Genomic DNA, 114,036 nt, shown 5'->3' with positions numbered 1-114,036 from the left:
CACAGTCGGGCCATGCTCAATCGCCGAACTCTCATCGCCTCCGCCCTACTGGCTCCACTCGGCAGCTTCGCCACGCCGGCCCTGACCGCTGCCGCGAATCGTGAGGTGAGTCGTGGGGTGCCGGTGCCGATCCGGCTGCCGCGGCCCACCGGCGCCTTTCCGGTCGGCACCACCGAGCTGCACCTCGTCGACCGCCGTCGCGACGATCCGTTCGTGCCCGGCCGGCCGCGTGAGCTGATGGTCAGCGTCTGGTACCCGGCGGCCCGCCCGGCCGCGCCCGCGCCGTACCTGCCGCCGTTGACCGCGCAGGTGTTCGGCGAAGGTGCGGCGATCGCGCTCCAGCAGCCCGTCGGAACGATCGACTGGGCCGGCGCGAAGAGCCACGGCGGCCTGCTCGCACCGGTCCTGCCCGGGAAGCGGCCGGTCGTGCTGTTCTCGCCGGGGTTCGGCGTGCCGCGCGGGCTCGCGTCGATCAGTGTCGCGGAGCTCGCCAGTCGCGGGTACGTCGTGGTCACCGTCGACCACACGTACGAGGTCGCGGGTGTCGAGTTCCCGGGTGACCGGATCGAGGTGCAGACGCTCCCGCCGGCGCCGTACGCGCTGCTCGCCCGCACCGCGCGCTTCGACGACCTGCGCTTCGTCCTCGACGCCCTCGGCCGGCTCGCCCGCGGCGAGAACCCGGATGCGGAGCACCGCCGCCTCCCGGCCGGACTCGGCGCCGTCCTCGACCTCGACCGGATCGGGGCGTACGGTCACTCGGCCGGCGGTCTCAGCTCGATCGACCTGCTGGTCGCCGACCCGCGGATCCTCGCCGCGATCGACCTGGACGGCGAGCTCGGCTATGGATACGACGACCCGGCCGACTGCCCGACCGTCGCGCAGGGGACGACGCGCCCGTTCCTGCTGATGGGCTCGGGCGCGATCGGTCCGGGGCCGCACGACCACCGGACCGACCCGTCCTGGGGACTGTTCTGGGACCGCTCGTCAGGCTGGAAGCGCGACCTGAACCTGCCGAACGGCCGGCACTACAGCTTCGTCGACTACCAGGCGCTGATCCCGTGGTTCCAGCGGTTCTTCCCGGTCCCGCCGGAACTGATCGCGAACACCGTCGGTACGGCGGACGCGGGCAACGTCCTGCGCGCGCTCCGCACCTACGTCCCGGCGTTCTTCGACCAGCATCTCCGGCACCGCCCGCACAACTGGAGCCGCGCACTGCCGGAGACGAAGTTCATTGCTTGATCGGGGCCCCGGTCTTCTCCTGCAGCTCGTCGAAGGTGACGCCGTCGGCCAGCTCGACGAGCTGCAGGCCGTCGTCGGTGACGTCCAGCACGGCCAGGTCGGTGATGATCCGGTTCACCACGCCGCGGCCGGTGTACGGCAGGTCGCACTCGGAGAGGATCTTGTGCGAGCCGTCCTTGGCGACGTGCTCCATCAGCACGATCACCTTCTTGGCGCCGTGCACCAGGTCCATCGCGCCGCCCATCCCCTTGACCATCTTGCCAGGGATCATCCAGTTCGACAGGTCGCCCTTGGCCGAGACCTGCATGGCGCCGAGGATGGCCGCGTCGATCGCGCCGCCGCGGATCATCCCGAACGACAGCGAGGAGTCGAAGAACGACGCCCCGGGCATCGTCGTGACGGTCTCCTTGCCGGCGTTGATCAGGTCCGGGTCCTCCTCGCCCTCGACCGGGTACGGCCCGACGCCGAGGATGCCGTTCTCGGACTGCAGGACGACGGTGACGCCGTCCGGGATGTAGTTCGGGACCAGGGTCGGCAGGCCGATGCCGAGGTTCACGTACGAGCCGTCCTCGAGCTCCGCGGCGGCGCGGGCCGCCATTTGCTCACGGGTGAGTGGCATCTCAGGCCTCCAGCTTCTCGCGCTGCGCCTCGAAGGCTTCCCGCGGTTGCACCGTACGCTTCTCGATCCGCTTCTCGATGTCCTTGCCGACCGCAACGACACGCTGGACGTAGACGCCCGGCAGGTGGATCGAGTCCGGGTCCAGCTCACCAGGCTGGACGAGCTCCTCGACCTGCGCGATCGTCACCCGGCCGGCCATCGCGGCGAGCGGGTTGAAGTTCCGCGCGCTGCGGTCGAAGACCAGGTTCCCGTGGGTGTCGCCCTTGAGCGCGTGCACCAGCCCGAAGTCGGTGGTGATCGACTCCTCGAGGACGTACGTCGTCCCGTTGATCTCCCGGGTCTCCTTCGGGTCCGACGCCTTCGCGACCGAGCCGTCCGCGTTGTACTTCTGCGGCAGCCCGCCGTCGGCGACCTGGGTGCCGACGCCGGCCAGCGTGTAGAACGCGGCGATCCCGCAGCCGCCGGCCCGGAGCTTCTCGGCCAGCGTGCCCTGCGGCGTCAGCTCGACCTCCAGCTCACCGGACAGGAACTGCCGGGCGAACTCCTTGTTCTCCCCGACGTACGACGAGGTCATCTTCGCGATCCGCTTGTCCGCGAGCAGGATGCCGAGGCCCCAGTCGTCGACGCCGCAGTTGTTCGACACGACGCTGAGCCCGGACACCCCCTTGTCGTGCAGAGCGCTGATCAGCTGCATCGGGTTGCCGCACAACCCGAAGCCGCCGACGGCGAGGCTGGCGCCGTCCCCGATGTCCGCCACCGCTTCCTGCGGCGACCCGTACGTCTTGTCCATCAGCTGCTCCGTTGCAGTGGCCGGTGTTGTCTTCTGCCGATTCGCTCCGACTCTAACCAGAGGAACGCTGTCTCGCGATGTGGGCGGTGCCACAGATGTGGCGGCGTACCACCCGGCTGTGTGGTCGGGTCCTACGCGGACGCTTCGGAGGCGTTCAGCGCGGTGAGCTCCAGGATCGCCTCGTGGTGGGCGACGTCCAGGTCGGGCAGCGCGAGCACAGCGGACAGGTGCGCGCGGGCTGCTGGGAGGTTCCCCGAGCCGCGCGCCGCACGGCTCAGGCCGATCCGCGCCGCGGCGACGCTCTCCGGGAGGTCGGCGTGCTCACCGATCGACAGTGCGCGGCTGTAGTCGTCCTGCGCGTCCTCCAGCTTGCCGGACCGTAGGTACAGGGCGGCGCGCTCACACAGCAGCAGGGCTGTGTGGTCACCCAGACAGAGCTCCTCGGCCAGCCGGATCGCCTCCGTGATGACGTCCAGCGGCTCGTCGACCACCTGCCGGAGCCCGTTCAGCGCCAGGAACATGCCCCAGCGGTCCTCCAGCATCCGGAACCGGCCCAGCGCCGTACGCAACGCCTGAACGGCGTCACCCGGCGCGGCCGTGGTCAGACCGGGGTACCCGCGGCACAGCTCGACGGCCGCGCGCGTCCACGCGTCACCGCCCTCGTTCCGCTCCAGGACGTCCTCAACCACGGCGGCCGGCTCGAACGGCCCGAACACGAGTGACCAGAGCAGCACCGTCACGGAGTACCGGAACGGGCCGGTCGTCGTCAGGACGATCTGCTGGGCCAGCTCCACCTGCTCCTGCTCGGCCGTCGCGGCTCCGTGGACGACCGCGAGCAGGTATTCCTCGTCGAGCCCGACCGGGACGGTCCGGCCGAGCATGCTCAGCACGCGCTCCGCCGCGGCCGCGGCCTCATCCTGAAGCCCGTTCGACCACCAGTACGCCGAGTAGCGCGCAACCAACCGCAAAGCCGTCCGCAGATCGCTCTCGCAGGCACGCTCGATCGCACTGACGACCTGGTCGCCGTCGAGATCGCCGCTGCCCCCCAAGTTCACGTACCTCATTGTCTCCTGGTCGTGTTAACGCCGTGTCACAGGGGTCACGGGAGTCACGGAGTCAGAAACGGAGCACGCCCCAGGTGGCAGGCCGGTGCATGTCCTCGATGCCCTGCGGCGACCACACCCAGAACTCGATGTCCTCACCCTTCACGTACGCCCCGTCGACGACCTCGTGCGGCCACTCGCAGCGCATCAGGTTCATCCGCCACTCGTCGCCCGGGTTCGGGGGCGTCGCCCGGCCCTTGTTGTACGCGGCCAGATCGGCCCACGGTACGGCGAGCTCGACCGACCAGCCGGTGTCGGTGTCGGACGGGTCGTTGACCGTGCCGTCGACGTGGATCGCGGTCCGCAGACCGGGCAGGTTCGTCGGGTCGATCGGGACGCCGCCGTCGACGTACGGCTTGGGCAGCGTGAGCTCCCAGATCGTGCCGAGCGGGTTGATCTCGAACTCGTAGTAGTTCAGCCCGTCGCCGTCCGGGTCGAGGAACAGCTCGAAGTTGTTCTCGTGGAACAGCTTGCTGTTGTGCTCGGTCATCGTCGACCAGACGTGCGGCTCCTCGAGCAGACCGCCGACGTACAGGTACCGGTCGTCGTACATCAGCTTCGCCCGGGTCCGGAACCGCGGCGCGGGGCCGTCGTGGATCGGGACGAAGTCCGTCGTCCAGGGCGCGGCGTCCCAGGCGGGGTCGGTCAGGGTGCCGTCGAGACTCGGCGCGGTGACGGTCCGCGGGCACTCGTAGACGGGCAGGTCAGGCATCGGCACGCTCCAGCAGTCGGGCGACGAGATCGGCGAGCAGGAAGGTGATGGCGGTCAGCGCCGGTACGACGGCGAGGATCCAGGGCGAGTCCAGGTGGCCGGTCAGGAACGCGATGACCAGCGCGACCATGAACGCCACGCCGAGGAACGGGATCAGCTTCGGGTGCGGCATCGCCAGCCGGCTGAGCGCCAGGCCGCCGAGCACCATCGTCACGACGACGATCAACACCAGCAGCGGCAGTCCGAGGGCGCCGCAGTTCGTGGTGTCCCGGAACCGCTCGCAACTGCGCTCACTCAGCCACACCAGCGCGATGGTCGCGAACCCGCACAGCAGCCCGACGACACCGAGGATCAGGGCGGGCGGCAGCGGCGGGGCGTCGTACCGCCCCTTTTCGGCCTGCTCCGCCTCCTCGGCGGCTTCCAGGACGGCCTCCAGATCCTCCGGCATCCGGCCGCCGTCGTCCTCCTGACCCATTGCCGCAGGTTATCGGGCTCCCAGGCTGCGCGCGACGGCATCGCGTACGTCGGCGTCGCTCGGCGCGGCCAGGCCCTGCTCGGCGGCCAGCTCCGCGAGCGACACCATCGTGACGTCGTGCAGCCCGCAACTCGTGAACGTGTGAAAAACGGTCATGTCCGGGTCCACGTTGATCGAGAACCCGTGACTGGTCACGCCCCGCCGGATCCGCATCCCGATCGAACACAGCTTCCGGCCGTCCGCGGTCCAGACCCCGACCAGGCTGCTCGCACCCTTCGGCGTGTCCCGCCGCACCAGCGGGAACCCGAGCGACCCGAGCGCGTCGATCAGCCCGTTCTCCACCCACCGCACGACGTCGACGGGCCCGCGCTGGTGCAGATCGATCACCAGATACCCGACCAGCTGCCCGGGCCCGTGATACGTCGCGAACCCACCCCGATCAACCTCCACCGCCGGAATCCCGGCCGCCTCCGCCGGCAGATCGCCGAGCCCGGTCCGCGGCCCGTACGTGATCACCGGCGGATGACTCAGCAGAAACAGCCGATCCCCAACCTTGCCGGCAACCCGCTCCTCGACCCACTCCCGCATGTCCTTCGCGGCAACGCCGTACTGCACCTCACCGAGATCAACCCGCTGCATACGTTCAGATTAGGCCGTACGGCGCGCGGTGCAGGACGTCGTACAGGAGGCGGCGGTCGAGGAGGTTGCCTTCTGATTGGAGCCAGGTGAGGAGGTCGTCGGCGGCGGACTGGGAGGGCAGGCACGTGACGGCGGTGTCGGTGGCGGGGCGGGTGCTGATGCGGCCGTCGGTGGACGGGTGGACGATCAGGAAGCCGCGGACCTCGGCCGTGCGGAGGCGGCCGCGCCAGGAGGTGACGGCGGCTTCCAGTGCGGCCACGGGGCTGTCCAGCGGCTGGCCGTTGAAGACGAGGGATCCGTAGGCGTCCAGGGAGTACACGCCGGGCGGTCCTACCAGCGAGACGATCAGCGCGACCCGGTGGCCGTTGAGCAGCATGTGGTCGACGGCGACCGCGCCGAGTTGCGCGCCGTGGACGAGCTTCGCCGCGGGCAGGGCGGTGATCACCGGATCGAGCAGGTTGGCCGTTCGCCGCTGCAGCAGGACGTCGTACGGCGTGATCGGCGCAGCCAGGGCGTCGTCGACGAGAGGCTCGCCAGGACGGCCCCACAGGTTGAACTCGTACGCCGCCGTGCGGTCGATCGCCCGGTCGAGGGAATGCGCCTTCGACCAGCGGCCGGTGAGGATCCGCGTGACCACGAGGCCGACGACCGTCGCGCCGATCAGGATGCGGCCGACGCTGGACCCGTTGTCCGCCGCGAACGGAAGCGCGGTCAGCACGAGCGCCAGCAGATAGAACGCCGCGGTGAGGACGCCGAGGGTCATGAACAAGCCGCGGAACGGCACTCGCCGGCCCCAGTGCGGAGGTAGCGCGACCACGATCATCGCGGCGGTGCAGATGCCGAAGGCGATGTCCCAGAAGCCTTGGTAGCTGGCGCTGACCAGGATGCCGATGACCAGGACGGCGAAGGCGACCAGGGCGATGAGCGCCGGCAGCCGCCAGCGGCCGAACCCCGGGCGGGCCTGGACCAGGCCGGCATCGGCCGGGCGAGCCGGGTCGCCGGTCGTACTGGTCGTCCTGGAATCGTCGGCCGCGCGAGGCTGCCCGTCGGACCACGCCTGCTCGGACGACCAGTCCTGCTCGGACGACCAGGGCTGGTCGGTGGAGCGGGACTGCTCGTCGGACCACGGCTGGTCGGTCGACCAGGTCCAGGTCGGCTCCGGCTCGGGATCCGGCTCCCGGCGCGGGTTGGCGCGCGGTGCCTCCGCCGGCCGGTCGAGGCCGCGGTCGTACGCGGCGCGCTTCCCGGGGTCGGACAGAGTGTTCCAGGCGTCCTGGACGAGGCGGAAGAGCGCCGCGTTGCCGCCCTGGTCCGGATGCACCTGCCGGACGAGCTTCCGGTACGCGGACTTGATCTCGGCGGTGCTGGCCGTGCGCTCGACGTTGAGCACCTCGTAGTGATCGGCCCCGCCCACCCAAGCACCTCCGCGACACGTCCTAACGCACTGAGGGCCAGTCACCGCAGTGACTGACCCTCAATGGTGGTCGGGCTGACAGGATTTGAACCTGCGACCTCTTCGTCCCGAACGAAGCGCGCTACCAAGCTGCGCCACAGCCCGAAGTCGCGAGTAGCTTACATGGGCTCAGCGTCCGGACGAAATCGGGTTATTCCGAGGGACCAGAGTCAGCAGTGTCGCCTCCGGCCGGCAGGCGAATCTGACCGGCGCGTACGGCGACGTACCGAGGCCTGCGGACACGTGCAGCGCCGCCTGACGGCCGCCGTACCCCCAGGTGGTCAGGCCCTTCACGCGGGACGTGTCGAGGTCGCAGTTCGTCACCAGGGCGCCGTAGAACGGGACGGCGAGCTGGCCGCCGTGGGTGTGGCCGGCGAGCACCAGCGGATAGCCGTCGCCGACGAACCCGTTCAGGACCCGCTGGTACGGCGCGTGCGTGACGCCGATCGACAGGTCCGCGGCCGGATCGATCTCACCCGCGACATCGTCGTACCGGTCGCGCTTGATGTGCGGGTCGTCGGTGCCGGCGAAGTCGAGGCGCAGGCCGTTCACCTTGAGGGTGGCCTTGGCGTTGTTCAGGTCAGTCCAGCCGGCGCCGGTGAACGCGCGGCGCATCTCCTCGTACGGCAGGTCGGGGCCGTGCGGCTTGTGCCGTTGCTTGTTCGCGGGCAGCAGGTACTTGCCCGGGTTCTTGAAGTGCGGCTTCCAGTAGTCGTTGGAGCCGAACACGAACACCCCGGGCAGGTCGAGCAGGTCGCCGTACGCGCGGAGCAGCGGAGGGACCGAGTGCTCGCTCGCGAGGTTGTCGCCGGTGTTGACGATCAGGTCGGGCTCGAGCGCGGCCAGGTCGTTGACCCAGCGGATCTTCTTCTCCTGCCTGGGCATCAGGTGCAGGTCGGACAGGTGCAGCACCCGCAGCGGCACCGACCCCTCGGGCAGCACCGGCACGGTGACTTTGCGCAGTGTGAACCAGCGCACCTCGATCCCGGCCGCGTACCCGACACACGCGGCGCCGACAGCCGTGACCGCCGCAGCGGTCTTCAGGGCGGTCCTCGCGATACTCATTTCACCAGCCTGCCACAATCTCAGGTATGTCCAACTCCGGAATGAAGCAGCGCCTGCACGACGACATGACCGCCGCCCTCAAGGCGCGCGACGAGATCCGCAAGTCGACGCTGCGGATGGCGCTCACCGCGATCACCAAGGCGGAGGTGGCCGGCAAGGAGGCCCGCGAACTCAGCGACACCGAGATCGTCGACGTGCTGAGCTCCGAGGCGAAGAAGCGCCGCGAGTCCGTCGTGGCTTACCGCGAGGCCGGCCGCGCGGAGCTCGCCGACAAGGAACAGGCCGAGGCGGACATCCTGGCCGAGTACCTGCCCGAGCAGCTCACCGAGGACGAGATCAAGGCCCTGGTGACCGAGACCATCACCGCCACCGGCGCCGCCGAGCTGGGCCCGCGCGGCATCGGCAAGGTCATGGGCGCCCTCCAGCCCAAGGTCAAGGGCAAGGCCGACGGCGCAGTCGTCTCCGCCGAGGTGAAGCGCCAGCTCGGCGCCTGATCAAACCTTTTCTGCAACAAGCTGCAATTCTTTCCGGGAGCCTTGCTGAGCCGTCCGGCCGGACCGTAAGTTCACCCTGCGCGATTACAGTCGGTCGACGAGGGGACAGCAATGCGTATCCGAAGGGCGATCTCCACTGTCATTGCAGCCGCCGCCGCCGTTACGGCGGTCTCGGTGCTCAACACAGCGCCGGCACTGGCGGCGCCGTGCACGTACGCGGGATGTAACGGCCTGGATCCGGAAACCACCGGCTGCTCCGACGACGCCGTGACGAAGCTGGACCTGTTGTCGCTCTACGGCGGATATATCGCCGAGCTGCGGTGGTCGCCGAGCTGCCATGCGTTCTGGACCCGCCTGCGGTACGACTCCTCGACCTCCGGCGGGGACGGGCAGTACGCCTACATCGCGGGTGGGGTCTACAACAGCTCCGGCAGTCCGGTCACGCAGATCGTCTACACGTCTAACCCGAACGGTGGACCCGAGTGGACCAGGATGATTTCCCAGGCATATCCGTGGGAACGGTTCTGCGTTTTCACCTCAGATCACGACGACGGCTGCAAGATCACCACTTTGTGACCATCTGATCAGTCTTTCTCTCCGCCCCTAGTGGAAAGGCTCGCCGATGTTCGTCAGGTCATTTCGTCATGCTCTTTTCGCGGTATTGATCGCGCTCATTTTCGGAATTGCGGCACAGGGCGCGCGGCCGCCGTCGGCCGAAGCGCATGACGGCCATGGTCAATCACCCACCGGCTCTTCGAGCGGACCGTCCGTGGCCCTGGCGAACGGCGCGGACGTCGCGACCGTCAGCCCGCGGTGGTGGGAAGGTGACGACGTTCTCCTCACCGGACGCAGCCACTCCGACGGCTACACGCTGTACGTCGCCCTGGAGAAGGAGAAGTACGTCCTGCGGCCGTTGGCGACCATCCGGCCGGCTGGATACAACGGTGACGACTGGCTCGGCTACACCTGTCTGACTGGTGACCGGCGTTTCGCGGTCGCGACCTTGATGCCGCGGTGGGCGGTCAACGTGCCACGGCTGCGGGATCGCGGAGCGCTCGCCTACGTCGTGTCCACCGCCAACGGCAAGATCTGGCCGCTGGCGAACGAGGTGGCGTTCAAGTACCACGCGACGAACTGCGGTGCGGGGTCGAAGGTCGCACTGATGCGAAACCTCGGTGACGACCAGCAGCAGAGCGAGGTGCTCGTCGCGGACGCATCGAGCAGGCGAGTCACCAGTCTCGGTGTCGTCAAGCAACAGTTGACGTCGCCGGTGCCGGACGGCTCGACGGCAGTCGCGCTCGGGCAGGGTGGAATCCTTGCCCTGCAGCCTGGCGGGAAGGCCGTCCTGCGGACCCGGATCGTTGACGGCGTCCCCTATCGCATGGTCGCCAGGGGAGCGGGACAGACCGTCGCCGTACTCCGCGGGAACACTGTCGACGCCTATGCCGTCGACGGATCCAGGCTCCGACTCGCCGGCTCCGGCACCAAGGATGCCGCGCAGATCTACGCGTCCGAGAACGCGGTTCCGCGGGTGGGCGGCCTCCAGCCGCCGCCGAAGCGGGAGATCGCAACGAGCCGGGTCGCCCGGCCGGAGCTGACCTCCGGCGACGGGACCGGTGTCGTCGGCCGTGACCTCCTCGTCGACGCGATCAGCGCCGAGGGCAAGGTGGCACTGGCGACCACCACCGCTGGGGCTGTCACCCAGCGCACCGTCGTACCTGCCGAACCCGACTCGGAAGCGACCCGGGCGACCCCCTCTCCGGACGAGAAGCGGCTCTTCTCCGCGCAGACCGGAACGCTTCTCACCGGGCGCTTCCCCGTCGAGTCCGCGGCATCCGTGACGGAGGCGGTGCCGACGACCGTCACCACGACCCGGCAGTTCGCGCCGAGCGGCAACTTCACCACTCCGAAGTGCGGTGTGCCCCGCAACGAACCGACCCGGATGGCCTACGGAGCCAACGACGTACAAGCCAGCTGGGCTGTGGAGCAGGCGAGCCGCAACTCGCTGCCGACGCGGCCCGCGGACTACCTGAAGAGTGGACTGCCGTCGTACAACCCGAGCAGCGACTTCCGCCTGCAGACGATCAAGCCGTCCGGTGGAAACGTCCCGCCGGCGGTGTTCAACGGCGTCCTCGCGCAGGAGTCGGCGTACCGGCAGGCTTCTCGGCGTACGTTGCCCGGCTCAGGCGGCAACTCTGTCATCGGCAACTACTACGGCGCGGGCGGAACGCTCGACCTCATCGACTACACGCAGGCCGACTGCGGTTACGGCATCTCGCAGGTCACTTCCGGTATGGCGGCATCCGAAACCTCGATCACGCCCAACGGCAAGGCCAAGATCGCGATCGACTACGCCGAGAACATCCAGGCCGGTATGAACATCCTGGTCAAGAAGTGGAACCAGCTGCAGGACGCCGGAATCAGGCTGAACGACAGCAACCCGGCCGCCGTCGAGAACTGGTACCTGGCCCTGTGGGCCTACAACTCGGGGATCCAGCCGGATGCCCGCTTCGGCAACACCACCGGATGCACCCCGAGCCCGACCTGCACCGACGAGTTCGGCAACTGGGGTCTGGGCTGGAGCAACAACCCGCGCAATCCTGACTATCCGCCGACCCGCAACGTGTTCCTCCGCGACACCTACGCGGACGCCGAGCACCCGGCCGACTGGCCGTACCAGGAACGGGTGATCGGCTGGGCTTTGACCCCGATCAAGAACTACAAGGGTGGCGACGCGTACGCGAAGGCCACCAGCAGCGACGACCCATACCCACCAGCCGCAACCTTCTGCACGGCGGCGAACTCGTGCGACCCGGCGACGGTGACAGGTTGTACCCGCGCGGACTACCGCTGCTGGTGGCACGAGCCGGTCGTGGTCAAGCCGTGCGATCCGTCGGCTATCTGTGCGACGTCGCCGTTCACGACCGCGGCCGGAGCACCGGAGCCGTCCGCCCCGAACCCGTGGGAGCCGGCGTGCGACTCGGAGCTCGGGCCGGAGGCGATCATCGTCGACGACATCCCGGATCCGTCGAAGAACATCTTCTGCCCGAACCGGAACTGGACCAACCAGGGAACCTTCACCTACGACGTCGGCAAGGACGCCTCGGGAGCGCCGTTGGGCATCATCGACTTCCACCAGGCCGCGATGGGATTCGGTGCGCACACGTTCTTCACCGGTAACCGGGTGGCGAGCGACACGGCGCACAAGGTGACGGGTACCTGGAAACCGGCCGGCCTCGCGGGGTCGTACCTGGTCCGGGCCCACATTCCGCGGGCCGGCGCGAGCGTCTCGTCCGCGGTGTACAAGATCACGACCGCCGACGGCAACGTCGTCGAGAAGGTGATCAACCAGCATGAGCACTTCAACCACTGGAAGACCCTGGGATCCTTCCAGCTGGACTCCAACGCTCAGGTGCAGTTGACGAACGTCACCCAGGACGACGTCATCGGGGGCACCGGCACCGTCGCGTTCGACGCGGTGGCGTTCATCCCCGTCCTGGGCGTCGCCGTCAACGAGGACATAGACGCCTACGCCTACTTCGATCCTGACACCGACGTCACCACGTCTGGTACGACGTCGTGGCTGGCCGGACCGCTCGGCAGCCCGCAGGCCCTCTACGACTGGGGCGCCGCGAGAGCGCCTGGACTGGTCCAGGACGGAGGTCCCGCGACCCGGCTGATGGGCAACGTGTGGCGCGACGAGAACCTCGCCGCCTACACGAGCCCGGATGCCGACGACGACGGTATGAGCCCAGCGGTCCTGCTGGGCGAGGCGAACAAACTGCAGTACCGGCCGACGATCGCCCAGAAGCCACCGGAGTTCGACACGGACGCGGACGCGTACAAGGTACGGACGACTGTGCGGGTCAGCTACGTCAGGACCGGGGTCGACCAGATCATGGAGGGATCCGCGGATGTCGAGTACGGCCAGCGGGCCGGCAACACGTACATACCGCGACTCATCACCGACTTCTTCGACGCGGTTGCACAGGACTACAACATCGCCAAACCGGACCTGAGCTACTCGACCACCAATCTGAACACCTACGACCATCAGATCAGGTCGGTCACACCGAACACGACGTTCTTCCCCGCCCGTGCGTTCAAGCCCGCCGGACGTGCGCCGCTGCTGGTGAACGAAGCCGGCCAGCCCGGTACGGACTGCATCTTCGCGATCCACACGTTCGGTGGGGTGGACGGCTTCCGGCCGATGCTGGGCGTCGGGTACGTCTCGAGCCGGGTCGAAGCATGGAAGCAGCAGATCAACGACCGCACCGACATCCCGGCCGCGGTGAAGAACGTCGCGAAAGACATCTACGACGTCTGGTTCGACACCGGTGCGTTCAACGGGGCTCCGCCCGCGTCGGTCTTCAACCAGGCACCACCGATCTGGCAGGAGCTCGCGTTCACCGTGTGCGCCAACGGCAAACTGATCGCGCCGCAGTCCCAGGGCCATGTGCTGCGCGCTTCCTGGATGACCGATCAGTACCTGTACCGCAACGGCGCCGCCGTCGAGAACACAGGCGAGTGGCGCTTCTCGCCGGATCCCTTGATGCGTGGCGACTTCGTCAAGTTCAGCCGCATCCCCGACCCCGACAGCTTCTGGGACAACCCGTTCGGGGACTGCGACACCGACACCGGCAGATCAGGTAATCCGTGGGGCCTCTTCGCCGGCCTGAACGCACCAGGCGTCGACCCGACGAGTGTGCACTTCTGCATCGACAAGGATCTCGGCGTCGATCCGGACGCCGGCGACTAGTTGTGGCGCTCTGGATCTACCTGCTGAGTCTGCCGGTGCCGGGCCTCCTGCTGGCCTGCGTTCCGGTGCGGCGGGCGCGCCCAAAGGCGCTCGCCGCACCGGAACTGCGGCGGCGGTACCTGATCAGAGTTCTGATCCTTCTGGCGGTGGCGGTCGCCCTGTCGGCGATCGCCGTGTCACTCGGCCATGACTATCCGAACACCCCGCTGTACCCGCTCGTCGCCTGTGCTCCTGGCCTGTGCCTGGCGGTCCTCAGGCTGGCGCTCGAGGCGAGGTATCTGAAGCAGATCTTGACCAACCACGTGAGGTGAACCATGCGACTTCTGAGGATCTTTCTGGCGGGTGCGATGCTCCTGACCGGGGTGTTCGCCCTGGGCGCTCCGAGCGCGTACGCCGTCGGTTGTTACGGCGATACGTGTTACAACAAAGGCCCGGTGGCCATGGGATGTACGGCGGATCAGCGAAGGATTTCCGATCCGGCGTACGCGGGGCTGGAAGTCCGCTACTCGCCCGCCTGCAACGCCGCCTGGGCCTGGTCCAACGAGCCGCCCAACTTTTGGGCGATCTACCTCACCATCGAGCGAGCACGCAGCGACAAGATCGTCCAAGCCCGGCTGTCGATCCAGTTCGACGTCGACGAGACCTCGGAGTGGACGAACATGTTCGGCGGCGGCTGGTACTTCCGCGCCGTGTGGGACGACCGCGTCAACGACCAGTACGACTCGTATTGTCCGTGGGTCTTCCGCTGACAGAACGACTGAGGGCCTCGTCCGTGGTGGACGAGGCCCTCAGTGCTGTCAGCCGTGGCCGCGGCCGCCGCAGTTCGGGTACTTCGGGTTCCAGGGCGGGCAGTTCGGATTCAGCGTTGTGGGCGGTGGTTGCGGGGTGTTGGTGGTCGCCCCTGGCTTCGGCTGGTTCTTCTTGCTGCCGTTGGAGACGTAGATCGTCACCAGGGAGCCGGCCGGGGCGCCGTCACGCTGACGCGGGTCGGTGTAGGCGACGGTGCCGGCGGTTTCCTCGGAGTTCACCGTGCCGGAGGCGATCGCGACCTCGAAGCCGGCCTGGCGCAGCTTGTTCGCGGCGTCCTCCGGGTTCATGCCGTTCACGAACGGGAGGTCCTGCACGTTGCCGCGCTGGACCACGCTGGACGGCGCGACGAACTTCGTCGTCGGGTAGCCCTGCAGGGCGGCCTTCATCGCGGCCTCCCAGATCGGACCGGCGGTGCCCGAACCGGACGCGTCGTGGATCGGCTTGCCGTTCAGCGTCTGGCCCTGCAGCTCCGTGTACGGCGGGGAGGCGTCGGCCACCGTGGCGGCAGCGGCGAGCTTGCTCGAGTACCCGGCGTACCAGACCGCCTTGGCCTCGTTGATGGTTCCGGTCTTGCCGGCGAGGTCGCTCTTGCCGAACTTCAGCTTGCTACCGGTGCCGCCGGTCTCCATGACCTGGTGGAGCACCGCGTTGACGCCGTCGGCGACCTCCTGCGTCAGCGCCTGCTTGCACTGCGCGCCCGGGATGCTCACCGACTTGCCCGCCGAGTCCTTGACCGAGGTGATCAGCCACGGCGTGCAGTACATCCCGCGGGCCGCGAAGGCGGCGTACGCGTTGGCCAGCTGCAGCGGCGAGATCTGGTCGATGCCCAGGGTCATCGAGGGGACCTGCCGGAGCGGCTCGCCCGACTGGGCCTGGTACATGCCCAGGGAGCCGGCGATCTTGGCGATCGAGCACAGTCCGGTGCGCTGTGAGAGCTGCAGGAAGTACGTGTTGGTCGACTTCTGCGCTGCCTCGATCATGGTCGGGATCGGGACGTTTGTCGTCGAGTTCTTCGGGTCGTACGCCTCGAGGATCTTGTACGGGCCGCCACAAGTGCTGAACGTCTGGCCGCGCAGGTGGATCGGGCTGGGCGAATTGATCTTGTAGTTGAGCGGAATGCGCTTCTGGATCGCGGCCGCGATCGTGAACGCCTTCATCGTCGAGCCGTTCTGCCAGCCGCCGAACCCGCCCGGGTAGGTCTTCGGGACGTTGTAGTTGTACGACGTTTGGCCGCGCTTGCTGCCGTACGCACGGCTCTGGGCCATCGCCTTCACCAGGCCGGTGCCGGGCTCGACGATCGTGATCGCCGCGACGGCGCGGTCGGTGGTCTGCGAGTGGGTGTCGATCGAGCGCTGCGCGTCGGCCTGGATCTTCGGGTCGAGCGAGGTTTTGACGGTGAGGCCGGCGGTCTTGATGTAGTTCGCGCGGTCGGCGGTCGACTTGCCGAAGGCGGGGTTGTCCTCGAGGAGCGAGACGACGTACTCGCAGTAGAACGGGTACGGGCCGTTCGCGCAGCCCAGCTTGTTCGGGCGGACCTTGGCCGGGTCGATGACCGGGGTCTTCAGGGCCGAGTTGGCCTGGGCGACCGAGATGACGTGCAGCTCGAGCATCCGGCGGATGACCACGTCGCGGCGGTCCTTGGCGCGCTTGGCGTTGTTGGTCGGGTCGTAGCCGGTGGGGTTCTTCACCAGGCCGGCCAGCATCGAGGCCTGCGGCAGCGTGAGCTGGGACGCGTTCACCGAGAAGTAGTGCTGGGCGGCGGCCTGGATGCCCCAGGCGCCGTCGCCGAAGTTGGCGAGATTGAGGTACTTCTCCAGGATCTCGTTCTTCGAGTACTGCTTCTCGACCGCGATCGCGTACCGCAGCTCGGCGACCTTGCGCTGGTACGTGTCGGCGGTCGCGGCGGCCACCTCGGCCGGCGTCTTCGCCTTCTCGACCAGGCTGATCTTCACGTACTGCTGGGTGATGCTCGAACCGCCCTGCTGCACCGAGCCCGACGACCGGTTCTGCAGCAGTGCGCGCAGCGTGCCCTTCGCGTCCAGGGCGCCGTGCTCGTAGAACCGGTCGTCCTCGATCGCGACGATCGCCTTCTGCATGATCGAGGCGACGTCCTTGAGCTTGACCGGGACCCGGTTCTGCTCGGCGAGGGTGGCGATCACCGACCCGTCGGCCGCCAGGATGGTGCTCTTCTGCTTCAGCGGCACCTCGTCGAACTGCTGCGGCAGGTCCTGCAATGTGTCGGAAGTCTTCTCCGTGGTGAACCCGGCGAGGCCGGCGAGGGGGATCGCGAGACCGGCGGCCAAGGCCCCCGACAGCACGCTCACCCCGAGGAACAGAACCACAGATTGGACGACTCCCCGGTCGCCTTTCTCCCTGACGCGCATGGTTGTAAAGACTACGGGATCAGCTTTTTGGGTTACCGCTGCGCGTGTGAGTTCGGTCACTCACGCTGGACAAAGTTCATCCGAAAGAACGAGGGCCCGGGCAGTTGCCCGGGCCCTCGTTCGGTACGGCGTTACGCGGCGTACTGGTGGCTCTGCACCTCGGCCGGCTCCAGCGCCAGATCCAGCACCTCGCGGACGTCGCTCACCGGGTGCACGGTCAGCTCCGCGAGCACGGACGCCGGCACGTCCTCCAGGTCCGGCTCGTTCCGCTTCGGGATCAGAATCGTGGTCAGCCCGGCCCGGTGCGCGGCGAGCAGCTTCTGCTTCACGCCGCCGATCGGGAGCACCCGGCCGGTCAGCGACACCTCACCGGTCATCGCGACCTCCGAGCGGACCGGCCGCCCGGACAGCAGCGAGGCGAGCGCCGTCGTCATCGTCACACCCGCCGACGGTCCGTCCTTCGGGACGGCGCCGGCCGGCACGTGGATGTGGGCGTTCCGCTCGGCCAGGTCGCCGACCGGCAGCCCCAGCTCCGCGCCGTGCGAGCGCAGGTACGACAGGGCGATCTGCGCCGACTCCTTCATCACGTCACCGAGCTGTCCGGTCAGCGTGACTCCGGTCGGGCCGGTCTCCTTGTCGGCCAGCGACGCCTCGACGAAGAGCACGTCACCACCCGCACCGGTCACCGCCAGCCCGGTCGCCACGCCCGGAAGCGCCGTCCGCTCGGCCGACTCCGGGGTGAACTTCGGCGAACCCAGGTACTCCTTCAGGTCGGTCGAACCGATCGTCAGGTTGTCCAGGTCCTCGCCCAGGGCGAGCTTGGCCGTCACCTTCCGCAGCACCCGCGAGATCGAGCGCTCGAGCTGCCGTACGCCGGCCTCCCGGGTGTACTCACCCGCGAGCACCCGCAGCGCCGAGTCCTCGATGGTCACCTCGTCCGCCGTCAGGCCCGCCCGCTCCAGCTGACGCGGGAGCAGGTGGTCACGGGCGATCGTGACCTTCTCGTCCTCGGTGTACCCGTCCAGCTGCACCAGCTCCATCCGGTCCAGCAGCGGCGCCGGGATGGAGTCCAGCACGTTCGCCGTGGCCAGGAAGACCACGTCGGACAGGTCCAGCTCGACCTCCAGGTAGTGGTCCCGGAAGGTGTGGTTCTGCGCCGGGTCGAGGACCTCCAGCAGTGCGGCCGTCGGGTCGCCCCGGTAGTCCGCACCGACCTTGTCGATCTCGTCCAGCAGCACGACGGGGTTCATCGAGCCCGCCTCGGTGATCGCGCGGACGATCCGGCCCGGCAGCGCGCCGACGTACGTCCGCCGGTGGCCACGGATCTCGGCCTCGTCGCGGACACCGCCCAACGCGACCCGGACGAACTTCCGCCCCATCGCCCGCGCCACGGACTCACCCAGCGAGGTCTTGCCCACGCCAGGCGGACCGACCAGTGCCAGGACGGCGCCACTGCGGCGGCCGCCGACGACACCGAGACCACGGTCCGCACGACGACGCCGTACGGCCAGGTACTCCGTGATGCGCTGCTTCACGTCGTCCAGACCGGCGTGATCCGCGTCCAGCACGGCCCGCGCCTCGCGGATGTCGTAGCTGTCCTCGGTCCGCTCGTTCCACGGCAGCTCGAGGACGGTGTCCAGCCAGGTCCGGATCCAGCCGACCTCGGGGGACTGCTCAGCGGTCCGCTCCAGTTTGTCGACCTCGGCGAGCGCCGCCTTCTTGACGTGCTCGGGCAGGTCGGCAGCCTCGACGCGGGCCCGGTAGTCCTCTTCCTCGGACTCGGCCTTGCCGTCCAGCTCGGCCAGCTCCTTGCGGATCGCGGCCATCTGCTGGCGCAGCAGGAACTCCCGCTGCTGCTTCTCCATACCCTCCTGGACGTCCTTCTGGATCGTCTCGGAGACCTCGAGCTCGGCGAGGTGGTCCTTCACCCAGCCAACCAGCTTCTCCAGCCGCTCGGAGACGTTCGCGTTCTCCAGCAGCCAGGACTTCTGCTCGGTGCTCAGGTACGACGCGTAGCCGGCCAGGTCGGACAGCTCCGCCGGGTCGTCGACGCCCTTGATGGAGTCGATGACCTGGTAGGCGCCGCGACGCTGCAGCACCGAGGTGGTCAGGGTCTTGTACTCGCGGGCCAGCTCGGCGGAGCGGTCGTCGGTGATCTCGTGCATCACCGTCGCGCCCACCCAGAGCGCGGCACCCGGACCGGTGGTCCCGGCGCCGATCCGGACCCGCTGGGTCCCACGGATCACGGCCGCCTGGGCACCGCCCGGCAGCCGGCCGATCTGCTCGATTTCACCGAGCGTCCCGGCCTTGGCATATTTCCCGTCCAGCCGCGGCACCAGCAGCACCTGGTCCTGCCCAGCAGCCTGCGCGGCATCGATCGCCGCCCGGGCCTCGCTGTCAGCGAGTCGGACCGGCACGACCATCCCCGGCAGGACCACCACGTCGTCCAGCGGCAGAACAGGAAGATTCAACGTATCGGTCACGCTGTCACACCCTTTTCAAGATTGAGTCTGACAGGCTCAACCACAGGTGTAAGCAGGTAATTCCCGCCCCGATCCACGTTCGCTCAGAGTGAACCTGGAGACCGGGGGAGGTGGCCGCGCACGTTCAGGCGGTGAGGAGGTCGCCGATCTGGCGTAGGCCGGTGAGGTCGTGGACGTCGTCGGGGAGGGCCGGGACCTCGACGGTGCGGATCGCGCGGTGGCCGCGGCGGAAGCGGTCGGCGCGTTTGTGGTCGCCGACGACCTGTTGCATCTTGTCCGCGTGCAACCGCAGTACGGCGGCCGTCAGCGGAGACTTGTCCGCTTCCTCGAGCTTCTCGGCCGCGGCGAGGGAGCGCTCCGCCGACAGGTCCGGCGCCTGCGCGTTCGTCACCCGGTTGAGCACGACGCCGGCCAGCGGCATTCCCTCGGCGCGCAGCCGCTCGGCGAAGTACGACGCCTCGCGCAGCGCGTCGTTCTGCGGCGACGCCACGACCAGGAACGCCGTGTGCGGCTCCCGCAGCAGCGCGACCGTCTGCTCGGCCCGCTGCCGGAACCCGCCGAACAGCGTGTCGAAAGCGGCCACGAACGTCTGTACGTCGGTCAGAACCTGGGCGCCGAGCACCTTGTTCAGCACCGACATCGCCATGTTCACCCCGGCCGACATCAGCCGGAACGGGCCTTTCGCCGGCGCCAGCAGCAACCGGAGGAACCGGCCCTCGAGCAGCGACGCCAACCGCTCCGGCGCGTCCAGGAAGTCCAGCGCCGACCGCGACGGGGGAGTGTCCACGACGATCAGGTCCCAGTCGCCGGTCCGCTCGGCCTGCTTGTGCAGCTGCCCGAGCTTCTCCATCGCCATGTACTCCTGGGTGCCCGCGAACGACGAGGAAAGCGCTTGATAGAAGGGATTCGCGAGGATCTGCTCGGCCTTCTCCGGCGTCGCGTGCTGGAGTACGACGTCGTCGAACGTCCGCTTCATGTCCAGCATCATCGCGTCCAGCCGGCCGCCGTTCGCGGCCTCGACCTCGGCCACCGCCCGCGGGGTGTTGTCGAGCTCGGTCAGCCCGAGCGACTGCGCCAGCCGGCGCGCCGGGTCGATCGTCAGCACGACGACTTTCCGCCCGCGTTCCGCGGCCCGCAGCCCGAGTGCGGCCGCCGTGGTCGTCTTGCCGACCCCGCCGGCGCCGCAGGTGACCACGATCCGGGTCGTGGGATCGTCGATCAACGCGTCCAGGTCGAGCTCGGTCATGCCCGGAACTCCTCTGCCAGGTCGAGCAACGTGCCCTGGTCGATGCCCTCCGGCTGCAGCATCAGCTCCGTCACTTTCTTGCCCAGGGCATCGATCCGGTCCCGGTTCTCGCGTTCGAGCCCGACCCGGATGGCATGGTCGTGGGCCTCCGCGGCCAGCGTCCGCACCAGGTCGGCGCCGATCGTGATCCCGGCCGCCTTCAGGCCCCGGGTGAGTTCGGCGGTGGGCAGTTTCTCCTTCACCGCCAGGGCGAGCGCGTCGTCGTCGAGCGGGCTGTGCCGGACCATGTTCACCACCACCGACCCGATCCGCAGGTCCAGCGCCTCCAGTTGCTCGAACGCGTCGAGGGTCTCCTGGACCGGCATCTCCTCGAGCAGCGTGACCAGGTGGATCCGGGTCACGTCCGAGCGCAGCATGCCCATGATCGCGTCCGCCTGGTTGCGGATCGGCCCGACCTTGGCGAGTCCGGCGACCTCGGTGTTCACGTTCAGGAACGGGGCGATCCGCCCGGTCGGCGGCGCGTCCAGCACCACGGCGTCGTACGCGAGCCGGCCGTGCACCTTGCGGCGGGTCGCCTCGTAGACCTTGCCGGTCAGCAGGACGTCGCGGAGCCCGGGCGCGATCGTGGTGACGAAGTCGATCGCGCCGACCTTCTCCAGCGCCTTCCCGGCGCGGCCGAGGTGGTAGTACATGTCGAGGTACTCCAGCAGCGCGGCCTCGGCGTCCACGGCCAGCGCGAACACCTCACCGCCGCCGGGGCCCTGCGCGATCCGGCGCTCGACGTACGGCAGGGGCGGTACGTCGAAGAGCTGGGCGAGGCCCTGGCGCCCCTCGACCTCGACGAGCAGGACGCGCTTGCCTTCCTCGGCCAGCGCAAGCGCCATGGCGGCCGCGACCGTGGTCTTCCCGGTGCCGCCCTTGCCGGTCACCACGTGCAGTCGCGCCATACGTCCCAGGGTAGGGCGTGGTGCAGGACACACCGTTCCTGACCGGGGCGGTGGGGCGGGGAAGGTCTCGGTACAGTCCCCTTCATGAAGAAGTTCGAGTACTTCACCGCGCCGCTGCTGGTCCACTCGACCAAGGAGATCCTGGACAACTTCGGCCAGGACGGCTGGGAGCTGGTCCAGGTGATCCCGGGCCTCAACCCGGAGAACCTGGTCGCGTACTTCAAGCGGGAGATCGAGGACAAATGAGCCACCCCGAGGAGAAGCTCGCCGCGCTCGGCCTGAAGCTGCCCGAGGTGGCCAAGCCGGTCGCGGCGTACGTCCCGGCGGTCCGGACCGGTGACCTGGTCTACACGTCCGGCCAGCTGCCGCTGCGCGAGGGCACGCTGATCGCCACCGGCAAGGTCGGCGACGCGGTCACTCCCGAGGTGGCCAGCGAGTGCGCCCAGCAGTGCGCGCTGAACGCACTGGCCGCGGTCAAGGCGGAGATCGGCGACCTGGCGAACGTGAAGCGGATCGTGAAGGCAGTCGCGTTCATCGCCTCGACGCCCGACTTCACCGGCCAGCCGCAGGTTGCGAACGGCGCATCCGAGCTGTTCGGCCAGGTGTTCGGCGAGGCCGGCCAGCACGCCCGCAGCGCCGTCGGCGTCCCGGTCCTCCCGCTCGACGCCCCCGTCGAGGTCGAGTTGATCGTCGAGGTCAACTGATCCACCGCCACACACGCAAGGCGAGGCGACCGGCCCATGCCGGTCGCCTCCGCAGCCTGCCGTCCGAGCGCTCAGACAAGCCGTGCGACGCCCGCCGCGTGCCGTCCGGGAACGCCGTACGCCGCTCCCGGTCTGTCGGGGCGTGCGGCTTGATGTTCCGGGAGCCGTCGTGCGTGATCTGAAGTCGCAGTTGATGAGCGGCCGGATGGCCGAGGTGGCGCTCGACTACGCCCGCGGCGACCGAACCCCGGTCGCACCCCGCCCCGCCTCCACCGTCATCCTCCTCCGCGACGCGCTCAGCGGTGGGCCGGAGGTTTATCTGCTGCGGCGGCAACGGACGATGGCTTTTGCCGCCGGGATGACGGTGTTTCCCGGTGGTCGGGTCGACGCGACCGACTCCACCGTGGCGGACTCGTGGTCCGGCCCCTCGCCGGCCTGGTTCGCGGAGCGGCTCGGGTGTTCGGCGGAGACCGCGGCGGCGTACGTCGCGGCCGCGGTGCGGGAGACGTTCGAGGAGTCCGGCGTACTGCTGGCCGGCCCTTCGGCGGACTCGGTCGTCGGCGACACCACCGGCGCCGGCTGGGAGGCCGACCGGGTCGCGCTGGAGACCCGGGAGTTGGGGTTCTCGGAGTTCCTGCACCGGCGCGGTCTCGTGCTCCGGGCGGACCTGCTCGGCCCGTGGGCGCACTGGATCACGCCGGAGTTCGAGCCGAAGCGGTACGACACCGCGTTCTTCGTCGCCGCCCTCCCGTCCGGGCAGGTCACGCGGGACGTGACGAGCGAGTCCGACCAGGTCACCTGGATCCGCCCGGCGGACGCGGTCGCGGCCGTCGACGCGGGCGAGGTCCTGATGCTGCCCCCGACGTACGTCTGCTGCCACGAACTCTCGCAGTACGACGACGTGGCCGCGATCCTGGACGCGGCCGGCGAGCGGGCGATCCGGGCGATCATGCCCACTGTGCGCGTCGACGGCGACCAGGCCTATCTGGAGACCACATGACCGAGTACGCCACGCTGGTACGCGCCGACAACCCCGGCCTGATGACGCTGGACGGCACCAACACCTGGGTCCTGCGGGCGCCCGGCGCGGAACGCTCGGTGGTCGTCGACCCCGGCCCGCTGATGGAGGACCACCTCCGCGCGGTCCTCGAGCAGGCCGGCCAGGTCGCCGTCGTACTGCTCACCCACAAGCACCCGGACCACTCCGAGGGCGCCGCGTGGTTCGCCAACCAAGCCAGCTGCGGCGTCCGCGCGGTCGACCCGGCGTTCCGCATCCCGACCGACCACGCGCACGGCCTCGCTGAGGGCGACGTGATCACGGTCGACGGCCTCCGCGTCGAGGTGCTCCCGACGCCGGGCCACACCCTCGACTCGGTGTGCTTCTGGCTCCCGCAGGACGGCTCGCTGCTCACCGGGGACACGGTCCTCGGCCGCGGTACGTCGGTGGTCGCGCACCCGGACGGTGCGCTGGGCCCCTACCTCGACTCCCTCGAACGCCTACGGGCCTTCGCGAACAGCCCGGCCGACGTACTGCGTCTGCTCCCCGGCCACGGCCCCGTCGTGGACGACCCCACCGGCGTCCTCACCTATTACCTGGACCACCGCCAGGAACGCCTCGCCCAGGTCCGCGCCGCGATCGCCGAGGGCCACACCACCCCCGAGTCCATCGTCGAACACGTCTACGCCGACGTAGACAAAACCCTCTGGCCCGCCGCCGAACGCTCGGTCCGGGCCCAGCTGGACTATTTGAACGCCTAGCGGGCGCGGCGTTGGAGGCGGTCTACGTCGAGGAGGACGACGGAGCGGGGCTCGAGGCGGACCCAGCCGCGGGAGGCGAAGTCGGCGAGGGCCTTGTTGACGGTCTCGCGGGAGGCGCCGACCAGTTGGGCGAGCTCCTCCTGGGTGAGGTCGTGGTGGACGTGGACGCCGTCGTCGGCGGTGCGGCCGAAGCGGCTGGCGAGGTCCAGGAGGGCCTTCGCGACCCGGCCCGGTACGTCGGAGAAGACAAGGTCGGCGACCACGTCGGAGACCTTGCGGAGCCGGGAGGCCAGCTGCAGGAGCAGGCCGCGGGCGACCGCCGGGCGGCCGTCGAGCCAGCGGAGCAGCTCGTCGTGGGTCAGCGACATCAGCGAGGCGTCGGTGACGGCGGTGACGGTCGCGGACCGCGGTCCGGGGTCGAACAGCGACAGCTCACCGAACATCTGTCCCGGCCCGAGCACGGCGATCAGGTTCTCCCGGCCGTCGGCGGAGGTGCGGCCCAGCTTGACCTTGCCCTCGACGACGATGAACAGCCGGTCACCGGAATCACCCTCGTGGAACAGCACCTGGCCGCGGCGCAGCCGGCTCTCGGTCATCGAGGCTGCCAGCGCGTCGGCCGCCTCGTCGTCGAGCTGACTGAACAGCGGTGCCTGTCGGAGCACTGCGGCATCCACTTCTGGGCCTCCTAGGACCTTCGACCACGACTCCGGACATGGGATCCGCCACGTCCGTCGACCGATATGTGTACACCCGGTCGCCACAAAACCGTAGCCCCTCGGGTGTCGGCACCGCCACGTAGGCCCGTCCGGACTCGCCGGAGCACTCTCCGGGACGCCTCCCGGATCCGCCCGGCGCCTGTCGGTGGCCGGACGTAGGCTGGCCTCCATGCCGACCCAGCGTGTCGAGGCTCCCGCCTCCGCCGAATCAGCCGTCCTGGTCCCGCTGAAGCTCCCCCGCAAGGCCCCGGTGTTCGTCGACGAGACCCACACCCAGCTGGTCCGGCGGGCGCGGAAGATGCACAAGGTGCTGACCGAGACCTACCCGGACGCGCACTGCGAGCTGGACTTCACCACCCCGCTCGAGTTGCTGGTGGCCACCATCCTGTCCGCCCAGACCACCGACGTCACGGTGAACAAGGTGACCCCGGCCCTGTTCGCCAAGTACCCGACCGCCCAGGCGTACGCCGAGGCGGACCGGGACGAGATGGAGGCGATCCTCAAGCCGACCGGCTTCTTCCGGGCGAAGACCAACAGTGTGATCAAGCTCGGCCAGGCCCTCGTCGACGACTACGACGGCGTCGTGCCGAACAAGCTGGACGAGCTGGTGAAGCTCCCCGGCACCGGCCGGAAGACCGCCAACGTCGTCCTCGGCAACGCGTTCGGTGTCCCCGGGATCACTGTCGACACCCATTTCGGCCGCCTGGTCCGCCGGTTCGGCTGGACCGCCGAGGAGGACCCGGTCAAGGTCGAGCACATCATCGGCGACCTGTTCCCGAAGAAGGACTGGACGATGCTGTCGCACCGGCTGATCTTCCACGGCCGCCGCCGCTGCCACGCCAAGAAGCCGGCCTGCGGCGCCTGCCCGATCGCCCAGTGGTGCCCGTCGTACGGCGCCGGCCCCGTCGACCCCGAGGCCGCCGCGAAGCTGGTGAAGACCCCGGCATGAGATCCGGTACGCCGCTCCGCAGCCCACGGCCGCACTTAGGCCCTGTCTGGCGATCCAGCGCCTACTGCGGGGCACTCGGCACGGCACCTCTCCGCACGGGTGCAAAGGCCACGATGCTCCGCATCGAGACCTTCGCCCCCGCACGCCGATGCACCGCACCGAGCACCTCCTCGCTACAGCGCTGGATCGCCAGACAGGGCCTCGTCGGGGCGGTCGCGTTGGTGCTGTCGGTGACACTGGCGGCGTGTGGATCGGAGCGAGCCGATGACAGCGGTACGCCGTCGTCCGGGCGGACCGCGGTGGCGGGTGCGGACAAGCTCGAGGCGTGCCCGGCCGCGCCCTCGAAGCCGCCGGTCAGCAACGGACTGCCGGACGTCAGCCTGCCGTGCCTCGGTTCCGGCCCCGATGTCCGGCTCGCCGACCTGCGGGGGCCGCTGGTGATCAACGTGTGGGCGCAGTGGTGCGGACCGTGCCGCGACGAGGCGCCGTACCTGGCCGCGCTCGCGAAGTCGGGCAAGGTGTCGATGCTCGGGATCGACTACGACGACCCGCGGCCGGAGCTTGCGGTCACCTTCGCGAGCGAGGAAGGCCTGGCGTACCCGCACGTCGTCGACCGGGACAAGGCGATCCAGCGCGCGCTGAAGGTCGGCGGCCCGCCGTTGACGGTCTTCGTCGACGGCGACGGCGCTGTCGCGTACGTGCACCGCGGCGTACTCACCTCCCAGCAGCAACTCGACCAGCTGGTCAAGGACAAGCTGGGGGTTTCCCCATGATCTTCGCCGACGTAGGGATCCCGGACTGGCTGCGACCGTTGGCCAAGGCGTCCGAGGATGTGGACCCGAACGTGCTGTCCCGGTTCCTGCCGCCGGACGACCCGTCGGTGCGCAAGTCCGCCGTCCTGATCCTGCTTGCCGAGGGCAACGATGGTCCGGAGGTGCTGCTCACCGAGCGGGCCTGGACGCTGCGCAAGCACGCCGGGCAGATGGCGTTCCCGGGCGGCGGCGCGGACCCGGAGGACGGCACCGGCGACAGCGGTCTGGTCCGGACGGCGCTGCGGGAGGCCGAGGAGGAGACCGGCCTGGACCCGGACGGTGTGGTGCCGTTCGGGATCTGGCCGGCGCTGTGGGTGCCGGTGAGCAACTTCGGCGTGTCGCCGGTGCTGGCCTGGTGGCGGGAGCCGTCGCCGGTCGCGGTCGTCGACCCGGCCGAGGTCGCGTCCGTGCACGAGGTGCCGATCAGCGCGCTCGCCGACCCGGCGAACCGGATCAGCTGCCTGCACCCGAGCGGCTTCACCGGCCCGGCGTTCACGATCGGCAACCTCTACATCTGGGGCTTCACGGCCGGTCTGCTCGACAAAATGCTGCAGCTCGGCGGTTGGTACCGCGACTGGGACCCTTCGCACGTCGTACCGTTGCCCGACCGGCTGGTCGAGGCGGCCTGGCGGAGCGAGGGGCGACGGCCGGCGGACGTTCGCCGGATGACAGCGATCGAGCACGACCTCGGCCATACGCAGGGTCCGGAGCCGGAAGGTGTGGAGTGAGCAAGCTCGACTGGGCGTTGCTGATCGTCACCGCGCTGGTGGCGATCTCGGGATACATCGAGGGTTTCGTGCTGGGCGCCTGCGCCACCGTCGGCCTGCTGGCCGGCGCCGCGCTCGGGGTCTGGGGCGTGCCGAAGGTCCTGGACAACTTCTCACCGAGCGTGTCGGTGTCGTTCGCGGCGCTGGTGCTCGTCGTCCTGCTCGCCTCGATCGGGCGAACGCTCGGCGCCCTGATCGGGTCGCGGGTCAGAAACAAGCTGTCCTGGAAGCCGATCCGGTTCCTGGACGCGCTCGGCGGCGCCGCGCTGGCGGCCGCGTCGGTGCTGATCGTCGCCTGGGTGCTCGGTGTCGCGGTGAGCGGCGCGCGGATCCCGAGCGTGACGTCGGCGGTCCGCGGTTCGCAGGTGCTGGCCAAGACCGACGAAGTCCTGCCGGACAGCGCCGACCGCGCGCTGCAGTCGTTCAACGACGTGGTGAACACAGACCTGTTCCCGCGGTTCCTCGACCCGTTCGTCCCGGAGCGGATCCGGGAGACCCAGCCGCCGGACAGCGGGATCGCCCGGCAGCAGTCCGTCCGGGACGCGTACAGCCGGATCGCCAAGGTCACCGGCGTCGCCAGCTGCTCGCGCGGACTCGAGGGCAGCGGCTTCGTGTATGCGCCGAAGCGGGTGATGACGAACGCGCACGTCGTCGCCGGGGTCAGCTCGCCGCAGGTCGAGGTGGGCGGCAAGAAGTACGACGCCAAGGTCGTGGTGTTCGACCCGGAGACCGACATCGCGGTGCTGTACGTGAAGGACCTGAGCGAGTCGGTGAAGCCGCTGGCGTTCGACCTCACCGGCAAGGCCGACGACCCGGCGGTCGTGCTCGGCTACCCGGAGAACGGTCCGTTCGACTCCGAGCCGGCCCGGATCCGCTCCGAGGAACGGCTCCGCGGCCCGGACATCTACGGTGACAAGACGGTCACCCGCGAAGCGTTCTCGATCTGGGCCTCGGTCCGCCCGGGCAACTCCGGCGGCCCGTTGCTGTCCGCGAAGGGCGTCGTGTACGGCGTGGTGTTCGCGGCCTCGGTCGAGGACAACCGCACCGGCTACGTCCTCACCGCGCAACAGGTCGCGGCCGACGCCCGCGCCGGCGCCGGGGCCACACAAGAGGTCTCCACCCAATCCTGCACGTGATGCAGCACCTTCCGCCGGTCGCCGCATTGAAGAGGTGTGACGGTGACTTCGCTGGACGACGTGGTGCGCTCGACGGAGCATCGGCTGCTGCGCCTGGCACTGATGTTGTCCGGGAGCAGACACAACGCTGAGGACCTGGTCCAGAGCGTGCTGGCCCGGGCCCACCGGCAGTGGGAGCGGATCGGCGGGCTCGAGCATCCCGGGGCGTACCTGCGGACCATGGTGGTCAACGAGTACCTCGGGTGGCGGCGCCTGCTGAAGAACCGCGAAGTACCGCTGGCCGAGCCGATCGACCGTCCGGCGGACTTCGACCTCGGCGCCCGGCAGGCGCAGCGCGACGCCACCTGGCGGTTGCTCACGCGGTTGCCGCGCAAGCAGCGCGCGGTCCTGGTCCTGCGGTACTACGAGGACCTTGCGGACTCCGACATCGCCGAGATCCTCGGCGTGAGCCCCGGCACCGTCCGCTCGAACGCCGCCCGCGCGCTGGCGACCCTGCGCGACCATCTGTCCGCCGAGGAGGCGAACTGACATGCCCAAGCTGACCGACGACGACCTCGGCGAGCTCCTCCGCGAAACCTTCACCGACCACGAGCACCTGGCCGACCACCTCGCCGACCCTCTGCCCGAGGCAACCAAGCGCCACCGCATCGCACCGGTGCTGCTCGCCGCGGCCGCCGTACTGGCGGTCCTCGCCGGTGCCCTGTACGGCGTCAGCCGGGTCGGAGCTGCCGACCAGGCACCGCCGGCAGCGACTCCGACGCCTACGCGGACCGCGTCGGACGACGCGCTGATCTGGACGGCTTCGATCGAGACCTTGCTTCGGTCCGTGAAACCCGGCTCCGGCGCCTGGCGGTCGGTGATCGTGGTGAACCAGTCCGACGATGGGACGAACCACTTCCCCAAGGGACCGCCGATCTCCGCGGACCAGCAGGAGATGATGACCTACCTGATGCGCAGGATCGCGCCGCTCCAGTTCCGCGAGAAACTCTCGCCGGCGCCGCCGACGTGCCAGGACAACCGGGTCGGAGTGGTGCTGATCTCGGAAATGGTCGACAAGGGCGACCACGTCGAAGTCCGGGTGAATCTCTTCCACGACTGCAACCACGGGTCGAACGCGACGTACCGCGTCGAGCACCGGGGCCCGAGCTGGGTGGTCACTGCGACTTTGTCGACGACTTCGGCGAGCTGGTAGCGCGCAGCCAGTCGAGCAACACGCGGTTGAAGGTCTCCGGCGTTTCCTCGTGCGGGAAGTGGCCGGCGGTGGTGATGAGTTCGTGGCGGAGCGGTGCGCTGACCAGGTCCGGGGGTGTGGTCGCGGTGGGGGACACCGCGGCGTCCTGAGCGCCTTGGAGTTGCAGGACCGGTACGGCGACCGGTGTGCGCATCTTCGCGGAGTACTTCCGCCCGTCCGGACGCAAGCGGGACCGGGCGAACCAGCGGTGGTACTCGAGCGCACAGTGCGGTGCCGGCCAGACCTGGAGCGCGGCCCGGTAGCGGCGCGATGCCTCCGCGTCGGGGAACGTCCCGCGCGGCGCGGCCCAGGCGCGGAGCAGTCGCTCGATATGGATCCCGTCGTGGGCGAGCAGCCGGCGCTCGGGCAGGATCGGCAGCTGGAACCACGCGCTCCGCGTCAACGCCCTCGTCTGCCCGGACCGGGTCAGCAGCAACGGGTGCGGCGCCGACACGGCTGCCAGTCCACGGACCTGGCGCGGCGTCAGGACGGCGGCCGACCAGCCGATGAACCCGCCCCACCCGTGCCCGACCAGCACGGCATCCGTCGCGCCGAGCGAGCGGATCACCCCGGACACGTCCGCCGCCGCGGTGTACGGGTCGTAGCCGCGCGGCGTCTTGTCGCTGGCGCCGTACCCGCGCAGGTCCATCGCCACCGCGCGGAATCCGGCTGCCGCGACGACCGGCAGCTGATGCCGCCAGGCCCACCAGAACTCGGGGAAGCCGTGCAGAAACACGACGAGCGGATCGTCCGCCGCGCCGCACTCCGCGACGTGGAACCGGGCCCCGTTGGCCGCGACCAGCGAGTGCGACCAGGGGCCGTCGACCAGCAGGTCGACGACTCCCGCCGGGCTCAGCGCCGTACGCCTGGCTCGGGCAGGGCCGGGTGCTCCTCGGTGCCCTTGCCGATGGCCTTGAGGACCTCGACCGACTCCTTCGCGCTGTCGATCGTGCGCTGCGGACCCTTCGCGCTCTTCAGCGCACGCATGCCGACCAGCACCAGGATCACGCCGATCAGTAGGTATGCGCCGGCGACGATCAGGAACGCGATGGCCGGGTGCAAGCCGGCCGCGGTGAGCCCGAACGCCGCGGCGATGCTCAGCAGGATGATCGCGAGCAGCGCGAGGAACGCGGCCGCAGCGAACATCCCGGCTCCGGTCCCGGCCGCTGCCGCGGTCTTCTTCAGCTCGGTCTTCGCCAGCTCCACCTCGCTGCGGACCAGGCTGGACAGGTCCTTGCTGACGTTCGCGACCAGCTGACCGACCGTGGGCTCGTCCCCGTTCTGTCCCATCGACATCGCAACTCCTTCCCACACGTCCCTGGCCCCGACACTACCGGCAGTACCGCGGTCAATCGGCGTACGCGCGGTTTCGGCGAGCCAGCAACAGCGACGCGATCAGTGCGGCGGCCACCGAGGCGATCAGGACGGCGGCCTTCGCACGCTCGACCTGGGCAGCGTCCGACCCGAACGCGAGCTGCGCGATCAGCAGCGCGACCGTGAAGCCGATTCCGGCCAGCACCGACACCGCGCCGACGTCGCGCCAGGCCAGATCGGAGTTCAGCTCGGCGCGGGTGAAGCGCGCGGTCAGCCACGATCCGCCGAACACCCCGATCGACTTCCCGGCCAGCAGCCCGGCGGCCACGCCGATCGCGACCGGGTCGGTCAGCAGTTGCCGTACGGCGCTGCCGCTCAACGTCACCCCGGCGGCGAACAGCGCGAACAGCGGTACGGCGACGCCCGCGGACCAGGGCCGCAGGCGGTGCTCGATCCGCTCGGCCGGCGCATGCTCCTCACCGGGATCGGCGACCACGCGGGTCACCAGGCCGAGCGCGACGCCGGCGATCGTGGCGTGGATGCCCGACTCGTGCATGAACCACCAGGCCGCGAGCGCGATCGGCACGTACAGGAACGGCGTACGGACGCGGCGGCGCTGGAGCAGGTACCACAGGGCGATCAGGGCGATCGCGGCGAGCAGCGGGAGCAGGTGGAATCCGTGCGAGAAGAACACGGCGATCACCAGGATCGCGCCGAAGTCGTCGACCACCGCCAGCGTCAGCAGGAACGCCCGCAGCGCGCTCGGCAGCGACGACCCGACGATCGCCAGGACGGCGAGCGCGAAAGCGATATCTGTCGCTGTCGGCACAGCCCAGCCCTGCGGTCTGCCGTCGTCCGCGACCAGGTTGACGGCCAGATAGATGATTGCCGGAAGCACCATTCCGGCGATCGCCGCGACCACCGGCACGACCGCCTCGTTGAGCTTCGACAGCGTGCCGACGACCAGTTCGCGCTTGAGCTCGACGCCGGCCAGGTAGAAGAACAGCGTCAGCGCTCCGTCGGACGCCCAGGCCTCGACGGTCAGCGGGCCGAGCTTCGTGTCGCTGAGGTGGTGGTACGCGTCCTGCCAGGGGGAGTTCGCCCAGACCAGCGCGACCACCGTGGCCGCGAGCAACAGCAGGCCGCCGGTCGTCTCGGCGCGCAACGTCTCGGCGAGGAACGCCCGCTCGCGCCCGAGGATGCGGGGGAAGGCGCGCTTCTTCTGCCGGATCCGAGGGTGCTGGCTCATGTCGGCCCTTCGTTTTCGGGGTCGGTCGGACGGACGCCGACCAGACTTCCCGGCACACCCTGCCGAGGATTTTACCCGGTGATCCGCGCGGCCAGCGCCTCGAAATCCGGAACGACGTGATCCGGCGTGCTGAACACCGTCGGGTACGGCGTTTTCCGCCGGTCGACGTAGAAGCCCTGGAGGCCGGCGCGCTGCGCGCCGTCGATGTCCCACGGGTGGACCGCGGCGAGGCCCATGCGGTCGACGGGTACGCCGCAGACCTCGGCGGCGTGCCGGTAGGCGTCCGGGTGCGGTTTCCAGCGCTGCGGCGCCGAGACGTCGAGCCGGTGCTCGAGGAACGGCAGGATTCCGCCGTTTCTGAATACGTTTTCCGACATCGCGGCCGCGCCGTTGGTGAGCGTGACGATCCGGACGCCGGCGTCGTGGATCTGCCGCAGCCCCGGTGCGACGTCCGCGTGCAGCGGCAGCCGGGTGAACCCGGAAAGCACGTTCTGGATCATTTCCGCATCCGGTTCGATCCCGGCGCCGACGAGCTGGTCCGTCAGCAGGTCGGCGGCCACGTCGCGGAAAGCGGCGTACGCGTCGACCGCGGTCAGCGCGAACCCGTCCCGCAGGATCGCCGCGAACCATGCGTCGAGGCCGTGCCGCGGCAGCCCGGCCGCCGCGAACCCGTCCCGCAGCGGCTCCATGTCGGTCAGGGTCTCGTTGACGTCGAGCACCAGCACGTCGATCATCACGACTCCTCGCTATCTTGGATCGGTCGTTCCAAGATATGATGCCGGGTATGCCGGATGTCAAACATTTCGACGAGGCGGAAGCGCTGGCCGCGGTCGAGCAGCTGTTCTGGCGCCGCGGGAGCGCGGCGACCGGGATCCAGGACGTGGTCGCCGCGACCGGGCTGAGCCGGTCGAGTCTGTACAACGCGTTCGGCGGCAAGGACGACCTGTATGCGGCGGCGGCGCGCCGGTACCTGGAGCACAGGTCCCGGCCGATGTTCGACCGGCTGGCCGCCGACGGTCGTGGCCTCGCGGCCGTGCGGGCGTTCTTCGACCAGCTGCTGCGGTTGCGGTGCGCGGGCGAGTACGCCGGCTGGGGCTGCATGATGGCGAACGCGAACGCCGAGAACCCGCCCGACGCCGTACGGGCGGTCCTGTCCGAGCACCACGCCGTGCTGCGGGATGCGCTGGCCGCCGCACTGAAGGTTGCTCAGAGCAACGGGGAGTTGCGCTCCGGGGTCGAGCTCGCGGGCGCGGCCGAGATGCTGACGCTGCTCGCGTACGCGGTGAACCTGCGCTCGCGGTCCGGTGCGACGCGGGCGCAACTGCGGTCCGCGGTCACCGCGGCACTGGACGCGCTCGCCGCCTGATCAGGCGGTCCAGACGCGCGGGTCCGGCCCCTTCGGGACGATGCCGGTCGGGTTGATGCTGTCGTGGGTGACGTAGTAGTGCCGCTTGATCTGGTCGAAGTCGACGGTCTCGCCGAAGCCGGGCAGCCCGTACAGGCGGCGCGCGTACGCCCACAGGTTCGGGAACTCGGTGAGCTTCTGCCGGTTGCACTTGAAATGCCCGTGGTACACCGCGTCGAAGCGGACCAGCGTCGTGAACAGCCGCACGTCCACCTCGCGGAGCGTGTCGCCGAGCAGGTACTCGCGGTCCTTCAAGCGATCCTCGAGGACGTCGAGCCTCGCGAACAGCGCGTCGTACGCCGCCTCGTACGCCTCCTGGCTGGTTGCGAAACCGCAGCGGTACACGCCGTTGTTCACGTCCCGGTAGATCTCGTCGATCAGCTGGTCCATCTCCGCCCGGTCGTCGGGGATCAGCCGCGGCGCGCCGGCCCGGTGGAAGTCGGTCCACTCCGTGGAGAGGTCGAGCGTGATCTGCGGGTAGTCGTTGGTGACGACCACGCCCGTCGTCGTGTCGACGATCGCGGGCACGGTCACGCGGCCGTCGTACGACGGATCCGTGCGCAGGTACGCCTCGGACAGGTACTCGATGCCCAGCACCGGATCGCGACCGTCCGCGTCGAGCGTGAACCGCCAGCCGCGGTCGTCGCGGATCGGGTCCACGACCGCGAGGCCGATCGCGTCCTCGAGGCCGAGCAGCCGGCGCACGATGATCGACCGATGCGCCCACGGGCAGGCCAGGCTGACGACCAGCCGGTACCGCCCCGGCTCGACCGGCCAGCGGCCCTGGCCGTCCGGTCCTTCGCCGGGCGCCGCGGTGGAGTCCCGGGTGATGCGGCCGGTGAATCTGTTGCCCTGGCGTTTCCATTCGCCGGTCGACGACGTCTCCTGTACGAACTGTCCCGGGGTCATAGCGCTAAAACTACCCCCGCTGTGAATTGCCTGGGGCCGTGAGCCGTCACTGGCCGTGAGGCGGCACCGGACGTTACAGTCGGGCTGACTAGGTCGTCCGCGACAACGCGGTCACGGGCGGCCTGCGCGGTACGACCCCACCGCGGCCCGTGTCCCCGGCAACCGGTTTGCCGGGCAGATTCCCAGGGATACTGACCTCATGGCCCGCCCACGGAACAACCCCGGCGACCTCGCCGAGCTCCCCACCGAGCTGCGGCCCGATCGCCCGAAGGGTGACCAGATCCGCGAGATTCTGGAGAACCTCACCCGCTCGCTGGCCGTCGGCACCGTGCTGCCGTCCGAACGTGTTCTCGCCGAACGCTTCGGCGTCGCCCGGATGACCGTCCGGCAGGAGGTCGACCGCGTCGTGGCCGAAGGCCTGGCCAACCGCCGCCCCGGCGGCGGCACCTTCGTCGCCGAGCCGCGCCCGTCCCGGATGCTCGCGTCGTCGTTCAGCCAGGACATGGTCAACCGCGGCATCAAGCCCGGCGCCAAGGTCCTCGAACACCGCGTCGGCGCCGCCGACGAACACCTCGCCCGCGAGCTCGAGGAACCGATCGGCACGCCGGTCCTGCACCTGGTCCGGCTGCGCACCGCCGACGGCGACCCGATGGCGATCGAGCGCACCGCCCTGTCCCTGCACCGCTACCCCGGCCTCGACGAGATCGACTTCGCCGAGAAGTCCCTCTACACCGAGCTCTCCACCCGGTACGGCGTGACGCTCGGCATGGTCTCGGCCTCCATCGTCGCCGCCCCACCCGAACCGGGCGACGCCGAACTCCTCGAGATCGACAGCACCACCCCCTGCCTGATCATCACCTCGGCCCCCCGCACCGCCACCGACCAGGTCATCGAATTCGGCCGCTCCGTCTACCGCTCCGACCGCTACGACATCACCGTCGCCTACCGCGCGACCTGACCCCGGCTCAGCGCCGGACTTCTAGTTGCTGTACCTCGGACAAGCAACGGGGACCTTGAACAAGCAATGCCTTGTCTCCAGACCCCAGCTGGTGTCCAACGTTCCTCGGCTCTGTCCCCAGTTCTTGGCAGCACGGTCCGCTCGCCGCGGGCGCGCGCTGAGTAGTCGCGCGGGGGGCGACCGCACGCCAGCTCTCGGGCTACACGTTCAGGCTGCGGAGGACATTCGGCGGTTGGCCGCGGTCTGTCAGGCGGGTTACTACTTCTACTGTCAGGGCCTGGAGGAGTAGGGCGCCTACCAGGGTTGAGGTGGCGCCGGTGGGTTCTGGGGTGCCGGGGACCTCGATGAGGGCGTCGCCTGGTTCGCCGCAGTTGTCGAGGACGACGTCGGCGGTTTCGAAGAGGCGTTGGCCGCCGGGGGCTCGGGATGTCACCGCATTGGAGTGGGCCAGGGAGGTCAGCGCGATCACCTGGACGCCGCGCGCACGGGCACCCAGGGCGAACTCGACGGGTACGGCGTTCCGGCCGGAGTTGGACGCGATCAGGACAACGTCGCCGGCGGCCAGCGGGTTGATCTCGAGCAGGACGTCGGCGAGGCCGGGGAGTCGTTCGAGGAGTGAGCTCTTCTGCAGGCCCTCGTGCAGCATCAGCCCCGGCTCGAGGATCGCGCGTACGTCGGCCAGCCCACCGGCGCGCCCGTACAGTTCCTCGGCCAGCGCGTGGCTGTGCCCGGTCCCGAAAACCCAGAACGTCTTCCCGCCGGCAAGCGCGTCGGCGACCAGCCCGGCCGCCACCCGGATCGCCCCCAGTTGTGTGTCGGCCGCCCGCTGCGCGATCGCCAACGCCTTGCCCAAGTACTCCTCGGCCCCAGCCATGCCCCGAACCTATCGTCCGCACGCCGGCCCGCGCCAGGCACCCGTCTAGACCACTACCTTGGCGCGGGTGGTGCGGTTGGCTGGTGGTGGTTGCCGGACCTGGGGCACTCACCAACCCTGGTTGTTGGGTGGTCCATGCGCGGAGCTGAGCGTGCGGGGACGTGTGGTGTTCCGGTTGGTGTGTGACCCAGGTCCGCTTTGCTGGGGCTAAGCGACAACTCCGATCGCCTCGCGGTGGTGCTCCGGATGGTCCACCTCGTCGACGAGGGCGACTGCGAAGTCGGCGTACGAGATCAGGTCCTGCGCGTCCGCCGGCGCCACCCGGTAGCTGCCCTTGCGGGACGGGTCCGCGTGGTTGAAGTCGCCGGTGGGTGCGAGTGACGCCCAGTCGAGTGACGAGGCAACGAAGATGTCCAGCGCCGCCTGATGGGCGAGGAAGAACGAGCGGTACCCGGTCGGATACCCACCGGTGTCCATCAGCAACGTCCCGTCGGCGGTCGGCAGGATCGACGCCAGCCCGACCCATACGAGCCGGGACACGCCGGCCTTCTCCAGCCCTTCCACAAGGGCCCGAGCCGTCGCCGGGAAGAACTCGCCCGGGTCACTCCCGCCGTCATACACACCGGCGATCACCGCGTCGTACCCGGCGGCCAGGCCGGCGATCCGGCCCGCGTCCGTCACGTCCCCCGCAATCAGCTCACCCTCCGCCGTACGGGCGACCCCGAGCACGTCGTGCCCGCGCTCCCGCGCCTCCGCGACCGCCGCCGCGCCCGCCCGTCCACGGGCTCCGATCACCAGAATCTTGCTCACCGCAACCTCCTCCTCCGAAACAGGTACGGCGACCGTAGAAGGGGGTGTGGTTACCGATTGGATACCTTGGGAGGCATGGAGGCGCTGCGAGCGGACATGTTCGAGGAGATCTGCCCGTCGACGGTGCTGCCGTTCCGGATCGGCAGCGACAAATGGGCGGGTCTGGTGCTGAGGTGCCTGGAGGACGGCCCGCGCCGGTACTCCGAGCTGCGGGTCCCGCTCGCCCGGATCAGCCCGAAGATGCTCACCCAGTCGCTCCGCAACCTCGAGCGCGACGGGTTCGTCAGCAGGGCGCAGGACGAACGACGGGTCACCTACGAGCTCACCGCTCTGGGTCGCAGCCTGCTCGGTCCGCTGCGCGCGTTCTGCGACTGGGCCGAGGATCACTGGGACGAGCTTCTGGACGCCCGCGAATCGTAGGTAGTGCCAACGCTGGCGACGAACCGGTCAGCGCTTAGACTGCGCGGGTGGATGAGCAGACTCCGACCGCCCTGACCCAACTGCCGAGCTGGCTGCTGACCCAGAGTGCGGCCCAGGCGCACCGGGTCGTCACCGAGTCGTTCGCGGCCGGCGGCGCGCGGGCGTACCACTTCCGCCTGCTCGCGACGCTGGTCGAGTTCGGGCCGGCCAGTCAGGCCGAGCTCGGCCGGCGCAGCTCGATCGACCGCAGCGATGTGGTTGCCGCGCTCAACGAACTGGAGGCGGACGGGTACGTCGAGCGCAGCCCGGACCCGGAGGACGGCCGCCGCAACGTCATCACGATCACCACGGCCGGCAAGCGCCAGTACCGGCGGCTGACGAATCTGGTCGGCAAGGCGCAGGAGGAGATCTTCGCGCCGCTGTCGGCCACGGACCGTACCCGGCTGACCACGATCCTCGGCAAGCTCCTGGCCTACCACCAGGCCTAGGCCCTAGTACGTCGGCAGCTGCGCGCGGGCGGCCTTCTGGGTCCGGCGGACGCGCAGCTCGCGGGCGTGCACCCGGCGGCGCGCGGCCCAGGAGATCTTCCGGCGTTCCTCGGTGGCGAGAGTCGGCGTCTGGGCGTTCGGCTGCATCGGGTTCACATCAAGTCCGATGCACGCCCGGGCGGTTTGGTTCCGCCGTACACCGGAATTCCCGGGCCGCCCGTCCTCCGGCGCGGCCTGTTCGGCGCAGATTCGGACCGGCTCGGCGATACGCCGGTTCCCGTGGCGGGGTCGGCGTTGGTAGAAAGGTAACCGGGCGCTCCAGCGCGCCGAAGCCAGCGAGGAGGAGTCGTCGACGTGACGAATGCAGAGCCATCCCAGTCCGAGGCACTGTCGAACCTGATGCACGAGGAGCGCCGGTTCGACCCGCCCGCCGAGCTGGCCGCCAGCGCGAACCTGAAGGCCGACGCCTACGACCGGGCCGCGGCCGACTTCGAGGGGTTCTGGGCCGAGCAGGCGAAGCGGCTGACCTGGGCGACCGAGCCGACCGAGACGCTGGACTGGAGCAACCCGCCGTTCGCCAAGTGGTACGCCGACGGCAAGCTGAACGCGGCGTACAACTGTGTCGACCGGCACGTCGAGAACGGCCTCGGCGACAAGATCGCCTACTACTTCGAGGGCGAGCCCGGTGACACCCGCGAGATCACCTACGCCCAGCTCAAGGACGAGGTCAGCAAGGCGGCCAACGCGCTGCTCGAGCTGAACGTCCGGCCCGGTGACATCGTCGCGATCTACATGCCGATGATTCCCGAGACCGTGGTCGCGATGCTCGCCTGCGCCCGGATCGGCGCTCCGCACACGGTCATCTTCGGCGGCTTCTCGTCCGAGGCGCTCAAGGACCGGATCCTGGACTGCGACGCGCGCGTCGTGATCACCTCGGACGGCGGCTACCGCCGCGGCGCGCCGGCGGCGCTGAAGCCGGCCGTCGACGCCGCGCTGGCGGACTGCCCCGACGTGCGCAACGTGGTCGTGGTGAAGCGCACCGGCCGGGAGACCGCCATGGTCGAGGGTCGCGACCTCTGGTGGGAGGACTTCGTCGGCAAGCAGTCGGCCGAGCACACGCCGGAGGCGTTCGACGCCGAGCACCCGCTGTACGTGATGTACACGTCCGGCAGCACGGGCAAGCCGAAGGGCATCCTGCACACCACGGGCGGCTACCTGGTCGGGACGTCGTACACGCAGTGGGGTGTGTTCGACCTGAAGCCGGACACCGACGTCTACTGGACCGCGGCCGACATCGGCTGGGTCACCGGCCACAGCTACATCGTGTACGGCGCACTGGCGAACGCGACCACCTCGGTGCTGTACGAAGGCACGCCGGACACGCCGCACCAGGGCCGCTGGTGGGAGATCGTCCAGAAGTACAAGGTCTCGATCCTGTACTGCGCGCCGACCGCGATCCGGACGTTCATGAAGTGGGGCGCCGAGATCCCGGCGAAGTTCGACCTGTCCTCGCTGCGCGTGATCGGGTCGGTCGGCGAGCCGATCAACCCGGAGGCGTACGTCTGGTACCGCGAGCACATCGGCGGGAGCAAGGCGCCGGTCGTCGACACCTGGTGGCAGACCGAGACCGGGATGCACATGATCTCGCCGCTGCCGGGCGTGACCGCCGGTAAGCCGGGCGCCGCGATGAAGGCGATCCCGGGCGTGAGCGTCGACGTCGTCGACGACGCGGGCAACCCGGTGCCGAACGGGTCCGGCGGCTACCTGGTCATCACCAAGCCGTGGCCGGCCATGCTCCGGACGCTGTGGGGCGACGACCAGCGGTTCGTCGACACGTACTGGTCGCGCTGGCCGGGCGTGTACTTCGCCGGTGACGGCGCGAAGAAGGACGAGGACGGCGATCTCTGGCTGCTCGGCCGGGTCGACGACGTGATGAACGTCTCCGGCCACCGGCTCTCGACGACCGAGATCGAGTCCGCGCTCGTCTCGCACCCGAAGGTCGCCGAGGCCGCCGTGGTCGGCGCGTCCGACCCGACGACCGGTCAGGCGATCGCCGCGTTCGTCATCCTGCGCTCGGAGGCCGGCGACGGCGGTCCGGACGTGGTGCAGGAGCTCCGCAACCACGTCGCCAAGGAGATCGGCCCGATCGCGAAGCCGCGGCAGATCATGGTCGTCTCGGAGCTGCCGAAGACGCGCTCCGGCAAGATCATGCGCCGGCTGCTCCGCGACGTGGCCGAGAACCGCGAGGTCGGCGACGTCACGACGCTCGCCGACTCCACGGTGATGGACCTGATCAAGACCAACCTGGAGGCCGGCAAGTCCGACGAGGACTGACAACTCGCAGACAACAGGCCCCCGGGTCCCGGGGGCCTGTTGTTGTCAGAGGAACGACGCCAGCTGCTCGAGGGCGGTCACCTCGGGCGGTGGGAACGCGGCGGATGGGCCGTTCGGGCCTTCCTCGGGACGGCGCAGGTAGCGGTCGACGAAGCGCTGCGTCGTGGTCAGGACGTCGGCGCACTGGGCGGCGGTGAACTTGCCGTCCCGCACAGCCTCACCCAGTTCGTCGAGGTCGAGGATCTGATAGCGATCCACCGCGGGCGGGATCAGGAAGTCGACGTACAGGTCGTGCACGATCAAGTCGGCGTCGGTGCGCTCGATCTCCACCAGGTCGACGTACCACCAGCCCTCGACCGGTCCCTCGAAGACGGCGGGCTTGGTCAGCTGCACCCCTTCGCCGAGCAGCAGATAACTCCGATCGACGGTCGGTCGGCCCGGCACCTGGTACTGCGGGAGGATCCGCACGTCGTACGCGACGACCTCTCCGATCTGTCGGGCCGGACACCACTGCCCGGACCGGTGCAGGACCCTCATGCCGGCCGGGCGCGGAAAATGATGATTCCGACGTGCTCCGAGAGCCATTCCTGCTTCTGCGGATAACGCTCTTTGTTCTCGTCGGACAGTTGCGGTTCGAGGATGTGCTCGACCCGGAAACCGCTGTCGGTCAGCGCGTTGTGGATGCTGGAGAACGTGTCCGTCCTGTGCGTGATGGTGATGTCCGGATTCCACCGCGACGGGTACGAGTACGGGCCGACCGTGTGATACGCGTCTCCCAGCGCGATCCCCTCCTGCGCGGAGCGCTCTACCGCCCAGCGGATCGGGTGCGCCATCGAGACCACCAGCACGCCGTCGTCGGCGATCAGGGACCGCACGGCGCGAAGGGTTCTGCCGCGGTCCTGGGCGTAGGCGAGCGACTGCAGGAACAGGACGACGTCGAACCGGCGGCCGTCCAGCGCGGAGATCTCGTCGAGGGTCGACAGGTCGCCGGGGACCAGAGTCACGTCGGCGCCGTCGGGTGGGGTCAGGAACTGGCCGCCGACGTCCACGCCGACCGCCGAGGCGGCGCCGTGCTCGCGGACGAGTTCGATCGTCTTCTCGCCGTTGCCGCAGCCGATGTCCAGCACGGCGCGGCCGTCGACGGGGCCGATCAGGGAGCGTTGCGCGTCCCATTCCATCAAGTGGTCGAGTGAGTCGTCGCGGGCCCGGGATCGTTCGTAGTCGGTGGTCAATGTTTGCCAGGGGTCCATGCCGCGAGGCTATAGAGGTCTGGCCCCTGGCGAGGACTATTTTCGGGGCATGACGGCCGTGCTTGCGATCATCCATGCCGGGCTGGCTGCGGCCTGGGTCGGCGGGATGGCGTACTCGTTGTTCGTGGTGCAGCCGAAATTGAAGAAGTACTTCGGACCCGACCGGGACGGTCGCGAGACGCTGACCGCGGTGATTGCCTCGGGCAACAGGTGGAAGGTGATCGGCCTGATCGCCGTCATCGCGCTCACCGGTGGCGGTCTGCTCCTGATCAACCAGGACGACTGGCAGCTCCATGCCGTCAAGGGACTGCTCCTGCTGATCGCCACCGGGATCTTCTGGTACGTCTCCTGGCGGCACTGGCCGCAGCGCATCTTCGCGACCACGGCCGAGCTGCCGAAGCTGCAGTCACGGTTGGTGACACTGGCGACCGCGATGCTCGGACTGGCCGGTACAGCATTCGCTCTGGGAGTGCTCGCCGCACACCTGTGAAAAGCGGCGCACCGTAGCGTGCGCATTCCGTCGCGGATCGTGGGTAGTTTGACCTGGTGACCCGCCCTGTTCATCCTCCGACAGACCCCGCCGAGCAACCTGCGACGTACGGCGAGGTCTTCGGTGTGGCCGAGTTCCGCTGGCTGTGGCTGGCGCAGCTGGGCTCGGTGATCGGGGACCAGCTGGCCCGGGTCGCCCTCGCCGTGCTCGTCTTCGACCGGACCGGCTCGGCCGGGCTGTCCGCGGTCACCTACGCGCTGACCTTCCTGCCCGACATCGTCGGCGGCCCGCTGCTGTCCGGCCTGGCCGACCGGTATCCGCGCCGCCGGGTGATGATCTGCTGCGACATCCTGCGGGCGTTGCTGCTCGCTGCGATGGCGATCCCCGGCACCTCGTTGTGGATCCTGTGCGTCCTGCTGGTCGCGGTGCAGCTGCTCGCCTCACCCTTCCAGTCCGCGCGGGCGGCCCTGCTGCCGTCGATCCTGACCGGCGACAAGTTCGTCCTGGCCAGTTCGGTGACCAACATCACCGCGCAGGCGGCCCAGCTGGCCGGGTTCGTGACCGGTGGCACGCTGGTGGCGGCCTTCGGCGTCGAGAAGGCGCTGCTGGCCGACGCGGCCACGTTCGCGTTGTCCGTGCTGCTGCTGAAACTCGGCGTCCGGGAGCGCCCGCTGCCGCAGTCGGCCGACGCGCGTCCGGGCTGGTGGGAGTCGTTGTCGGCGGGCGCGGGGCTCGTCTGGAGCGACCGGCGGCTGCGCTACCTCGTCGCGCTGGCCTGTGTCGCGGGTTTCTACGTGAGCGTCGAGGGACTCGCCGCGCCGTACGCCGCGGCGGTCGGCGGCGGACCGATCGCCGTCGGGATCCTGCTGGCCGCGAATCCGGCCGGCCAGATGGTCGGCATGCTGCTGCTGACGCGTGCCGCACCGGCTCGGCGGCTCACGCTGATGGGGCCGCTGGCGATCGGGTCCTGTGCACCGCTGATCGGCTGCGTCGTCCAGCCCGGGCTGTGGGCGACCGTCGTGTTGTGGATGCTCTCCGGACTGTGTGCGTCGTACCAGCTCGCCGCCAGCGCGGCCTTCGTGATGAACGTCCCCGACGCACAGCGCGGCCAGGCGTTCGGCCTGGCGCGCACTGCGCTGATCGTCTCCCAGGGAGTCGGAGTGCTCACTGCCGGGGCGGCGGCAGATCGGTGGTCGCCGGGTTTGGTGGTGGCGACCGCCGGTATTGTCGGTGTGCTCGTCGCAGCGGGCGCGGCGTACGGATACGCCGGCGCTACGCGACAACCGGCATGAGTGGTCACCAGTCGTTGTTCTGCATGGCGGCGGCCTCCTCTCGCGGAATCCGGGCGAGGTAAAACCAGAGAAGCCATGACAATGCGTGCACATCGCGGCTACTCTGTGACAAGGACCGACTGTGAGGCGGGGGTCTTTTTCATGAGTATCCGGCATCGGCTGGCGCACCGTCGCCTGCGCCGGCGTCAGGACGCGGCGTGGAGCCCGACCAAATGGGCGTTGTGGTCGCTGCCGCGCACGGTGCTGGGCTACGTTCTGGCGGTCGAGCTCATCACCGCGGTCGTCGTTGCTTCGACGTTCGACCTGGTCGCGGTCACGTCCGGTGACTGGATCCGGCTGCTGGTGCTGGCCGCCGGATCGGCGATCCACATCGAGGCCGCCCGCGACATCGAGCGGCTGCGCAAGGTCGGCGCCGAAGGCATTCCGTACACGAACCTGAAGGGGATGTGGACCTTCGCCGGCGTCCTCATCCTGCCGCCGCCGCTCGCGGCCGCGCTGATCGTCAGCACCTACGTCCACTCCTGGCTGCGGGTACGCCGGGTTCCGCCGTACCGCTCGGTCTTCACCGCGACGACTGTGGTGCTGGCCGGAGCCGCCGGTGCCGTCGCGCTGGCGGCGATCCGCCCCGGCGTCTATCCCGGCTATCCGGGCGGTCCGCTCGGACTCGTCGCCGTCGTGACGGCCGGTCTGGCGTACTGGTTCGTGAACTTCGCGCTGGTCGCGGGCGCGATCATGCTGTCGAACCCGGACTCCCCGGGGCGCAACGCCATCGGCAAGCTCTCGGAGCAGCTGATCGTGGCCGGCTCGCTCGGGCTGGGCGTGGCCACCGCCGCCTTGCTGCTCAGCCAACCGTGGGCCGTCGCGGTCCTGCTGCTGACCATCCTCGGCCTGCACCGGGCGCTCCTGGTCGAGCAGTTCCAGGCGGCGTCGCGCACCGATCCCAAGACCGGCCTGGCGAATGCCGCGTTCTGGCACGAGATCGCCCGCCGCGAGTTCGCCGGCGCCGAGCGCACCAGCTCCCGGCTCGGCGTGCTGTATCTCGACCTCGACCACTTCAAGGCCATCAACGACACCTTCGGTCACATGGCCGGTGACGAGGCCCTGAAGGCGGTCGCCGCCGAGCTGCGCCAGGAAGTCCGTGACAACGACCTGGTCGGGCGGCTCGGCGGCGAGGAGTTCGTGATCCTGCTGCCGCAGACGTCCGCGGCCGACACCGCGCTGGCCGCCGAGCGGATCCGGCGCCGGGTGGCCGGCCTGGCGGTCACGATCCCGACCCCGAACGGGCCCGTCCTGTGCGAGACGATCACGTGTTCGATCGGCGCCGCGACGTACCCGGAGTCCGGCACCAGCCTCGACGAGCTCCAGATGGCGGCCGATCTGGCCATGTACCAGGCCAAGGACGCCGGGCGGAACTGCGTGGTCTCGGCACCGGCCAACGGCGGCGAGCTGCCCGCGTCCTGACTCCCCGGGCTCCTGCGCGGTAGGTGATGTTTGGATGCCTGTGCCAGGATTGCGCTTCCCGACGGAGGTGATCACGATGGCGCAGGAAGCATTGCAGCTGCTGGTCAGCATGCACCGGATCGTCAGGCACCTGCGCCGCAGCAGGACCACCACGCTGCTGCATCCGACGCAGTTCCTGGCGTTGATGCTGATCGCCGACGAGCAGCCGATCCGGATCGGTGAGATCGCCGCGCGCGTCCCGTGCTCCCAGCCGACCGCGACCACCACGGTCGCGGCGCTGGAGGAGTCAGGCCTCGTCCGGCGGGAACCGGACCCGGTCGACGGCCGGGCGACCGCGGTGGTGCTCACCGAGGCGGGCGCCCAGACCGTCGCGGCGTCCGGCCGTCAGGCCGCGGACGAGCTCGCCAAGCTCCTTGACCGTCTCGACGAGTCCGACCGGGCCCTCGTTCTGCAGGCAGGCACGATCCTGAATCGCGTGACCGACGGGCTCTAACGCAGCCCTGGTACGACAGTCACCGTGTACGGCGGGGTGCCGGGCGCGACGTCCAGCTGGCTGTTCACCCACAGCAGCCGGCCGCGGTCGCGGGCGATCGTCGTCGGGGTCGCACCGGCCGCGCCGGGCCCCGAGTCCGCGACCAGCGTCGCCTGGGTGAGGTCGTCGTTCAGCATCGCGAGCCGGGTCACGTACTTCCCGCCGCCGGCGTTGTGGACGGCGTACAGCCGGTGTCCTTCGAGGAGGTAGCCGTCGCCGGACAGGATGCCGTTCGGGACGTCCAGGACCGTCACCTGCCGGCTGCGCAGGTCGATCCGGTACGTGACGTCCTGCCCCTGCTCGCCGACCAGGAGGACGCGGCCGTCGGTGACGATCCCGTTCAGGAAGTACGGCGTCGGCTGGATCCGGTCGCGGGTGATCCACGGTTCGAGCTCGCCGAGACCGTCGCGGGTCAGCGGCGCCCTCCAGATCTGGTTGTGCGCCGAGTCGGTCACGTAGACGGCGTCGCCGGCGATCGTGAAGTCGTTGAGGAACGAGCCGTCGGCAGCCTTTCGTACGCCGAGCAGCCGGCCGCGGGCGTCGTACAGGAAGAGTTTCGACGTGCTCGCCCCGGCGACCAGGACCCGGCCCCAGCGGTCCAGGTGGATGCCGGTGGCCGAGGTCCGTCCGTCGCTGCCGGCCTTGAGGAACGGGCTGAGGCGGGACGAGCGGGTGGTGCCGCGGTACACGGCGCCGGTGGCGACGCTGGTCACGTACATCGTGCCGCCGGGCGTGACCGCGATTCCCTCGAGGTTCTCGCCGGGCGTGGTCGAGACGACGTACTCGGTCGGGCGATGGACGGGACCGGCCTGTGCGGAGACCGCCGGGGTGGCCGCGGCCAGGGCCAGGACGGTGAGGACTGCGAGACGTTTCATCGGGCCAGCGTGGGATCGTACGACGGCCGGCGGCGACCGGATTCGGCCTGGGCCGAAGAGGTCTGGGCGGGAGACCCGGCGGCCGTCACAATCGGGGAATGATCCGGGTCCATTTCACCGCGTCGGACCTCGGCCGGGTCACGTTCCCGGCCGAGCCGCACCCGCTGTGGGAGGCCGCGCTCGCGGCCCGGGCGCTCGGGGACCGGTCGATCTCACCGGCCGCGCGACGCTGGCGACGTACGGCGGCACCGCGGGTGCAAGGGTCGATGCGCCCGCTGTTCAAGCTGATCTCGCCGGGCGGGTTGTTCCCGGACTTCCTGGTCCCGGACGTGCCGGGGCCCGATCTGGACTCGGCGGTCGAGGCCTTGCTGGATACGCCGGCTGATGTCATCCGGGGCGAGTTGGAGCCATGGTTGCCGCCGGACATCGACCGGTACATGCGGGGGTTGCTGGACGGACGCGCCGGATCGCGGCGGGCGCTGGGGGCGGCGGTCCGGGACTTTCATCGGCAGGTGCTGGTGCCGTCGTCGGCTGAACTGCAACGGCGGTATGGCGCCGACCTGGGAGTCCGGTCGCGCGCGGTCCTGCACGGCGGGACCGATGCGTTGCTGTCCTCGCTGCATCCGGACGTCGAGTGGTCGACGCCGGTACTGACGACGTACGGCCCCGAGGACGACGGCATCGCGGACATCCACCTCGAGGGCCGCGGGCTGCAGCTGTATCCGTCGCCGCTGGTGTCTAGCTGCCTCGCGATGGACGCACCCGGCCGCCGCCCCGTCCTCGTCTACCCCTGCACCGGACTGACCGAGCCGACCCTCGACGCCACCGACGCCCTGGCAGACCTCCTGGGCCGCACGAGAGCCGCCGTACTCCGCTCCCTCACCCACCCCGCCACCACAACCCAACTGTCCCGCCGCGTCGGCATCTCCCTAGCCTCCACCTCAGGACACACCCGAGTACTCCGCACAGCCGGCCTCATCACCACCCACCGAACCCAAGGCACCGCCCTCCACGCCTTGACCCCCATCGCCCACAACCTCCTCACCGGGGCATCCAGGGGCATCCAGGGGCAGATACCGAAATCCGCCCCGAACGCCTGATTCCCGGGCTACAGTTGTCCTGCCGAGGGACACGAGTCCCCCGGAAGTGAACCCGGCAGCTCACCGGACGGTGGACGAGCCGGGTTTCGCGCTGTTCAGAGGTCTTTCAGGTGACAGAACGGTGCGACCGCCCGCCTCCAGTCACCTCCTCGCATCCAGCTCCACGCGACGGCGTCCGGTACCCAGAGCAATGGATCGGCCTTGGCGACGAGCACGTCCCATCGCAGAGTCTCGTGGCACCCGTAGCGACGCGCCGCTTCCCGGAGCCACCGGCGATCGTGTTCGTAGGTCGACTCCTCCATTTCGACCACGAGCCGTTCGGTCGTCGGCGTGCAATCCCGGACGATCGCCTCCAGGCATCTGCGCCTGTCCGCGTGCGACTCGCCGACCGTCCGATAGAGATCCACGACCAGATGGAAGTCCGCAACGACGTCGAGGATCTGCTTCCTCCGGGCCGGCTTCTCGTGGTTGAAGTGCAGGCGTTCCTGACCCGGCAGGAGGAGCGCTCTGAGCGCCTTGCGGTTGACTGCGACATCGCCGGCCGGGCAGCGTGCGGCTGCCATCAGGAGGCCTCGGGACTTGGTCTCGTCGACGAACACGTGGATCGGCATTTCCCCGCCCTGTTGAGTGGCAAGGCATGAGCTTCACACGTGGAACGGCGGTTGCCCGGGTGTGACACCGGGGCATCCCGGGGCATCGTGGGGCAGATCGGCGAAGGCCTCGGACGCACGCAAAACAAGGCGAAGCCGCCGGAGGGGGTGGAGGCTCCGGCGGCTTGCGAGGGTTAGTTGCGGTGGATGGTGAAGGTTGTGGTGGTGTTCTGGATGTCTGTCGCGTTGTTGGTGAGGGTCAGGTTGTTGAAGGTGACCTCGCCGCGGGCGGGGCCTTCGCCTGGTTCGGGGAGTTCGTTGGCCCAGACGGCGTAGCCGGACTTGGCGTCGAAGGCGTCGCCGGATTTGCGGGCGCCGGAGACCGTGGTGTTGGTGAAGACGGTGTCCGCGACCGGGAACAGCGGGCTTCCGCCGACGTAGTCGGTCTGGAACATGATCCCGGAGTACGTCGGATCGACGACGTCCAGGTCGGAGACCCGGATGCCCTGGAACACCTTGGTCGCCGAGTAGATCCACACCGCGGGGAACGTCTGGTTACCCCAGAAGTGACCGCCGGACCGGACGACCGAGGCGTTCTGGAACTGCGTCGGCGGCGTGGCCCCGAAGCCGTTCATCGGGATCCCGAAGTCCAGCGAGCTGATCGTGATCCCCGGATAGGTGAGCATGTCGGCCGCGTACAGGTTCCGGAAAACGTTGTTCGTCCCGCCGTACACGGCGAACCCGGCGGCCCGCCAGGTGAGCATCGCCGACAGATTCTCGAACACGTTGTCCCGGACCTCGCCGCCCCCGTTGTCGGTGGCGTTGAACAGCGCGAAGCTGTCGTCACCGGTCGAGCGCGCCTCGTTGTTGCTGACGGTGTTTCCGGACGACCCGTTCGTCATGTTGATGCCGTCCGCGAACGTGTCCCGGATGCGCGAGTTCTTGATCACCGAGTTGTCGGTGTTCGCGCCCCAGTACAGGCACATCTGGTGCTCGATCCAGATGTTGTCGATCGTCATGTTCGCCGTGCCGGCGAAGTTGAACACCTTGCCCGGGCCGTCGTTGCGGCTGTCGTAGTTCCCGAAGTACGAGAACCCGCGGAACGTCGACCCGTTCGCCGACGGCTGCGCGTCGAACCCGACATCGGTGTTCGACTGGTTCTGCGGCGCCACGAACCGCGTGAACCACGGCCCGGCGCCGACGATCTGCACGGCCCGCCCGGAGACGTTGAACTTCGACGACGTCTGGTATTGGCCCGCCGGCAGGTAAACACCCTGCAGCGTGGTGTCCTGCCGCACCCGGTCGAGCGCGTTCTGCACGTCCTGCTGGGTGAACCCGTTCGGCGTCACGAAGCCCGCGCCGGGGTTCGGGGCCGCGGTCACCGCCTCGGTGTCGAGGAAGTCGATCGAGTACGTCGTACCGTTCGCCGGATCCTTCTGCAGCCGGATCTTCGTGCCCGCCGGGTAGGTCTGGTCGAGCATCAGGTTCGCTTCGTCGTAGATGTGCCGCGCCGGTCCCGAGCCGGGCGAGTTGTTCGGCGACGCCTCCGCGCCGTACAGCCAGGAGTACTTCGAGGTGAGCGGCAGCGACTTCGCGAAGGTCCCGTTCACGTAGACGCTCAGCGACGAGGACTGGCCGCCGCCACCGGCGGAGTCCGGGATCGAGAAGCGTGTGACGAGGGTGTTCGTCGCGGCCCGCGTGGTGAACTCGACGTACGCGCCGTTCGAGTTCAGCGTCACCGCGCGCCGCCCGGACGCCTCGCCGGCCAAGTCGCCGATCGTCCGGTTCGGCCCGATCACGGCCGCGCCGCCGCCGACCGCGGCGTCCTCGGCCTCGAGGTGGTCGTACGGCAGGTTCGCGCCGCGACCGACGAACAGCGGTCGTTCACTGGTGTTGTTGGTCCGCTTCACCGGCAGTTCGTTCGCGTCGTCGGCCAGCACGACACGCACGGTGTAGCGGCCGTTCGCCGCCGTCCAGTTGCCGAGAGCAACAGCAGGGGTGGTCGCACCGGCCGCGATCGACCCGGTGTAGGCGCCGGTCAGCGTCGTCACCACGGACGACCCGTTCAGCACCGTCAGCGTGATCCCGTGCGCACCGGACGCGGAAGCCACACTGCCCTGGTTCCGGAACGCCACGGAAAACGCGACGGAATTTCCGGCCGACGGATTTCCGGGTGTCCAGTTCACTGCGGCCGCCACCAGGTCCGAACTCGCCACCGGCGTCACGACCAGCGGCCCGGACGCCTGGGCGGTGTTGTTCCCGTCGTTCTGCTCGATCACCGCGTTGGCCTCGTCGACCTTCGCGCTGAGCGTGTACGAGCCGGCGTCCCGCGTCCCGATCGACGCGCTCACCGTCGTCGACGCACCGGCCGCGAGGGCGCCGACCGCCGCCGTGCCGACCTTGGTCGCGCCGAGATAGAAGTTGACGTCCGTCGCCGCGGATCCGCCGGTGCCGCCGTTGTTGACGGTCGCGCGGACGGTGATCACGTCCGTCTCGACCGGCGAGGTCGGTGTCCAGTTGACGGTGGAGAGCGTGAGATCCGGGTTCGGCGCCGGGACGCCGAGCACCTGCAGCTCGGCCACCTGCCCGGCCGGGGCGCCGGTGTTCCCGGTGAAGTTCAGCCGTATGTCGGCGACGCGCGCGCTGACCGGGATCGTCACCGCGTTGCCGTTCGCCGGGGTGAAGTCGTAGGCGGCCGAGCCGACGATCGTGGTGAAGGTCGAGGAGCTCTGCTCGCGCCCGAGGATCGAGAACGTCTGCGTCCGCGGTCCCCAGGCCGGATCGGGGTTCAGCCGGATCACGACCGAGCTGAGGTCCGCGTTCGCGCCGAGCTGCGTGGTGAGCGTCGCCGGGTTCGCGTTGCCCTCCCAGTACGTGGTGACGTTGTCGTCGTTGGCGTTCGCCGCGACGTAGGTGTGCACGAAGCCGGACGCGGTGATCGGCTTGTTCAGCGCCAGGTTGCTTCCCGGCCCGCCGCTGCCGTTCCGGGTGACCGTGTTGCTGTTCGCGGACTGGTTGCCAGCGGCATCTTTCGCGCGGACGTAGTAGGCGATCGACACGTTGGCGGGCTCGTTGTCGGTGTAGGTCAGTACGTTGCCGGCCACGCTGGTCCGCAGCTGGCCGTTCGCGTACACGTCGTACCCGGTCACGCCGACGTTGTCGGTCGACGCGTTCCAGGTGAGCTTGATCTGCCCTGCGCCGGGCTCGGTGAAGGCCAGGCTGCCCGGGGCGGTAGGAGCCTGGGTGTCACCGGTCGCCGGCCCGTAGACCTCGAGCTCGGACAGCTGCCCGGCCGGCCAGCCGGTGTTGGCGGTGACGCGGATCCGGACGTACCGCGTGGTGGCGGTGCCGTAGTCGACGGTCACCGTGTTGTCCGGCGGGCTGAACGTGCGCGCCGCGGACGCGGACAGGTCGGTGAAGTTCTGCCCGTCGGTGCTGCCCTGGATCGCGAGCGTCTGGTCCCGGGCGCCCCAGTTCGCGGCCGGCAGTTTGAGCACGACCTGGTTGGTCGCGACCGAGGACCCGAGGTCGACCTGGACCCATTGCGGGAACGCGTTGTTCGCGCTCTCCCAGTAGCTGCTCTGGTTGCCGTCGGTGACGTTCGACGCGACGTAGTTCTGGGTGCTGCTGCTGGCCGACGCGGCCTTGCCGGCGGCGAGGTTGGGGCCGGCGAGAACGGCGGCCTGCGCGGCCGGCGCCGGCCGGACGAGGGGTGCGGCCGCGAGACTCGCGGCCAGCAAGGCGGTCAGCAACCGCCAGGTCGGATTTCGCATGGGCCTCTCCTGGTGGGCGGGACAGGGAAGAGCCACCGCGCTCAGAGTTCAAAACTTTCGCTGACTTTGCTCAATTTTTGCGCGGCGATGGCTCATTGTTACGGCAGCATCAACCGGGCGTCAACGGTTCGTGAACGACGAAAGGGCCGACTCGCAGCATCTGCGAGCCGGCCCTTCGAGGTACTGCGTCAGTGCTTGGCGGGACCCTCCGCACCGGCGCCGGTCATCGCGCGGACCGAGAGCTCGTTGTAGCGGGCCTCGCTGGTCCGGTCCTTGCCGAGGTAGGTGCCGAGCACGCCGAACAGGAAGCCCAGCGGGATCGAGACGATGCCCGGGTTCGACAGCGGGAACCACTGGAAGTCCGCGCCGGTGATCATCGACTTGTCGCCGTTGCCGGACACCACCGGCGAGAAGATCACCAGAACGACGGCCGAGATCAGACCGCCGTAGATGCTCCAGGTCGCGCCCGCGGTGTTGAACCGCTTCCAGAACAGGTTGTACAGCAGCGCCGGCAGGTTCGCCGAGGCCGCGACCGCGAACGCCAGCGCGACCAGGAACGCGATGTTCAGCTTCTGCGCCGGGATCGCCAGCGCGATCGACACCGCGCCGATCCCGATCGCCGCGAACCGCGCCACCCGAAGCTCCTGCTGCTCGGTCGGCTTCTGCTTGGCGATCACATTGGCGTACAGGTCGTGGGCGAACGACGAGGCCGACGTCAGCGTCAGCCCGGCCACCACCGCGAGGATGGTGGCGAACGCGACCGCCGCGATCAGCGCGAGCAGGATCGCGCCGCCGGTCGAGCCGGCGCCGCCGCCGACGGACTCGGCCAGCAGCGGAGAGGCGACATTGCCCTTCGACACCTCGACCGCGGAGCCCTTCCCGGTGTCCAGCAGCGCCGCGGCGCCGAAGCCGAGGGCCAGCGTCATCAGGTAGAACGCGCCGATCAGGCCGATCGCCCACTGCACCGAGCGGCGCGCGGACCGCGAGTCCGGCACGGTGTAGAAGCGGATCAGGATGTGCGGCAGGCCCGCCGTACCGAGAACCAGCGCGAGGCCCAGCGACAGGAAGTCGATCTGGCCGGTGAGGTCCTTGCCGTAGAGCAGGCCTGGCTGCAGGAACGCCTCGCCCTTCCCGGACTTCTCGGCGGCCGTACCGAGCAGGTCGGAGAGGTTGAAGTGGAACTTCACCAGCACCAGGAAGGTGATCAGCACCGTGCCGGCCATCAGCAGCACGGCCTTCACGATCTGCACCCAGGTGGTGCCCTTCATGCCGCCGATCGTCACGTAGACGATCATCAGCGCGCCGACCAGCACGATCACCGCGGCCTTCACGCCGTCGCTCTTCACGCCGAGCAGCAGGCCGACCAGCGAACCGGCGCCGACCATCTGGGCCAGCAGGTAGAAGATCGAGACCACGATCGTGGAGGTCGCGGCCGCGGTCCGGACCGGACGCTGCTTCATCCGGAACGCGAGCTGGTCGGCCATCGTGAAGCGGCCCGAGTTCCGCAGCAGCTCGGCGACCAGCAGCAGCGCGACCAGCCAGGCCACCAGGAAGCCGATCGAGTACAGGAAGCCGTCGTACCCGTAGAGGGCGATCGAGCCGGAGATGCCGAGGAACGACGCCGCGGACATGTAGTCACCGGAGATCGCGAGGCCGTTCTGCGCGCCGCTGAACGAGCGCCCGCCGGCGTAGTAGTCGGCCGCGGTCTTGTTCTGCCGGGACGCCCACCAGGTGATGTACAGCGTCACGGCGACGACCGCGGTGAACAGCGAGATGGTCAGCGTACGGTTCCCCGGCTCGGTGGCGAGCGGGACGAGCAGCGCGTTCACCGGCGACGCTCCCTCTTGTACTTGGCGTTCAGGCCGTGGGCGAGCGGGTCGAGCTTGCGGTTCGCGAACCGGCCGTACAGAGCCGCGATGAAGAACGTCGACACGAACTGCCCCAGGCCGAAGACCAGCGCGACGTTGATGTGCGAACCGCCGATCTTGTGGCTCATGAAGTCCCGCGCCCAGTTGTTGCAGGCGACGTAGGCCAGGTACCACGCCATGAAGGCGATCGTCCACGGCACCACGAAGTTCCGGTAGCGCCGCTTCAGCTCCTTGAAGTCGGCCGCGTCGTGCACCGCTTCGTACGCGCGGGCGTCCCGCTCGTGCACCACTTTCTCGTCCATGAGTTCCCCTTCACTGGACCGAACAGGTGCACGTTAGCCGCAAGTCGCCCGTTTGTGACCTACTGCAACCAAAATGTTCTTAGAGGTGCGGGGCCACCGGGCCGTCGAGTGTCCGGCGGTAGTTCGCGAACTCGCTCGGGTGGGTGCGGAAGCAGCCGGTGAAGTACGGCATCCGCAGCGGCTCCGGCGGCCGGGCGGTGTGCTCGTAGATCAGGTCGATCTGGTCCAGGACCTGCTCGCGCCTGGTCTCCTTCAGGACGGCGACCCGCGAGTGCGACCGGGCCAGCTGCCGCAGGCCGTTGCGGTCCAGGTCGTGCCAGTGCCGGAACCGGGCCTGCTCGATCATCGTGAACAGGTTCGACTGCTCCAGGATCGGCGCCGGGTCGAACCGGTCGATGCCTCCGAACCCGTCGCCCTGCATCACCTGGAAGAGCCGGCGGACCCACGGCACCACGGTGTCGGCGTTGTTCCAGAGCAGGCCGAGGACGCCGTTCGGGCGCAGCACCCGGGCGATCTCCGGCAGCGCGCGGGTGTGGTCGAACCAGTGGAAGGCCTGTCCGACGATCACCGCGTCCACCGACGCGTGCGCGAGCGGGATCGACTCCGCCGCGCCGACCATCGTGTCGATGCCGGTCCGCCGGCGGCAGACCTCGAGCATCTCCTGGGACGGGTCGACGGCGATCACGTCGTGCCCCAGCCCGGCGGCGACCGCGGCGAGCTTGCCGGTGCCGGCGCCCAGGTCGAGCACCTGCAGGCCGCGGCCCGGGCCCAGGATCCAGCTCAGCGCCTCGACCGGGAACGTCGGCCGGCCGGCGTCGTACGCGTCCGCGACGGCGCCGAACGACGTCGCCCGGGCGGCGTGCGCGCTGTTGTCCGGGACTGCGGCGGAGTCCCCGGCCGGATCATTGGTGGTCATCACCGTAAATCATGCCGTAGCTCCGGGCACGAAGCCTGCTACTCGCCGAGTTTCTTCTGTTCGATGTGCGCGTTCAGCGCGGCCAGCTCCGGGTGCTCGTCCAGGATCGCGACCAGCTCGGCGCAGCCCAGCCGGGTCGCGTCGAAGTCCTCGATGAGGGCGTCGAGCAACTTCCAGTCGTCCGCGGTATCGAGGGTCAGCCGGTACTGCGCCCCGCCGCCCGACCAGGGCAGGTTCAGCAGCCGCATCTCGCCGGAACGGTTCTGGTGCAGGTACGGCGTGACGTGCTCCCGGTCGGCCTTGAGGGTGGCCTTCGCCTCCGCGTCGTACAACCGGGCCGCGGAGAAGATCTCGAAGTCCATGCCGCGCGGGTAGGTGCGCTCGAGACAGTTCGAGATGTAGAGGTCGGGGTCGTTCTCGGCGCGCCACCGATCGACGCCCGCGGCAACGATCTCCGGATCGATCAGCGGGCAGTCGGACGTGACCCGGACGAGGCCGTCGAGAGCGTGCTCGCGGGCGGCGCCGGCGAAGCGGCTGAGGACGTCGTCCTCGCTGCCGCGGAACACCGGGATGCCGGCCTCGTCGCAGAGCTGGGCGACGAGGTCGTCGTTGAAGTTCGTCGTGGTCGCGACGATCACCGGCAGGCCGGTGCGGCCCAGCCGGTCGAGGTGGTGCTCGAGGTACGAACGGCCGGCGACGGCCAGCAGGACCTTGGCCGGCAGCCGTGTGCTGGTCACGCGGACCTGCGTGACGATGCCGATCTTCAGCTGTTCCATCGGAACATCTCCCGGATTTCTGCGGGTCCGGCGACGTGGTCGACGCCCAGTTCGGTGTCGGTGAACTCGGCCGCGACCGCCGCCGGTACGTACGGCTGGTCCATCTCCGGCCACAGCCGCTTGATCCGCGCCTGACCGCCGAACGACGGGTGCTCGTTCTCCAGCACCATGGGATCACCGTAGACCCCGGCGCCCAGGCCGAGCGAGGCGCCGTACAGAACGGCGGAGCTGAGCCGGTTGGAGGCGACCCGCTCGTGCCGGCGCAGCTCGCGCAGTTGCTTGACCAAGAACTTGGCGTCGGTCCGGCGCCAGTGCAGGCCGCGGTAGCCGTGCGTGATCACCCGGAACCCGGCGTCCTTGTAGACGTTGCGGATCGCGGGCTTCTCGTACTCGTTCCAGTACAGGCAGACGGTCACCGGACCGGTCTCGTGCTCGTTGATCGAGGCAACGATCCGGCCGTGGTCGCCGAGCACGTGCTGGCCTTCCCAGCCGTGGAACGGGTAGAAGATGGTGCCCTTGGCCCGCTTGTCCGGCGTCGCCAGCTCGGGGTGGATCCGCAGCAGGTACAGCCAGACCGAGCCGATCACCGAGTAGTTGCGCAGGCCGAGCGCGTGGCCGCGGCGGCGGACGCTGTCGGACCACACGAACTTCGGCATCCCGGGCGCGAAGTTCGTGCCGTGGGCGAAACCGTCCAGGATGTTCCAGCCGTGCTGCAGGTAGCCCCAGATCCGCGGCGGTTCCGGGAGTCCGGCGTACGACGCCATGATGTTGGCGTGCCCGTAGAAGTGGTTGGCGTGGTGCATCAGCGGCGCCGGACCTTCCGCAGGACCCTCTTGAGCCGGCGGCGGATCACCCGGGCGGGGTTCATCACCGCGTGGCCGACGCGGTACGGCCGCGAACGGCGGATACCGCTGACGGTGCCCTCGAACAGGATCGCCCGGGCACTGGCGTGCGCGAGTTCGTCGGCGAGCCGGGCGACGGTGGTGAGCTGCTCGGCGCTGCCGCGCGGGCGGACCACCTCGTCCGGGCTGAACTCCTGCTCCGGCACCGTGATCCCGGCCATCGCCGCGAGCCGCGCCGTCAACGCGTGCGGATCGGCCGCCGCGGGCCATGGTTGCCGCGAGCCACTGTCCAGCGCGCGCTGCGCGAACCGCCGCAGGTGCCCGACGACATCCAGCTCCTGCGCCTCCCCGAACAGCCGGTACGCCGACCCGTCGAGGATCACGTTGTCCGGCGATCCCGCGCCGCCCGTTCCCAGCCAAGCCACATAGCTGGGAATCGTCCGACGCAGGGTGGCCTGATCGTCGGATCGCAGGGCCGTCAGGAGGTGCTCCTCCAGCAGAACGCCTTCGCCCTCGGGGACGACGCCTTCGGGCAGGGCGGCAGGTGCCGCGGCGCCGACCACGAAGTACCAGGCAGGCGCCAGCTCGAACGCGAGCCCGGCCGCGGCCGCGTCCAGCACGACGCGATACGGGTCCATCAGCACGGGGCCTTCGTTGCGCGCGGCAACAGCTCGCGCCGCGGCCACGGCGGCGAATCCTTCGACCGAGGTGACTGCAACGTCTGCCTGGACAAGCGACGGGAAGACCGCGTACGCGACTTCGTTGTCGAAGCCGGCCGTACGAAGGGCTGTCACGAGTGGTTTGAAGCCGGCCGGCGCGCGGTCTGCGACGTCGCGGCCCCAGTCCTCGTCACGGGGGAGTGCCGCGGTGATGTCCGGCTGCACCAGCCGCTCGAAGCCGAACGCGTTCGTAGCGCCGAGCAGCAGCCGGCCCCCAGGCTTCAGCAGGCCGGTCAGCCGATCGAGACCGTCCGCCCAGCTGAACCCGGCGGTGTCCGGCCCGACGAGCCGCTCGATCCCGTCCAGCGCGACGACCACGTCGTACCCGTCACCCACGCCGCTCTTCTCGTCGACCGCGAACCGGTCGACGGAGCCGCAGAAGACCTGGCCCTTGACGTCGTCCAGCAACTCGGCGAGCTCCTCCGCGTCCGGCGCCGACCGGACCAGCAGGTCGACGGACGCGACCTGGGCCGCGACGGCCGAGACCAGCTCGACGGCATGCGGACCTGCGAGCAGGACGGTGTCATCGGCGGTCAGCGTGGCGGCCAGGAGCGCTCCGGCCGCGGGTCCGGCAGCCGCGGGACGGGCGTCGCCGGGGCGCAGATCCGACCAGTTCAGCATCTCCCCGCCGACCAGATTCGATCGGGTCACATCGGTCACGTTAGCCAACCAGGGTCAGAAGGGTCTCGATCACCCGGTCGACGTCACTGTCGGTGAGGTCCGGGAAGAGCGGCAGGGAGAGTTCCTCGGCGTAGAAACGCTCGGCGTTCGGGCACAGGCCGCGCCGGTATCCCTGGTGGGCGAAGACCGGGTGCCAGTAGACCGGGATGTAGTTCACCTGGACGCCGATCCCCGCGGCGCGCATCGCCTCGAACACCTCGCGGCGGCGTCCGCCGAGCACGCGGACCGGGTACAGGTGCCACATCGGATCGACCCCGGCCCGCTGCTCTGGCGTCCGCAGGCCGTCGGCGGCGGCGAAGGCCGCGTTGTACCGGGCGGTGATCTCCGCGCGGCGGCGCTTGAACTCGGCCAGCCGGCGGAGCTGGGACAGGCCGAGCGCGGCGCCGAGGTCGGTCAGGCGATAGTTCACGCCGTACTCGTGGACCTCCTGGTGCCACGGGCCCTCGTCGGTGATCTCGAAGCGCGACGGGTCGCGGACGAGGCCGATGAAGTGGAACTCGTGGGCCCGCTGGGCGATCGCCGGGTCTTTGCAGACGACTGCGCCGCCTTCGCCGGTGGTCAGGTTCTTCGTCGGGAAGAACGACATGGTGGTGACATCGGCGAGATCGCCGACCGGACGGCCGTACGCCGACCCGCCGACGGAATGTGCTGCGTCCGCGAGGGTCTTCGCACCCACCCGATCGGCCAAGGACTGCAGCGCTGCGTAGTCGGCGGCCTGGCCGGCATAGTCGACCGCTGCGATGACCCTGGAACGTTCCGTCAGAGCAGCGTCCACGGCCGCCGGGTCGAGGAGGCCGGTGTCGTAGTCGACGTCGGCGAAGGCCACGCGAGCGCCGAGCATGGCGGCGCAGGAGGCGGTGGCCACGAAGGTCATGGGGGTGGTGACGACCTCGTCGCCGGGGCCGATGCCGAGGGCGGCGTACGCGATGTGGAGTGCCGCGGTGCCCGAGGTGCAGCTCACCGCCCGGTGTCCGCCGGCCAGCTCCGAGATCGCGTTCTCGAAGGCGGTGACCGCGGGTCCGGTGGTCAGCCAGTCGCCGCGCAGGACGGCGGTGACTGCCTCGATGTCCTCCTCCGCGATCGACTGGCGCCCGTAGGGGAGCACGTCAGACGTCGCTCTCGAGGATCTTGCGGATCTCCTCGATCGAGTACCACTGGTCGTTGGTGTCGGAGGCGTAGTGGAAGCCGTCCGGCACCGGTGTGCCGTCGGCGGGCGGCTGGTAGCCCCAGGTGGCGAGGTCCGGCTGGAGCACGAAGCGGTTGCCAAGGGCGAGCGCGCGGCGGCCTTCCTCCGGGCTGATCATCTCCTCGTGCAGCTTCTCGCCGGGGCGCAGGCCGACGTCGTGCATGGCCGCGCCGGGCGCGATCGCCTCCGCCAGGTCGGTCACCTTCATCGACGGGATCCGCGGCACGTACAGCTCGCCGCCGGTCATCAGGTCGAACGAGTCGACGACGAACTCGACCGCCTCCGGCAGCGTGATCAGGAACCGGGTGCAGCGCAGGTCGGTGATCGGCAGCGGCTGGCCGCTCAGGTGCAGCGCGCGGAACTTCGGGATGATCGAGCCCCGGCTGCCCATCACGTTGCCGTACCGGACGACGCTGAAGCGGGTGTCGTACGCCGCCGCGTAGTGGTTGCCGTTGATGAACAGCTTGTCCGCGGTGAGCTTGGTCGCGCCGTACAGGTTGATCGGGCTGGACGCCTTGTCCGTGGACAGCGCCACGACCCGCTTCACGCCGGAGTCGATGGCCGCCTCGATGACGTTCTGCGAACCGACTACGTTGGTCTGGACGAACTCCCACGGGTTGTATTCACCACTGTCCACCTGCTTCAGCGCAGCCGCGTGCACGACGTGGTCGACCTTGTGCATCGCCCGGTTCAGCCGGGCGCGGTCGCGGATGTCGCCGATGAAGAACCGCAGCCGCGGGTCGTCGCCGAACGACTGCCGGACCTCCCACTGCTTCAGCTCGTCGCGGCTGAAGACGATGATCCGCCGCGGGTTCAGGTGGGTCAGCGCGTGCCGTACGAAGCTCCGGCCGAACGACCCGGTACCTCCGGTGACCAGGATGTCGGAGCCGGTAAGGATTGACACGCGAGCGGGACCCTTCTGACGGACAGTTCCGAACCGCACACACGCGGTGCAGACCTCGAAACAATAGCTGCCCCGTTCAGTACCTCCTCAATCCACTGTCTCAGCACCGCGAGATCAAACGTACGCTGGGCCGGGTGAAACGCGTCGGGGTGCGGTGTGATGTCGGGCCGGGCCGGGGGATCGGGCACGTGATGCGCTGCCTGGCACTCGCGGAGGAGGTACGGCGGCGCGGGGTCGAGCTGGTGTTCGTGTGTGACGCGTACACCGTGCCGTGGGCGGCGGAGCAGATCGCCGCGCGCGGGATGGTGGTCGAACGCGCGGTTGGGAGCCCCGACGAACACGTGGAGCTCTTCAAGCGGCTGCGGCTCGACGCGGTCGTCTTCGACTCCTACGACCTGGACGCGTCGGTCTACTCCGCGGTCCGGGCGAGCCTGCCGACGCTCGCGATCGTCGACGGCGACTTCCGCGGCGCCGAGGCCGACGTGCTGGTCGACCAGAACCTGGCCGCCGAGCTCGACCACCCGTCGCTGCCGCGGGATTCGGTCCGCCTCGCCGGCCTGTCGTACGTGATGATCCGCGACGAGATCCTCGGCCACCGCCCCAGTACGCCGCCCGCCACAGGCCGCGCGAGCGCCGTACCGCGAGTGTTCGCGTTCTTCGGCGGCACGGACGCGTTCGGCGCCGGGCCGTACGTCGCCCGCGCGCTGGCGGCGACCGGTCTGCCGTTCGAGGCCACCGTCGTCGCGCCGGCACCGGATCTCGCCGCGCGGAGCGCCGCGGTCGAGCTGCAGCCGCACCAGCGGCTCGACGTGATCGGCCCGACGGATCAGCTGGCGGCCCGCGTCCGCGAGGCCGATCTGACCATCAGCGCCTCCGGTACGTCGACGTGGGAGCTGCTCTGTCTCGGGGCGACCGCGGCGTTGGTGTGCGTGGTCGACAACCAGGTGATGGGCTACGAGCGCGCTGTCGACACCGGCGCCGCCGCCGGCCTCGGTTTGTTGAGCGCGTTGCAGCAGGACAGCTCGTCGGCGGATCAGGTGCTCAAGCGGCTGCTCGGCGATCCGGCCGAGCGTGGCCGGTTGGCGAGAGCGGGGTGGGAGCTGGTCGACGGCCGCGGGCGTGAACGAGTCGCCGACGCCCTGCTCAGCCTCATCTGAGTTCGTAGATCGTCGCGTCCAGGGTGGCGTGCCGCAGGCGGACGTAGTTGCGGAGCGCGGGTGACACCGTGCCGGCCCGGTGGTCGGCGTACAGCCAGCGCACGCCGGCCTGGCGCAGTCGCTCGATCGCGGCGGGCGTGGGCGCCTTGAACGCGATGTCGTTGGCGACCAGCTCCTCGCGATTCCAGTACGGGATGAGGCTCGGGTTGCCGTCGTTCTCGAGGGCGATCCGGTTCGCCTGGTTGGAGTACGACCAGCCCTCGATCAGGACCGGCCGCTCGGACAGCGCGGCGAGCCAGAAGTGCCGGCTGTCGCAGAGGCCGTCGCGCTCGATGATGCAGTGCGCGTTCGTCGCGACCAAGTCGCCCGGGGCGCTGTTCCGCCGGAGCCACTGCGCGGCCCCGGCCTCGGCCGCCGTCGCGCCGCCGCGGAACGGATGCGCGAAGACCAGGTTCGACGCCTTGTCCGACACGAATCCCTGCAGCGGGACGAGTGTCGCGCCGATCATGCAGGCGGAGACCGCGGCACCGATCAGCGCAACGAAGAAGCTGCCAGGTCGTCGGGCCAGCTTCCAGCCGACAGCCACCACCACCGCGACGCCCGCCACGGCCGCGGCGGTCCACACCCATGGGCCCTTGATGCCGTGCAGATCGGCCGACCGCGAGCGTGCGATCGCGAGCGCGACGAGGCCGAGGAGTCCGGCCGCGCCGACGAGCACCACGGCCCGCCGGTCCCCGAGCTGGCCGACCAGATTCGCGAGCCCGACAGCCGCGAGGACGGCGATGACGGGGAAGGCCGTCCGCAGGAAGTACAGCTGACTGACGCCGGACTGAGTCGTGAGCACCGTGCCCAGCAGGCCGGCCACCGCGACACCCGCGAGGAACACGGCACCGGTGTCGCGCCATCGCCGGCCGAGGAAGAACAGCCCCGACGCGGCCAGCGCCCAGCTCAGCAGAGTCGTTGCCCCGGACAACAACTGGGCGTGCGGGTTCGACACCAGCATCGGGTACGGCGCCAGCTGGACGAACGTCTCGAACGGCTTGATCTCGGTCCCCCACGTGCTCCCGCCGAAGATCGCGATCAACGCCGCCACGAACACCGTCAACGACAGCAACCCACCGAGGAACGCCGGCCGCGTGCTCCGCCGTACGAGCCCCAGTTGCAGGAACGCGAAGGCGAACCCGGTGCCCACCAGCGGCAGGATCGTCGACTTCGACCCGGCCGCGATCAACGCGAGCAGGACGAGCAGCGCCCACCGGCTCCGCGGCCTGCCGTCGGCCCGCAGCAGATCCACTGCCACCACGCAGAACGCGAGCGTGATCAGGACCCCGAGGTTCTGCGTCGGACTCAGGTACGCAGCCACCGCGGTCGAGATCCCGCCCAACCCGGTGCTCGCGAGCGGCTGCACAGCTCCGCCGAGACCGGCAACGAAGACCGCGAGCGGCCCGGCCCACGTGGCGCCCGACTCGGCGGTCGGCGCCAACCGGCCGGCCAGCGCGAACACCAGCCCGCATCCGGCGAGGAACAGCGGCAGCCAGCTCAGCGCGTGGATCAGATCAGTGAGGTCGATCCGCGTCCCCCACTGGGTCGCGGCAGTCGCCTGGTGGAAGAACGTGTGGTACTTCATCGGCTCGCCGCCGAGCCACAGCGTCGAGATCGGTACGTCGTACTTCGCGCTCGCCGCCAGGGCCTGCTGGAAGGCCAGGTCGGGGTAGGCGCGCAGCGGATCGGTGTACGCCGGCAGGAACTGTCCAGGGCCGCGCCGGTACACGATCAGCAGCACGACCGCGGTCGACGCCGCGAGCAGCCAGGCCTGCAGCGGGCGCACGGGTCGCTCGACCCGCCGCCAGACCCGGGCGCGGGCGTCACCGTCCACGAAGGTGATCACCAGGACGACCGGCGCCCAGACCCACGACCACGCCTGCAGCCCGATCGACGCGCTCGCCAGGTAGACCAGAACCTGCCCCGCCGTACCGACCGCGAATCCGGCGGAGAGGTCCTCCACCAGGTTGCGCCCGTACCCGCCGATCAGCCGCCACAGCGCGAACCCGGGCAGCGCGACCGCGACCACCGTGAACAGCACGAACCGGGCGACTTCGAAGACCGTCGCCTGCAGCGCGAGCAGGACGATCGCCAGCACCACGACCGAGAGCCCGGCGACCAGACCGGACAGCGAAGGCCCCGCGGTCCGCGGCCCCCGCCGCCTCGCTCTCGCGCGCATGCCGTAACACTAATGTGAAATCAGTCGCACCACGAATGCAACGTGTCACTCCCCGTGAGGTCTTGGCGGCTCAGATGCCCTAAGCTCAACGGCCTATGAGTTGGTACGACGCGCTCGAAGCCGGCGAGCTGACCGTGCGGCCGTCCGTGGACGCCGCGAAGCGGTTCGGCGTCTCCATCGACCGGATGTCGGTGTCCGCCTCGGCCGGGACGCCGCTCGCCGACGTGCTGTCCGCGGTCGAGAAGTCGACGGCCGACGTGATCGTGCTGCGCTATCCGGCGCGCGAGACCACCTGGTTCGCGGCGCTCGCCGACGGTCCGCGCCGGGCGCTGCTGGCCGACACCGTCACCGCTTGGGCGCTGCCCGTGGGCAAGGGCCGCCGCCCGGCGCCGCTGGCCGGTTTCACGGCGCAGGTCGAGCCCGACGTCGACGACGACCTGGTGGACGACGTGGTCGCGGATGTCTTCGGCGACTCCGGCAACCACTACTGCGCCGACCCGGTGTTCGACCGGGCGCTCGCACTGGCCGGCCGGCAGGAATGGGCCCGCCGTCGGATCGGCGCGGCGGGTGCCGTCGTACTGCGAGGACCGGACCGGCGGGTGCTGGCGCTGGCGGCCGTCGACGAGCAGCGGTCCTGGACCGAGATCCAGTTGGCCGGCGTCGTACCGGCCGAGCAGGGCCGCGGCCGGTACGGTCACCTGCTCGCGGCGGTCGAGGACGCCTGTACGACGCGACGCCTGGTCGTCACCACGCAGGCCCACCAGATCGGCATCCAGCGCATCTGGTCCCGGTACGGCTTCGAACCTGTGCATAACCTCCTGACGGTCCACCTCGTTGCCGCTACGTAGATCTTCGTAGCGACCGCGAGGGAGGGCCCACCGGAGTGACGCCGCGGTTGAGCGTTGTGGTGCCCTTCTACGGCGTCGGCGAGTATCTAGGTGACTGCCTGGACTCGATCGCGCAGCAGGCGTGGGGCGATTTCGAGGCGATCCTCGTCGACGACGGCTCGCCCGACGACAGCGCCGTCGTCGCGAAGGAGTTCTGCACCCGGGACCCGCGGTTCCGGCTGATCCAGCAGGACAACGCCGGCCCCGGTCCGGCCCGGGACGCCGGGATCCGCGAGGCCACCGGCGAGTACCTGGCGTTCGTCGACGGCGACGACCTGGTCTCGCGGTACGGCTTCGCTGCCCTGGTCCGGACCCTCGACCGCACCGGCTCGGACTTCGCCGGCGGCAACGCGCGGCGGTTCAACAACAGCTTCGGGGTCCGGCCGTCGTGGCTGCACAAGCAGCCGTTCGCGCGGGTCCGGCACGCCACGCACGTCACCGAGTTCCCCGACCTGGTCCTGGACCGGATGCTCTGGAACAAGGTCTACCGGCGGTCGTTCTGGACCGAGCACGGCTATACGTTCCCCCCGATCCGGTACGAGGACTACCCGGTCGCGCTCGCGGCGCATCTGGACGCGGTGACCGTGGACACGATCACGCAGGCGGTCTACTACTGGCGCGAGCGGGAGTCGGGCGAGTCGATCACGCAGCAGAAGTTCCAGCTCGGCAACATCCGGGACCGGGTGACGTCGGCCGGGATGGTGATCGACCTGGTCGCGGACGCCGCGCCGGTGGTCCGCCGGCGGACGCACGCACACCTCGCGCAGATCGACGTCCTCACACTGATGTCCGCGTTCGGCACGGTCCCGCCCGAGGACGAGCAGGCGCTCGTCGACCTGTCCCGCGAGTTGCTCGGCCGGCTCGACGAGGACGTCCTGGCGGCCACCCACCGGTACGACCGGATCCAGCACGCCGCGCTCCGGTCCGGCGACGTCGAGCTGCTCCGGCGACTCGCCGTCTTCCGGAACTCGGGCGGCCTCCGCGGCGGGGCGCGCGCCGTACCGCGGGCCTGGCGGCTCGAATACAACTATCCGGGGCTCGGTGAGCCCGTCGTGCCCCAGGCGCTGTACAAGCTCCGCGAGCAGGACCTGACCCTCGCGACGAGCGTCCGCGAGGTCGGCTGGATCGACGGCAAGCTGTCGGTGAAGGGCACCGCAGAGATTCGTCACCTGGAGACGTTGCATACGTCGACCCTCGAGATCGCACTCGCCGTCGGCAAGACGACGTACCCGCTGGACGTACGGCGGTATACCGCGCTGGACCTGCACGGGGACCAGACGCTCGTCGGGTTCGAGGTGCTGCTGGACCAGGAGCTGCTCAGCCGGTGCACCGGCGCACCCGCGCACTTCGAGGTGCGGATGCGGTCGGGCCGGCGGGAGCGGACGGGCATGCTCGGCGGTCAGGGCCCGGGGAGTCCCGGGTGGCCGCCCGGCGCCTGGATCGACCCGGCGAACTGGATCCAGCCCGGGCCGGGGACGCGCGGCTGGTTCTCGCTGCGGCGGCTGACGGATCCGTGCCGGCTGACCGCGGTCGAGCAGACCGGCGACGAGCTGGTGCTGCACGGCACGGCGTCGTTCGACGAGCCGGAGCTGTACCTGAGCCGGCCGGTCGTCGGCGGCGAGGAAGAGATCCCGTTGGAGATCGACGGGCGGGACTTCGTCGCGCGGGTGCCGGTCCGGGACATCCTCGCCGCGGCGAACCACGACGACCCCTTCGGCCAGCGCACGACCCGGGTGTTCCGCGTCCGCGGGCCCGAGGGCCAGCAGCGCGTGCTGCTGTGGACCGCGGGCGACGCGGCCGTCTCGTGCGTCGTGGACGAGCGCGTGGTCACGCTGACCCGGTCGACCGGAGGCTACGTGAACCTGCACGAGGCGCCGATCCGGACGACCGCCGTGGCTGCTGTCGCCGACGGCAAGCAGTTGGTGGTGCGCGGTGCGGAGCGTGGTGACGTGACGTTCGCCTGGCGGCGGTACCTGGCCGATTCCGACGAGCATCTCGATGTCCCGTGCCGTCACACCCGCACCGCCGAGGGGTGGTCCGCGGCGGTCGACGTCGACGCGCTGATCCCGGTGACCGCGGTGCGGGTCTCGGTCGATCCGCTCGCCGCGCTGGCCGACTGGATCCTGTTCGCAACCTCTCCCGACGGTACGGCGCACGCCGTCCAGTGCGAGCCGTTCCTGTGCAGCCGGTTGCCCTTGGCAATCACGCACGGGACGCACGCGCTCGCCGTCCGACCCCATGCCGGCACTCTGCACGTCGAGGTGCGTTGATGCATCACCACAACCACTACTACGGTCAGGCGCACATCCTCTCCCGGTACGCCGGCTTCGACTTCGACCACCCGCCGCGGCTGCGCGGATACCTGCAGCACGGGTGGAACATCGGCTGCGGCTGGAACCCGGTGCACGAGTTCTACGACGGCGCCTGGCGGTTCACCTGGAGCGATGCGCCGAAGCGCCGCGGGCACGCGCTGGGCCGGCGGAACTACCACAGCATCGGCGCCCCCTTCCTGTACCTGATGGACCTGGAGCCGGAGCCCGCTGTGTCGGACCAAGATGGGCCGGTCGAGCGCGAGGGCACGCTGTGGTTCCTCTTCCACGGGTGGGAGGGCGGCAAGATCCACGGCGACCACCAGCGGCTGATCGACGAGATCCGCGAGACCGAGCCCGGCCCGGTGACGTTCAGCCTGTACTACACCGAGTACGACCGGCCCGAGGTGCGCGGGTTCTACGAGGACGCGGGCTTCCGGGTGGTCTCGTTCGGGCGCCGCGGGTTCTCGTACGAGGGGACCGATCGGCGGTTCCTGTTCAAGCAGCTCGCCGAGCTGCGCAAGCACAAGCGGGTGGCCGCGAACCGGCTGTCGACGGCGATCTTCTACGGCGTCGCCGCCGGCTGCGAACCGGCGGTCTACGGCGACCCGATGGAGATGGACGGCGAGAACCCGTTGTTCGGCGGTCAGGGCCGGATCGAGCGGCTCTGGCCGGAAATGCTCGGAAAGACCGTCGACCTCGAAGCCGCCCGGGCCACCACCGACGTGGAACTCGGCAAGCCCTGGATGATGCCGGCCGCGGAACTGCGGAGCCTGTTCGATTGGAGAGAGCGTGTCTGAGGTTCAGGTGGTCCGCGGTGAGATGCAGCCGTGGACCGATCACACGACGCCGCGGCCGGCGCTTGCCGCGCTGCTCACCGACGTCGTCCCCGCCAACCGGCGGACGCTGATCCTCGGGCCGCACGCTCCGCAGCTGATCGAGTCGGTGCTCGCGCATTCCGCGGACGTGTCGATCCTGGTCCGCTCGGTCGCCGACGCGCAGCAGTTGGGCGAGGACTTCGGCCCGTGCCTGCAGGTGCTCGCGGGCGCGCTGGACGGGCTCCAGGCCGAGCCGTACGACGTGATCATCGCGTCGGACGGTCTCGACCGGGTGCTGGGGTACGACAGCGCGGACCTGTCGTGGACCGCACGTCTGGAGGCGGTGCGGGCGCTGGCCGGTCCGGGCGCGGTCGTCGTCCTCGGGCTGGAAAACGAGTTCTCGCTGGTCAACCTGCTGGACAGCAGGCCCGCGCACGAGCGCCACGGCGACGACGAGTGGCGCCCGCTCCACGACGACCCGACCCGGCCGGTCTCCGTCGACCAGTTCCGAGCCGCGCTCCCGTGGACCGCCGAGGTGTACGCCGACTTCGCGTCGCGCACGTACGTCCGCGCTGACGTCGCCGCGGCGGCCCGCCCGGGCGAGCTGCCCACCCGGTTGGCGGTCGCCGCGGTGGAAACGATCGACGTGCCGCTCCTGTCTCCCGCCCACGAAGGTATCGACACCGCCGCCCGCGCGGGGCTCCTCCCGGCCGTCCCCACCGGCTGGCTGGCTGTCGTAGGCGTCCAGCCCCCGCACGACGTCTACGCTCAAACCGCCGACGCCGTCCTGACCGCCGGCCAGACCCTGACAGGCTGGGACATCGCCCTGACCGGCGATCCTGGTCCCGCGGCGGAGCTCCTGTCCTTCGACCCTGCGGTCGTGCCTGCGACGGTGCCCGCGGGGGTGTCGGTCGAGAGTGTGTTGTTCCGGCTCGCGGCTGCGGAGGATGTGCCGGCGTTCCGGAAGCTGGCGGCGGAGCTCGGCGACTGGGTGACTGCCTCGCGGGTGATCCTGCGGTGGGACGATGTGATCTACGACGGCGAGTCCTTCGCCCACGGTGTTTCGGGGTGGGTGACCGAAGAAGTCGTGGAGAAGGAGGATCTTCTCGCAGCAGCTTGGGTGCGGTTCCACGAGCGGTTGGTCGGACAGCATCGGCGGCATCCGTGGCCCCCGTGGATGATCGGCGACGACCTCGTCTCCGCCTGGCTTGGCATGTCCGGTGCCGAGCCGCCCGAGCCGACCCAGGCCACGTCTCCCGACACAGTTGCCGCCACCACCGAACAAGTTGCTCACGGCAAGGAGCTGGCCGACACCTTGGCCGCCGTACTGGGGAAACCCGCCACGGTCGACGTCCGCACCAGCCTCGCCGACGCCGAGGACGCCAAGCACGAGCTGTTCGAGCTGAAGGGCCACGTCTACGGCCTCGAGCGCACCCTCGGTTTCCGCAACAAGGCGATGAAGACCCGCGAGAACCGCATCCGCGAACTCCGCGGTCAGCTCCAGCGGCTGACCACGGCCCACGACCGGATCCGCGGATCCCGCACGTACGCCGTCTCGCGGGTGATCTTCCACGCGGCCCAGGTCCGCAAGCCGAAGGTCGTCGCCCGCAAGCTCGCGCGCCGGATCCGGAAGCGGTGAAGCGGCCGCGCCTGAGCGTGGTAGTGCCGTTCTACAACGTGGGGGCTTATATCGGGGACTGCCTGGACTCGATCGCGCGGCAGACCTTCGGCGACTTCGAGGCGATCCTGGTCGACGACGGGTCACCGGACGACAGCGCCGTGATCGCCAAGGAGTTCTGCGTCAACGACTCCCGGTTCCGGATCGTCGAGCAGCAGAACGCCGGCCTCGGACCGGCGCGCAACACCGGTGTCGAGCACGCCACGGGGGAGTACGTCACGTTCGTCGACAGCGACGACCTGGTCACCCGGCACGGCTTCGGGATGCTGATCCGCGCGCTCGACCGGACCGGCTCGGATTTCGCCGGCGGCAACGCGCGACGGTTCAACAACAGTTACGGCGTACGGCCGTCGTGGCTGCACGCGCAGGCATTCACGGCCGACCGGCTGGCCACCCACGTCTCCGAGACGCCGAAGCTCGTGCTGGACCGGATGGTGTGGAACAAGGTGTACCGACGGTCGTTCTGGGACGAGTACGGCTACCGCTTCCCGGCGATCCGGTACGAGGACTATCCGGTGACACTCAAGGCGCACATCGACGCGGTCACCGTCGACACGCTCGCGGCGCCGGTGTACTTCTGGCGCGAGCGGGAGTCCGGCGACTCGATCACGCAGCAGAAGTTCCAGCTCGCGAACATCCGCGACCGGGTGGTCTCGGCCGGCCTGGTGCTGGACGAGGTCGAGGACGCGCAGCCGGAGATCCGGCGGCGGGTGCACGCGCACTTCCGGCAGATCGACCTGCACGCGATCCTCTCGGCCTTCGGTACGGTCCCGGCGGAGGAGGAGCAGCACCTGGTCGAGCTCACCACCGAGCTGCTCGACCTGCTGGACGCGGACGTGCTGGTGAACTCGCCCCGCGTCGCGCAGCTCCAGTTCGACGCGTTGCGCGCCGGGGACCTTAGGCTGCTGCGCAAGGTCGCGCTCGACCCGGACACAGCGCAGGACCACCTGCAGCTCGCGAGGACCGACCTGACGATGGCGACCGGGGTGCGCGAGGTGACCTGGATCGACGGCGACCTGTCGATCCGCGGCACCGCCGAGATCCGGCACCTCCAGTCGAAGCCGTCGAGCCTCCGGATCGACCTGGTGATCGCGGGCCGCAGCCACCGGCTCCCGGTCCGGCGCTACCCGGCGACGGACCTTCGCGGCGCGGAAAGCCTGGTGGGGTTCGAGGTTCGCGTCAGCCGGGAGCTGCTGGCCAGGTGTACGGCGGGCCCGTCGCACTTCGACGTCCGGCTGCGGGCCGGCGGGATCCGCCGGCAGGACCTGCTGCGCGGGCAGAAGGCCGGCAGCCCGGGGTGGCCGCCGGGCGCGTGGATCGACGCGACGAACTGGATCCAGCCCGGTCCGGGCAAGGACGGGGCGTTCGCGGTCCGGCGGCTGGCGGATCCGTGCCGGTTGACGTCGGTCGAGCAGACACCGGACGCGCTGATCCTGCACGGCAGGGCGGCGTTCGACGAGCCGTCGTTGTTCGTCAGTCGGCCGCTGTCGGGTGGCGAGGAGGAGTTGCCGCTCGAGGTGCACGGCCGGGACTTCACGGCGCGGTTGCCGATCGGGCCGATCCTCGCCGAGGTCAACCCGGACGACCCGTTCAGTCAGCGGACGACGCGCGCCTTCCGGGTCCGCGGGCCGCAGGGACGCGAGCAGGTGCTGCTCTGGACGGCGGGCGACCGGCTGGTGTCGCATGCCGAGGGCGGACGCGTGGTGATGCTGACCCGGTCGACCGGCGGGTACGTGAACCTGCACGAGTCGCCGATCCGGATGACCGCCACCGCTGCGGTTGCCGCAGGCACCATGTTGGTGGTGCGCGGGCCGGACTGGGGCGACGTCGACTTCAGCTGGCGACGGTACCTGCCGGACTCCGACGACCACGTCGACGTCCCGTGCCGGCGGACGGTGTCCGACGACGGCTGGGCCGCCGTGGTGGAGATGGCCGCCCTGGAGCCGGCCGAGTGGATCCTCTTCGCCACCCTCCCCGACGACACCGCCCACGCCGTCCAGTGCGAGCCGTTCCTGTCCAGCCGCCTCCCCCTCACCATCAGCCGCTCCCCCCGAACCCTCACCGTCCGCCCCCAAGCCGGCACCCTCCACCTCGAAGTCACCTAGCACACCGCCAACCCCCCAATTTGGCTGGTGAGCCAGGCAAATTGGGGGTTCTGCACTGGTTATCAGGGTGCGGGACCCGGCATTTGCCTGGTCCACCAGGCAAATGCGGAGGCGGCGGCGGGCCGGGGGTGGTGTGGGGTCAGCGGCGGGCGATGAGTAATTGGTGGGTGACGGGCCAGGTGATGGGGTCTCCGTCCGGGGTGGTGATGGTGGCGACGGGGGCGATGCGGTTCTCGATCACCCAGTCGTTGCGCCAGGCGTTCGAGGCGGGGTCGATGGTGAAGCCGGCGCGTTCGGCGATCGCGGACCAGCCGGCGAAGGTCAGGCCGCAGAACTGTTCGTGGGTTTCGCTCAGCCAGTTGTCGACGTAGTCCTTCCGGCTGAGGAAGTCCATCGCGTCCGCGAGCCGCAGCACCAGCCCGTCGGCGCGGACCTCGTACGCGAACGGGACGCGCGCGTTCCGCCGGAAGTCGTGGGCGAACTGGAAGAACCTCGCCCGCGTCGACAGCCTCCCGACGTACGCCGCGGGGTCGGCGAGTGCCTCGAGCTCCGCGACGCCGTCCGGGTTCTCGCCGTCGCTGTCGTCCAGCCGCAGGACGACGGGACGCTCGGGCTCGTCGGGTCCGCAGACGTCGGAGTTGATCCAGACGCCGTCCGGGGCGGTGTGCGCGAACAGCGCGTCGGCGAACCGCTGGACCGTGCCGGGCCGCGACCCATCGGCGTACGACCAGATCTCGTGGGTGAGCGCGAGCGTCAGCGTGGTGTCGATCGAGCGCGGCGGGAAGACAGCGGAGCCGAGCATGTTGCGCTGGTAGAAGTAGACGTTCGGGTTGCTGAAGAGGCCCTGCTCCTTCTTGTGCTCGCACTCGGCGAACAGATGCCGCGCGACCTCGACGCCGATCAGGTCCGACTCGTGGAAGCGCGGGTCGCGGTCGGCGAGCTGCAGCGTCGCGCCGGTCGCGCAGCCGATGTCGAGGATCCGCCCGGGACGCACGAAGTCCTTGATCTGCAGCCATTTCCGCTCGGCCGCGGTCTCGAACGCGTCGGCGTACGTCTTGTAGTCGCGGGTCGTGGTGAGACCGCCGTCGTCGCCGACCACCGGGTCGTTCACGCAGCGGGCGATGTGCGCGTCCAGGGCGTACCGCTCGAACACGTCCACGGTCGCCGGATGCGCGAACTCCTTCCACTGCTCGTCGCCCGCGGCGATCATCATCAGCACGTCCCACGGCCGCGCCGTACCGTCGGGCTCGACGTCGATCACGGCGTACCCGAGCTGCTCGTACAGCTTGCTGACCGCGGGCGTCGAACAGGCCACCAGCGTGTTCTCCGGCGTCAGCCGCACGAGATCGTCGGTGCCGGCCTCGATCGCCTTCACCGTGACCTCGGCGAACTCGTCCGTCGGCGGGGTGTCCACCACCCCGACCACCAGCGAGCGGATCCCCTCCGCCACGCTGAACCGCTCGATCGCTGCCTCCCGCCGATCGAACGCCACCGGGTTCCGCTTGGTCGTGCGGTGATTCGCCGACGTCACCGCCCAGACCACGGTCCGGTCCGCGTGCCCTCGGAGGAACTCGGCCTGGAAACGTGTCAGGACATGGTGCCGCCCGGGGAACAGCAGGTACATCAGAGCAGGTCCCAGGTGAGCGGAGTGCCGGCCTTGGCGTCGGTGCGGAACGGGCGGCCCTCGACCTGGGTGAAGAGGTCGGGCGCCAGTCCGCCGGCGGGCCGGATCGAGCGGACGTTCTCGAACGTGATCAGGTCGCCGGCCCGGACGTCCTGGGTGACGAAGAGCGAGCGTCGGAAGCGGAGGACGTTCTGCTCGGCCTGCTTCGGGCCGATGACGGGCTCACCGAGCGAGAGTTGCGCGACCCGGGTGCTCTCGACGAGCAGCTCGAGCTCCCACGGCTCCAGCGAGAACGCGGAGTCCACACCGCCGTCGACGCGCTTGAGCGTCACGTGCTTCTCGATCACGGTCGCGCCGAGCGCGACTGCGGCCACCGCGGCGCCGATCCCCATCGTGTGGTCGGACAGCCCGACCTGGACGCCGAGTGCGTCGCGCAGGACCGGGATACCGCGCAGGTTCGACTGCTCGGGCGGCGCCGGGTAGCTCGCCGTACAGGACAGCACGATGATCTGCTCGTTCCCCGTCGACCGCGCGGCCCGGACGGCGGCGTCGATGTCGGTGAGCGTCGCGGAGCCGGTGGAGATGATGATCGGCTTGCCGGTCTCGGCCATCCCGCGGACCAGCGGCAGGTCGCCGATCTCGTTCGAGGCGACCTTGTACGCCGGGACGTCGAGCTTCTCCAGGAAGTCGATCGCGGTGCTGTCGAACGCGGACGAGAACGCGACCAGCCCGAGCGACTTCGCCAGCTCGAAGATCGGCTCGTGCCACGCCCACGGCGTGTGCGCCTCCGCGTACAGGTCGTACAGCCGCGCCTCGCTCCACAGTTCGTGCTCCGCCGGCAGCCGGAACGCCGGTAGGTCGAGGTCGAGCGTCATCGTGTCCGCGGTGTACGTCTGCAGCTTGAGCGCCTGTGCACCGGAGTCGGCGACCGCGCGGACGATGTCCAGCGCCCGCTCCAGATCGCCGTTGTGGTTCCCGGACATCTCCGCGATCACGAACGGCTGGTGATCGGGCCCGACCGCGACGCCGCCGATCTCGATGGTGGTGCTCATGACTTCCCCTTGCGTCGATCCTGTTCACGCAGGCTGATCGGAATCACCCTGATCTCGCGCCCGTCGGCGTACCGCGTCTGCGGCGTACCTTCGACGAACCGGAACCGCCGGTTCATCTGCCGGACCACCGTGTTGTGCTCGAGCACCTCTCCGGTCAGCACCTCGAGACCGAGGTCGTCGAACGCGTACGCCGTGGCCTCGCGCATGACCTCGATCCAGGCCGGCAGTGTCTCGCCCCGCTCGGCGAGACCGTCCGCGTCCAGGAAGAACCCCCAGGCGCCGGACGGGCCGTCGAGATCGAAGAAGTTCACGACCCCGGCGGTCGCGCCGTCCCGGGTGTAGATCAGCACCCGCCGCGACCTGTCCGCGGACGCCTTCGCCCACCAGGCCGCGTGCTCGTCCGCGGTGATCTCGTGTGCGGTGATGCTGACGTCGCGGTTCGCCTGCTGATTGCGCAGTCGCCGGATCGTGTCGACATCGTCCTCGGTCGCGGCGCGCAGCATGGTCCTAACCTAGCGTCTTCCCGGAAGGCCGCTGATGTGTAAACATCTTTCCACTTCACCGGAAAGAATAGTCGGAGAGTGACATGAGAGTCTGGCGAGTGATGGGCGTTCTCGGCGTGACGGCGGGACTGATGCTGAGCGGTCTGACGGGTACGGCGTCCGCCGTGGAGGCGGACGGGCAGCAGACGTGTGCGCCGAACGCGTCCACCCCGCTCCGGCAGTTCCGGGCGAGCTGGGTCGCGTCGGTGGTGAACATCGACTGGCCGTCGAAGACCGGGCTGACCGCCGCGCAGCAGCAGGCCGAGCTGATCGGCTGGCTCGACGACGCGGTCCGGCAGAACCACAACGCGGTCATCCTGCAGGTCCGGCCGACCGCGGACGCGTTCTGGCCGTCCAAGGTGGAGCCCTGGTCGAAGTATCTGACCGGCGTGCAGGGCGGCGACCCCGGCTACGACCCGCTGGCCTTCGCGGTCGCCGAGGCCCACAAGCGGAACCTCGAGCTGCACGCGTGGTTCAACCCGTACCGCCTGTCGATGGACACCAACATCAACGGCCTGCTGCCGACCCACCCGGCGCGGCAGCACCCGGACTGGGTGGTCTCGTACGGCGGGAAGCTCTACTACAACCCCGGCATCCCCGCGGCCCGGAAGCTGGTCGAGGACGCGATCATGGACGCGGTCTCGAACTACGACATCGACGGCGTGCACTTCGACGACTACTTCTACCCGTACCCGGTGGCCGGCCAGGTCTTCAACGACGCCGCGACGTACGCGCAGTACGGCGCCGGCTTCTCGAACATCGCCGACTGGCGGCGGAACAACATCGACCTGCTGATCCAGGAGCTCGGACAGAAGATGCACGCGGCCAAGCCGTGGATCAAGTTCGGCATCTCGCCGTTCGCGGTCTGGCGGAACAAGGCCACCGACCCGGAGGGCACCGACACCACGGCCGGCGTGCAGACGTACGACGACCTGGCCGCGGACACCCGCAAGTGGGTCCGCGAGGAGTGGATCGACTACATCGTCCCGCAGGTGTACTGGGCCGGCGGGTTCGCGCCCGCGGACTACAACAAGATCGTGCCGTGGTGGGCCGAGCAGGTCCGCGGGACGCACGTCCACCTCTACATCGGCGAGGCGACCTACAAGGTCGGTACGTCGACGCAGTCGCCGGACTGGTCGGACCCGAAGGAGCTGAGCGACCACCTGGCCTTCGACAGCACGATCCCCGAGGTGAAGGGCAACATCTTCTTCTCCGCGAAGGACGTCCGCGCGGACCGGCTCGGTGCGACCACGCTGCTCAACAACACCTGGTACACGCGGCCGGCGCTGATCCCCGCGATGCCGGCCCTCGACGCCCGGGCGCCGCTGCCGGTGCACGCGGTCCACGCGGCGCGCACGGGTGACGGTGTCCAGCTGCAGTGGTCCAGGACGTCGAACGACACCACGTCGTACGCGATCTACCGCCGGGAGCTCCGCGGCGGCGACCACTGCCCCGACAACGACGCGCGCAACCTGATCGCCACGGTCCGCTCCACGGGCGCCGCCCAGTCGTACGTCGACACCACCGCGACGCCGGGCACCGCGTACATCTACTCGGTGACCGCGCTCGACCGGCTCGCCAACCAGAGCATCGCGATCCCGGCCGTCACCGTCCGCTGAGCCGGCTACGGGCTGGTCGTCGGTCCCGGCGTGGTCGTGAACTGCGCCGGGACCGCGGTGGTCGTGACCTGCGTCGCGACCGGAGTGGTCGGAAAGCTGCCGGTGGTCGGCAGCGGGCCGGTCGGGAACGGCTGCGTCGGCTGCGTCTGACCGACTGACGGAGGCCCGGTCGGCACCCCTGGAGACTGCGAGCCGGTCGGGAAGCTCGGCGTACTGGTCGGCAAGCTCGAGGTGTTCGTCGGGCTCGTCGTCGGCGACGGGGGCTTTGTGGGGAACGGGGTCTCGGACGGCGGCGGGAAGACCTGGTAGACCCGGACGGTGCCCTGTTGGAACCGGAGCTCGGTCAGCTTGTCCAGGTTCTTCGGCGCCGCGCCGACCCGCTCGTCGAGCAGCAGCCAGTGCACGCCGTACTTCGTCCGCAGCGTCTCGATCACCTGGCGGCTCGGGTTGCTGAACACCTCGTCGTTCAGCCGCAGTTGTTCCTGGTCCCAGTACGGTCCCTGCGCGCCCGCGGGGTAGGTGTCGTCGACCCGCGTCCGGTACGCCCAGCCTTCGACGAGCACGCGGCGCTCGGCGTACCCGGCGATCCAGTACGACCCTGTCCCGCAGTGCGAGGCCCGCGGCTGGTGGCAGTGCAGGTTCGTCGCGATCCGGTCGTCGGAGCCGGAGTTCCGCCGGATGAACTGCGCCGCCTCGATCCCGCCGGGGGCGATCGACTCGTACGACGTCAGCGGTGGTTCCGCGAACCGCCGGACGGACGCGACCGTCGGCGACACCGTCGTCCCGACGAGGACCGCGACCGCGATCACCGCCCAGGTCCGCCGGGAGCCGCGCAGGATCAGCCCGAACACGCCGATCCCGAGCACCGCGATCACCAGCGCGACGGCGAGGCTCTGCCCGAAGCAGTCGGCCGTCGTGCACGACCTCGGCGACCGCTCGCGGCCCCAGTAGATCGCCGCGGCCCCGATCAGCAGCGCGACCCCTGCGATCCAGAACTGCCGGCCCTCGAGCGATCCCAGTCCCCAGGTCGCCAGCAGGACGCCGAACACGAAGCCGGTCCGCACGAAGAACAGTTGGGTCTCCCCACGATCTGCCAGCAACGACGCGCCCAGCACCGCCGCCGCGAATCCGGCCACCAGGAAGACCGGCATCGGGTCCCGGGTCACCCGCCGCCTGATCAGCAGCGCGCCGGCCAGCGGCATGACCCACCCGATCACGATCACCACCGCGATGATCGGGACCGCGGAGCCGCCGCCCATCCGGTCCGCGAGGCTCTCGAAGGTCGCCCCTGGATCGAACCGCACGCTCGACGCGGCACCCTGCAGGACGAGGAAGAACGTCGCCGTGTACGCCGCCGCGACGCCGACCCCGAGCACCAGCGCGCGCAGGTTCAGCCGCCCGGCCCGCACCGTCAGGTAGATCCAGGCGACCGCGAGCCCGGCTGCGTACACAGGCAGCGTCGTCGCCTTCGTCAACGCCAGCGCGGCGATCAGGACGCCGGCCGTGACGAACAGCCGGAACAACTGACCGCGCGTCGTCCCCGGCCGTCGACGGAGCAGCAGCGTCGTCACCGCGATCAACGGCAGCAACAGCACCGTCGAGAACGCCTGCGGCGGATTGGTCAGCTCGCCCAGCGAGAACGGCCCGTCCGCGAACACCCGGTCCGACACCGTCCACGGCCACGCGACCAGATCGCCGCCGGCCACCACGAGCCCGGCCGCGATCGGAGCGGCGACCGCTCGCCCGGTCAGCAGCATCCCGACCGCGGCCGCGCCCAGCACGGTCAGCAGGATCCAGGCGAACGGCACCATCCGGTGCGTCAGCACGTCGAGCGGCACGCTGGTGATCCAGTGCACGGACGCGATGTGGTCGTACGCCGCCCAGTGGCTCGTCAGCCACCCGCCGTCGGCGTACGGGACCCGCGGCGGGAAGTGGTGCGTGACCTCACCGGCGAGCGCGAGGTTGTGCGGAGCGTCCGAGTCCGGCCGCAGCGCCTGTGCGCCGTTCAGCGGGATGAGCTGCGAGCCGGCCCGCACGAACCACGCGGCCGCGACGCCGACCGCGACCATCATCCCGGCCATCGACCACCAGGGCGTCGGCCGTTCGGGCAGCGTGCGACGCGGCAGCGCGCGCCACATACCGAACGCCAGCGCCGGCATCAGCAACGCCGCGAACGGCATCGCGAACAGCATCCCGATCGGATAGAGCAGCGCCTCGACGGCCAGCCCGAACGCCGTACCGAGGATCACGTCCGCGGACAGCCAGCCGACGCCGCCGGTCAGCCTCCGCCAGAACATCGTGCCCGGGACGACGACCACGACCAGCAGATAGGCGAGGTAGGCGGCCGGCATCCACGGCGGGTGCTCCTGCAGCGCGACGAACCATGCCAGTGGGAGCACAGGCAGACTCGCCGCCGCCGCGGTCCGTATGCCCCGTCCGGTTGCACGCCGCCGGCCCGCTCTGATCATCGGCAAAGTGTATGAGTCCGCCATGTCGCGCTCGCGGCCGGTGAGCCGTTTACCGGCGACGGCTTCCCGTTTACACTCGGTAATCTCCCAGTCTCGGAGCGTTCGGGAGGGTCCGATGGTCGCTCAGCACATCGCCGGACTGCCGGTCGAGGAGGTTCTGCTGGCGGCGTTCGCCGCGGCGGCCCCGGTGATCACGTTGGTCGCGCTGGAGATCAGGAGCCGGTTCAAGCGATTGCTGGACCGCCGGCACTCATCAACCGCGGGAGGAGCGCCGGCGCAGGGCTCGGCCGAGCGCGACGGGTCCGGCGCCCGGACGGTTGGTGAGTGCGGGACGTCCGGCGTTAGGCTTCGGGACTATGAGTTCGGTGGATCGGAGTCGGGTCAGGGAGTTGATGGGTGAGGTGATGACGGCACAAGGCCGGGCATTACCGGCCGACGACACGGCGGACCTGCGCGAGATCGGGTTCCGGTCGCTGGACTTCTCCGAGCTGGCCCTCCGGGTGGAGGACGAGCTCGGCGACGAGCTGAACTTCGATGCCCCTGGGCTGCGCCGGATCGCGACGGTCGGCGACGTACTGGATTTCATCGAGCAACTCCAATCGGCGTGAGCAGCCGGCGCCGCACCACCGCGCTGATCGGCGACGACAACACCGTGGTCGTCGCGGGCAAGCGCCTGACCTGGCGCACGCTGCACAAACTGCCGCAGCTGCCGTCGCCCGCGGCCGTTCTGGTGGACAACGGCGCCGACGCGCTCGCCGCCCTGCGGCACCACGCCGTGCACGGCACCGAGCTGCTGGTCGCCACCGAGTCGCGCGTCGACGAGCGCATGCGCGAGGAGCTCGGCGAGTCCGGGTTCGCGGTCGTCCTGCCCGATGGGGCAGTCACACCCGCCAGACTGAAGCGCGTCGAGGAGTCCGGGCGGGCCTGGCTGCTCACCTCAGGCTCCACCGGCCGTCCGAAGCGCATCGGCCACACACTCGAATCGCTGACCACGGTCACCGCCGACCAGCCGCCGCGGACCTGGCTCCTCCCGTACTCGCCCGGGACGTACGCCTGGTGGCAGGTCGTCACGCTCTCGCTGACCCAAGCCGACCAGGGACTGGTCGTGATCGAGCCGCACGAGCTGGAGAACTGGCCGGCGATCGCCGCCGAACACGGCGTCACGGCCGCCTCGGGTACGCCGACCTTCTGGCGGCAGGCGATCTACCGGGACGCCGACGCGCTCGCCGGCGTACCGCTGGAGCAGATCACGCTCGGCGGCGAACCGGTCGACCAGGCGATCCTCGATCAGCTCCGGGAGCTCTTCCCGGCCACCCGGATCTCCTGGATCTACGCGTCCTCGGAGGTCGGCGCCTCGATCGTGGTGCACGACGGCAAGGCCGGATTCCCCAGGTCCTGGCTGGACCGCGACCCGCACCCGGAGCGCCCGGTGGTCAGCGTCGACGGAGACGAGCTCGTCATCCGCTCACCGCACCACGGCGCCGGCCTGGTCGGGGCGGTCCGCACCGGCGACCGGGTCGAGTTCGACGGCGACCGGGTGCTGATCACCGGCCGCCTGGACACCGACGAGATCAACGTCGGCGGGTCGAAGGTGTCGGCGGGCGTCGTCCGCAACGTCCTGATGGGCCATCCGGGCGTGTCCTGGGCGCGGGTGTTCGCGCGCAAGGCCCCGCTGGTCGGCCGGATGGTCGCGGCCGAGGTCGTCCCGAACCGGTCCCTCGGCCCGATCACCGACGCCGACCTGGTGCAGTGGTGTTCGACCCGGTTGCCGGACTACGGCGTGCCGCGGCGGATCAGGTTCCTCGACGAGATCCCGCAGAAGGAAACCCTGAAGAGCGATGTCTGACGTCACCACAGTCCCGCCGGCCTCGGTCGTGCTCGTGTCGGGCGGTTCCCGCGGCCTCGGCCTGGCGATCGTCACCGATCTGCTCGCGGCCGGTCTGAAGGTCGCCGCGTTCGCCCGGACGGTCACGCCCGAGCTGACCGCGCTCGGCGAGAAGTACCCCGAGCACCTCTACTACGGATCCGTCGACATCAACGACACCGCGGCCGGGCAGGCGTTCGTTCGCGAGGTCGAGAATGCCCTGGGGCCGATCGATGCCTTGGTCAACAATGCGGCGATCGGCCAGGACTCGTTGCACGTCCACACGTCCGCGGAGCACCTGGCCGAGATCATCCAGACGAACCTGACCGCACCGCTGGTCCTGACCCGCTTCGTCCTGCGCCGGATGCTCGCCAAGGGCCTGAAGGGCCGGATCGTCAACATCACCTCGATCTGCGCGCAACGCGGCTACCCCGGCCTGGTCGCCTACTCGGCCACCAAGGGCGGAATGGACGCGGCCACCCGGTCACTGGCCCGCGAACTCGGTGGCCGCATCCTCGCCAACGCGATCGCCCCGGGGTTCTTCGCCTCGGAGATGTCGGCCGTCCTCGGCCAGACCCAACTCGACCAGATCGTCCGCCGAACCCCGACCGGCCACCTGACCGAGCCGGAAGACGTCCTCCCGCTGGTCCGCATGCTCCTACTGGACAACACAAACATCAACGGCCAGGTCCTGGTCGTAGACGGCGCCGCCTCGATCTAGGGCTCGCAGGTCGCTCAGAAATCCTCGTTGGAAAACCAAGGAAAGAGATAAAGACAGCGGTCTATTCAGAAGTCTCGAGTAGGCCTTGCAGGAAAGAGATTCAAGAAAGAATGCGATTCAGGATGGTGGCCGGCTTCGGCGGTCAGCCGTCGGTTTGTTCTGCGCGACGTCAGCGCTGGTGCTGATGTACCTGCGGCAGAACGTCGGTCAGACGGGACGCGTGGACATGTACGGCGTCAGCCGGCCGACCGTGTCGCGGATCACCGCTCGATCATGCCGGGCAGAAGAGTTGGAGGTCCACACGTCAACTCTTGACCCAGTTAGGTCGATCCACTCGACCCCCGCACTCGGATTAGAGCCGCGCCGGGCAACCGCGCGAAAGATATACAAAGCATGGGCCAGTCGTCGGACGCGGCTGGAATCATTCGTCCGCTCCCGGCCTACCGCAGCACAACAGCCTCCTGCCCGCAGGCCTGCGGGTAGGAGGCTGTTGTGTTCTCTGGTCTCAGCCGGTGGCTGCGAAGTCGGCCGCTTGCTGGAGGGCAGCCTCGTCGGCCCGCCATCGGGAGCGGTCGGCGACGGTCTCCACCGCGACGCCCTCGGACACCCGCAGGCCGGCCTCGGCGAACTCGGCGAACTCGGCGAACTCGGCGAACTCGGTGGGCTCGGTGGGCTCAGACTGCGGTGAGCTTGTCGCGCTGTCTGGTGGCCGGGCGCGCGGAGGCGCGGTGCGTCGGGCTGTGGCGGGGGTGGGTGCGGGTTCGGCCCAGCTGGGGCGGGCGACGTGGACGATGCCGTTGGTGATGGTGATGTGCCAGCGGCCCCTGTGCAGGTCGACGTGGTGGCGGCGGCACAGCAGGGCCAGGTTGTCGACCTTGGTGTCGCCGCCGTCGATCCAGGAGATCAGGTGGTGGGCGTCGCACATGATCGGCGGGGCTCCGCAGACCACGCAGCCGCGGTCGCGGGCGTCCAGGGCGCGGCGCATCGCCCCGGTGACCAGCCGCACGCGGCGCCCGACGTCGAGCGGTTCGGAGTTCGAGCCGAGCACCAGCGGGATGATGTTCGCGTCGCAGGCCAGCCGCCGGATCGTGGCCGCGGACAGGCCGCCGCTGTAGACGGTGTGGCCGATCGCGTCCGCGGTCGCGGCCTTCAGGTCTTCGAGGTCGATCGTGACGGTGATGTTCGCCTTCGCGCCGTACCCGGCCACCCGACGATCCTTCCCCACGCTCCCAGCACTCCCCGCGTTGCCAGCACTGCCAGCATTGCCAGCGTTGCCCGCACTGCCCGCACTGCCCGCACTGCCCGCACTGCCCGCACCGGCCGCACCGGCCGCGCTCCCAGCACTGCCCGCACTGCCCGCACTTCCCACGCTCCCCGCGCTGCCCGCGCTGCCCGCGCTGCCCGCGGCGGCCATGGGCGCCGCCGTAGATCCGGTGGGAGCGGTGCGTGCGGCGGTGTCCCATGCGGAGGCGGCGATGCTCAGGGCGCCGGATAGCGCGTCGGCCTGGCGTTTGTCGCGGGGGCGCGGGTCGTGTTCGCCGTCGACGGTCTTGTGTGGGCGGGCGCCGGCGTGCACGACGGCGCGCAGGAGTTCGGCGTTCTCGTTGGCCAGGAAGCCCTTGAACTTCACGCCGTTGTCGGCAGCCGACAGCGTCAGGGACTCGCGTTCGTACGCCTTCAGTTCCTCGGGTTCGGGGCCGTCGGAGTCCAGCAGGTCGGCGATCTCCTTGGCGGCGGTGCGCAGTTCGCCCGGCGACAGGTGGCCGGCCAGCCCGACCAGCTGTTCCGCGGCCGCGTCCAAGTGTTCCACCGGGACCCGGGCCCGGACCCGCTCGAGCGGGGACACGATCGCGGCCGCCTGCGCCGGACGCAGCAACCAGCCACCACCAGCACCGGCCCCGGATCCACCGTCCCCGGGTCCGCTGTCGTCGGGTACGCCGTCGCCCGATCCGCTGTCGTCGGATCGGTTGTCGTCGGGTGCGTCGGTGGTTGCGGAGGAGGCGGTGCGGTCGAGGGCGGTGGATACGGCCGGGTAGTGCGGGGCGGTCTGGGCGAGGCGGAGGGTGCGGCGGGCGGCCGGTGGGTCCAGGCGGTAGCGGAACCGCAGGAGTTCGGCGGTGTCGCGGGCGCCGAGCTCCTGGGCGTACCCGGTGGACTCGATGGCGGCGACGACGCTCAGCCGGTAGGCCTCCAGGCGGGCGAGCTCGGCTTCGAGCGTGTCGAGGGTGGACAGCAGTTCGCTGCCATCCATCGACCACGCCGGCCGTTCGCCTAGAAGTTCCATGGCATTGACTCTAGACGGTGGCACCGACAGTTTCCGAGCCGGAATCCCCTTATTTTGTGGGCAATTCGGGGGCCCACACCAGCAAACACCCTGGCATCTTCAGGACTGGGCGTCCTCGGCTGCGGACGACTGCACCCCTCGGTCCGCAGCGCGATCGCGGCACCAGCCGAGAGAGGAGGAGAACTTCAGCGACTGGTCCGGCGGGGCGACAGACATCACCGGCCCACGAACCCGGCCACGCGCCCGAACTCCCAGGCTAAGGGCTTCTAGGCGGGCTTGATGTTCGCGTTGCGGTGGAAGACGTTCTCCGGGTCGTACTTCGCCTTGATCGCCGCCAGCCGGTCGTACTTCGCGCCGTACGACGCGCGCACCCGGTCGTCCACGCCGGTGTCGCTGATCGCGTTCACGTAGCTGCCGATCCCGCGGCTCACCGGGATTGTTGCCGCCCACAACGAGCGGGCCCACTCGCGGTCGTGCTCGAGCAGTTCGGGCGTCGGGCAGACGGCGATGATGAAACCGGCGTACCCCGGCGCCCGGCTGCCGCTGAACGCGGTGGCGTCGTCGGGGACCTTCGAGTACGCGTTGTCGAGGCGGTAGAACAGCACGACCGAGCCCGGCGACTGCTTGCGCGGCACGTGTTCGGTGATCACCGCGATCGCCTCGTCGGTGAAGTCGTCGAGGTAGAAGCCCTTGTCGTAGGCGTGGAATCCCCAGCCGTTCGCCTCGTCGAGCATCTGCTGCAGCGCGAGGTACGGCATCGGACTGGCGAACTCGAACAGCGGCGGCACCGTCGCGCGGATCTCGTCCAGGACGGCCGCGTGCTCCGCGGCCGACCCGAAGCTCGGGACGATCAGCGCGTACCCGGGCCGGAAGTGGTACTCGGCCGGCACGAACGGAGCCGGCGGTGCGCTGACCGCGCCCACCACGATGTTCACCTCGGCCGGCAGCTTCGCGATCACCTCGCGGGCCATCCGCAGCACCTCGGCGCCCTGGTCGAGATCCCAGAACAGCAGGCCGAACTGGATCATCGGCGCGACCTCGTGCAACTGGAACTCGAACTGTGTCACGACGCCGAAGTTGCCGCCGCCGCCGCGGATCGCCCAGAACAGGTCGGGGTTCTCGTCGTCGGACGCGCGCAGGATGCGGCCGTCCGCGGTGACGACCTCGATCGACAGCAGGTTGTCGATACTCAGACCGAACTTCCGGCTCAGCCAGCCCATCCCGCCGCCGAGCGTCAGTCCGGCGACACCGGTGTGGCTCACCATGCCGGCCGGCGTCGCCAGACCGTGCTCCTGCGCCGCCGCGTCGAGTTGACCGAGCAACGCGCCGCCGGCGGCCGTGGCTCGGCGCGCCTGCGGATCGACCGTGACCTCGTTGAACTCGCTCAGGTCGATCATCAGCCCGTCGTCGACCGAGCTCATGCCACTGATGCTGTGCGCGCCGCCACGGACCGCGATCTCCAGTCCGTGCTCACGCGCGAACAACACCGCACGGCTGACGTCCGCCGCGCTCCGGCATCGGGCGATCACAGTCGGGTGCAGGTCCTGGTCCGCGTTCCACAGCCGGCGCGCGTCGTCGTACCCGCCGTCGTCGGGGCCGAGCACCGATCCTTCGAAGTTCTGTCGCAGATCGCCGATCCCACTGCCGGCAAGTTGAGTCATGACGAAGCCTCCCCCTGTGATGTCCCCTGTAGGCAGGATCGTCCCGACGCGGGCTCAAAGCAACGGTCTGATGGTCCGATTCCGGTGGAACGCGTTGTCCGAATCGTACTTCGCCCTGATCTGCCGCCGGAGTTGTCCACAGGTTCGGTGGACGCCGTTTGGGTCGACCGTGTGCGACTGTCAGACTCGTCCGCGTGACTGATCAGGAAATCCTCCGGCTGTTGCCGATCGCGGCGGCCGCGGTTGCCGTCGCGGACGACCGCGCGGACGCCCAGCTGGCCAGGTTGGGTGCGTACGACGAGCGCGACCAAGCGGCCGCGGATCGTTGCCTGCAAGGATTCCTGAACGCCTTGGTTCGCGGTGCCTGGGAGCGCGGCTGGGCGCCTGCGGATGTGGTCCAGCACGGACGGCGGCAGCTGGAGGCAGCCGTCGAGCCGTTGCTGCTGGCCGCGATCTCGGCCGAGCACCAGCAGTATGCTCCCGCCGCCATCGATCCGCGCTGGCTCGACCAGCTCACCGATCTCGGTGTGCCGCAGCCGTTCGCCGAGCTGCGCCTGACCGCGTGGGCTGCGACCGCGCGGGTCGGCCGCTACCTGAGCCTGCATCACGCGCTCGCGCTTGCGGGCTTCCTGCAGACCCTGCCGGTGATGGCCCGCCTGCTCCCGCTGCCCGGTGCGCCGTCCCGCCCGGCGCGCCCCGCCGTACCGGTGGACGGAAAGATGCTGGCGCGGATCCGGGCTTTGCTCGCGAAGGCGGAAGCGACCGAGTTCCCGGACGAGGCGGAAGCGCTGTCCGGGAAGGCACAGGAACTGATGGCGAAGTTCTCGCTGGACAGTGTGCTGGTGACGGCGGAGGAGGAGATCCCGGACGACTCGTCGGCGCGCCGGCTCTGGATCGACACGCCGTACGTCTCGGCCAAGGCGCAGCTGGTCGGCGCAGTCGCCGCGGCGAACCGCTGCCGGACCGTCGTGATCGAGGACCTGGCCGTCGTCACGATCGTCGGCGCCGAGCTCGATCTGCAGCTCACCGAGATCCTCAGCACCTCGCTGCTGGTCCAGGCGAACCGGGCGATGATTGCCGCCGGCAAGCACGTCGGGCACCGCGGCGAGTCGCGGACCCGGTCGTTCCGGCAGTCGTTCCTGATGGCCTATGCGCAGCGCATCGCCGAGCGGCTCGAGCAGGCCTCCGCCGCGACCCAGGCTGCCGTGCCCGAGGCCGACGCGGGCCGGCTGCTGCCGGTGCTGGCCAAGCGGGAGGAGCAGGTGGACGCGTTGTTCACCCAGCTGTTCCCGAGGACGACGACCCGGCGGACCCGCATCACCAACGGCGCCGGGTGGCACGCGGGCCTGGCCGCCGCCGACCAGGCGCAGCTCGAGGCCCGTCGGCAGGTGCGCCGGTGAGGACCGAGGCGACGTCGATCCCGGGAGTGGTGCGTGTCGGGCTGCAGGTCCAGCCGCACGACGACGGGTGGTTCAAGGAGAACTTCCACCGCGAGAAGCTGGCCGAGCTCGGCATGGTCGTCGCCCAGCACAACGTCGCGTACTTCGAGGACGCCGGCATCGTCCGCGGGATCCACGCGGAGCCGTGGGACAAGTACCTGTCGCCGTCGTCCGGCCGGGTGTTCGCCGCGATCGTCGACCTCCGCGACAACGACACCTTCGGCCGCGTCGAGACCTTCGAGCTCGGTCCGTCGGACGCGCTCTACGTGCCGCGCGGCGTCGGCAACTCGTTCTGCACGGTGGCGCCGCACACGACGTACAACTTCCTGGTGAACGAGCACTGGTCGCCGGAGCGGGTGGCGGTGGACCTGTTCGACCCGGAGCTGGCGATCGAGTGGCCGGTCCGCGAGCTCAAGTACACCGAGCGGGACGCGGCTAACCCTTCGCTGGCTGCGCTGCGGGAGCAGCGGGCCTGAGCCCGCAGAGCACGATGTCGAGCAGGCGGTGGGCCTGCTCCGGCGGGGTGTCGGCGTTGTGGGTGATGCCGCCGACGAGCCGCATGACGTCGGCCAGCTCCAGCTCCGGCCGGACGTCGCCGGTCGCCTTCGCCTTGTCCAGCAGTAGTTGCCCGGCCTCCTGCACGTTCACCTTGCAGGCCTTGAAGAACGGGGACTCCTTGCCGAGGGCATCGATCAGCTCGGTGGCCAGGCTCTTCTTGGACAGCCCGTAGCCGACGAAGCTGCGCAGCCACGCGGCCAGCGCGTCGAAAGGCTCCAGTTCGCGGTCGAAGTCGTACGCCCGGTCGCAGACGGACTGGATCTCGTCCACGTAGACCGCCTCGAGCAACGCGGTCCGGCTGGGGAACCGGCGGTAGAGCGTGCCGATGCCGACTCCGGCCCGGCGAGCGATCTCCTCGAGCGAGGTGTCGGTGCCGTGCTCGCCGAAGGTCTCCCGGGCGGCCGTCACCAGGCGGTCGTAGTTCCGGGCGGCGTCCGCACGGGTGGGCCGTGCGCACGGCAGGGGTTGCGGCGCCAAGTTCGACCTCCTCACGGGTCCGTCCAGAATATCGCTTGCAAAGCGGAGGGTGCCTCCGTATCGTATCCGGAGGAGCACTCCACTTTCCTTCCACAACTGTAGCCCCTCCGGGGTAAGGAGCAATATGTCGGCAACATCCTCAGGCCCGGCCGGCGCCGGAACCGGCACGCCTGCGCGGCGGCCGGGGGTCGTGCTCGCGGTCATCCTGGTCACCCAGCTGATGGTCATCCTCGACGGCACCGTGGTGAACATCGCGATGCCGCACATCCAGCAGGCATTGCACTTCAGCCCGTCGAGCCTGTCGTGGGTGCAGAACGCCTACGCGCTCGCGTTCGGCGGCCTGCTGCTGCTCGGCGCCCGCGCCGGCGACCTGCTCGGCCGCCGCCGGGTGTTCATCACCGGTATCAGTGTCTTCACCCTCGCCTCGCTGCTCGGCGGCCTCGCCCCGAACGCCGAGCTGCTGCTCGCCGCACGCGTCCTGCAGGGCATCGGCGGCGCCATCGCCGCGCCGGCCGCCCTGACGCTGCTGATGCTCACGTACCGCGAAGGTCCCGAGCGGATGAAGGCGCTCGGCTACTACAGCCTCGTCTCCTCCGGCGGCGGCAGCGTCGGGCTGGTGCTCGGCGGCATGCTGACCGACTGGGTGTCGTGGCGCTGGGGCCTGTTCATCAACGTCCCGATCGGTATCGCCCTGGTCTTCGCGGCCCGTCGCGTGCTGACCGAGACCGCGCCGGAGACCGGCCGGTTCGACGTGGCCGGTGCGCTCACCTCGACGCTCGGCATCACCTCGCTGGTGTACGGGTTCATCCGGGTCGCCGAGGCCGGCTGGTCGTCGGCGGAGGTCCTGGTCGCGTTCGCGGCCGGCGTCGTGCTGCTGGCCTCGTTCGTCCTGATCGAGCGCCGGGTGAGCCACCCGATCGTGCCGTTGAGGTTGTTCAAGTCCGCTCAGCGGTCGGCGTCGTACCTCACCATGCTGCTCGTGGTCGGGACGATGTTCGGGATGTTCTTCTTCCTGACGCAGTACCTGCAGGGCGTGCTCGCGCTGAGCCCGCTGACGGCCGGTCTGGCGTTCCTGCCGCTCACCGGTCTGCTGTTCACCGCGTCGCGCGTCGTACCGAAGCTGGTCGCCCGGATCGACGGGGCGAAGCTGCTGGTGGCCGGGTCCACCCTGGTCACGCTCGGCACGATCTGGCTGACCCGGCTGGACGCGCACAGCACCTACCTGCACGACGTGGTCGGCCCGATGCTGCTGTTCGGAGCGGGCGCCGGGATGATCTTCATCCCGCTCGTCGGCCGCGCCATCTCGGGTGTCGCGCCGGAGGACTCGGGCGCCGCGTCCGGCATGCTGAACGTGGTCCAGCAGGTCGGCGGCGCGCTCGGCCTGGGCATCCTGGTGACCATCTTCGGTACGGCGAGCCGCAACTCGACGGCGACCGCACCGCGGGAGGTCCTGGTCCACGGCGTGCACGCCGCGTTCGTCGGAGCGCTCGTCTACGCGGCCGTGAGCCTGGCGATGATCGTGTTCACGGTCCGGCCGTGGACGTGGTTCCGCAGCGAGCCGGAGCCGGTCGAGGCCCCGGTCGTCGCGGACTCACACGTCTGACGGAAGGGGCAGCGCGTAGTCGGTGAACTTCTTGTGAGTGGTGAAGCCGAGGTTCTCGTACAGGCCGAGCGCACCGGTCGGGTTGTCGGCGTCGACGCCGAGACCGGCCCGCTGGTAGCCGGCCTGTGCGCCCTCGGCGAGCACCTTCGCGATGGTCGCCCGCGCCAGCCCGCGGCCACGGTACGCGCGCCGCGTGCCGACCTGGCCGACGTACAGCTCGCGGACGCCGGTCGCCTCGGTGTCCGCCTCCCACTCGTAGCAGTTCACGTATGCCGCGACGGTGTCGCCGTCCAGCACGAGGTACGACTGCCCGCCGCGGAACGCCCGCGAACCGATCGACCGTGACCGCCACATCTCCGGAGTCGGCGGCGTCCAGCCCCAGTGGTCGGAGAACGCCTCGAAGTGCGCCAGCCGCAGGGCCTCGTCGTACGACGGGTCGTATCCCGTCAGCCGGAGCCCGTCGGCGACCGACGCCGCCGGCACCGGCTGGTCGAGCGGGCGCCGCATGTCGAAGAAGAACCGCTCGGGCTCGAAGCCCAGCCCTTCGAACAAGCTGGTCGCGCTGACGTTGTCGCTGCTGGTGCCGGCGCCGACCACGCCGGGCGCCTCCGGGTGGGTGGCGGCGTGCAGCTCGCCGGCGCGCTGGATCAGCCAGCGCATCAGCGCCGTCCCCAGGCCGCGCCGGCGCAGTTCGGGATCGATGGTGCCTTCGGTCCGCACCCGGTCGACGTCCACCACCGACGTCGGGACGTGCACGATGCCGTAGCCGATCATCCGGCCGTCGGCCCACAGGCCGATGCTCTCCCGGCTCATGTCCCGGTTCGGACGGTCCAGATGCTCGGCCAGGTCCTCCGCGGAGAAGTTCTCGCCCTCCTGGTCGGCCTTCTCCTTGGCAGCCAGCAACACCGCCCACGCCTCGACGTCACCCTTGTCGATCGGGCGCGCCGCGATCCCCTCCGGCCAGTTCATGGCTCGACGGTACGACGTCCGCCGGGCGACGGCACGCCAATTAGCCGAGCTGCTCGGCGAGCCAGCGCACCGCCATCGGGTAGCGGTACTCGATCCCGCCGTGGGTGCCCTCGAACAACTCGAAGTGGATCCGCTCGTCCGCGAGACCGGCCTCGCGGGCGGCCCGATGGAACGCGGTGGCGCCGAGATCCAGGTAGTACTCGTCCTGCCGGCCGGCGTCGATCCAGACCGCGCGCAACGAGCGTAGCGCCTCGGCGTACTGCGGCTCCTTCACCATCTCGACCGGGTCGCGGGACAGCCAGCGCGCCCAGATGTCCGGGATGATCGCCCCGAGGTCGTCGAACGGCATCAGCACCGTGCCGTCAGGCTCGGCGGAGTACGCCGACGCATAGCCGTACATCTCCAGCAGGTGCAGGTCCTCGTTGGTGGTCCGGCCGGTCTTGGTCGCCAGCACCTCGAAGTACTTCTCGTAGCTGCCGTCGTACTTGTCCCGCAGCGTCCGCGCCCGCTCCGGGAACTCGGGCCGGTAGCAGACGTCGAAGAGCGCGTCACCGGCGTGCGTCGCGAGCGCCCCGAACACGTCCGGGCGCAGCAGCGGCGTCACCATCGCGGTGTAGCCGCCGCTCGACTTGCCGGTGACGGCGCGGTGGTCGCGGTCGGGGATCGTCCGGTATGTCGCGTCGACCCACGGCACGATCTCGTCGCACAGGTACGACTGGTACTGCCCGGTGCCGGGGGAATCGAGGCACTGGCTGCCGCCGTACTTCGTCCACGAGTCGACGAACACGACGACGGCGCGCGGCACGCTCTCGTCGGAGAACATCGCGTCCAGCAGCTCCGGGTACGGCTGCCGGAACGGGACCCGGTTGAACCACATGCCGACGTGGCCGGTGTAGCCCATCGTCACGTAGATCGCCGGGTACCGCTCGCCCGCGTTGTGCGGGTCGTCGTACCCCGGCGGCAGGTAGACCAGCACCGGACGCTCGTGCGGATCGCCCAGCGGGTTCCCGCGGAGCAGCTCACTCGTGTACGTCGTCTGGTCCAGACGTCCCTTGAACTCGGCCGACCACGGCAGCATCGGTCCTCCACTCACATCGCATCGGGGGCCTCGATTCCCAGCAGGCCGAGTCCATCCTGCAACACCTTCCGGGTCGCGGTGCAGAGGGCGATCCGGCTTGCTCTGGTCTCGCCTTCACTGCTCAGCACCGGGCACTGCTCGTAGAACACCGAGAGCGCCGAGGCGACGTCGTACAGATAGGTGCAGAGTCTGTGCGGCTGGAGCGTCTCGGCGACCTGTTCGACAACCGCGCCGAAGCCGGTGAGGAGGAGAGCGAGCCGCTGCTCGGCCGGGTCCTTCAGCTCGGTGACCTCACCTGATGCGTCTGCTTTGGAGAGCAGTCTGGTGAGCCGGGCGTGGGCGTACTGCAGGTACGGGCCGGTGTTGCCGGTCATCGCGACCATCCGGTCCAGGTCGAACACGTAGTCGTTGCCCCGGTCGCTCGACAGGTCGGCGTACTTGACCGCGCCGATGCCGACGGCCCTTGCGGTCGTGGCCCGGTCGACGCCCTCCCGTCCGTCCAGCAGTGCGTCGGCCCGGGCGACCGCGCTCTCGAGCAGGTCGACGAGCTTGACCGTGCCGCCTTCTCTTGTTTTGAAGGGCTTTCCGTTCGGTCCGAGGACGGTGCCGAACGAGACGTGCTCTGCGGGTACGTCGAGCCAGTGGGCGGTTCTCGCGAGGGTGAAGATCATGTCGAAATGCAGGGCCTGCCGGTGGTCGACGACGTAGACGATCCGGTCCGCCTTCAGGGTGCTCACCCGGTGACGTACGGCGGCGAGGTCCGTTGCGCTGTAACCGAATCCGCCGTCGGACTTCCGGACGATCACCGGAAGCGGATCGCCGTCCCGGCCCTGGAACCCGGGGAGAAACGCGCACAGGGCGCCGTCGGACTCGGTCAGCAGACCCTGCTGCTCCAGGTCGCTGACGACGTGCGGGAGGTCGTCGTTGTAGGCGCTCTCGCCGACGACGTCCTGTCTGGTCAGTGCGGAACCCAGCAACGCGTAGACCTGGTCGAAGTCGTCGAGGGACACGTCGACCATGTGCCGCCACATCGTCCGCGTCTCCGGATCACCCGACTGCAGCGCGACGACCCGCAGCCGCGACCTGTCGGCGAAGGCGTCGTCGCCGTCGAAGTGCTTCCGGCTCCGCTCGTACAGTTGCTGCAATCCCTGCAGATCAAGGGATTGCGCGGTGATCCCCTCGTCGAGCAACTGCTCGATCATCATCCCGTACTGCGTGCCCCAGTCGCCGACATGGTTCTGCCGGATCACGTCGTACCCGACGAACTCGAGCACCTTGCACAGCGCGTCGCCGATCACCGTCGACCGGAGATGGCCGACGTGCATCTGCTTCGCGACGTTCGGCTGCGAGTAGTCGACGACGACCCGCCGGCCGTTGCTGCCGAACGTCTCGGGCTCGTTGACCGCCTTGGCGAGCGTCTCGGGCAGCAACGTCAGATTGATGAATCCAGGTCCGGCGATCTGCGGCGGCCAGCAGAGATCGTCGAGTTGCAGCTCGGCGATCAGCCGCTCGGCGACCGACCGCGGCGGCAGGCCGAGGGCGTTGCCGATCCGCAGCGCGACATTGCTCTGGTAATGCCCGAACTCGGGCTTGGTCGCCGACCGCAACTCCGGGTCGTACGGCGTACCGAAGGCGGCCGCGGCGGCAGCGGACAGTCTCGTGGACAGGACAGGCAGAACTGCGGACATGACGTGGTCCTTCACCGAAGATGACGCGACTGGAACAGGCTGAGGTGTTCAGACAGTGCGTCGTCGTCGCAGGCTGAAGCGCACACGCAAGGTGTGGACAGGCTTCAGGCTGATCGACATGTCAGCCATTATGCACGAAGTACGCCGAGGGGGCCGGGGACCGGTCGGCCAACGGCGTGACCGCCGGGAGCTCGAGCTCGCCCAGGAACACCCGCCGGACGACGCGTTCGGCAGCGCGGCCGTCGTCGAACTCGCAGAACTTCTCCCGGAACAGGTGCCGGTGCTTGGCCGCCTCGGGCGCCGCGAACGTGCCGTTGCGCAGCGCGGTGAACAACTCCTCGGCGGAGCGCGCGACAACGCCGGGCGGGAACTCGGCGACATCGAAGTACGTGTCGGTCCGGTCGTCATTGAGGAGCAGGATCGGCCGGTCGAGATTGGCATAGTCGAAGATGATCGACGAGTGGTCCGAGACCAGGACGTCAGCCGCCAGCATCAGGTCCTCGGCCCGCGCCTGCTCCTCGATGCCGAGCACGCGGGTGTGCTCGCCGGCCGCGGTCGCCAGCCGGTCCGAATCAAGGCGCTCGTCGGACGCCGGCGCGTAGAGGATCACCAGGTGCGAGTCGTCGTACCCCAGTCCGGCGCGGATCGCGCGGACCTCGTCGAGCGTCGCGGTCAGCAGCCGGTCGTTGCGCGGGTAGCCGTACTCGAGCTCCTCGAAGTACGAGGGGTAGATGCGCTCCCAAATCTCCGAGGAGTACCGGTTCGAGGACAGGTTGAAGTCCCAGCGGTCGACCGCGCGCATCAGGTCGTCCTTGCCCTCCACGGACAACGCCACAGTCGTCAGCGGCGTACCGTGCTGGGTCTGCAGGTGCACCTGGCCCTGGCGCTTGTCCAGGTCCTTCGGCCAGTTCGCGTCGCTGACGAAGTACGTCGCCTTTCCGAGCAGCTTCTCGTACGCCGGGGAGTCCGCGACGACGTACTCGACGCCCTCCGGGATCGCGCCGACGTGCTCCTCGTCGACGACCCAGACCCCGCGCAGCTGCGGCGCGAGCTCGGCCGCCTTCTCGCAGATCGCACGCGGATTGCCGGCGTACTGCGTGCACCCGCCCGCGGCGTACGCGACCAGGTTCGGATCGAGCTTGCCGCGGCGCAGCAGCTTGCCGACCCGCTTGCGCGGGCTCGGGGCGTGCAGCATCCGCGCGCTCAGCTTCAGCGTCGAGTAGGTCGCGTAGTCGTCGTGGATCAGCAGCCAGCGCTTGAACCCGCGGGCCGTCCGGTCGGTGCTGTAGCCCTCGGGCTTCCACCGCTTGGCGAACGCGTGGGCAGCGTGGAAGAACTCGGCCCGGTCCTCGGTGTCGATCCGCTCGGGCTTGGCGAGCACGGCGAGGATGTGATCCAGCGACCGGTCGAAGGCGAACCGGCGCCAGCCGGCCAGGTCCGGGTCGGACTGGATGAACGCGTGCACCCGGTCGTACTGGTCGAAGATGTCCCACTGGCGGCGGCCGCTGGTGGCGTGGATGTTGCCGCCGGTCCGGTGCTGCCGATAGTGCACGACGACCCGGTCCAGGGTCGCGATCCGCTCGGCGGTGAGCATCGTCGAGTAGGTCCACGGCGCGTCCTCGTAGAAGCCGCTGGTGAACGCGAAACCGTGCCGGGTCAGGAACTCCCGCCGGTGCGCCTTGTTCCAGACCACCTCGAGAAAGGTCAGGAAGATCGGCCGCTCGGCCGCCGTGAACACCCCGGCGCCCTCGCGCGCGAACGCATCGTGCCGCTGGCTGCCGAGCACCCGGCCGTCCCAGTAGATCCGCTCGTAGTCGAACATCACGATGTCCGGTTGCCGCGCGTTGTCGATCCGGGTCGCGATCGCTTCCAGGGAGCCGGGCAGGTACTCGTCGTCGGCGTCCAGGAAGAGCACGTACTCGCCGCGGCACTCCTTCAGGCCGGCGTTGCGGGCCGGGCCGAGGCCGATGTTCTCCTCCAGGTGCAGCGCCCGGACCCGCGGGTCGGCGGCGGCGTACTCGTCCAGGATCCGTCCGGAGCCGTCCGGGTCCGCGTCGTCGACCCCGATCACCTCGAAATCGGTGAACGACTGACCGAGCACCGAGTCCAGGCACGGCCGCAACCACGCCCGCGAGCCATGGCAGGGGACCACGATGCTGAACCTGGGGACGGTGCCGAGCGCCATGCCTAGTCATCCTAGGGTGCAGGTATGAGTGTTGACGTGTTCGAGCCGTTGGGTGGTCTGGAGGGGGTCGGGTCGGCGGCCCGGGCGGCCCGGGACGCGGTCGACGTCCTGCTCCGGGACCGGGGTCTGCGCCGGGTCGGTTCGGACATGACCGCGGAGGCGCTGCTGCGTGGGGCGCACGCGTCCGCCGCGCTGGCCGGCAGTACGGCGACACCGGACGACGTACGCCGGGGCACCGCCGACGGACTGGCCTCCGGCGCGGTCCGGCTGACCGGCGAACTGATGACGCTTGCTCCGCAGTTGGACAAGGCCCCGGTGCAGGTCTGGACCAGACTGCACCAGTTGGCCGCGGCCGATCTGCTCCCCGAAGACCAGTTGGGTCATCTCCGGACCAGTGCGGAACCCGTACCCGACGATATTCCCGGACTGCCGCCGGCCCCCGGCGCCGACGAGATGTGGGAGCGGTTGAGCGCTCTCGCGCAGAGTCTCACCCGTCCGACGAAGGCGCCCGGCCTGGTCGTCGCGGCGATCGTGCACGCCGAACTCGCCGTGCTGCGCCCGTTCCCGGCGGCGAACGGACTGGTCGCCCGGGCCGCCGAGCGCTGCCTGTTGGTTGCCCGGGGCATCGACCCGGTCGCGGTCACGGTCCCTGAGGGTGGTCACTATGTGTTGCGAGCCAGCTATGCGTCCGGCCTCACCGACTACACAGCGCGAGGACTGACGGGTGTTCGTGATTGGCTGCTGCGGTCCTGCGAGGTCGTGACAAAAGGTGCCGAGCTGTCGCCGCTCGCCTCCTGAGCGCGTCCCCGGATGCTCGGCCGAACGTGCGAACGGCGCTCTCGTGGGAGAACGCCGTCGCTGGCACGTTGCCCTGGTTACCATGCGTGCACCGGTTTGCCGCCACAGGACTGGCCTGGGTCGCGCTGCCCGTTTGGGATGGGCTGGTCGCCGCGTGGGTACCTGAGTTTCCGTGCAATCTCTACCGGACCCGAAGGTCCTTTGTTGATTCCTTTGTACTCCTGAAACCCCTTTCTGGGAAGGGGATGCGGCGTGCTTCATGGAGTTGAGAAGTATGAAGCGCGCTTCAGCTCTCAGCTCGCCCGGGACCGGCGGCGGGAGGCCAGCAGCAGCGCCCCGGCGGCGATCGCGGCGACCACCGCGGCCGCCAGCGCGGGTCGCCGTACGCCCTGGAATCCGATCCGCTCGGCCGGCTCGGCGAACTCCAGGATCGGCCAGCCGCGCTCGACCGCGACCCGGCGCAACGCCTTGTCCGGGTTGACCGCGTACGGGTGCCCGACGGCGGCCAGCAGGGGCTCGTCGGTGATCGAGTCCGAGTACCCGTAGGACGCGGCCAGGTCGTAACCCTCTGCCGCGGCCAGCGCCTGGATCGCGGTCGCCTTGTACGGACCGTACGCATACTCGGCGATCTCGCCGGTGTACTTGCCGTCAGCAACTACCATCCGGGTCGCGATCACCCGGTCGGCGCCGAGCATCGCGCCGATCGGCTCCACCACCTCGGCGCCCGACGACGACACGATCACCACGTCCCGGCCGGCCGCGTGGTGCTGCTCGATCAGCTCCACCGCCTCGCTGTGGATCATCGGCCGGACGATGTGGTCCAGGGTGTCGGCGACGATCGCTTTCACCGTCGACACGTCCCAGCCGGTGCACATCGCGGAGATGTACTCCCGCATCCGCTCCATCTGGTCGTGGTCCGCGCCGCCGAGCAGGTAGACGAACTGGGCGTAGGCGCTGCGCAGCACGGTCCGCCGGTTGATCAGGCCGCCGGCGTAGAACGGCCGCGAGAAGGCCAGCGTGCTCGAGCGAGCCAGAATGGTCTTGTCCAGATCGAAGAATGCCGCCGATCGAGCCGTCCCAGGGTGCGCCATGGAGTCGAGGATAGAGATCGGAGCGAAACGCCGGGGGACCCGGGCTTTTGCGTGGGCCGGTATCCCGTTAGACTGGTGAGCAGTGTGACAGTGACACTGGCTGGAAGCGCCTGATCGGGTGGGTCCAGCGCCTGGGTGACACATAATCGGTTGAAATCGAACTGAGATGTGTGAGGCCCGGTCCAGGGGGTACATACCCTCTGACAGTGGCAGACTGTCGCCTCCTGAACGGCCCCCGGCTCCTCCCCCCGAGCCCGTGGCCGAAGACGGCCCCCGGTCACCCCCCCGCCGGGGGCCGTCGCCTTTCCCGGCTCAGCCAAGTAACCGTAAAGATTCTCGTTTTTCTGCGCGTGGGAGCGTTCTCACTTTATGCAGGGTCTTGACAATGTAATTGCGCGGTCACAGGTTGTAAGGCATGAAACCGCCTGCACACCGCCCCCAGGCAGCGGTCGTCATCAGCCTGCTCGTCGTAGTCATGGCCTTCCTGGTCCCCGGTCCCGCCTCCGCGGCCACCAACCTCGTCACGAACGCCGGCTTCGAGTCCGGCACACTCTCCGGCTGGTCGTGCCCGGCCGGCAGCGTCACGACGACCGCCCCACACTCCGGCTCGTACGCGCTGTCGGCCACCCCGAGCGGGAGCGACATCGCCCGGTGCTCGCAGTCGATAGCAGTCCAGCCCAATACGGCGTACACGCTCTCGGCGTGGGTCAAGGGCTCGAACGTCTACCTCGGAGTGGACGGTGGTCCTTCGACGTGGACCACCAGTTCCGGCTGGAGCCAGCTGACGGTGCCGTTCACCACTGGCGCCTCCAGCTCCGTCACGATCTACGTCCACAGTTGGTACGCGCTGCCGGCGTACCAGGTCGATGACGTCGTACTGGACGGGCCCGGCGGGACGCAGGACACCACGCCGCCGTCGACGCCGGCTGGCCTGTCGGTCGGCAGTCCGACCTCGAGCTCGCTGAAGCTGACCTGGTCCGCGGCGACCGACGCGAGCGGCATCGACCACTACGACGTCGTCCGCGGTACCGGGGCGGCGCAGAGCGTCGGCAACGTGACCACCTGGACCGCTACCGGGCTGAGCGCCTCCACCACGTACTCGTTCAAGGTGCGGGCGTGTGACCCGAGCGGCAACTGCTCGGCGTACGGCGCTGCGGTGTCCGGCACGACCTCCGAGGGCGGCACCAACCCGCCCGCTGCCCTCCCGGCCCATGTCCTCACTGGGTACTGGCAGAACTTCAACAACGGCGCGACGGTGCAGAAGATCTCCGACGTGCCGGCGGCGTACGACCTGATCGCGGTCGCCTTCGCGGACGCCGATCCGTCGAAGCCGGGCGGCATCACGTTCACGCTGGACAGCGCCGGGCTCGGCGGGTACACGGTCGCGCAGTTCAAGGCGGATATCGCCGCGAAGCAGGCGGCCGGGAAGAAGGTCATCCTGTCCGTCGGCGGCCAGAACGGCACCATCTCGGTGGCGGATCCGACGGCCGCGGCCAACTTCGCGTCGAGCGCGCTCTCGGTGCTGCGGACCTACGGGTTCGACGGGATCGACATCGACCTGGAGAACGGCGTCAACGCGCAGTACATGGGTCAGGCGCTGCACAGCCTGCAGAGCCAGTTCGGCAGCGGGCTGGTGATCACCATGGCGCCGCAGACGATCGACATGCAGAGCACGTCGTTCGAGTACTTCAAGCTCGCGCTGGCGATCAAGGACATCCTGACCATCGTCAACGTGCAGTACTACAACTCCGGCTCGATGAACGGCTGCGACGGCCAGGTGTACTCGCAGGGCTCGGTCGACTTCATCACCGCCCAGGCCTGCATCATGCTGCAGGGCGGGCTCCGTCCCGACCAGGTCGGTCTCGGCCTGCCGGCGTCGTCCAGGGCGGCCGGGAGCGGGTACGTCGCGCCGTCGGTCGTCAACAACGCACTGGACTGCCTGACCAAGGGCACCGGGTGCGGCAACTACAAGCCGAGCACTCCCTGGCCGTCGCTGCGCGGCGCGATGACTTGGTCGACCAACTGGGACGCGTCGAACGGCAACCAGTTCGCGACCCAGGTCGGCGGCCACGTGCACTCGCTGCCCTGATCATGCACAACTATCGACCGACTCCGTTGCTGGAGGCGCTCGGTGTCTGCTCGGAGGACGAGCAGCTCTACCGGGCGCTTCTGGCCCGCCCGGAGTCCACTGCGACCGAGCTGGCCTCGTACGTCGGCTGGCCGGCCAACCGCGTCGGCCGGCACCTGAAGTCACTGCTGTCCCTCGGCCTGGCGTCCCGTACGCCAGGCCGTCCGGCCAGATACCTGCCCGCCGTACCGGAGGCCGCGGTCGAGCTGCTCGCGCTCCGGAAGCAGGCGGCGATCGTCGAGGCGCGACTGGGCGCTGCGGTGCTGACGGCCGAGTTCCGGCAGCCGGACGCGTTCACGGTCATCCGTGGCGCCGAGGCGATCGCCCAGCGCTTCTATCAGGCGCAGCAGTGTGCGCAGGACGAGGTGCTCGTGCTGGACCGCGTGCCGTACGTCGCGGTCCCGCGCGGGATCACCTACCGAGCGATCTACGACATGGACTCACTGTCCCAGCCGGGCGACCTGGCGGCCGCTCGCTCGTCCGGCTGCTGCCGGATGCTGCGCGACGTACCGCTGAAGCTGGTCGCCGTCGACCGCCGTACCGCTTTGCTGCCGACTGCTCAGGACGTCGTGGTGGAGCTCGGTCAGTCAAGCCTGCTGGACGCCCTGCTGCGCCTCTTCGACCTGCTGTGGCAGCAAGCCAGCCCGCTGACGCCGTCAGTGTCCTCGGATGGTCCGTTGACCTCGGAGGACCAGCAGCTGCTCTCGCTGGCCGCTGCCGGCCTGACGGATCAAGCCATCGCCCGCCGACTGGGGGTTGCCCAACGCACAGTAGAACGCCGCATGCAGCGCATCCTGAAGGCGCTGGATGCGACCACACGCTTCCAGGCAGGACTCCGAGCAGGCCAGCAAGGACTGCTGGTCTAATCGGTCACGTCAGCCACGGTGGCGTTGAGAGCCTTGGCGAGTGCCACGGCGTCGACGGTGATCCCGACGCCGTGGTCACCGCCGCCGATCGAGATTGTGCCGGTGATCCGCTCGTCGGCGATCACCGGCCAGGCGTGCGTGCTCCCGAGCGGCGTGATCGTCCCGCGGACGTAGCCGGTGACGTCGAACGCGGTGTCCTTGTCCGGCATCGAGATCCGGTTCACGCCGAGCAGCGTGCGCAGCTTCGGCCACGCGATCTCCCGGTCGCCCGGCACCAGCACGAACCGGTAGTCGTCGTCGGACAGCCGGACGACGATCGTCTTGATCAGCCGCGCCGGCTCGATCCCGCGGGCCGCCGCGGCCTCCTCCAGCGAGTTCACCCGGCCGTGCCTGGTTACCTCGTAGGCGAGTCCCAACTGGTCGGCAGCATCCGTGGCTCTGGTCACCGGATCAGTTTTGCACCCGGCTGGGAACGTTCCGGAGCAGGCCGGCGAGGATCAACGTGACGAGGAACAGCGCCCCTGCCTCCCCGGCGACTCCGGTCCACCCAGCGTGGCTCCACGCCGTACCGGCCAGGCCGCCGAAGACCGAGGACCCCAGGTAGAACGCGAAGAGGTACATGCTCGACGCCTGCCCCGTTCCGACTCCGCTCGCGTGCGCCCTCGCCGGGACCCAGCCGCTGGCCACGCCGTGCACCGCGAAGAAGCCCGCAGTCATCACAGCCAGCCCCAGGATGATGAGCGGTAGCGGCGCGGCCAGGGTGATCGCCACGCCGGCCAGAGTGATCAGACACCCGACCGGCACCACCTTGCGCCTGCCGTAGCGATCCGCCAACGTTCCGGCCGTGGCTGACCCGGCTGAGCCGAGCAGATAGACACAGAACACCAGCCCGGCCGCGCCGGCGCTCAGCGCGTACGGCGAGCCGGACAGGCGGAAGACCGCTCCGTTGTAGACGGCCACGAACGCGCCCACCGCCGTCGCAGCGATCCCGTAGAGCGCCAGCAACGCCGGGTCCCGCAGTACGCGGAAGAGGTCATGTGGTCGCGCAGCGGTCGGGTGGAAGTTCCGTGAGGCCGGCAGCAGCAGCCACACGACACCGGCGCAGAGTACGCCGACCAGGGCGATCCCGCCGGTCGCGAAGCGCCATCCGCCGAGGTCGGACAACCCGCCGGCGATGAGACGTCCCGCCATACCGCCGACCGCCGTACCGGCGATATAGAGGCCGCTGGCGCGTGCGTGGCTGTCTTGGTGCACCTCTTCCCGCAGATACGCCATGGCAACGGCTGGAAGGCCGGCCATCGCGATTCCCTGCAGACCCCGCAAGGCCAGCAACAGGTGCCAGGTCGGCGCGAATGCGCTGAGCAGCGCGAAGACCGACGTCGCGGCGACCGACCAGCGCATCAGGTTGGTCCGTCCGAGGACCTCGGATGCCGGACCGGCGATCAGCAACGCCAACCCCAGACCGAACGTCGCGAACGAGACGCTGAAGGCGCTCTGGCTGGGGGAGACATGGAAGGCGTCGACGAGCTCCGGCAGCAGCGGTTGCGTGCTGTAGAGCAGTGCGAACGTCGCCAGACCGGCCGCGAACAGTGCGACGGAGAGCTTGCGGTACTCCGGGTCGCCGGGCAGGTACCCGGTCTGGTGGGCGACGGACTGGTGCATGTCTTCGACGGTCGCACGGGATTTCCGATACGTAAAATGTCGATCTCGACAGCAATCGATACAATTTCGGTATGCATGTCGAGGATCTGCGCTGGTTCGCCGTACTCGCGGAGACCGAGCACCTGACCGAGGCGGCCGCCGCGCTGGGCACCAGTCAGCCGAACCTCTCCCGGTCGCTGCAACGGGTCGAGCGCGCGTTCGGCGTACCGCTGTTCGAGCGGGAGCGTCGCGGCGTACGGCTCAATCCGTACGGCCGCCTCGTGCTCGATGCCGCACGGGCCGGAGTCACAGCGGTCGACACGGCGAAGCGACAGATCGACGCTCTGCTCGATCCGGAGTCCGGCACCGTGCGGCTGGCGTTTCTGCACTCGGTCGCGACCAGCTTGATGCCTGACCTGCTGAAGGCCTTCCGGGCAGTGGCTCCGCGCGTCGAGTTCCAGTTGCGGCAGGAGCCCGCGCACGACATCGTCCAGGACCTGGAGACGGGTGAGGCGGAGATCGCGATCGTTGCGCCGCGGCCGGACCCGTCACGCTTCGGGTGGCATCTCCTCGAGCGGCAGCGGCTCTGTCTGCACGTACCGCCCGGGCATGCGCTGGCGTCCCGGCACCGGGTGGAGCTGGAGGCGGCGCGGGACGAGGCGTTCGTCGGGCTGCAGCCGGGCTTCGGTTTCCGGCGGGTGACCGACCGGCTGTGTCGTGAGGCGGGGTTCAGCCCGCAGTTGGCGTTCGAGGCGACCGACCTCGCGACGATCGACAGTTTGGTCGGTGCCGGGCTCGGTGTGGCGATCCTGCCGGCCGGTGCGGTGCGCGGGAACGACAGCGGGGCGGTGTCCGTGCCGCTGGCCGGCGTACGGTCGCGACGGGAGATCGGGATGTCGTGGCGGCTGAGCGCGCCGTTGACCCCGGCCGCGGAGCGATTCCGGGCGTTCGTACGGTCCCGTCCGGCGACGACGAGTTGACTGTGACTTCCGTAGCCTTCGTTCCATTTTCTCGCTGTCGACTTGCAGAGAGAGGGCTTTCCCCCGCACCCTTACGTGCGTGAGGAAGCGTCTGGGTTCGTTCCGGCCGAGTCGCCGGCTGCTGTTCGCGGCCGGGACCGCGGCGGCTGCGTCGACGGTTGCCGCCGGCACGGCCGAGGCCACTCCGGGCTCCCCGGCGGCAGCCACCGCCGGACTGCTCTCACTCGGCGCCTACGGCTCCGGCGTGCTCGGCGCCTGGGAGCGCCAGGCGCGCGCGATCTCGAACGAAGGACAGATCCGCCGCACCCGGGAGACCGACGGCGTCTTCATGTTCGGCGACAGCATCGGCGTGCAGGACGGCCCGGCGCTCGCCCGGCAGCTGAACCAGCTCGGCATCACCATCGCCGTCCACAACTGGGCCGGCCGCCCGGTGACGCCGGCTGTCGACGCGCTGGACACCTGGGCGCAGGAGTACGGCCTGCCGCACCGGATCCTGATGTCGGTCGGGTCCAACGACATCTTCACGCCGCCGGCGGTCGAGGCGCAGGTCGACCGGACCATGAGCATCGTCGGCGACGAGCGGATCGTCTACTGGGTCAACGTGCAGGCGGCTCGTACCGCGCACGGCCCGGACGTGAAGGTCGCCGACCAGCGCAACAGCGCCTGGATCAACCTGCAGCTCGCCGACGCGCAGCGGCGCTACGACAACCTGCGAATCGTGCACTGGGCCGAGCACCTGGCCTCCAGCCCGAACCGGCTGGCCCGGCTGCTCCGCGACGGTCTGCACCCGTCGGTCCCGCTCGGGCAGAACGCCCGCAACGGCCTGATCATCGAGGCGATCAAGGCCGGCTGAGTGCGGCCTGCCGGCCGCACTCAGCCTCGAGGTCAGAAGCCTGCCGTGATGCGGGTGAAGTCCCAGTCACCCTGGGCGATGCCGCTGCAGTTGGACACCACGCCGCCGCCGGCGCAGCCGCGGTCGCGGTTGACCGACCAGAACGCCAGCCGGCTGAGCCCGTTGCTCTTCGCCCAGTTGGTGATGTTCTGCCAGGTCGCGGTGGTGGTCATCTCCTGCTGGTCGGACAGACCGTTCATGCCGGAGATGCCCTGGTGCGCGTAGGCCTGCGCCGTGGTCCAGCCGAAGACGGACTTCAGCTTGTTGTTCAGCCCCTGGGACGCGCCGACCGTGTCGTTGTAGATGTTCGAGCTGCCGAAGTCGAACGGCATCAGCGTGAAGACGTCGATGTTCGCGCCGAGCGCCGCGGACCGCTCGATGAGGCGGTTGCCCCAGTAGTTCGGGCCGGTCGTCGACGTACCGAAGGTCAGGATCGTCGTGATGCCGGGGTTGTTCTGCTTGACGATCTTCAGCGCGTTCAGGATGCGGTCCTGGACGACCTCGCTCTCGAACTCGTCGGAGTTCTCGATGTCGACGTCGATCGCCTTGAGGCCGTACGCGTTGATGACCTGCTGGTACGCGCCGGCCAGCGCCTCGGGCGTGCTGCAGTTCGGGCCGAGCTTGTTCCCGCTCCAGCCGCCGATCGACGGCACGATGTCGCCGCCGGCGGCGCGGATCTGGGCGATCGCGTTGGCGTCGGCGCTGCCCTGCAGCGGGCGGCTGCCGTCCCAGGCCGGGTTGCAGCCGCCGGACGACAGGATGAATGCCATCGTGAACCACTTGATGCCGGTCGCGTTCATCACCGTCGCCGGGTTCGGCGGGTCGCCCCAGCCCATGTACAGGTACGGCGCGGCCTGCTTGGTTCCGGTGTTTCCGCCGCCGGTGCCGGTCTTGACCGAGATGGTGCCGCTCTTCGGTCCCTCACCGGCGCTGTTCGACGCGCTGACCTGGTAGCTGTACGTCGTGTTCGCGGTCAGTCCCGAGTCCGTGTATGACGTACCCGTCGGGCTGCCGACCTTCGTACCGTTGCGGTAGACGTTGTAGCTGGTCGCACCCGACGCGGCTGACCACGTGAGGCTCACCGACGACGCTGTCGACGTACCGGACAGACCTGTGGGTGCGGCCGGGACCGTGCCGCCACCGCCACCCGAGCACGAGCCGCCGTTCAGCCGGCAGGCGGCGAGGCCGGGAAAGTTGCCCGGGCTGCCGTTGAAGCCGAAGCTTGCAGTTGCGCCTGGGGCGAGCGGTCCGGCCCAGCTGGGCGGGGTGAACGTGTGCGTCTGGCCGCTGCTGGTGTGGTTGGCGTCCCAGGTGGAGCTGACCGTGTAGCCGGACGGGAAGTCCAGTGCGACCGACCAGGTGCTGAGAGAGCTCGTGGTGCCGTTGGTGATGGTCACCTTGCCTTCGAAGCCAGTGCCCCAGTCGGAGACTTTGGTGAAGGTGGCAGTGACACCTGCCGCGTTGGCTGCCTGTGCGGTCAGCAGAGCGATGACCACCGCGGTGATGGCCGCGATCGCCAGAGAGATGCGTTTCATGATGCTCCGATCAGTGGGTGGTACGTGATCAGACCCGTCCCCACAGTGCGGGGACGTTCGGCGGCTCCCAGCCGGTCAGGGACGTGTGGCCCTGGATGCACTTGTAGGTGACACCGGCGTAGGTCACGAGCGCACCGGTTGCGTACGCCGTGTTGGGCGCCCACGGAGTGGCTGTGCTTGGGGGAGTCGTCGGGGGCGTGGTGGGCGGTGTCGTGGGCGGAGTTGTGGGCGGGGTGGTCGGCGGCGTCGTGGGAGGCGTCGTCGGCGGGGTGGTGGTTGGCGGGCCGCTGCAGCCGGCGGTGTCGGCGTTGACCGCGTCTACCACGTTGTTGAAGAGGGTGACGTTCGGGTCGAGTGCCTCGAGCGAATACATCATTGCGCCGGCCAGTCCGTTGCAGTGCTGGTAGTCGGCCTTGGCCTTGATCGACTGGGCGTTGTCACCGGACCAGAACGTGCCGTTGCTGTAGAACCACGACGACTTGGTGGTGTCGTCGAAGTACGTCGCCGAGGGGTTGTCGACGAAGCCGGTGAGCTCCTTGTAGAACGAGACGCCCGGCACGTTGCCGCTCAGCGCGTGCCCGTCGGCCGGTCCGGTCGCGGTCTGATACTTGCCGTTCGCGGTGGCCGGGACACCCTTCCATCCCCTGTAGTAGAAGGGATATCCGATGCTCAGCTTGTTCGCCGGGAACCCGCCCGGGATGCCGTACGCCGCGTCGCCGGTCGTCCAGGCCTTCACCGCGGAGTCGATCGAGTACTTGCCCTGACCCGGCGGGATCGGGTTGCTCGGATCGTTCGGAGCCGTGTACAGCGGGTCCTGGAAGTTCGTCGGCCCGGTGGCCTCCCAGCCGCCGTGCATGTCGTACGTCATCACGTTGTTGTAGTCGAGGTACTGCCCGATCTTGTTCGTCTCGATCGTGGCGATCTTGTCCTGGCCGGCCGGCGTTGCGGCGGTCAAGTAGTACCGCTTCCCGGTCTGGCCGCCGTACGCGTCGAGCTGCGCGCGGAACTCGGCCAGCAACAGCGTGAAGTTCTGCTTGTCGGCCGGGCTGTAGTGGTTGCCGACGTGGCCGTTCGGCGAGCCCGGGTACTCCCAGTCGATGTCGACGCCGTCGAAGATGCCGGCCGCCGAACCGGGACCGCCGAAGCCGTCGATGACCGGCAGGTCGCCCTTGAGGAACATGTTCACGCAGGAGCTGACGAAAGCCTTGCGCTTGGCGTCGGTGGAGGCCGCGTCGGAGAAGTACTTCGAGTACGTCCAGCCGCCGATCGAGATCAGGATCTTCAGGTTCGGGTACTTCGCCTTGAGCTTCTTGAGCTGATTGAAGTTGCCCTGGATCGGCTGGTTCCACACGTCGCCGACACCGTCGACGCTGATGTCCGCGCCGTACGACTTGCCGTAGTCGGCGAACGCATCACCCGCGCCGTCACCGGCGTTGGGGTTGTTCTCGTCCTGCGACGCGGCCTTGTTGGCCATGAAGCAGGTGTGGTTGACCGGGTCGATGTTGGCGAACGCGTAGTTCAGGAAGTCGAGCTTCGCGCCGACCCCGGTGGTGACCATGTTCTTCGGGTAGAAGCCGTTGGCGTAGATCCCCCACTGGGTGAAGTACGCCGTCTTGACGCCGCCGCTGGTCGCCTGTGGCGCCGCGGTGGCTGCGTCGGCCGTCGTGGCGTCCGGACTCGCGAGCGAGACGCCGGCGGCGGTGATCAGGGCGGTGGCCGCGACGGCGGCCGTGGCGGCGAGCGTGCGTAATCGACTCATCAGGTTCCTCCGGAGCGATGGGACGGAAGCGGTCCGGTGAAATTTAGTTAAAGACGCTTCGAAAGGAACCGTAACCGTTCCCGGCGGGTTGGTCGCGGGCTCGTCGTGGCGGGTTCCCGCTGCTGACGGAAACCCGACAACCCTTTGTCCACAGGGATCCGGTGACGTTCCCGGAAGCCGCCGGACAACGGCATGTTCTAGGTATGGACACGAACTCACCACCCCCATCGGTGCTGATGGCAACCACCAACGAGACCCTGCTCGACGACCTTCTCCGGCTGGCCGCGGCCGCATCCGTCACGCCCTTGGTCGAGGCGCACCTGCCCGGCCTGCGACGCAGTTGGCACACCTGCTCGCTGGTCGTCGTCGGCCGCGACCTCGCCGAGCCGCTGGCCCGCGTCCAGCCCGCGCACCGGCCCGGGGTCGTCGTGGTCGGCTCGACTGCGGACGGCGACGACCTCTACCGGTGCGCGTTCGACGTCGGTGCCGATGCCGTCTGCCGATTGCCCGACGACGAACCGCTGCTGGCCGGCAAGCTGTCCGACACCTTGGACGGTGGCACTCGCGCCGCTGTCACCCTGGCGTTCGTCGGCGGCTGCGGGGGAGCGGGGTCGACCACTCTCGCTGCCGCGGTGGCCGTCCTCGGCAACCGACGCGGCCTCCGGACGATGCTGATCGACGGCGATCCGCTCGGCGGCGGGATCGAGCTCGCCCTCGGTATCGAGCGCGACCCGGGCGACCGCTGGCCCAAACTGCTGAACGCAGCAGGCAGGATCAGTGCGGCCGCGCTTCGCTCCGCACTCCCTTCGGTCGACGGCCTGTCGGTCCTGTCGTGGGACCGGTCCGACGTCACAGTCCTGCCCCCGGACACGATGAGCTCGGTCATCGGCGCTGCCCAGCGCAGCACCGATCTGGTCGTCCTCGACCTGCCTCGCCGCGCGGATCCGGCTGTCGAGGAAGGCTTCGTCCGCTCCACCGCCACCCTGCTCGTCGTGCCGTGCGACGTCCGTTCGGTCGCCGCCGCCAAGCGTCTCGCGGGCCCGCTCCGGGCCGTTGCCGGTGACCTCCGCGTGGTCGCGCGCGACTCCCGCCCCGGTCCCTCCGCTGCCGATGTCGCGGCTCACCTCGAGTTGCCATTGGCAACCAAGCTCGGAGTCGACCGCAGCCTTCCTGCCGCGATGGACGACGGCCACTTTCCACTCCACGCCCGAAGCCCGCTGACTCGCGCCGCCGACGCCCTGCTGGACCTGTTCACTCCACCTGATCCGTCCGTCCTGACCAGGCAGGTGCCCACATGACCACGGCAGTTGTGCCCGCAGACCTACTCGACCGCGTCCGCGGCACTCTCGCACTCACCGGCGCGGAGCCGACGCCCGTTCACGTCGCGGCAGCCCTCCGCGCCGACGGCACCGTCTGCGGCGACTCCATGGTCCTCGCGGTTGTCACCGCCCTCCGCCGGGAGGCCCTCGGCGCCGGACCGCTCGACAGCCTGCTCGCCGAGCCCGGTGTGACCGACATCCTCGTCAACGGCCCGGACGAGGTCTACATCGACCGCGGCCGCGGACTCGAGTTCGTCGCGATCCGCACCGGCGACGAGCCGGCCATCCGCCGCCTCGCCACCCGCCTCGCCGCCGCGGCCGGCCGCCGCCTCGACGACTCCACGCCGTACGTCGATGTGCGCCTCGCCGACGGCACCCGCTTCCACGCCGTCCTCGCCCCGGTCGCCGCGCCAGGCACGTGCCTGTCCCTCCGCGTCCCGTCACGCAAGGTCTTCACCCTCGACGACCTGGTAGCCGCCGGTGCCCTCCCGCAAGCAGGCGCCGCAATCCTCCAGGACCTGCTCGACTCCCGCCTGGCCTTCCTCATCAGCGGCGGCACCGGCACCGGCAAGACCACACTGCTCAATTCCCTGCTGTCCTTGGCGAATCCCGCCGAACGCCTCGTCCTGGTCGAGGACGCCAACGAACTCCGCCCCGACCACCCGCACGTGGTCCGCCTGGAAGCCCGCCCACCCAACATCGAAGGCACTGGCGAGATCTCCCTCCGCGACCTGGTCCGCCAAGCCCTCCGCATGCGCCCCGACCGCCTGGTCGTCGGCGAGGTCCGAGGCCCCGAAGTAGTAGACCTCCTGACCGCCCTCAACACCGGCCACGAAGGCGGCTGCGGCACCATCCACGCCAACTCCGCCGCCGACGTCCCCGCCCGGCTGGAAGCCCTAGGCGCCCTGGCAGGCCTAACCCCCTCCGCCATCCACAGCCAAGCAGCCTCAGCCCTACACGCGGTAATCCACCTAACCCGATCCCCCAACGGCCACCGCCGAATCACCGAGATCCACACCCTCACCAAACCCCCCAACGCCCCCTTAACCACCCACCCCGCGGTCACCTTCCACCCCAACAACACCCTCACCCTCCACCCCCCATCCCACCGCTTCACCAACAAACCCCCAAGAACCCCACCCCCCGCTCCCACACCCGCCACCCACTCGGCACTCACACCTACCCCCACCTCCGCTCCCACACCCGCCACCCGCTCAGCACTCACGCCAACCCCCAGCCCGGCGCCCACTCCTACCACCGCCTCTCCCGTCACGCCTGCCAACGGCATAGCTCTGACACCCGGCACAGCTCTGACACCCGGCACAGCTCTGACACCCGGCACAGCTCTGACGCCCGGTGCAGCTCTCACGCCCGCACCCGGTGCAGCCCGCATGCCCGCCGCCGACGCTGTTCCCCCGCCCGCCACCGGCGCCCTTCCCGCTCCCACCTCTGGCCCCGGCCCCGGGTATGCCGCCGACACCGCTCCCACGCCTGCTGCCGGCTCGGGTTTCACGCCTACTTCCGGCTCGCCTCTCACCCCCGCACCCGGCTCCGCTCTCACACCTGCCGCCGATGCCGTTCCCGCTCCCGCACCCAGCCAGTTCCCCGCGCCCGCACCCGTCCCGGTCCCAATGCCAGCCCCCGGCTCCGTTCCCACGCCCGCTGCCGGTGCCGCATGACCTCAGCTCTCGTCGCCGCCATCCTGGCCTTCCTCACCTGCGCCCTCGCTCTGCCACCCCGCCCACCAGGCCTCCACCGTCTGACAACCCGCACCACGCCACCCGCCCGGCGACCACCCACCCAAGCAAACCCCCACCCCCAATCGCCCCACGCTCAATTGCCAGGCATCCAACCGACCAGCCTCGAACCGACCGCCCTCCGCCCGCCGAGCCGCCACCTCCGATCCCGCCTGCCCCGAGCCTGGCTCCTCGCCCCACCAACCGCCCTGGCAACCGCCCTCTTCGGCCCCCAAGCCCTCGTCTCAACCCTCGCGATCGCCGTCATCCTGGCCTTGATAGCCAACCAACGCGCCCACCATCAACAGCAGAAACTCATCGCAACCCGCCGCACCACCATCATCGAAGCCCTCGACGTACTCGCCGCCGACCTAACAGCCGGCCGCCCACCCATAGCCGCCCTGGAAGGCGCCGCCTCCATCAGCCCAGACTTCGAATTCGCCCACGCCGCAGCCAAACTCGGTGCCGATGTCCCCACTGCCCTTACCCGAGCAGCCACCACCCCCGGCGCCTCCAGCCTCCGAGCCTTAGCCGCAGCGTGGCGCGTCACCGAACAATCCGGCGCCGCCTTCGCCACCCTCACCGAACGCCTCGCCGACTCCCTCCGCGCGGACGAATCCATCCACCGCCAAACCCAATCCAGCCTCGCCGGCGCCCGCTCCACCGCCCGAATCCTCGCCATCCTCCCGGCCTTCGGCATAACCATCGGCTACCTCCTGGGCGCCGACCCCCTCACCTTCCTAACCACCACCCCACCAGGCTGGCTCTGCCTACTAACAGGCCTCGCCCTAACCACCACCGGCCTCCACTGGACCACCCGAATCTCCACCCCGCACCCCTGACCCGCGCCCCCACCACCCCATTGCCGTGCGCCAACCCCACCTGACCTACGGCGTTCCCACCCCACCTGGCCAACTCCCGCCGCTTCGCCTCACTGAGCGCAGTCGCACCCCACCCGGCCTCCAGCACCGGCACTGCACCTCGCCTGCTTCCGCCGCCCTCCGATATTCACCTCACCCAAGCATTCCCTGCCCAACTCACTCCCGCTCCCTCGAGACCTCGCATGCCCCACATCCTGGCCGCCGCAACGGCTGTTGCCATAAGCATCTATCTCCTGACCCCACCCCACCCCAACCTCCGCCGCCTAACCCCACCCCGCCCCCGATCCCGCCCCCAACCCCCGCGATCCCACCGCCTGGCCGCAGCCGGCGCGGCCTTAGCCGCCCTCACCATCCTCGGCCTCCCGTGGGGCCTAATCCCAAGCGCAATCGCGTACTACGCCATCCCCCGAGCCCTGTCCCGCCTCGAACCAGCCACCACCAGACAACGCAACGCCCGCATAGCCCACGACCTCCCCCTCGCGATCGACCTCCTGACCGCCTGCCTCCGAGTCGGCCGCTCACCCCAACAAGCCCTCGCTCTCGTAGCCGAAGCCCTACCCGGCCCCCTGGCCGACGTCTTCACGAAGATCGCCCACCACCTGGCATTGGGCGCCGACCCAACCACCGCCTGGTCCCATCTACGAGCCGAACCATCCTGCGCCCCGATGGCTCGAGCCATCTCCCGCTCACTCCGCTCCGGCGCCCCACTGTCCAAAACCCTCGACCACCTAGCGGACGAAACCCGCCGCGCCCATCACCACCTCGCCGACCAACAAGCGCGAGCCGCAGAATCCCGCGCCACGCTGCCCCTTGGCCTGTGCTTCCTCCCCGCCTTCGTCCTCCTCTCCATCGTCCCCACAATCGCCGACGCCCTCATCCCGTACCTCCTCCACCCCTGACCACACCACCCGTATCCACAACCCAAAACTCCCTTGAAAAAAGGACATCCAACAACGGCACCTTTACCAACGACCCCACGCACCACCCCCAGCCCGCTCCCGCAGGAGGCCCAAATGCCCAAGGCAACAGCAGCCACCAGCAACCGCCCCCATCCCACCGCTCCCCAAGCCCTAAAAGCTGATCCGGAGCTCGAGCTCGATGCGCCGAAGAGCGCTCCCGTCTGGGTCGGCGATCACGCCCGCAGCCGCACCCGCCGCGAAGGCACCTCTCGCGAAGAGGTCTGCCGACTCCCCGCCAAGTCGATCCGACGCCTCCACGGCAACCCCATCCACCATCTCCGACCCCACGCAGAACGCGGGGCCATCACAGCCGAGTACGCCGTAGCCATCGTCGCCGCCTGCGGCCTCGGCGGCGTACTGGTCGCCCTCCTCAGGTCCCCAGCGATGCAAGGCGCCCTCAAAGCCATCATCAACTACGGCCTGAAGATCGCCGGCGTAGAAGGCGTACACATCTAACTCAACCGAGCCCACCCGCCGGACGTTCAGTCACCCACCGAGCAGGACCTTCCTAACCCGAGCTCGGCAACGCGCGCTCAACAGCCAGCCCGTCAAACGGCCAACCGCCCAGCCCTAGCAAGCCATCTCACCAACGCGTTCCACCCTCGATCCGGCGGCCGGTCGATGCCCCCCTCCTCGACCGGCCGCCACCCCAAGGAGTCTCATGCCCCACCACCCAGACTCTTCCACCCCAGCCGCAGCCAAATCCGCGGCAGCCCACCCCGACCGCGCCACCCGCGCAAGCCGCGCAAGCCGCGCCACCCGCGCCACCCGCGCCACCCGCGCCGACAGTGCCACCCGGGCCATCCGCGCCGACGGTGCCAGCTTGGCCTATCGCGCCGACCGCGCCGATCGTGGCGACTGTGTTAGCAGTGCCGACCGGGCCAATTGCGCCGACCCTGCCAGTTGCGCCGACCGTGCCAGCCGTGCCGACGGGGCCGACGGGGCCGATGGGGCCGGCGGGGCCGGCGTTGGCAGATGCGTTGACCGGGTCAGGCGGGTGGTCCTGTTCGATCGCGTCACTTGGTTCAGCTACACCGTCGACCGCGTTGATGGGCCCACGCCTGCTCAGCGCGATGGCTGTGGCGACGGTGGTGGCGGGACTGACGGGAGCGGAGGCGGAGAGCGCGCGGCGGTTGGCGGGTCTAGGGCTCGTCCAATGGGTGAGGCGAAGCCTGGCGGATTGCGGCGGCGGGGTGAGCGGGGAGCGGTGACGGCCGAGATGGCGTTGGTGCTGCCGGTGTTGGTTTCGGTTCTGTTGTTGGGGATCTGGTCCATCGGACTGGTCGTGCTGAACATCAGATGCATCGATGCTGCCCGCGACGTCGCCCGGGCGGTCGCGCGTGGCGAGCCGGTCGATCAGGCGAAAGCGATCGGACGCCGTACCGTTCCGACAGGCACGTTCGTCATCACTCGCGAGGCATCAGACATCAAAGTGGTAGTCACTGCCGTGCCCGCACATGCCCCGCCGTTGCTCGGTGTCTTCTCTCCCGCGAGCCTCACAGCAACTGCCATGCTGCAAGCGGAGCCGGAGACGCCATGACCCGCTCCGAACGAGGCAGCGCCACGCTTCACACCCTGTTCGCAGTCGTACTCCTCTGCACAGTGCTCGCCGCGGCGGTCCTCTGGACGGCCATCTCCACCGCCCGCCACAAACTCACCGCGGCGGCCGACATGACCGCGCTGAGCGCCGCTGATTCTCTCGATGCGTCCGACCCCGTCGATGCGACTGGTCAGGCCGATCCGGGCGAGCAGAAACCCACGGGCACCAGACCGCCTGCAACGCCTTGCGCGACAGCAGAGCGAACAGCCGCGCTCAACAAGGTGCAGCTGACCGCGTGCTTGGTCTCGTCCGACGCGGTGACTGTTGAGGTGTCGCTGCGGTTGGACCTCCGAATAGCACGTCCAACTCTGAGCACGGCCGCGCGAGCCGGCCCGGTCTGATGTCGCCTCGTCAACCACTCGTCGTGCGGCCGGTCCTCCGGTGATCGCGATCTGGTCGCAATCTGGTAGAGATGCCGCGTTGATGTGGACGACGTACGGACCGGCGCTCCATGATCGGGAACCGAGTACTGCTCATGTTCCCGGACGTACTTCCCCGGCGCCCGGATGCTACCTCGGAGGCTCGTTTGCCCGACCCGATTCGGCTGCTGCTGGTTGACGACCAGATCCTCAGCCGAGGCTTGCTTCGCAGCGGTCTGGAGCGTGAGCGCGATCTGAAGATCGTTGCCGAGCTCAACCGATCTGACGACGTCGTGGGTGCCGCCAAACGGCATCGGGCGAACGTCGCGCTGCTCGACGCGGCCGGTCCGGGCAACGACAGCATCACTGTGACCACCAAGTTGCGTACGTCGATGCCGGAGTGCCGGGTCGTCATGCTCACGACGTACGGGCGGCCGGTGCACATGCGCCGCGGGCTGGATGCCGGTGCGAAAGGATTCGCGTTGAAGGGCAGTCCGGTACCGCAGTTGGCGGATGCGGTACGGCGGGTGCACCTGGGCCTCCGGGTGGTCGACGCGAACCTCGCGGCCGACAACCTCCGGTACTCCGAAACTCCGCTCAACGCTGACGAGACAGACACTCTTCGCGCGGCGCGGGACGGTGGATCGGTCGCGCTGATGGCACAGAAGCTCGACGTGTCCGAGCGTGTCGTCCGTACCCGACTGTGGTCGGCGATCGGCAAGACTGGTGCGCACACTCGATCCGACGCGGTCGAGATCGCGGAACGGAACGGCTGGCTTCTTGACTAGGGCGTGTCTGCTAAATCGTCGGGGTTGGGTGGTTGATGCTTGTTCGGTGCTGCGTTCGGGTGTGATTTCTGATGAGTTGTGGGCGGTG

At 69.6% G+C, this 114,036-nt stretch carries 103 protein-coding genes and 1 tRNA gene; 52 read left to right on the top strand and 52 right to left on the bottom strand.

Features of this window, described 5'->3' with window-relative positions; all coding sequences use genetic code 11:
• Positions 1 to 12 precede the first annotated feature (12 nt).
• Complete coding sequence (locus AB0I12_RS40870; RefSeq protein WP_359941326.1) at positions 13 to 1,239, top strand: hypothetical protein; 1,227 nt, start codon at positions 13 to 15, stop codon at positions 1,237 to 1,239.
• Here the strand turns inward: AB0I12_RS40870 and AB0I12_RS40865 are convergent.
• The 9 genes from AB0I12_RS40865 to AB0I12_RS40825 all read right to left on the bottom strand — a co-directional run bounded on the left by AB0I12_RS40865 (position 1,229) and on the right by AB0I12_RS40825 (position 8,095).
• Positions 1,229 to 1,858, bottom strand: coding sequence for a CoA transferase subunit B (locus tag AB0I12_RS40865; RefSeq protein WP_359941324.1), 630 nt, complete (start codon positions 1,856 to 1,858; stop codon positions 1,229 to 1,231). The genes AB0I12_RS40870 and AB0I12_RS40865 overlap by 11 nt on opposite strands.
• Position 1,859: 1 nt before the next feature.
• Entirely contained in the window at positions 1,860 to 2,648 is a 789-nt protein-coding gene (locus tag AB0I12_RS40860) for a CoA transferase subunit A (protein ID WP_359941321.1), read from the bottom strand.
• 131 nt (positions 2,649 to 2,779) lie between these two features.
• Positions 2,780 to 3,703: a tetratricopeptide repeat protein gene (locus AB0I12_RS40855; RefSeq protein WP_359941318.1), complete on the bottom strand. Its 924-nt coding sequence runs from the start codon at positions 3,701 to 3,703 to the stop codon at positions 2,780 to 2,782.
• Positions 3,704 to 3,764: 61 nt separating this feature from the next.
• Entirely contained in the window at positions 3,765 to 4,463 is a 699-nt protein-coding gene (locus AB0I12_RS40850) for a carbohydrate-binding family 9-like protein (protein ID WP_359941316.1), read from the bottom strand.
• A complete protein-coding gene (locus AB0I12_RS40845) occupies positions 4,456 to 4,938 on the bottom strand; it encodes a hypothetical protein (protein WP_359941314.1) in 483 nt (160 codons plus the stop codon). Before AB0I12_RS40845 ends, AB0I12_RS40850 begins: the two co-directional genes overlap by 8 nt.
• Before the next feature lie 9 nt (positions 4,939 to 4,947).
• Positions 4,948 to 5,577 carry a lipoyl(octanoyl) transferase LipB gene (lipB, locus tag AB0I12_RS40840; protein WP_359941312.1) on the bottom strand — a complete coding sequence of 210 codons (630 nt, stop codon included), beginning with the start codon at positions 5,575 to 5,577 and terminating at the stop codon, positions 4,948 to 4,950.
• A 4-nt stretch (positions 5,578 to 5,581) separates the two neighbouring features.
• Positions 5,582 to 6,991 (bottom strand): DnaJ domain-containing protein, encoded by a 1,410-nt coding sequence (locus AB0I12_RS40835; RefSeq protein WP_359941310.1) that lies wholly within the window; start codon positions 6,989 to 6,991, stop codon positions 5,582 to 5,584.
• A gap of 67 nt (positions 6,992 to 7,058) precedes the next feature.
• Positions 7,059 to 7,135, bottom strand: a tRNA-Pro gene (locus AB0I12_RS40830).
• A gap of 24 nt (positions 7,136 to 7,159) precedes the next feature.
• Entirely contained in the window at positions 7,160 to 8,095 is a 936-nt protein-coding gene (locus AB0I12_RS40825) for a metallophosphoesterase (protein ID WP_359941307.1), read from the bottom strand.
• Between the two features lie 26 nt (positions 8,096 to 8,121).
• On the opposite strand from AB0I12_RS40825, the gene AB0I12_RS40820 reads away from it, so the two are divergent.
• The 5 genes from AB0I12_RS40820 (at position 8,122) to AB0I12_RS40800 (ending at position 14,097) form a co-directional block, all read left to right on the top strand.
• Complete coding sequence (locus AB0I12_RS40820; RefSeq protein WP_359941304.1) at positions 8,122 to 8,589, top strand: GatB/YqeY domain-containing protein; 468 nt, start codon at positions 8,122 to 8,124, stop codon at positions 8,587 to 8,589.
• Between the two features lie 111 nt (positions 8,590 to 8,700).
• Complete coding sequence (locus tag AB0I12_RS40815; protein WP_359941301.1) at positions 8,701 to 9,165, top strand: DUF2690 domain-containing protein; 465 nt, start codon at positions 8,701 to 8,703, stop codon at positions 9,163 to 9,165.
• Positions 9,166 to 9,358: 193 nt separating this feature from the next.
• Positions 9,359 to 13,348 carry a hypothetical protein gene (locus AB0I12_RS40810; protein WP_359941298.1) on the top strand — a complete coding sequence of 1,330 codons (3,990 nt, stop codon included), beginning with the start codon at positions 9,359 to 9,361 and terminating at the stop codon, positions 13,346 to 13,348.
• Between the two features lie 2 nt (positions 13,349 to 13,350).
• Entirely contained in the window at positions 13,351 to 13,659 is a 309-nt protein-coding gene (locus tag AB0I12_RS40805; protein ID WP_359941295.1) for a hypothetical protein, read from the top strand.
• Positions 13,660 to 13,662: 3 nt separating this feature from the next.
• Complete coding sequence (locus AB0I12_RS40800) at positions 13,663 to 14,097, top strand: DUF2690 domain-containing protein (protein WP_359941292.1); 435 nt, start codon at positions 13,663 to 13,665, stop codon at positions 14,095 to 14,097.
• 48 nt (positions 14,098 to 14,145) lie between these two features.
• Here the strand turns inward: AB0I12_RS40800 and AB0I12_RS40795 are convergent, their stop codons facing one another.
• The 4 genes from AB0I12_RS40795 to AB0I12_RS40780 all read right to left on the bottom strand — a co-directional run bounded on the left by AB0I12_RS40795 (position 14,146) and on the right by AB0I12_RS40780 (position 21,218).
• Positions 14,146 to 16,542 (bottom strand): penicillin-binding protein, encoded by a 2,397-nt coding sequence (locus AB0I12_RS40795; protein WP_359941290.1) that lies wholly within the window; start codon positions 16,540 to 16,542, stop codon positions 14,146 to 14,148.
• 131 nt (positions 16,543 to 16,673) lie between these two features.
• Positions 16,674 to 19,025, bottom strand: coding sequence for an endopeptidase La (gene lon, locus AB0I12_RS40790; protein WP_359941287.1), 2,352 nt, complete (start codon positions 19,023 to 19,025; stop codon positions 16,674 to 16,676).
• Positions 19,026 to 19,149: 124 nt separating this feature from the next.
• On the bottom strand, positions 19,150 to 20,271 hold the full coding sequence (locus AB0I12_RS40785) for an ArsA family ATPase (protein WP_359941285.1): 1,122 nt from the start codon (positions 20,269 to 20,271) through the stop codon (positions 19,150 to 19,152).
• Positions 20,268 to 21,218 (bottom strand): ArsA-related P-loop ATPase, encoded by a 951-nt coding sequence (locus tag AB0I12_RS40780; protein ID WP_359941282.1) that lies wholly within the window; start codon positions 21,216 to 21,218, stop codon positions 20,268 to 20,270. Before AB0I12_RS40780 ends, AB0I12_RS40785 begins: the two co-directional genes overlap by 4 nt.
• Positions 21,219 to 21,302: 84 nt before the next feature.
• Between AB0I12_RS40780 and AB0I12_RS40775 the strand changes: the two genes are divergently transcribed.
• From AB0I12_RS40775 to AB0I12_RS40760, 4 genes are all read left to right on the top strand, one after another.
• Entirely contained in the window at positions 21,303 to 21,464 is a 162-nt protein-coding gene (locus AB0I12_RS40775; RefSeq protein ID WP_166679940.1) for a hypothetical protein, read from the top strand.
• Entirely contained in the window at positions 21,461 to 21,922 is a 462-nt protein-coding gene (locus AB0I12_RS40770) for a RidA family protein (RefSeq protein ID WP_359941278.1), read from the top strand. Before AB0I12_RS40775 ends, AB0I12_RS40770 begins: the two co-directional genes overlap by 4 nt.
• Positions 21,923 to 22,091: 169 nt before the next feature.
• The gene (locus tag AB0I12_RS40765; protein WP_359941275.1) at positions 22,092 to 22,922 is read left to right on the top strand and encodes an NUDIX hydrolase; all 831 of its coding nucleotides are present in this window, start codon (positions 22,092 to 22,094) and stop codon (positions 22,920 to 22,922) included.
• A complete protein-coding gene (locus tag AB0I12_RS40760) occupies positions 22,919 to 23,680 on the top strand; it encodes an MBL fold metallo-hydrolase (protein WP_359941272.1) in 762 nt (253 codons plus the stop codon). Before AB0I12_RS40765 ends, AB0I12_RS40760 begins: the two co-directional genes overlap by 4 nt.
• Here AB0I12_RS40760 and AB0I12_RS40755 read toward each other — a convergent pair.
• Positions 23,677 to 24,354 carry a Crp/Fnr family transcriptional regulator gene (locus AB0I12_RS40755; protein WP_167203704.1) on the bottom strand — a complete coding sequence of 226 codons (678 nt, stop codon included), beginning with the start codon at positions 24,352 to 24,354 and terminating at the stop codon, positions 23,677 to 23,679. The two genes, AB0I12_RS40760 and AB0I12_RS40755, sit on opposite strands and share 4 nt — an antisense overlap.
• A 211-nt stretch (positions 24,355 to 24,565) precedes the next feature.
• Between AB0I12_RS40755 and nth the strand changes: the two genes are divergently transcribed.
• The 6 genes from nth to AB0I12_RS40725 all read left to right on the top strand — a co-directional run bounded on the left by nth (position 24,566) and on the right by AB0I12_RS40725 (position 29,252).
• Positions 24,566 to 25,345, top strand: a complete 780-nt coding sequence (nth, locus tag AB0I12_RS40750; protein ID WP_359941269.1) for an endonuclease III — start codon at positions 24,566 to 24,568, stop codon at positions 25,343 to 25,345.
• 113 nt (positions 25,346 to 25,458) lie between these two features.
• Positions 25,459 to 26,118: a TlpA disulfide reductase family protein gene (locus AB0I12_RS40745; protein ID WP_359941267.1), complete on the top strand. Its 660-nt coding sequence runs from the start codon at positions 25,459 to 25,461 to the stop codon at positions 26,116 to 26,118.
• Positions 26,115 to 26,885: a CoA pyrophosphatase gene (locus AB0I12_RS40740; protein WP_359941264.1), complete on the top strand. Its 771-nt coding sequence runs from the start codon at positions 26,115 to 26,117 to the stop codon at positions 26,883 to 26,885. The genes AB0I12_RS40745 and AB0I12_RS40740 overlap by 4 nt, the downstream gene beginning before the upstream one ends.
• Positions 26,882 to 28,060, top strand: a complete 1,179-nt coding sequence (locus AB0I12_RS40735; protein ID WP_359941261.1) for a MarP family serine protease — start codon at positions 26,882 to 26,884, stop codon at positions 28,058 to 28,060. Before AB0I12_RS40740 ends, AB0I12_RS40735 begins: the two co-directional genes overlap by 4 nt.
• 42 nt (positions 28,061 to 28,102) lie before the next feature.
• Positions 28,103 to 28,588 carry a SigE family RNA polymerase sigma factor gene (locus AB0I12_RS40730; protein WP_359941258.1) on the top strand — a complete coding sequence of 162 codons (486 nt, stop codon included), beginning with the start codon at positions 28,103 to 28,105 and terminating at the stop codon, positions 28,586 to 28,588.
• A gap of 1 nt (position 28,589) precedes the next feature.
• Positions 28,590 to 29,252, top strand: a complete 663-nt coding sequence (locus AB0I12_RS40725) for a hypothetical protein (protein ID WP_359941255.1) — start codon at positions 28,590 to 28,592, stop codon at positions 29,250 to 29,252.
• Here AB0I12_RS40725 and AB0I12_RS40720 read toward each other — a convergent pair.
• From AB0I12_RS40720 to AB0I12_RS40705, 4 genes are all read right to left on the bottom strand, one after another.
• Positions 29,215 to 30,027, bottom strand: a complete 813-nt coding sequence (locus AB0I12_RS40720) for an alpha/beta hydrolase (protein WP_359941252.1) — start codon at positions 30,025 to 30,027, stop codon at positions 29,215 to 29,217. The genes AB0I12_RS40725 and AB0I12_RS40720 overlap by 38 nt on opposite strands.
• 116 nt (positions 30,028 to 30,143) lie before the next feature.
• On the bottom strand, positions 30,144 to 30,587 hold the full coding sequence (locus AB0I12_RS40715; protein ID WP_359941250.1) for a phage holin family protein: 444 nt from the start codon (positions 30,585 to 30,587) through the stop codon (positions 30,144 to 30,146).
• Between the two features lie 52 nt (positions 30,588 to 30,639).
• A complete protein-coding gene (gene nhaA, locus AB0I12_RS40710; RefSeq protein ID WP_359941247.1) occupies positions 30,640 to 31,854 on the bottom strand; it encodes a Na+/H+ antiporter NhaA in 1,215 nt (404 codons plus the stop codon).
• 71 nt (positions 31,855 to 31,925) lie between these two features.
• Complete coding sequence (locus AB0I12_RS40705; RefSeq protein WP_359941244.1) at positions 31,926 to 32,588, bottom strand: haloacid dehalogenase type II; 663 nt, start codon at positions 32,586 to 32,588, stop codon at positions 31,926 to 31,928.
• Between the two features lie 50 nt (positions 32,589 to 32,638).
• Here AB0I12_RS40705 and AB0I12_RS40700 point away from each other — a divergent pair, with 50 nt between their 5' ends.
• Positions 32,639 to 33,220, top strand: coding sequence for a TetR/AcrR family transcriptional regulator (locus tag AB0I12_RS40700; protein WP_359941241.1), 582 nt, complete (start codon positions 32,639 to 32,641; stop codon positions 33,218 to 33,220).
• Here AB0I12_RS40700 and AB0I12_RS40695 read toward each other — a convergent pair whose 3' ends face one another.
• On the bottom strand, positions 33,221 to 34,168 hold the full coding sequence (locus AB0I12_RS40695; RefSeq protein WP_359941238.1) for a glutathione S-transferase C-terminal domain-containing protein: 948 nt from the start codon (positions 34,166 to 34,168) through the stop codon (positions 33,221 to 33,223).
• 199 nt (positions 34,169 to 34,367) lie between these two features.
• On the opposite strand from AB0I12_RS40695, the gene AB0I12_RS40690 reads away from it, so the two are divergent.
• Entirely contained in the window at positions 34,368 to 35,126 is a 759-nt protein-coding gene (locus tag AB0I12_RS40690; protein WP_359941235.1) for a GntR family transcriptional regulator, read from the top strand.
• Positions 35,127 to 35,325: 199 nt separating this feature from the next.
• Here the strand turns inward: AB0I12_RS40690 and AB0I12_RS40685 are convergent, their stop codons facing one another.
• Both AB0I12_RS40685 and AB0I12_RS40680 read right to left on the bottom strand, forming a co-directional pair.
• Positions 35,326 to 36,000, bottom strand: a complete 675-nt coding sequence (locus AB0I12_RS40685) for an SIS domain-containing protein (protein WP_359941232.1) — start codon at positions 35,998 to 36,000, stop codon at positions 35,326 to 35,328.
• 207 nt (positions 36,001 to 36,207) lie between these two features.
• Positions 36,208 to 36,810, bottom strand: a complete 603-nt coding sequence (locus AB0I12_RS40680; protein WP_359941230.1) for an NAD(P)H-binding protein — start codon at positions 36,808 to 36,810, stop codon at positions 36,208 to 36,210.
• Between the two features lie 75 nt (positions 36,811 to 36,885).
• Between AB0I12_RS40680 and AB0I12_RS40675 the strand changes: the two genes are divergently transcribed.
• Entirely contained in the window at positions 36,886 to 37,230 is a 345-nt protein-coding gene (locus AB0I12_RS40675; protein WP_359941227.1) for a helix-turn-helix domain-containing protein, read from the top strand.
• Between the two features lie 47 nt (positions 37,231 to 37,277).
• Positions 37,278 to 37,718, top strand: coding sequence for a MarR family transcriptional regulator (locus AB0I12_RS40670; protein ID WP_359941224.1), 441 nt, complete (start codon positions 37,278 to 37,280; stop codon positions 37,716 to 37,718).
• 3 nt (positions 37,719 to 37,721) lie between these two features.
• Here the strand turns inward: AB0I12_RS40670 and AB0I12_RS40665 are convergent, their stop codons facing one another.
• Positions 37,722 to 37,865, bottom strand: a complete 144-nt coding sequence (locus AB0I12_RS40665; protein WP_359941221.1) for a hypothetical protein — start codon at positions 37,863 to 37,865, stop codon at positions 37,722 to 37,724.
• A gap of 252 nt (positions 37,866 to 38,117) precedes the next feature.
• Between AB0I12_RS40665 and acs the strand changes: the two genes are divergently transcribed.
• Positions 38,118 to 40,052, top strand: coding sequence for an acetate--CoA ligase (acs, locus tag AB0I12_RS40660; RefSeq protein ID WP_359941395.1), 1,935 nt, complete (start codon positions 38,118 to 38,120; stop codon positions 40,050 to 40,052).
• A 45-nt stretch (positions 40,053 to 40,097) separates the two neighbouring features.
• On the opposite strand, the gene AB0I12_RS40655 is transcribed toward acs, so the two are convergent.
• Positions 40,098 to 40,589: a DUF402 domain-containing protein gene (locus AB0I12_RS40655; RefSeq protein ID WP_359941218.1), complete on the bottom strand. Its 492-nt coding sequence runs from the start codon at positions 40,587 to 40,589 to the stop codon at positions 40,098 to 40,100.
• On the bottom strand, positions 40,586 to 41,302 hold the full coding sequence (locus AB0I12_RS40650; RefSeq protein WP_359941215.1) for a class I SAM-dependent methyltransferase: 717 nt from the start codon (positions 41,300 to 41,302) through the stop codon (positions 40,586 to 40,588). Before AB0I12_RS40650 ends, AB0I12_RS40655 begins: the two co-directional genes overlap by 4 nt.
• Positions 41,303 to 41,351: 49 nt before the next feature.
• On the opposite strand from AB0I12_RS40650, the gene AB0I12_RS40645 reads away from it, so the two are divergent.
• The 4 genes from AB0I12_RS40645 (at position 41,352) to AB0I12_RS40630 (ending at position 45,038) form a co-directional block, all read left to right on the top strand.
• Positions 41,352 to 41,792, top strand: a complete 441-nt coding sequence (locus AB0I12_RS40645; RefSeq protein WP_359941212.1) for a hypothetical protein — start codon at positions 41,352 to 41,354, stop codon at positions 41,790 to 41,792.
• Positions 41,793 to 41,848: 56 nt separating this feature from the next.
• Complete coding sequence (locus AB0I12_RS40640; protein WP_359941209.1) at positions 41,849 to 43,084, top strand: MFS transporter; 1,236 nt, start codon at positions 41,849 to 41,851, stop codon at positions 43,082 to 43,084.
• Between the two features lie 141 nt (positions 43,085 to 43,225).
• Entirely contained in the window at positions 43,226 to 44,545 is a 1,320-nt protein-coding gene (locus AB0I12_RS40635) for a GGDEF domain-containing protein (RefSeq protein WP_359941206.1), read from the top strand.
• A 34-nt stretch (positions 44,546 to 44,579) separates the two neighbouring features.
• Complete coding sequence (locus tag AB0I12_RS40630) at positions 44,580 to 45,038, top strand: MarR family transcriptional regulator (protein ID WP_359941203.1); 459 nt, start codon at positions 44,580 to 44,582, stop codon at positions 45,036 to 45,038.
• Here the strand turns inward: AB0I12_RS40630 and AB0I12_RS40625 are convergent.
• On the bottom strand, positions 45,035 to 45,952 hold the full coding sequence (locus AB0I12_RS40625) for a superoxide dismutase (RefSeq protein WP_359941200.1): 918 nt from the start codon (positions 45,950 to 45,952) through the stop codon (positions 45,035 to 45,037). The genes AB0I12_RS40630 and AB0I12_RS40625 overlap by 4 nt on opposite strands.
• Positions 45,953 to 46,050: 98 nt before the next feature.
• Here AB0I12_RS40625 and AB0I12_RS40620 point away from each other — a divergent pair, with 98 nt between their 5' ends.
• Positions 46,051 to 47,052, top strand: coding sequence for a winged helix-turn-helix domain-containing protein (locus AB0I12_RS40620; RefSeq protein ID WP_359941197.1), 1,002 nt, complete (start codon positions 46,051 to 46,053; stop codon positions 47,050 to 47,052).
• Positions 47,053 to 47,147: 95 nt separating this feature from the next.
• Here the strand turns inward: AB0I12_RS40620 and AB0I12_RS40615 are convergent, their stop codons facing one another.
• The 10 genes from AB0I12_RS40615 to pseB form a co-directional block, all read right to left on the bottom strand.
• Positions 47,148 to 47,663 carry a hypothetical protein gene (locus tag AB0I12_RS40615; RefSeq protein ID WP_359941194.1) on the bottom strand — a complete coding sequence of 172 codons (516 nt, stop codon included), beginning with the start codon at positions 47,661 to 47,663 and terminating at the stop codon, positions 47,148 to 47,150.
• A 173-nt stretch (positions 47,664 to 47,836) separates the two neighbouring features.
• Positions 47,837 to 51,415: a discoidin domain-containing protein gene (locus AB0I12_RS40610; protein WP_359941191.1), complete on the bottom strand. Its 3,579-nt coding sequence runs from the start codon at positions 51,413 to 51,415 to the stop codon at positions 47,837 to 47,839.
• A gap of 188 nt (positions 51,416 to 51,603) precedes the next feature.
• Entirely contained in the window at positions 51,604 to 53,244 is a 1,641-nt protein-coding gene (locus AB0I12_RS40605; RefSeq protein WP_359941188.1) for a cation acetate symporter, read from the bottom strand.
• The gene (locus AB0I12_RS40600; protein WP_359941186.1) at positions 53,241 to 53,585 is read right to left on the bottom strand and encodes a DUF485 domain-containing protein; all 345 of its coding nucleotides are present in this window, start codon (positions 53,583 to 53,585) and stop codon (positions 53,241 to 53,243) included. Before AB0I12_RS40600 ends, AB0I12_RS40605 begins: the two co-directional genes overlap by 4 nt.
• A 79-nt stretch (positions 53,586 to 53,664) precedes the next feature.
• Entirely contained in the window at positions 53,665 to 54,501 is an 837-nt protein-coding gene (locus AB0I12_RS40595; RefSeq protein WP_359941183.1) for a methyltransferase domain-containing protein, read from the bottom strand.
• A 38-nt stretch (positions 54,502 to 54,539) separates the two neighbouring features.
• Complete coding sequence (locus tag AB0I12_RS40590; protein WP_359941181.1) at positions 54,540 to 55,277, bottom strand: glycosyltransferase family protein; 738 nt, start codon at positions 55,275 to 55,277, stop codon at positions 54,540 to 54,542.
• A complete protein-coding gene (locus AB0I12_RS40585; protein ID WP_359941178.1) occupies positions 55,265 to 56,080 on the bottom strand; it encodes a hypothetical protein in 816 nt (271 codons plus the stop codon). Before AB0I12_RS40585 ends, AB0I12_RS40590 begins: the two co-directional genes overlap by 13 nt.
• On the bottom strand, positions 56,080 to 57,489 hold the full coding sequence (locus AB0I12_RS40580; protein WP_359941175.1) for a hypothetical protein: 1,410 nt from the start codon (positions 57,487 to 57,489) through the stop codon (positions 56,080 to 56,082). The genes AB0I12_RS40585 and AB0I12_RS40580 overlap by 1 nt, the downstream gene beginning before the upstream one ends.
• Before the next feature lie 10 nt (positions 57,490 to 57,499).
• Complete coding sequence (locus AB0I12_RS40575) at positions 57,500 to 58,624, bottom strand: aminotransferase class V-fold PLP-dependent enzyme (RefSeq protein ID WP_359941172.1); 1,125 nt, start codon at positions 58,622 to 58,624, stop codon at positions 57,500 to 57,502.
• A gap of 1 nt (position 58,625) precedes the next feature.
• Positions 58,626 to 59,609 (bottom strand): UDP-N-acetylglucosamine 4,6-dehydratase (inverting), encoded by a 984-nt coding sequence (pseB, locus tag AB0I12_RS40570; protein ID WP_355701069.1) that lies wholly within the window; start codon positions 59,607 to 59,609, stop codon positions 58,626 to 58,628.
• A gap of 134 nt (positions 59,610 to 59,743) precedes the next feature.
• Here pseB and AB0I12_RS40565 point away from each other — a divergent pair, with 134 nt between their 5' ends.
• Entirely contained in the window at positions 59,744 to 60,766 is a 1,023-nt protein-coding gene (locus tag AB0I12_RS40565) for a spore coat protein (RefSeq protein WP_359941169.1), read from the top strand.
• On the opposite strand, the gene AB0I12_RS40560 is transcribed toward AB0I12_RS40565, so the two are convergent.
• Entirely contained in the window at positions 60,759 to 62,987 is a 2,229-nt protein-coding gene (locus AB0I12_RS40560) for a hypothetical protein (protein WP_359941166.1), read from the bottom strand. The two genes, AB0I12_RS40565 and AB0I12_RS40560, sit on opposite strands and share 8 nt — an antisense overlap.
• 95 nt (positions 62,988 to 63,082) lie before the next feature.
• Between AB0I12_RS40560 and AB0I12_RS40555 the strand changes: the two genes are divergently transcribed.
• The 5 genes from AB0I12_RS40555 to AB0I12_RS40535 are packed head-to-tail and all read left to right on the top strand — an operon-like array spanning position 63,083 to position 70,784.
• Entirely contained in the window at positions 63,083 to 63,835 is a 753-nt protein-coding gene (locus tag AB0I12_RS40555; RefSeq protein WP_359941163.1) for an N-acetyltransferase, read from the top strand.
• A 47-nt stretch (positions 63,836 to 63,882) separates the two neighbouring features.
• Positions 63,883 to 66,144 carry a glycosyltransferase family 2 protein gene (locus AB0I12_RS40550; RefSeq protein WP_359941160.1) on the top strand — a complete coding sequence of 754 codons (2,262 nt, stop codon included), beginning with the start codon at positions 63,883 to 63,885 and terminating at the stop codon, positions 66,142 to 66,144.
• Positions 66,144 to 66,983, top strand: coding sequence for a hypothetical protein (locus tag AB0I12_RS40545; protein WP_359941157.1), 840 nt, complete (start codon positions 66,144 to 66,146; stop codon positions 66,981 to 66,983). The genes AB0I12_RS40550 and AB0I12_RS40545 overlap by 1 nt, the downstream gene beginning before the upstream one ends.
• Positions 66,976 to 68,640 (top strand): hypothetical protein, encoded by a 1,665-nt coding sequence (locus AB0I12_RS40540; protein WP_359941154.1) that lies wholly within the window; start codon positions 66,976 to 66,978, stop codon positions 68,638 to 68,640. The genes AB0I12_RS40545 and AB0I12_RS40540 overlap by 8 nt, the downstream gene beginning before the upstream one ends.
• Positions 68,637 to 70,784, top strand: coding sequence for a glycosyltransferase family 2 protein (locus AB0I12_RS40535; RefSeq protein ID WP_359941151.1), 2,148 nt, complete (start codon positions 68,637 to 68,639; stop codon positions 70,782 to 70,784). Before AB0I12_RS40540 ends, AB0I12_RS40535 begins: the two co-directional genes overlap by 4 nt.
• 139 nt (positions 70,785 to 70,923) lie before the next feature.
• Here AB0I12_RS40535 and AB0I12_RS40530 read toward each other — a convergent pair whose 3' ends face one another.
• Genes AB0I12_RS40530 through AB0I12_RS40520 form a run of 3 tightly spaced genes read right to left on the bottom strand, consistent with a single transcriptional unit; the run spans position 70,924 to position 73,963 of the window.
• Positions 70,924 to 72,408, bottom strand: a complete 1,485-nt coding sequence (locus tag AB0I12_RS40530; protein WP_359941148.1) for a class I SAM-dependent methyltransferase — start codon at positions 72,406 to 72,408, stop codon at positions 70,924 to 70,926.
• Positions 72,408 to 73,460 (bottom strand): pseudaminic acid synthase, encoded by a 1,053-nt coding sequence (gene pseI, locus AB0I12_RS40525; RefSeq protein WP_359941145.1) that lies wholly within the window; start codon positions 73,458 to 73,460, stop codon positions 72,408 to 72,410. Before pseI ends, AB0I12_RS40530 begins: the two co-directional genes overlap by 1 nt.
• Complete coding sequence (locus AB0I12_RS40520; protein ID WP_359941142.1) at positions 73,457 to 73,963, bottom strand: GNAT family N-acetyltransferase; 507 nt, start codon at positions 73,961 to 73,963, stop codon at positions 73,457 to 73,459. The genes pseI and AB0I12_RS40520 overlap by 4 nt, the downstream gene beginning before the upstream one ends.
• Before the next feature lie 83 nt (positions 73,964 to 74,046).
• On the opposite strand from AB0I12_RS40520, the gene AB0I12_RS40515 reads away from it, so the two are divergent.
• Positions 74,047 to 75,621: a family 10 glycosylhydrolase gene (locus AB0I12_RS40515; protein WP_359941139.1), complete on the top strand. Its 1,575-nt coding sequence runs from the start codon at positions 74,047 to 74,049 to the stop codon at positions 75,619 to 75,621.
• A gap of 5 nt (positions 75,622 to 75,626) precedes the next feature.
• On the opposite strand, the gene AB0I12_RS40510 is transcribed toward AB0I12_RS40515, so the two are convergent.
• Positions 75,627 to 78,089, bottom strand: coding sequence for a hypothetical protein (locus tag AB0I12_RS40510; protein WP_359941136.1), 2,463 nt, complete (start codon positions 78,087 to 78,089; stop codon positions 75,627 to 75,629).
• Positions 78,090 to 78,204: 115 nt separating this feature from the next.
• Between AB0I12_RS40510 and AB0I12_RS40505 the strand changes: the two genes are divergently transcribed.
• Genes AB0I12_RS40505 through AB0I12_RS40490 form a run of 4 tightly spaced genes read left to right on the top strand, consistent with a single transcriptional unit; the run spans position 78,205 to position 80,674 of the window.
• Complete coding sequence (locus AB0I12_RS40505) at positions 78,205 to 78,489, top strand: hypothetical protein (RefSeq protein ID WP_359941133.1); 285 nt, start codon at positions 78,205 to 78,207, stop codon at positions 78,487 to 78,489.
• Positions 78,490 to 78,493: 4 nt separating this feature from the next.
• On the top strand, positions 78,494 to 78,697 hold the full coding sequence (locus AB0I12_RS40500) for an acyl carrier protein (protein ID WP_359941130.1): 204 nt from the start codon (positions 78,494 to 78,496) through the stop codon (positions 78,695 to 78,697).
• The gene (locus AB0I12_RS40495) at positions 78,694 to 79,935 is read left to right on the top strand and encodes a class I adenylate-forming enzyme family protein (protein WP_359941127.1); all 1,242 of its coding nucleotides are present in this window, start codon (positions 78,694 to 78,696) and stop codon (positions 79,933 to 79,935) included. Before AB0I12_RS40500 ends, AB0I12_RS40495 begins: the two co-directional genes overlap by 4 nt.
• Positions 79,928 to 80,674, top strand: a complete 747-nt coding sequence (locus AB0I12_RS40490; protein WP_359941124.1) for an SDR family NAD(P)-dependent oxidoreductase — start codon at positions 79,928 to 79,930, stop codon at positions 80,672 to 80,674. The genes AB0I12_RS40495 and AB0I12_RS40490 overlap by 8 nt, the downstream gene beginning before the upstream one ends.
• Before the next feature lie 505 nt (positions 80,675 to 81,179).
• On the opposite strand, the gene AB0I12_RS40485 is transcribed toward AB0I12_RS40490, so the two are convergent.
• Both AB0I12_RS40485 and AB0I12_RS40480 read right to left on the bottom strand, forming a co-directional pair.
• The gene (locus tag AB0I12_RS40485; protein ID WP_359941121.1) at positions 81,180 to 82,958 is read right to left on the bottom strand and encodes a DUF222 domain-containing protein; all 1,779 of its coding nucleotides are present in this window, start codon (positions 82,956 to 82,958) and stop codon (positions 81,180 to 81,182) included.
• Positions 82,959 to 83,224: 266 nt separating this feature from the next.
• A complete protein-coding gene (locus AB0I12_RS40480) occupies positions 83,225 to 84,619 on the bottom strand; it encodes an FAD-binding oxidoreductase (RefSeq protein WP_359941120.1) in 1,395 nt (464 codons plus the stop codon).
• A gap of 194 nt (positions 84,620 to 84,813) precedes the next feature.
• Here AB0I12_RS40480 and AB0I12_RS40475 point away from each other — a divergent pair, with 194 nt between their 5' ends.
• Both AB0I12_RS40475 and AB0I12_RS40470 read left to right on the top strand, forming a co-directional pair.
• A complete protein-coding gene (locus AB0I12_RS40475) occupies positions 84,814 to 86,019 on the top strand; it encodes a DUF2786 domain-containing protein (RefSeq protein WP_359941117.1) in 1,206 nt (401 codons plus the stop codon).
• Positions 86,016 to 86,534 carry a dTDP-4-dehydrorhamnose 3,5-epimerase family protein gene (locus AB0I12_RS40470; RefSeq protein WP_359941114.1) on the top strand — a complete coding sequence of 173 codons (519 nt, stop codon included), beginning with the start codon at positions 86,016 to 86,018 and terminating at the stop codon, positions 86,532 to 86,534. The genes AB0I12_RS40475 and AB0I12_RS40470 overlap by 4 nt, the downstream gene beginning before the upstream one ends.
• Here the strand turns inward: AB0I12_RS40470 and AB0I12_RS40465 are convergent.
• Positions 86,494 to 87,093 carry a helix-turn-helix domain-containing protein gene (locus tag AB0I12_RS40465; protein WP_355699655.1) on the bottom strand — a complete coding sequence of 200 codons (600 nt, stop codon included), beginning with the start codon at positions 87,091 to 87,093 and terminating at the stop codon, positions 86,494 to 86,496. The two genes, AB0I12_RS40470 and AB0I12_RS40465, sit on opposite strands and share 41 nt — an antisense overlap.
• A gap of 124 nt (positions 87,094 to 87,217) precedes the next feature.
• Between AB0I12_RS40465 and AB0I12_RS40460 the strand changes: the two genes are divergently transcribed.
• Positions 87,218 to 88,696 carry an MFS transporter gene (locus AB0I12_RS40460; protein ID WP_359941111.1) on the top strand — a complete coding sequence of 493 codons (1,479 nt, stop codon included), beginning with the start codon at positions 87,218 to 87,220 and terminating at the stop codon, positions 88,694 to 88,696.
• Here the strand turns inward: AB0I12_RS40460 and AB0I12_RS40455 are convergent.
• The 4 genes from AB0I12_RS40455 to AB0I12_RS40440 form a co-directional block, all read right to left on the bottom strand.
• Positions 88,685 to 89,665 (bottom strand): GNAT family N-acetyltransferase, encoded by a 981-nt coding sequence (locus tag AB0I12_RS40455; RefSeq protein ID WP_359941108.1) that lies wholly within the window; start codon positions 89,663 to 89,665, stop codon positions 88,685 to 88,687. The two genes, AB0I12_RS40460 and AB0I12_RS40455, sit on opposite strands and share 12 nt — an antisense overlap.
• Before the next feature lie 40 nt (positions 89,666 to 89,705).
• On the bottom strand, positions 89,706 to 90,743 hold the full coding sequence (locus tag AB0I12_RS40450; RefSeq protein ID WP_359941105.1) for an alpha/beta hydrolase-fold protein: 1,038 nt from the start codon (positions 90,741 to 90,743) through the stop codon (positions 89,706 to 89,708).
• Between the two features lie 11 nt (positions 90,744 to 90,754).
• On the bottom strand, positions 90,755 to 92,419 hold the full coding sequence (gene argS / locus AB0I12_RS40445) for an arginine--tRNA ligase (RefSeq protein WP_359941392.1): 1,665 nt from the start codon (positions 92,417 to 92,419) through the stop codon (positions 90,755 to 90,757).
• 133 nt (positions 92,420 to 92,552) lie between these two features.
• The gene (locus tag AB0I12_RS40440; protein WP_359941102.1) at positions 92,553 to 94,616 is read right to left on the bottom strand and encodes a CDP-glycerol glycerophosphotransferase family protein; all 2,064 of its coding nucleotides are present in this window, start codon (positions 94,614 to 94,616) and stop codon (positions 92,553 to 92,555) included.
• 24 nt (positions 94,617 to 94,640) lie between these two features.
• On the opposite strand from AB0I12_RS40440, the gene AB0I12_RS40435 reads away from it, so the two are divergent.
• Positions 94,641 to 95,414 (top strand): cell filamentation protein Fic, encoded by a 774-nt coding sequence (locus AB0I12_RS40435; protein WP_359941099.1) that lies wholly within the window; start codon positions 94,641 to 94,643, stop codon positions 95,412 to 95,414.
• Between the two features lie 293 nt (positions 95,415 to 95,707).
• Here AB0I12_RS40435 and AB0I12_RS40430 read toward each other — a convergent pair whose 3' ends face one another.
• Entirely contained in the window at positions 95,708 to 96,505 is a 798-nt protein-coding gene (locus AB0I12_RS40430; protein WP_359941096.1) for an HAD-IB family hydrolase, read from the bottom strand.
• Positions 96,506 to 96,920: 415 nt separating this feature from the next.
• Between AB0I12_RS40430 and AB0I12_RS40425 the strand changes: the two genes are divergently transcribed.
• Positions 96,921 to 98,594, top strand: a complete 1,674-nt coding sequence (locus tag AB0I12_RS40425) for a glycoside hydrolase family 18 protein (protein ID WP_359941093.1) — start codon at positions 96,921 to 96,923, stop codon at positions 98,592 to 98,594.
• A 2-nt stretch (positions 98,595 to 98,596) separates the two neighbouring features.
• The gene (locus tag AB0I12_RS40420) at positions 98,597 to 99,499 is read left to right on the top strand and encodes a helix-turn-helix domain-containing protein (RefSeq protein WP_359941091.1); all 903 of its coding nucleotides are present in this window, start codon (positions 98,597 to 98,599) and stop codon (positions 99,497 to 99,499) included.
• Here the strand turns inward: AB0I12_RS40420 and AB0I12_RS40415 are convergent.
• Together AB0I12_RS40415 and AB0I12_RS40410 are read right to left on the bottom strand one after the other, a co-directional pair.
• A complete protein-coding gene (locus AB0I12_RS40415; protein ID WP_359941088.1) occupies positions 99,496 to 99,945 on the bottom strand; it encodes a YbaK/EbsC family protein in 450 nt (149 codons plus the stop codon). The genes AB0I12_RS40420 and AB0I12_RS40415 overlap by 4 nt on opposite strands.
• Positions 99,946 to 99,949: 4 nt before the next feature.
• Positions 99,950 to 101,161: an MFS transporter gene (locus tag AB0I12_RS40410; protein ID WP_359941085.1), complete on the bottom strand. Its 1,212-nt coding sequence runs from the start codon at positions 101,159 to 101,161 to the stop codon at positions 99,950 to 99,952.
• A 71-nt stretch (positions 101,162 to 101,232) separates the two neighbouring features.
• Between AB0I12_RS40410 and AB0I12_RS40405 the strand changes: the two genes are divergently transcribed.
• Positions 101,233 to 102,120 carry a LysR family transcriptional regulator gene (locus AB0I12_RS40405; RefSeq protein ID WP_359941082.1) on the top strand — a complete coding sequence of 296 codons (888 nt, stop codon included), beginning with the start codon at positions 101,233 to 101,235 and terminating at the stop codon, positions 102,118 to 102,120.
• 79 nt (positions 102,121 to 102,199) lie between these two features.
• Complete coding sequence (locus tag AB0I12_RS40400) at positions 102,200 to 102,973, top strand: hypothetical protein (RefSeq protein ID WP_359941079.1); 774 nt, start codon at positions 102,200 to 102,202, stop codon at positions 102,971 to 102,973.
• A 32-nt stretch (positions 102,974 to 103,005) separates the two neighbouring features.
• Here the strand turns inward: AB0I12_RS40400 and AB0I12_RS40395 are convergent, their stop codons facing one another.
• On the bottom strand, positions 103,006 to 104,547 hold the full coding sequence (locus AB0I12_RS40395) for a cellulose binding domain-containing protein (RefSeq protein WP_359941076.1): 1,542 nt from the start codon (positions 104,545 to 104,547) through the stop codon (positions 103,006 to 103,008).
• A gap of 28 nt (positions 104,548 to 104,575) precedes the next feature.
• Positions 104,576 to 106,306 carry a glycosyl hydrolase family 18 protein gene (locus tag AB0I12_RS40390; protein ID WP_359941074.1) on the bottom strand — a complete coding sequence of 577 codons (1,731 nt, stop codon included), beginning with the start codon at positions 106,304 to 106,306 and terminating at the stop codon, positions 104,576 to 104,578.
• Between the two features lie 203 nt (positions 106,307 to 106,509).
• Between AB0I12_RS40390 and ssd the strand changes: the two genes are divergently transcribed.
• The 7 genes from ssd (at position 106,510) to AB0I12_RS40355 (ending at position 113,948) form a co-directional block, all read left to right on the top strand.
• The gene (gene ssd, locus AB0I12_RS40385; RefSeq protein ID WP_359941071.1) at positions 106,510 to 107,604 is read left to right on the top strand and encodes a septum site-determining protein Ssd; all 1,095 of its coding nucleotides are present in this window, start codon (positions 106,510 to 106,512) and stop codon (positions 107,602 to 107,604) included.
• Positions 107,601 to 109,304, top strand: a complete 1,704-nt coding sequence (locus tag AB0I12_RS40380; protein ID WP_359941068.1) for a TadA family conjugal transfer-associated ATPase — start codon at positions 107,601 to 107,603, stop codon at positions 109,302 to 109,304. Before ssd ends, AB0I12_RS40380 begins: the two co-directional genes overlap by 4 nt.
• Positions 109,305 to 109,636: 332 nt before the next feature.
• Positions 109,637 to 110,203, top strand: coding sequence for a type II secretion system F family protein (locus AB0I12_RS40375; protein ID WP_359941065.1), 567 nt, complete (start codon positions 109,637 to 109,639; stop codon positions 110,201 to 110,203).
• Between the two features lie 221 nt (positions 110,204 to 110,424).
• Positions 110,425 to 111,141, top strand: a complete 717-nt coding sequence (locus AB0I12_RS40370) for a type II secretion system F family protein (protein WP_359941062.1) — start codon at positions 110,425 to 110,427, stop codon at positions 111,139 to 111,141.
• 114 nt (positions 111,142 to 111,255) lie between these two features.
• Positions 111,256 to 111,657: a DUF4244 domain-containing protein gene (locus AB0I12_RS40365; protein ID WP_359941059.1), complete on the top strand. Its 402-nt coding sequence runs from the start codon at positions 111,256 to 111,258 to the stop codon at positions 111,655 to 111,657.
• A gap of 700 nt (positions 111,658 to 112,357) precedes the next feature.
• Entirely contained in the window at positions 112,358 to 112,741 is a 384-nt protein-coding gene (locus tag AB0I12_RS40360; RefSeq protein ID WP_359941056.1) for a TadE family type IV pilus minor pilin, read from the top strand.
• Between the two features lie 586 nt (positions 112,742 to 113,327).
• Positions 113,328 to 113,948 (top strand): response regulator transcription factor, encoded by a 621-nt coding sequence (locus AB0I12_RS40355; protein WP_359941054.1) that lies wholly within the window; start codon positions 113,328 to 113,330, stop codon positions 113,946 to 113,948.
• The last annotated feature ends 88 nt before the right edge of the window (positions 113,949 to 114,036 follow it).

This window comes from Kribbella sp. NPDC050459, assembly GCF_040655315.1.
In the GTDB taxonomy this organism is placed as follows: Bacteria; Actinomycetota; Actinomycetes; order Propionibacteriales; family Kribbellaceae; genus Kribbella.
The sequence above is the reverse complement of the archived record's forward strand: the minus strand, read 5'-3'. Positions and strand labels throughout refer to the sequence as shown.

Excerpts from the sequence above, each read along its gene's own strand:
- AB0I12_RS40870 (WP_359941326.1), top strand. The coding sequence starts at position 13 with ATGCTCAATCGCCGAACTCTCATCGCCTCCGCCCTACTGGCTCCACTC.
- AB0I12_RS40865 (WP_359941324.1), bottom strand. The coding sequence starts at position 1,858 with ATGCCACTCACCCGTGAGCAAATGGCGGCCCGCGCCGCCGCGGAGCTC.
- AB0I12_RS40860 (WP_359941321.1), bottom strand. The coding sequence starts at position 2,648 with ATGGACAAGACGTACGGGTCGCCGCAGGAAGCGGTGGCGGACATCGGG.
- AB0I12_RS40850 (WP_359941316.1), bottom strand. The coding sequence starts at position 4,463 with ATGCCTGACCTGCCCGTCTACGAGTGCCCGCGGACCGTCACCGCGCCG.
- AB0I12_RS40845 (WP_359941314.1), bottom strand. The coding sequence starts at position 4,938 with ATGGGTCAGGAGGACGACGGCGGCCGGATGCCGGAGGATCTGGAGGCC.
- lipB (WP_359941312.1), bottom strand. The coding sequence starts at position 5,577 with ATGCAGCGGGTTGATCTCGGTGAGGTGCAGTACGGCGTTGCCGCGAAG.
- AB0I12_RS40825 (WP_359941307.1), bottom strand. The coding sequence starts at position 8,095 with ATGAGTATCGCGAGGACCGCCCTGAAGACCGCTGCGGCGGTCACGGCT.
- AB0I12_RS40820 (WP_359941304.1), top strand. The coding sequence starts at position 8,122 with ATGTCCAACTCCGGAATGAAGCAGCGCCTGCACGACGACATGACCGCC.
- AB0I12_RS40815 (WP_359941301.1), top strand. The coding sequence starts at position 8,701 with ATGCGTATCCGAAGGGCGATCTCCACTGTCATTGCAGCCGCCGCCGCC.
- AB0I12_RS40800 (WP_359941292.1), top strand. The coding sequence starts at position 13,663 with ATGCGACTTCTGAGGATCTTTCTGGCGGGTGCGATGCTCCTGACCGGG.
- AB0I12_RS40795 (WP_359941290.1), bottom strand. The coding sequence starts at position 16,542 with ATGCGCGTCAGGGAGAAAGGCGACCGGGGAGTCGTCCAATCTGTGGTT.
- AB0I12_RS40785 (WP_359941285.1), bottom strand. The coding sequence starts at position 20,271 with ATGACCGAGCTCGACCTGGACGCGTTGATCGACGATCCCACGACCCGG.
- AB0I12_RS40780 (WP_359941282.1), bottom strand. The coding sequence starts at position 21,218 with ATGGCGCGACTGCACGTGGTGACCGGCAAGGGCGGCACCGGGAAGACC.
- AB0I12_RS40775 (WP_166679940.1), top strand. The coding sequence starts at position 21,303 with ATGAAGAAGTTCGAGTACTTCACCGCGCCGCTGCTGGTCCACTCGACC.
- AB0I12_RS40770 (WP_359941278.1), top strand. The coding sequence starts at position 21,461 with ATGAGCCACCCCGAGGAGAAGCTCGCCGCGCTCGGCCTGAAGCTGCCC.
- AB0I12_RS40760 (WP_359941272.1), top strand. The coding sequence starts at position 22,919 with ATGACCGAGTACGCCACGCTGGTACGCGCCGACAACCCCGGCCTGATG.
- nth (WP_359941269.1), top strand. The coding sequence starts at position 24,566 with ATGCCGACCCAGCGTGTCGAGGCTCCCGCCTCCGCCGAATCAGCCGTC.
- AB0I12_RS40745 (WP_359941267.1), top strand. The coding sequence starts at position 25,459 with ATGCTCCGCATCGAGACCTTCGCCCCCGCACGCCGATGCACCGCACCG.
- AB0I12_RS40740 (WP_359941264.1), top strand. The coding sequence starts at position 26,115 with ATGATCTTCGCCGACGTAGGGATCCCGGACTGGCTGCGACCGTTGGCC.
- AB0I12_RS40725 (WP_359941255.1), top strand. The coding sequence starts at position 28,590 with ATGCCCAAGCTGACCGACGACGACCTCGGCGAGCTCCTCCGCGAAACC.
- AB0I12_RS40715 (WP_359941250.1), bottom strand. The coding sequence starts at position 30,587 with ATGTCGATGGGACAGAACGGGGACGAGCCCACGGTCGGTCAGCTGGTC.
- nhaA (WP_359941247.1), bottom strand. The coding sequence starts at position 31,854 with ATGAGCCAGCACCCTCGGATCCGGCAGAAGAAGCGCGCCTTCCCCCGC.
- AB0I12_RS40705 (WP_359941244.1), bottom strand. The coding sequence starts at position 32,588 with ATGATCGACGTGCTGGTGCTCGACGTCAACGAGACCCTGACCGACATG.
- AB0I12_RS40700 (WP_359941241.1), top strand. The coding sequence starts at position 32,639 with ATGCCGGATGTCAAACATTTCGACGAGGCGGAAGCGCTGGCCGCGGTC.
- AB0I12_RS40695 (WP_359941238.1), bottom strand. The coding sequence starts at position 34,168 with ATGACCCCGGGACAGTTCGTACAGGAGACGTCGTCGACCGGCGAATGG.
- AB0I12_RS40690 (WP_359941235.1), top strand. The coding sequence starts at position 34,368 with ATGGCCCGCCCACGGAACAACCCCGGCGACCTCGCCGAGCTCCCCACC.
- AB0I12_RS40685 (WP_359941232.1), bottom strand. The coding sequence starts at position 36,000 with ATGGCTGGGGCCGAGGAGTACTTGGGCAAGGCGTTGGCGATCGCGCAG.
- AB0I12_RS40675 (WP_359941227.1), top strand. The coding sequence starts at position 36,886 with ATGGAGGCGCTGCGAGCGGACATGTTCGAGGAGATCTGCCCGTCGACG.
- AB0I12_RS40665 (WP_359941221.1), bottom strand. The coding sequence starts at position 37,865 with ATGCAGCCGAACGCCCAGACGCCGACTCTCGCCACCGAGGAACGCCGG.
- acs (WP_359941395.1), top strand. The coding sequence starts at position 38,118 with ATGCACGAGGAGCGCCGGTTCGACCCGCCCGCCGAGCTGGCCGCCAGC.
- AB0I12_RS40655 (WP_359941218.1), bottom strand. The coding sequence starts at position 40,589 with ATGAGGGTCCTGCACCGGTCCGGGCAGTGGTGTCCGGCCCGACAGATC.
- AB0I12_RS40650 (WP_359941215.1), bottom strand. The coding sequence starts at position 41,302 with ATGGACCCCTGGCAAACATTGACCACCGACTACGAACGATCCCGGGCC.
- AB0I12_RS40645 (WP_359941212.1), top strand. The coding sequence starts at position 41,352 with ATGACGGCCGTGCTTGCGATCATCCATGCCGGGCTGGCTGCGGCCTGG.
- AB0I12_RS40635 (WP_359941206.1), top strand. The coding sequence starts at position 43,226 with ATGAGTATCCGGCATCGGCTGGCGCACCGTCGCCTGCGCCGGCGTCAG.
- AB0I12_RS40630 (WP_359941203.1), top strand. The coding sequence starts at position 44,580 with ATGCCTGTGCCAGGATTGCGCTTCCCGACGGAGGTGATCACGATGGCG.
- AB0I12_RS40625 (WP_359941200.1), bottom strand. The coding sequence starts at position 45,952 with ATGAAACGTCTCGCAGTCCTCACCGTCCTGGCCCTGGCCGCGGCCACC.
- AB0I12_RS40620 (WP_359941197.1), top strand. The coding sequence starts at position 46,051 with ATGATCCGGGTCCATTTCACCGCGTCGGACCTCGGCCGGGTCACGTTC.
- AB0I12_RS40615 (WP_359941194.1), bottom strand. The coding sequence starts at position 47,663 with ATGCCGATCCACGTGTTCGTCGACGAGACCAAGTCCCGAGGCCTCCTG.
- AB0I12_RS40610 (WP_359941191.1), bottom strand. The coding sequence starts at position 51,415 with ATGCGAAATCCGACCTGGCGGTTGCTGACCGCCTTGCTGGCCGCGAGT.
- AB0I12_RS40600 (WP_359941186.1), bottom strand. The coding sequence starts at position 53,585 with ATGGACGAGAAAGTGGTGCACGAGCGGGACGCCCGCGCGTACGAAGCG.
- AB0I12_RS40595 (WP_359941183.1), bottom strand. The coding sequence starts at position 54,501 with ATGACCACCAATGATCCGGCCGGGGACTCCGCCGCAGTCCCGGACAAC.
- AB0I12_RS40590 (WP_359941181.1), bottom strand. The coding sequence starts at position 55,277 with ATGGAACAGCTGAAGATCGGCATCGTCACGCAGGTCCGCGTGACCAGC.
- AB0I12_RS40585 (WP_359941178.1), bottom strand. The coding sequence starts at position 56,080 with ATGCACCACGCCAACCACTTCTACGGGCACGCCAACATCATGGCGTCG.
- AB0I12_RS40560 (WP_359941166.1), bottom strand. The coding sequence starts at position 62,987 with ATGCGCGCGAGAGCGAGGCGGCGGGGGCCGCGGACCGCGGGGCCTTCG.
- AB0I12_RS40555 (WP_359941163.1), top strand. The coding sequence starts at position 63,083 with ATGAGTTGGTACGACGCGCTCGAAGCCGGCGAGCTGACCGTGCGGCCG.
- AB0I12_RS40545 (WP_359941157.1), top strand. The coding sequence starts at position 66,144 with ATGCATCACCACAACCACTACTACGGTCAGGCGCACATCCTCTCCCGG.
- AB0I12_RS40530 (WP_359941148.1), bottom strand. The coding sequence starts at position 72,408 with ATGTACCTGCTGTTCCCCGGGCGGCACCATGTCCTGACACGTTTCCAG.
- pseI (WP_359941145.1), bottom strand. The coding sequence starts at position 73,460 with ATGAGCACCACCATCGAGATCGGCGGCGTCGCGGTCGGGCCCGATCAC.
- AB0I12_RS40520 (WP_359941142.1), bottom strand. The coding sequence starts at position 73,963 with ATGCTGCGCGCCGCGACCGAGGACGATGTCGACACGATCCGGCGACTG.
- AB0I12_RS40515 (WP_359941139.1), top strand. The coding sequence starts at position 74,047 with ATGAGAGTCTGGCGAGTGATGGGCGTTCTCGGCGTGACGGCGGGACTG.
- AB0I12_RS40510 (WP_359941136.1), bottom strand. The coding sequence starts at position 78,089 with ATGATCAGAGCGGGCCGGCGGCGTGCAACCGGACGGGGCATACGGACC.
- AB0I12_RS40505 (WP_359941133.1), top strand. The coding sequence starts at position 78,205 with ATGGTCGCTCAGCACATCGCCGGACTGCCGGTCGAGGAGGTTCTGCTG.
- AB0I12_RS40500 (WP_359941130.1), top strand. The coding sequence starts at position 78,494 with ATGACGGCACAAGGCCGGGCATTACCGGCCGACGACACGGCGGACCTG.
- AB0I12_RS40490 (WP_359941124.1), top strand. The coding sequence starts at position 79,928 with ATGTCTGACGTCACCACAGTCCCGCCGGCCTCGGTCGTGCTCGTGTCG.
- AB0I12_RS40485 (WP_359941121.1), bottom strand. The coding sequence starts at position 82,958 with ATGGAACTTCTAGGCGAACGGCCGGCGTGGTCGATGGATGGCAGCGAA.
- AB0I12_RS40480 (WP_359941120.1), bottom strand. The coding sequence starts at position 84,619 with ATGACTCAACTTGCCGGCAGTGGGATCGGCGATCTGCGACAGAACTTC.
- AB0I12_RS40460 (WP_359941111.1), top strand. The coding sequence starts at position 87,218 with ATGTCGGCAACATCCTCAGGCCCGGCCGGCGCCGGAACCGGCACGCCT.
- AB0I12_RS40455 (WP_359941108.1), bottom strand. The coding sequence starts at position 89,665 with ATGAACTGGCCGGAGGGGATCGCGGCGCGCCCGATCGACAAGGGTGAC.
- AB0I12_RS40450 (WP_359941105.1), bottom strand. The coding sequence starts at position 90,743 with ATGCTGCCGTGGTCGGCCGAGTTCAAGGGACGTCTGGACCAGACGACG.
- AB0I12_RS40440 (WP_359941102.1), bottom strand. The coding sequence starts at position 94,616 with ATGGCGCTCGGCACCGTCCCCAGGTTCAGCATCGTGGTCCCCTGCCAT.
- AB0I12_RS40435 (WP_359941099.1), top strand. The coding sequence starts at position 94,641 with ATGAGTGTTGACGTGTTCGAGCCGTTGGGTGGTCTGGAGGGGGTCGGG.
- AB0I12_RS40430 (WP_359941096.1), bottom strand. The coding sequence starts at position 96,505 with ATGGCGCACCCTGGGACGGCTCGATCGGCGGCATTCTTCGATCTGGAC.
- AB0I12_RS40425 (WP_359941093.1), top strand. The coding sequence starts at position 96,921 with ATGAAACCGCCTGCACACCGCCCCCAGGCAGCGGTCGTCATCAGCCTG.
- AB0I12_RS40420 (WP_359941091.1), top strand. The coding sequence starts at position 98,597 with ATGCACAACTATCGACCGACTCCGTTGCTGGAGGCGCTCGGTGTCTGC.
- AB0I12_RS40410 (WP_359941085.1), bottom strand. The coding sequence starts at position 101,161 with ATGCACCAGTCCGTCGCCCACCAGACCGGGTACCTGCCCGGCGACCCG.
- AB0I12_RS40405 (WP_359941082.1), top strand. The coding sequence starts at position 101,233 with ATGCATGTCGAGGATCTGCGCTGGTTCGCCGTACTCGCGGAGACCGAG.
- AB0I12_RS40395 (WP_359941076.1), bottom strand. The coding sequence starts at position 104,547 with ATGAAACGCATCTCTCTGGCGATCGCGGCCATCACCGCGGTGGTCATC.
- AB0I12_RS40390 (WP_359941074.1), bottom strand. The coding sequence starts at position 106,306 with ATGAGTCGATTACGCACGCTCGCCGCCACGGCCGCCGTCGCGGCCACC.
- ssd (WP_359941071.1), top strand. The coding sequence starts at position 106,510 with ATGGACACGAACTCACCACCCCCATCGGTGCTGATGGCAACCACCAAC.
- AB0I12_RS40380 (WP_359941068.1), top strand. The coding sequence starts at position 107,601 with ATGACCACGGCAGTTGTGCCCGCAGACCTACTCGACCGCGTCCGCGGC.
- AB0I12_RS40370 (WP_359941062.1), top strand. The coding sequence starts at position 110,425 with ATGCCCCACATCCTGGCCGCCGCAACGGCTGTTGCCATAAGCATCTAT.
- AB0I12_RS40365 (WP_359941059.1), top strand. The coding sequence starts at position 111,256 with ATGCCCAAGGCAACAGCAGCCACCAGCAACCGCCCCCATCCCACCGCT.
- AB0I12_RS40360 (WP_359941056.1), top strand. The coding sequence starts at position 112,358 with ATGGGTGAGGCGAAGCCTGGCGGATTGCGGCGGCGGGGTGAGCGGGGA.